This is a genomic window from Gluconacetobacter johannae (assembly GCF_014174305.1).
Classification (GTDB): domain Bacteria; phylum Pseudomonadota; class Alphaproteobacteria; order Acetobacterales; family Acetobacteraceae; genus Gluconacetobacter; species Gluconacetobacter johannae.
In genome coordinates, this window is the sequence record NZ_JABEQH010000001.1 from 1 (window position 1) to 115343 (window position 115343).

At 68.6% G+C, this 115343-nt stretch carries 96 protein-coding genes and 2 tRNA genes; 64 read left to right on the top strand and 34 right to left on the bottom strand.

The genetic code is table 11. The annotated features are described in order from the left end of the window. The 4 genes from HLH21_RS00005 to HLH21_RS00020 all read left to right on the top strand — a co-directional run. The coding region (locus tag HLH21_RS00005) for a glycine cleavage T C-terminal barrel domain-containing protein (protein ID WP_281374986.1) at window positions 1–226 on the top strand (226 nt) is incomplete at its 5' end. Between the two features lie 23 nt (window positions 227–249). Continuing rightward, a complete protein-coding gene (gcvH, locus tag HLH21_RS00010; RefSeq protein ID WP_182940181.1) occupies window positions 250–615 on the top strand; it encodes a glycine cleavage system protein GcvH in 366 nt (121 codons plus the stop codon). A 42-nt stretch (window positions 616–657) separates the two neighbouring features. Beyond that, complete coding sequence (gene gcvP, locus HLH21_RS00015) at window positions 658–3555, top strand: aminomethyl-transferring glycine dehydrogenase (protein WP_182940182.1); 2898 nt, start codon at window positions 658–660, stop codon at window positions 3553–3555. Between the two features lie 210 nt (window positions 3556–3765). Further along, a complete protein-coding gene (locus tag HLH21_RS00020; protein ID WP_182940183.1) occupies window positions 3766–5043 on the top strand; it encodes an NAD(P)/FAD-dependent oxidoreductase in 1278 nt (425 codons plus the stop codon). A 186-nt stretch (window positions 5044–5229) separates the two neighbouring features. Here the strand turns inward: HLH21_RS00020 and HLH21_RS00025 are convergent, their stop codons facing one another. Together HLH21_RS00025 and HLH21_RS00030 are read right to left on the bottom strand one after the other, a co-directional pair. Continuing rightward, complete coding sequence (locus tag HLH21_RS00025) at window positions 5230–6177, bottom strand: lysophospholipid acyltransferase family protein (RefSeq protein WP_182940184.1); 948 nt, start codon at window positions 6175–6177, stop codon at window positions 5230–5232. Beyond that, entirely contained in the window at window positions 6170–7615 is a 1446-nt protein-coding gene (locus tag HLH21_RS00030; protein WP_281374987.1) for a cytochrome P450, read from the bottom strand. The genes HLH21_RS00025 and HLH21_RS00030 overlap by 8 nt, the downstream gene beginning before the upstream one ends. A gap of 295 nt (window positions 7616–7910) precedes the next feature. Between HLH21_RS00030 and HLH21_RS00035 the strand changes: the two genes are divergently transcribed. From HLH21_RS00035 to HLH21_RS00050, 4 genes are all read left to right on the top strand, one after another. Continuing rightward, a complete protein-coding gene (locus tag HLH21_RS00035) occupies window positions 7911–8105 on the top strand; it encodes a hypothetical protein (RefSeq protein WP_182940186.1) in 195 nt (64 codons plus the stop codon). Window positions 8106–8199: 94 nt separating this feature from the next. Then, complete coding sequence (locus tag HLH21_RS00040; RefSeq protein ID WP_182940187.1) at window positions 8200–9222, top strand: ABC transporter substrate-binding protein; 1023 nt, start codon at window positions 8200–8202, stop codon at window positions 9220–9222. After that, complete coding sequence (locus HLH21_RS00045) at window positions 9219–10241, top strand: FecCD family ABC transporter permease (RefSeq protein WP_373319621.1); 1023 nt, start codon at window positions 9219–9221, stop codon at window positions 10239–10241. Before HLH21_RS00040 ends, HLH21_RS00045 begins: the two co-directional genes overlap by 4 nt. Then, window positions 10238–10960, top strand: a complete 723-nt coding sequence (locus HLH21_RS00050; protein WP_182940188.1) for an ABC transporter ATP-binding protein — start codon at window positions 10238–10240, stop codon at window positions 10958–10960. The genes HLH21_RS00045 and HLH21_RS00050 overlap by 4 nt, the downstream gene beginning before the upstream one ends. An 11-nt stretch (window positions 10961–10971) precedes the next feature. Here HLH21_RS00050 and HLH21_RS00055 read toward each other — a convergent pair whose 3' ends face one another. The 3 genes from HLH21_RS00055 to HLH21_RS00065 form a co-directional block, all read right to left on the bottom strand. Further along, window positions 10972–11334 (bottom strand): hypothetical protein, encoded by a 363-nt coding sequence (locus tag HLH21_RS00055; protein ID WP_182940189.1) that lies wholly within the window; start codon window positions 11332–11334, stop codon window positions 10972–10974. A gap of 101 nt (window positions 11335–11435) precedes the next feature. Further along, complete coding sequence (locus HLH21_RS00060) at window positions 11436–13298, bottom strand: hypothetical protein (RefSeq protein ID WP_182940190.1); 1863 nt, start codon at window positions 13296–13298, stop codon at window positions 11436–11438. Window positions 13299–13471: 173 nt separating this feature from the next. After that, window positions 13472–14116, bottom strand: coding sequence for a class I SAM-dependent methyltransferase (locus tag HLH21_RS00065; RefSeq protein WP_182940191.1), 645 nt, complete (start codon window positions 14114–14116; stop codon window positions 13472–13474). Window positions 14117–14252: 136 nt separating this feature from the next. On the opposite strand from HLH21_RS00065, the gene HLH21_RS00070 reads away from it, so the two are divergent. The 4 genes from HLH21_RS00070 to ftsY are packed head-to-tail and all read left to right on the top strand — an operon-like array spanning window position 14253 to window position 17755. Then, window positions 14253–14654 (top strand): VOC family protein, encoded by a 402-nt coding sequence (locus tag HLH21_RS00070; protein WP_182940192.1) that lies wholly within the window; start codon window positions 14253–14255, stop codon window positions 14652–14654. Window positions 14655–14710: 56 nt separating this feature from the next. Beyond that, entirely contained in the window at window positions 14711–15535 is an 825-nt protein-coding gene (dapF, locus tag HLH21_RS00075; protein ID WP_182940193.1) for a diaminopimelate epimerase, read from the top strand. Beyond that, window positions 15532–16776 carry a tRNA (N(6)-L-threonylcarbamoyladenosine(37)-C(2))-methylthiotransferase MtaB gene (mtaB, locus tag HLH21_RS00080; protein WP_182940194.1) on the top strand — a complete coding sequence of 415 codons (1245 nt, stop codon included), beginning with the start codon at window positions 15532–15534 and terminating at the stop codon, window positions 16774–16776. Before dapF ends, mtaB begins: the two co-directional genes overlap by 4 nt. A 1-nt stretch (window position 16777) precedes the next feature. After that, window positions 16778–17755: a signal recognition particle-docking protein FtsY gene (gene ftsY / locus HLH21_RS00085; protein ID WP_182940195.1), complete on the top strand. Its 978-nt coding sequence runs from the start codon at window positions 16778–16780 to the stop codon at window positions 17753–17755. Window positions 17756–17877: 122 nt separating this feature from the next. Here the strand turns inward: ftsY and HLH21_RS00090 are convergent, their stop codons facing one another. The 3 genes from HLH21_RS00090 to HLH21_RS00100 are packed head-to-tail and all read right to left on the bottom strand — an operon-like array spanning window position 17878 to window position 22275. After that, on the bottom strand, window positions 17878–19101 hold the full coding sequence (locus HLH21_RS00090) for a phosphoglycerate kinase (RefSeq protein WP_182940196.1): 1224 nt from the start codon (window positions 19099–19101) through the stop codon (window positions 17878–17880). Further along, window positions 19101–20120 carry a type I glyceraldehyde-3-phosphate dehydrogenase gene (gap, locus tag HLH21_RS00095; RefSeq protein WP_182940197.1) on the bottom strand — a complete coding sequence of 340 codons (1020 nt, stop codon included), beginning with the start codon at window positions 20118–20120 and terminating at the stop codon, window positions 19101–19103. Before gap ends, HLH21_RS00090 begins: the two co-directional genes overlap by 1 nt. A 22-nt stretch (window positions 20121–20142) precedes the next feature. After that, on the bottom strand, window positions 20143–22275 hold the full coding sequence (locus HLH21_RS00100) for a transketolase-like TK C-terminal-containing protein (RefSeq protein ID WP_182940198.1): 2133 nt from the start codon (window positions 22273–22275) through the stop codon (window positions 20143–20145). A gap of 148 nt (window positions 22276–22423) precedes the next feature. Between HLH21_RS00100 and HLH21_RS00105 the strand changes: the two genes are divergently transcribed. Next, window positions 22424–22888 (top strand): hypothetical protein, encoded by a 465-nt coding sequence (locus HLH21_RS00105; protein WP_182940199.1) that lies wholly within the window; start codon window positions 22424–22426, stop codon window positions 22886–22888. Window positions 22889–22997: 109 nt separating this feature from the next. Beyond that, window positions 22998–24260, top strand: coding sequence for a 5-aminolevulinate synthase (gene hemA, locus HLH21_RS00110; RefSeq protein WP_264811807.1), 1263 nt, complete (start codon window positions 22998–23000; stop codon window positions 24258–24260). Window positions 24261–24313: 53 nt separating this feature from the next. Here hemA and HLH21_RS00115 read toward each other — a convergent pair whose 3' ends face one another. Continuing rightward, a complete protein-coding gene (locus HLH21_RS00115; protein ID WP_373319620.1) occupies window positions 24314–25126 on the bottom strand; it encodes a DsbA family protein in 813 nt (270 codons plus the stop codon). A 212-nt stretch (window positions 25127–25338) separates the two neighbouring features. Between HLH21_RS00115 and HLH21_RS00120 the strand changes: the two genes are divergently transcribed. The 4 genes from HLH21_RS00120 (at window position 25339) to coaA (ending at window position 29660) form a co-directional block, all read left to right on the top strand. Further along, window positions 25339–26778: a gamma-glutamyltransferase gene (locus HLH21_RS00120; RefSeq protein WP_246379004.1), complete on the top strand. Its 1440-nt coding sequence runs from the start codon at window positions 25339–25341 to the stop codon at window positions 26776–26778. Window positions 26779–26896: 118 nt separating this feature from the next. After that, window positions 26897–27952, top strand: coding sequence for a recombinase RecA (gene recA, locus HLH21_RS00125; RefSeq protein ID WP_182940201.1), 1056 nt, complete (start codon window positions 26897–26899; stop codon window positions 27950–27952). 12 nt (window positions 27953–27964) lie between these two features. Beyond that, complete coding sequence (locus tag HLH21_RS00130) at window positions 27965–28393, top strand: hypothetical protein (protein WP_246378977.1); 429 nt, start codon at window positions 27965–27967, stop codon at window positions 28391–28393. Between the two features lie 295 nt (window positions 28394–28688). Beyond that, complete coding sequence (coaA, locus tag HLH21_RS00135; RefSeq protein WP_182940202.1) at window positions 28689–29660, top strand: type I pantothenate kinase; 972 nt, start codon at window positions 28689–28691, stop codon at window positions 29658–29660. Window positions 29661–29698: 38 nt separating this feature from the next. Here coaA and HLH21_RS00140 read toward each other — a convergent pair whose 3' ends face one another. Continuing rightward, on the bottom strand, window positions 29699–30844 hold the full coding sequence (locus HLH21_RS00140; protein ID WP_182940203.1) for a lactonase family protein: 1146 nt from the start codon (window positions 30842–30844) through the stop codon (window positions 29699–29701). A 188-nt stretch (window positions 30845–31032) separates the two neighbouring features. Beyond that, window positions 31033–34332, bottom strand: coding sequence for a glycosyltransferase (locus HLH21_RS00145; RefSeq protein ID WP_182940204.1), 3300 nt, complete (start codon window positions 34330–34332; stop codon window positions 31033–31035). A gap of 163 nt (window positions 34333–34495) precedes the next feature. Here HLH21_RS00145 and HLH21_RS00150 point away from each other — a divergent pair, with 163 nt between their 5' ends. Beyond that, window positions 34496–35605 carry an anhydro-N-acetylmuramic acid kinase gene (locus tag HLH21_RS00150; RefSeq protein WP_182940205.1) on the top strand — a complete coding sequence of 370 codons (1110 nt, stop codon included), beginning with the start codon at window positions 34496–34498 and terminating at the stop codon, window positions 35603–35605. A 17-nt stretch (window positions 35606–35622) separates the two neighbouring features. Here HLH21_RS00150 and HLH21_RS00155 read toward each other — a convergent pair whose 3' ends face one another. Next, window positions 35623–36051, bottom strand: a complete 429-nt coding sequence (locus HLH21_RS00155) for a hypothetical protein (protein ID WP_182940206.1) — start codon at window positions 36049–36051, stop codon at window positions 35623–35625. A gap of 134 nt (window positions 36052–36185) precedes the next feature. On the opposite strand from HLH21_RS00155, the gene HLH21_RS00160 reads away from it, so the two are divergent. Next, complete coding sequence (locus HLH21_RS00160; RefSeq protein ID WP_182940207.1) at window positions 36186–37379, top strand: MFS transporter; 1194 nt, start codon at window positions 36186–36188, stop codon at window positions 37377–37379. 24 nt (window positions 37380–37403) lie between these two features. On the opposite strand, the gene HLH21_RS00165 is transcribed toward HLH21_RS00160, so the two are convergent. Continuing rightward, window positions 37404–38441 carry a glycosyltransferase family 4 protein gene (locus tag HLH21_RS00165; RefSeq protein ID WP_182940208.1) on the bottom strand — a complete coding sequence of 346 codons (1038 nt, stop codon included), beginning with the start codon at window positions 38439–38441 and terminating at the stop codon, window positions 37404–37406. A gap of 272 nt (window positions 38442–38713) precedes the next feature. Between HLH21_RS00165 and HLH21_RS00170 the strand changes: the two genes are divergently transcribed. Then, window positions 38714–40513, top strand: a complete 1800-nt coding sequence (locus tag HLH21_RS00170) for an ABC transporter ATP-binding protein (protein ID WP_182940209.1) — start codon at window positions 38714–38716, stop codon at window positions 40511–40513. A gap of 100 nt (window positions 40514–40613) precedes the next feature. Beyond that, window positions 40614–41327 (top strand): GntR family transcriptional regulator, encoded by a 714-nt coding sequence (locus HLH21_RS00175; RefSeq protein ID WP_182940210.1) that lies wholly within the window; start codon window positions 40614–40616, stop codon window positions 41325–41327. Here the strand turns inward: HLH21_RS00175 and minE are convergent. The 3 genes from minE to minC form a co-directional block, all read right to left on the bottom strand. After that, on the bottom strand, window positions 41324–41611 hold the full coding sequence (gene minE, locus HLH21_RS00180; RefSeq protein WP_182940211.1) for a cell division topological specificity factor MinE: 288 nt from the start codon (window positions 41609–41611) through the stop codon (window positions 41324–41326). The two genes, HLH21_RS00175 and minE, sit on opposite strands and share 4 nt — an antisense overlap. After that, window positions 41608–42423: a septum site-determining protein MinD gene (minD, locus tag HLH21_RS00185; protein ID WP_182940212.1), complete on the bottom strand. Its 816-nt coding sequence runs from the start codon at window positions 42421–42423 to the stop codon at window positions 41608–41610. Before minD ends, minE begins: the two co-directional genes overlap by 4 nt. A gap of 107 nt (window positions 42424–42530) precedes the next feature. Continuing rightward, window positions 42531–43250, bottom strand: coding sequence for a septum site-determining protein MinC (minC, locus tag HLH21_RS00190; RefSeq protein ID WP_182940213.1), 720 nt, complete (start codon window positions 43248–43250; stop codon window positions 42531–42533). 164 nt (window positions 43251–43414) lie between these two features. Between minC and fzlA the strand changes: the two genes are divergently transcribed. From fzlA to HLH21_RS00235, 9 genes are all read left to right on the top strand, one after another. Beyond that, window positions 43415–44083 (top strand): FtsZ-binding protein FzlA, encoded by a 669-nt coding sequence (fzlA, locus tag HLH21_RS00195; protein WP_182940214.1) that lies wholly within the window; start codon window positions 43415–43417, stop codon window positions 44081–44083. A 7-nt stretch (window positions 44084–44090) separates the two neighbouring features. After that, on the top strand, window positions 44091–45287 hold the full coding sequence (locus HLH21_RS00200) for a BaiN/RdsA family NAD(P)/FAD-dependent oxidoreductase (protein ID WP_182940215.1): 1197 nt from the start codon (window positions 44091–44093) through the stop codon (window positions 45285–45287). A 62-nt stretch (window positions 45288–45349) separates the two neighbouring features. Beyond that, a complete protein-coding gene (locus HLH21_RS00205) occupies window positions 45350–46102 on the top strand; it encodes an SDR family oxidoreductase (protein ID WP_182940216.1) in 753 nt (250 codons plus the stop codon). A 58-nt stretch (window positions 46103–46160) separates the two neighbouring features. Beyond that, window positions 46161–46403: a hypothetical protein gene (locus HLH21_RS00210; RefSeq protein ID WP_182940217.1), complete on the top strand. Its 243-nt coding sequence runs from the start codon at window positions 46161–46163 to the stop codon at window positions 46401–46403. A gap of 75 nt (window positions 46404–46478) precedes the next feature. After that, window positions 46479–47855 (top strand): replication-associated recombination protein A, encoded by a 1377-nt coding sequence (locus HLH21_RS00215; protein ID WP_182940218.1) that lies wholly within the window; start codon window positions 46479–46481, stop codon window positions 47853–47855. Then, window positions 47852–48829 carry an RluA family pseudouridine synthase gene (locus HLH21_RS00220; RefSeq protein WP_182940219.1) on the top strand — a complete coding sequence of 326 codons (978 nt, stop codon included), beginning with the start codon at window positions 47852–47854 and terminating at the stop codon, window positions 48827–48829. The genes HLH21_RS00215 and HLH21_RS00220 overlap by 4 nt, the downstream gene beginning before the upstream one ends. Window positions 48830–48905: 76 nt before the next feature. Then, a complete protein-coding gene (locus tag HLH21_RS00225) occupies window positions 48906–51356 on the top strand; it encodes an AsmA family protein (RefSeq protein ID WP_182940220.1) in 2451 nt (816 codons plus the stop codon). Continuing rightward, the gene (locus HLH21_RS00230; protein ID WP_182940221.1) at window positions 51353–52111 is read left to right on the top strand and encodes an ATP12 family chaperone protein; all 759 of its coding nucleotides are present in this window, start codon (window positions 51353–51355) and stop codon (window positions 52109–52111) included. Before HLH21_RS00225 ends, HLH21_RS00230 begins: the two co-directional genes overlap by 4 nt. Window positions 52112–52250: 139 nt before the next feature. Beyond that, a complete protein-coding gene (locus HLH21_RS00235; RefSeq protein WP_182940222.1) occupies window positions 52251–52436 on the top strand; it encodes a hypothetical protein in 186 nt (61 codons plus the stop codon). 192 nt (window positions 52437–52628) lie between these two features. On the opposite strand, the gene ispF is transcribed toward HLH21_RS00235, so the two are convergent. Continuing rightward, window positions 52629–53783 (bottom strand): 2-C-methyl-D-erythritol 2,4-cyclodiphosphate synthase, encoded by a 1155-nt coding sequence (gene ispF, locus HLH21_RS00240; protein WP_182940223.1) that lies wholly within the window; start codon window positions 53781–53783, stop codon window positions 52629–52631. 222 nt (window positions 53784–54005) lie between these two features. Between ispF and dusB the strand changes: the two genes are divergently transcribed. The 11 genes from dusB to ligD (HLH21_RS00295) all read left to right on the top strand — a co-directional run bounded on the left by dusB (window position 54006) and on the right by ligD (HLH21_RS00295) (window position 67815). Continuing rightward, on the top strand, window positions 54006–55064 hold the full coding sequence (gene dusB, locus HLH21_RS00245) for a tRNA dihydrouridine synthase DusB (protein ID WP_182940224.1): 1059 nt from the start codon (window positions 54006–54008) through the stop codon (window positions 55062–55064). A 5-nt stretch (window positions 55065–55069) separates the two neighbouring features. Further along, entirely contained in the window at window positions 55070–56200 is a 1131-nt protein-coding gene (locus tag HLH21_RS00250; RefSeq protein WP_182940456.1) for a two-component system sensor histidine kinase NtrB, read from the top strand. A gap of 100 nt (window positions 56201–56300) precedes the next feature. After that, window positions 56301–57749 carry a nitrogen regulation protein NR(I) gene (gene ntrC, locus HLH21_RS00255; protein WP_182940225.1) on the top strand — a complete coding sequence of 483 codons (1449 nt, stop codon included), beginning with the start codon at window positions 56301–56303 and terminating at the stop codon, window positions 57747–57749. Between the two features lie 62 nt (window positions 57750–57811). Further along, window positions 57812–60028, top strand: coding sequence for a sensor histidine kinase NtrY-like (locus HLH21_RS00260; protein WP_182940457.1), 2217 nt, complete (start codon window positions 57812–57814; stop codon window positions 60026–60028). Continuing rightward, window positions 60018–61409 carry a nitrogen assimilation response regulator NtrX gene (gene ntrX / locus HLH21_RS00265; RefSeq protein WP_182940226.1) on the top strand — a complete coding sequence of 464 codons (1392 nt, stop codon included), beginning with the start codon at window positions 60018–60020 and terminating at the stop codon, window positions 61407–61409. The genes HLH21_RS00260 and ntrX overlap by 11 nt, the downstream gene beginning before the upstream one ends. Window positions 61410–61525: 116 nt before the next feature. Then, the gene (gene hfq, locus HLH21_RS00270) at window positions 61526–61822 is read left to right on the top strand and encodes an RNA chaperone Hfq (RefSeq protein ID WP_182940227.1); all 297 of its coding nucleotides are present in this window, start codon (window positions 61526–61528) and stop codon (window positions 61820–61822) included. A gap of 7 nt (window positions 61823–61829) precedes the next feature. After that, window positions 61830–63116 (top strand): GTPase HflX, encoded by a 1287-nt coding sequence (gene hflX / locus HLH21_RS00275; RefSeq protein WP_182940228.1) that lies wholly within the window; start codon window positions 61830–61832, stop codon window positions 63114–63116. 35 nt (window positions 63117–63151) lie between these two features. Beyond that, window positions 63152–63997, top strand: coding sequence for an inositol monophosphatase family protein (locus HLH21_RS00280; protein ID WP_182940229.1), 846 nt, complete (start codon window positions 63152–63154; stop codon window positions 63995–63997). Window positions 63998–64193: 196 nt separating this feature from the next. Next, window positions 64194–64511, top strand: a complete 318-nt coding sequence (locus HLH21_RS00285) for a hypothetical protein (RefSeq protein WP_182940230.1) — start codon at window positions 64194–64196, stop codon at window positions 64509–64511. Further along, window positions 64508–65338, top strand: coding sequence for a non-homologous end joining protein Ku (ku, locus tag HLH21_RS00290; protein ID WP_182940231.1), 831 nt, complete (start codon window positions 64508–64510; stop codon window positions 65336–65338). Before HLH21_RS00285 ends, ku (HLH21_RS00290) begins: the two co-directional genes overlap by 4 nt. 5 nt (window positions 65339–65343) lie before the next feature. Further along, complete coding sequence (gene ligD, locus HLH21_RS00295; RefSeq protein WP_182940458.1) at window positions 65344–67815, top strand: DNA ligase D; 2472 nt, start codon at window positions 65344–65346, stop codon at window positions 67813–67815. 9 nt (window positions 67816–67824) lie between these two features. Here the strand turns inward: ligD (HLH21_RS00295) and ku (HLH21_RS00300) are convergent, their stop codons facing one another. Continuing rightward, window positions 67825–68625, bottom strand: a complete 801-nt coding sequence (ku, locus tag HLH21_RS00300; protein WP_182940232.1) for a non-homologous end joining protein Ku — start codon at window positions 68623–68625, stop codon at window positions 67825–67827. A gap of 96 nt (window positions 68626–68721) precedes the next feature. After that, on the bottom strand, window positions 68722–69507 hold the full coding sequence (gene mazG, locus HLH21_RS00305) for a nucleoside triphosphate pyrophosphohydrolase (protein WP_182940233.1): 786 nt from the start codon (window positions 69505–69507) through the stop codon (window positions 68722–68724). Between the two features lie 154 nt (window positions 69508–69661). On the opposite strand from mazG, the gene argC reads away from it, so the two are divergent. The 5 genes from argC to HLH21_RS00330 all read left to right on the top strand — a co-directional run bounded on the left by argC (window position 69662) and on the right by HLH21_RS00330 (window position 74557). Further along, complete coding sequence (gene argC, locus HLH21_RS00310; protein ID WP_182940234.1) at window positions 69662–70603, top strand: N-acetyl-gamma-glutamyl-phosphate reductase; 942 nt, start codon at window positions 69662–69664, stop codon at window positions 70601–70603. Window positions 70604–70649: 46 nt separating this feature from the next. After that, a tRNA-Leu gene (locus HLH21_RS00315) sits at window positions 70650–70733 on the top strand. An 18-nt stretch (window positions 70734–70751) separates the two neighbouring features. After that, window positions 70752–71933, top strand: coding sequence for a phosphoserine transaminase (locus HLH21_RS00320; RefSeq protein ID WP_182940235.1), 1182 nt, complete (start codon window positions 70752–70754; stop codon window positions 71931–71933). Window positions 71934–72007: 74 nt separating this feature from the next. Continuing rightward, window positions 72008–73153, top strand: coding sequence for an ATP phosphoribosyltransferase regulatory subunit (locus HLH21_RS00325; RefSeq protein WP_182940236.1), 1146 nt, complete (start codon window positions 72008–72010; stop codon window positions 73151–73153). Between the two features lie 114 nt (window positions 73154–73267). Next, entirely contained in the window at window positions 73268–74557 is a 1290-nt protein-coding gene (locus HLH21_RS00330) for an adenylosuccinate synthase (protein ID WP_182940237.1), read from the top strand. 41 nt (window positions 74558–74598) lie between these two features. Here the strand turns inward: HLH21_RS00330 and rpoH are convergent, their stop codons facing one another. Then, window positions 74599–75486 (bottom strand): RNA polymerase sigma factor RpoH, encoded by an 888-nt coding sequence (gene rpoH, locus HLH21_RS00335; protein ID WP_182940238.1) that lies wholly within the window; start codon window positions 75484–75486, stop codon window positions 74599–74601. A 250-nt stretch (window positions 75487–75736) separates the two neighbouring features. Continuing rightward, window positions 75737–76708: an RluA family pseudouridine synthase gene (locus HLH21_RS00340; protein WP_182940239.1), complete on the bottom strand. Its 972-nt coding sequence runs from the start codon at window positions 76706–76708 to the stop codon at window positions 75737–75739. Window positions 76709–76756: 48 nt separating this feature from the next. Here HLH21_RS00340 and HLH21_RS00345 point away from each other — a divergent pair, with 48 nt between their 5' ends. Both HLH21_RS00345 and HLH21_RS00350 read left to right on the top strand, forming a co-directional pair. Beyond that, window positions 76757–77107, top strand: a complete 351-nt coding sequence (locus HLH21_RS00345) for a hypothetical protein (protein ID WP_182940240.1) — start codon at window positions 76757–76759, stop codon at window positions 77105–77107. 108 nt (window positions 77108–77215) lie between these two features. Beyond that, window positions 77216–77291, top strand: a tRNA-Glu gene (locus HLH21_RS00350). A gap of 128 nt (window positions 77292–77419) precedes the next feature. On the opposite strand, the gene HLH21_RS00355 is transcribed toward HLH21_RS00350, so the two are convergent. From HLH21_RS00355 to HLH21_RS00395, 9 genes are all read right to left on the bottom strand, one after another. Further along, window positions 77420–78397, bottom strand: coding sequence for an ABC transporter substrate-binding protein (locus HLH21_RS00355; RefSeq protein WP_182940241.1), 978 nt, complete (start codon window positions 78395–78397; stop codon window positions 77420–77422). Beyond that, window positions 78394–79020 carry an ANTAR domain-containing response regulator gene (locus HLH21_RS00360; protein ID WP_182940242.1) on the bottom strand — a complete coding sequence of 209 codons (627 nt, stop codon included), beginning with the start codon at window positions 79018–79020 and terminating at the stop codon, window positions 78394–78396. The genes HLH21_RS00355 and HLH21_RS00360 overlap by 4 nt, the downstream gene beginning before the upstream one ends. Continuing rightward, complete coding sequence (locus tag HLH21_RS00365) at window positions 79020–82967, bottom strand: bifunctional nitrate reductase/sulfite reductase flavoprotein subunit alpha (RefSeq protein WP_182940243.1); 3948 nt, start codon at window positions 82965–82967, stop codon at window positions 79020–79022. Before HLH21_RS00365 ends, HLH21_RS00360 begins: the two co-directional genes overlap by 1 nt. Before the next feature lie 9 nt (window positions 82968–82976). Further along, complete coding sequence (gene nirB, locus HLH21_RS00370) at window positions 82977–85868, bottom strand: nitrite reductase large subunit NirB (RefSeq protein WP_182940244.1); 2892 nt, start codon at window positions 85866–85868, stop codon at window positions 82977–82979. Between the two features lie 26 nt (window positions 85869–85894). Further along, complete coding sequence (locus HLH21_RS00375) at window positions 85895–87532, bottom strand: alginate export family protein (RefSeq protein WP_182940245.1); 1638 nt, start codon at window positions 87530–87532, stop codon at window positions 85895–85897. Window positions 87533–87592: 60 nt separating this feature from the next. Continuing rightward, on the bottom strand, window positions 87593–88813 hold the full coding sequence (locus HLH21_RS00380; RefSeq protein ID WP_182940246.1) for a nitrate/nitrite transporter: 1221 nt from the start codon (window positions 88811–88813) through the stop codon (window positions 87593–87595). Window positions 88814–89026: 213 nt separating this feature from the next. Beyond that, a complete protein-coding gene (locus HLH21_RS00385; protein ID WP_182940247.1) occupies window positions 89027–90559 on the bottom strand; it encodes an efflux transporter outer membrane subunit in 1533 nt (510 codons plus the stop codon). A 10-nt stretch (window positions 90560–90569) separates the two neighbouring features. Next, on the bottom strand, window positions 90570–91646 hold the full coding sequence (locus HLH21_RS00390; protein WP_182940248.1) for an HlyD family secretion protein: 1077 nt from the start codon (window positions 91644–91646) through the stop codon (window positions 90570–90572). A 21-nt stretch (window positions 91647–91667) separates the two neighbouring features. After that, complete coding sequence (locus HLH21_RS00395; RefSeq protein ID WP_182940249.1) at window positions 91668–93335, bottom strand: MFS transporter; 1668 nt, start codon at window positions 93333–93335, stop codon at window positions 91668–91670. Window positions 93336–93485: 150 nt separating this feature from the next. Between HLH21_RS00395 and HLH21_RS00400 the strand changes: the two genes are divergently transcribed. Continuing rightward, window positions 93486–94442, top strand: a complete 957-nt coding sequence (locus HLH21_RS00400; RefSeq protein WP_182940250.1) for a LysR family transcriptional regulator — start codon at window positions 93486–93488, stop codon at window positions 94440–94442. 9 nt (window positions 94443–94451) lie between these two features. Here the strand turns inward: HLH21_RS00400 and speB are convergent, their stop codons facing one another. Together speB and HLH21_RS00410 are read right to left on the bottom strand one after the other, a co-directional pair. Beyond that, window positions 94452–95408, bottom strand: a complete 957-nt coding sequence (gene speB / locus HLH21_RS00405) for an agmatinase (protein ID WP_182940251.1) — start codon at window positions 95406–95408, stop codon at window positions 94452–94454. 107 nt (window positions 95409–95515) lie between these two features. Then, a complete protein-coding gene (locus HLH21_RS00410) occupies window positions 95516–96409 on the bottom strand; it encodes a LysR family transcriptional regulator (protein WP_182940252.1) in 894 nt (297 codons plus the stop codon). A 90-nt stretch (window positions 96410–96499) separates the two neighbouring features. Here HLH21_RS00410 and HLH21_RS00415 point away from each other — a divergent pair, with 90 nt between their 5' ends. The 4 genes from HLH21_RS00415 (at window position 96500) to HLH21_RS00430 (ending at window position 101597) form a co-directional block, all read left to right on the top strand. After that, complete coding sequence (locus tag HLH21_RS00415; RefSeq protein ID WP_182940253.1) at window positions 96500–97726, top strand: aminopeptidase P family protein; 1227 nt, start codon at window positions 96500–96502, stop codon at window positions 97724–97726. Then, entirely contained in the window at window positions 97723–99030 is a 1308-nt protein-coding gene (locus tag HLH21_RS00420) for an MFS transporter (RefSeq protein ID WP_182940254.1), read from the top strand. Before HLH21_RS00415 ends, HLH21_RS00420 begins: the two co-directional genes overlap by 4 nt. 233 nt (window positions 99031–99263) lie before the next feature. Next, on the top strand, window positions 99264–100376 hold the full coding sequence (locus tag HLH21_RS00425) for a TauD/TfdA family dioxygenase (protein ID WP_182940255.1): 1113 nt from the start codon (window positions 99264–99266) through the stop codon (window positions 100374–100376). Window positions 100377–100469: 93 nt separating this feature from the next. Then, on the top strand, window positions 100470–101597 hold the full coding sequence (locus HLH21_RS00430) for a site-2 protease family protein (protein WP_182940256.1): 1128 nt from the start codon (window positions 100470–100472) through the stop codon (window positions 101595–101597). Here the strand turns inward: HLH21_RS00430 and ligD (HLH21_RS00435) are convergent. Beyond that, entirely contained in the window at window positions 101567–102415 is an 849-nt protein-coding gene (gene ligD / locus HLH21_RS00435; protein WP_182940257.1) for a non-homologous end-joining DNA ligase, read from the bottom strand. The genes HLH21_RS00430 and ligD (HLH21_RS00435) overlap by 31 nt on opposite strands. Window positions 102416–102465: 50 nt before the next feature. Continuing rightward, window positions 102466–103869, bottom strand: coding sequence for a GGDEF domain-containing protein (locus HLH21_RS00440; RefSeq protein ID WP_182940258.1), 1404 nt, complete (start codon window positions 103867–103869; stop codon window positions 102466–102468). A 350-nt stretch (window positions 103870–104219) separates the two neighbouring features. Here HLH21_RS00440 and HLH21_RS00445 point away from each other — a divergent pair, with 350 nt between their 5' ends. The 10 genes from HLH21_RS00445 to HLH21_RS00490 all read left to right on the top strand — a co-directional run bounded on the left by HLH21_RS00445 (window position 104220) and on the right by HLH21_RS00490 (window position 115318). Beyond that, the gene (locus HLH21_RS00445) at window positions 104220–105581 is read left to right on the top strand and encodes an NCS2 family permease (RefSeq protein ID WP_182940259.1); all 1362 of its coding nucleotides are present in this window, start codon (window positions 104220–104222) and stop codon (window positions 105579–105581) included. Continuing rightward, window positions 105578–106225 (top strand): hypothetical protein, encoded by a 648-nt coding sequence (locus tag HLH21_RS00450; protein ID WP_182940260.1) that lies wholly within the window; start codon window positions 105578–105580, stop codon window positions 106223–106225. Before HLH21_RS00445 ends, HLH21_RS00450 begins: the two co-directional genes overlap by 4 nt. Before the next feature lie 31 nt (window positions 106226–106256). Continuing rightward, window positions 106257–106715 carry a cupin domain-containing protein gene (locus HLH21_RS00455; protein WP_182940261.1) on the top strand — a complete coding sequence of 153 codons (459 nt, stop codon included), beginning with the start codon at window positions 106257–106259 and terminating at the stop codon, window positions 106713–106715. A 5-nt stretch (window positions 106716–106720) separates the two neighbouring features. Beyond that, window positions 106721–107353 carry an NUDIX hydrolase gene (locus tag HLH21_RS00460; protein WP_182940459.1) on the top strand — a complete coding sequence of 211 codons (633 nt, stop codon included), beginning with the start codon at window positions 106721–106723 and terminating at the stop codon, window positions 107351–107353. A gap of 98 nt (window positions 107354–107451) precedes the next feature. Then, the gene (htpG, locus tag HLH21_RS00465) at window positions 107452–109344 is read left to right on the top strand and encodes a molecular chaperone HtpG (RefSeq protein WP_182940262.1); all 1893 of its coding nucleotides are present in this window, start codon (window positions 107452–107454) and stop codon (window positions 109342–109344) included. 129 nt (window positions 109345–109473) lie between these two features. Beyond that, entirely contained in the window at window positions 109474–110574 is a 1101-nt protein-coding gene (mtnA, locus tag HLH21_RS00470) for an S-methyl-5-thioribose-1-phosphate isomerase (protein WP_182940263.1), read from the top strand. 121 nt (window positions 110575–110695) lie between these two features. After that, on the top strand, window positions 110696–112495 hold the full coding sequence (gene aspS, locus HLH21_RS00475; RefSeq protein WP_182940264.1) for an aspartate--tRNA ligase: 1800 nt from the start codon (window positions 110696–110698) through the stop codon (window positions 112493–112495). A 113-nt stretch (window positions 112496–112608) separates the two neighbouring features. Continuing rightward, entirely contained in the window at window positions 112609–113412 is an 804-nt protein-coding gene (locus HLH21_RS00480; RefSeq protein ID WP_182940265.1) for a cell envelope integrity EipB family protein, read from the top strand. 8 nt (window positions 113413–113420) lie between these two features. Beyond that, entirely contained in the window at window positions 113421–114806 is a 1386-nt protein-coding gene (locus HLH21_RS00485) for an amino acid permease (protein WP_246378979.1), read from the top strand. Window positions 114807–114952: 146 nt separating this feature from the next. Further along, complete coding sequence (locus tag HLH21_RS00490) at window positions 114953–115318, top strand: YXWGXW repeat-containing protein (RefSeq protein ID WP_182940266.1); 366 nt, start codon at window positions 114953–114955, stop codon at window positions 115316–115318. Window positions 115319–115343: the final 25 nt, after the last annotated feature.

Here is a 115343-nt window from a genome sequence, read left to right on the forward strand (position 1 = left end):
GGTGCGCGGCGGGGCGCGCCTGTTCGCCGACGCGGACGGCCTGCGGCCGGCAGGGGCCGTGACGTCCGGCGCGTTCGGGCCGACGGTCGGGGCGCCGGTCGCCATGGGCTATGTCGATGCGGCCCATGCGGCCGCCGGAACCCCGCTGTTCGCGGAACTCAGGGGAAAGTTCATACCGGTCACGGTGGCGGCGCTGCCGTTCGTGGCGCCGGGATTCAAGCGTTGATCGGACAGGGTGGAGTTGGGACAATGACCGTATATTACACGAAAGATCATGAATGGCTGCGCGTCGAGGGTGACGTCGCGGTCGTCGGCATCACCAATCACGCCGCCGAGGAGCTGGGCGAGCTGGTGTTCGTCGAAGCCAAGGATGAGGGCACCGAAGTGGCGCAGGGCGACAGCGTGGCGGTCGTCGAATCGGTCAAGGCGGCGTCCGACATCTATGCCCCGGTGGCGGGCACGGTGGTCGGCTTCAACACCGCGCTGGCCGACGATCCGTCGCTGGTGAACCGCGAGGCCGAGGCCGAAGGCTGGATCCTGAAGATGCGGATCGCCGACGCCGGGCAGCTTGCGTCCCTGCTGGACGCCGCCGCCTACGCCGCCCTGGTCGGCTGACCCGATCGTTCCTGTGTCGCCCCATTACCTGTCGCGGAGAAGATGAGCGTGACGTCCACTTTGCTCTGGCGGGATAGCCTTCCCGCCGCCGATGCGTTCTGCACGCGTCATGTCGGACCGGATGACCGGGACGTCGCCGCGATGCTCGGCGTGATCGGCGCCGGATCGCTGGACGACCTCATGGAGCAGACGGTGCCGTCCGCCATCCGCCTGCGCGGGGACATGGGGCTGGGCGCCGGCGTGTCCGAACCCGAGGTGCTGCGTCGCCTGCGCGCCATCGCCGGGCGCAACCGGGTCATGATTTCGCTGATCGGGCAGGGCTATTACGGCACCGTGCTGCCGGGCGTCATCCAGCGCAACGTGCTGGAAAACCCCGCCTGGTACACCGCCTACACCCCGTATCAGCCGGAAATCAGCCAAGGCCGGCTGGAGGCGCTGCTGAATTTCCAGACCCTGGTCACCGACCTGACGGGGCTGGACGTGGCGAATGCCTCGCTGCTGGACGAGGCGACGGCGGCGGCCGAGGCGATGGCCCTGGCCCGCCGCGTCGCGCGGTCGAAGGCCGACGGGTTCTTCGTCGATGCCGACTGCCACCCGCAGACGCTGGCCGTGCTGCGTACGCGGGCCGAGCCGATGGGCTGGCGGATCATCGTCGGCGACCCCGACACCGACCTCGATGCCGACGCCGTCTTCGGCGCGCTGTTCCAGTATCCGGGGACGTCGGGGCGCATCCGCGATCCGCGCGGCTGGGTCGAGCGGCTGCACGCGGCCCAGGCCGTGGTGGCCATGGCGGCCGATCCGCTGGCCCTGACGGTGCTGGAACCGCCGGGCACGCTGGGGGCCGACATCGCCATCGGTTCGATGCAGCGCTACGGCATGCCGATGGGCGCGGGCGGTCCGCATGCCGCCTACATGGCCGTGCGCGACGCCTTCAAGCGCAACATGCCCGGCCGTCTGGTCGGGGTGTCGATCGACAGCCGGAGCGAACCCGCCTATCGCCTGGCGCTGCAGACGCGCGAACAGCATATCCGTCGCGAAAAGGCGACGTCGAACATCTGCACGGCGCAGGTGCTGCCCGCCGTCATCTCGTCCATGTACGCGGTCTATCACGGGCCGGACGGCCTGACCGCCATCGCGCGGCGCATCCATCGCCTGACCGCGATCCTGGCGGCGGGGCTGCGCGCCCTGGCGGTGCGGGTGGAGACGGATGCGGTGTTCGATACGCTGACGGTCGCGACCGGAGGCGAGTCCACGCTGGTCCGCGACCGGGCCGAGGCCGCGGGGATGAATGTGCGCGTCGTGGATGCCGGGCGCATCGGCATCAGCCTGGACGAAACCACCACGCCCGACATCGTGCGGGCCATCTGGCGCTGCTTCTGCCCCGACGCCCAGCGTGTGGAGGAGATGGAGCGCACCCTGGCCGCGCCGGCCGACCTGCTGCCGCCCGCGCTGCGGCGGACCGGCACGTTCCTGACCCATCCGGTCTTTCACGCTCATCGGTCGGAAACCGACCTGCTGCGCTACCTGCGGCGCCTGTCCGACCGCGACCTGGCGCTGGACCGGTCGATGATCCCGCTGGGGTCGTGCACGATGAAGCTGAACGCCACCGTCGAGATGATGCCGGTGACGTGGCCGGAATTCTGCGACATCCACCCCTTCGCGCCGGCGGCCCAGCAGGCCGGCTATACCGAACTGTTCGCCGACCTGGAACGCATGCTGCGCGCCATCAGCGGCTATGACGCGGTGTCGCTGCAACCCAATTCCGGCGCGCAGGGCGAATATGCCGGCCTGCTGGCGATTCGCGGCTATCACCGCGCGCGGGGCGAGGCGGGGCGCGACGTCTGCCTGATCCCGGCCTCGGCGCACGGGACCAACCCGGCCTCGGCGCAGATGGCGGGCATGCGCGTCGTCGTCGTGGCGTGCGACGGGCAGGGCAATGTCGATATCGCGGACCTGAGGGCGAAGATCGCCCGGCACGCCGACCGCCTGGCCGCGATCATGATTACCTACCCCTCGACCCATGGCGTGTTCGAGGAATCGGTGGTCGAGATCTGCGACCTTGTGCATGCGGCCGGCGGCCAGGTCTATCTGGACGGCGCGAACATGAACGCGCAGGTCGGGCTGGCGCGGCCCGGCGCGTTCGGCGCCGATGTCAGCCATTTCAACCTGCACAAGACGTTCTGCATCCCCCATGGCGGCGGGGGGCCGGGCATGGGGCCGATCGGCGTGGGCGCGCATCTGGCGCCGTTCCTGCCCGGCCGGCCCGAGGACGGCGGTGTCAACGCGGTCTCGGCGGCGCCGTTCGGCTCGGCGGCGGTCCTGCCGATTTCGTGGACCTACATGGTGCTGATGGGCGATGCGGGGCTGCGCCGCGCGACCGAAGTCGCGATCCTGAATTCCAACTACGTCGCCGCCCGCCTGGCGGACCATTACCCGGTGCTCTATCGCGGGGCGAACGGGCGCGTGGCGCACGAATGCATCATCGACCTGCGCCCCATCAAGGAGGCGACGGGGATCACGGTCGATGACATCGCCAAGCGCCTGATCGACCATGGGTTCCATGCGCCGACCGTCAGCTTCCCGGTGGCCGGCACCTTCATGATCGAACCCACCGAGTCGGAGGGAAGGCGGGAACTGGACCGGTTCTGTGACGCGATGATCGCGATCCGGGACGAGATCCGCGAGGTCGAAGGCGGGGTGCTGACCGCTGAACAAAGCCCGTTGCGCCACGCGCCGCACACCGTCCGCGACCTGACCGATCCGGCATGGGAACGCGCCTACGACCGGCAGCGCGGCTGCCTGCCGGGCGACGTGGCGGCGGTGTCGAAATACTGGTCGCCGGTCAATCGGCTGGACAATGCCTATGGCGACCGCAACCTGGTCTGCTCCTGCCCCGACATGGCCAGCTACGCCGAGGGGGCGGCCGTCCAGCCCTCCTGACGCGCCGGGTCACGGTCCTGTGCCCGGCGGGTTGGTGGCCGTGACATCCCCGAGGGGGTAGGGTGATGCCGGCCGGCGGCCCGCCCGATGACGGGCCACAGATGGTCCGGCACCCGCGCGGGAGGGAAGGCGGCATGATATCGCCTTTTATTGTTCACGAAATTGTGTTCTCTGCCCCGTCGGGTAAGCACCAGAACGGAGAGCGACGACGTGTCTGACAGATTCCGGTTTGTGGTCGTCGGCGGCGGTATCGCCGGCATGGAAATGGCGACATATCTGGGCAATACGCTCGGCCGGTCCGGCCAGGCGGACGTCACCCTGATCGACAGCAGCTTCTTTCACGTCTGGAAGCCGATGCTGCATGAGTTCGCGGCCGGAACCATTCCGAACGATCGCAACCGGATCAGCTTCCTGGCCCAGGCCAGCCGCAAGTCGTTCAAATTCTGGCCCGGCGCCCTGGCCGGCGTGGATCGCACGGCCCGGACGGTCGCACTCGCGCCCCTGCAGGACGAGGATGGCGACATCCTGTTGGAACAGCGCAATCTGCCCTATGACGCGCTGATCGTGTCGATCGGCAGCCGGGCCAATGATTTCGGCATCCCCGGCATCGCCGAACATTGTCGTTTCATCGACAACCTGACCGAGGCCGATGGCTTCAACGCCGACTTCCGGTCGCTGGTGCTGCAGGCGATCGGCCAGTCCTCGTCCCTGCAGATCGCCATCGTCGGCGGCGGCGCGACCGGTGTCGAGCTGGCGGCGGAGCTTCATCGGGCGCTGGACCTGTCGTCCAGTTACGGGCTGGGCATGGATCGGGCCGATCTGCATGTGACGCTGCTGGAGGCCGGGCCGCGCATCCTGCCGGCCTTCCCCGAAGCGGTATCGGTCGAATCGCGCCGGCAACTGGAGGCCCTGGGCATTACCGTCCACACCAGCGCGCAGGTGACGGGCGCGGACGCCGACGGGTTCGTGCTGGGCGACGGGTCGCGGGTCGAGGCGAAGCTGAAGGTCTGGGCGGCCGGGGTAAAGGCGTCCACCGCCACGGCGCTGTTCACCGATCTGGAACACTCGCGCGCCGGGCAGCTGAAAGTGCGCCCGACCTTGCAGACCACGCTGGACGACAGGATCTTCGCGCTAGGCGATTGTTCGTTCATCCGCGACAAGCCGGTGCCGGCGACGGCGCAGGCGGCCCGCCAGCAGGCGCGGCATCTGTCGCGGCAGATGAAGGGCTGGATCGCCGGGAAACCCATCGCGCCGTTCCGCTATCGCGACCGGGGGGCCGTGGTCTCGCTGGGCGATTACAACGGGTGGGGCACGCTGGGGAAATACCATTTCGGCGGCGGCCCGTTGCGCGGCCTGTCGGCCCGCCTGGGGCACGATATGCTGTATCGCCAGCACCAGATGGAAATCTACGGTCCGGTGCGGGCGCTGGCGGCGTGGGGTGCGGACCAGCTGGATGAATTCGTCCGGCCCAGCGTACGCCTGGACTGAGTCCGAGCCATTGGCAGGACAGGATCGGGCGTTGCCCGAACCCACCCGGGCCTGAGGCCCTGGACCCCGTTCATGGATGAATCGGTCGATTCCAGGACTTGATGAACGAATGGGATGCAAGGGCCGAGGCCCTTGCCGGGTTCGGGCAACGCCCTTGCCTTCGCCTCCAATCGGCCCCGGCACGCCTCATGCGTCGTCCAGCACCAGATCGTGCAGCATGAACCATTGCTCGATATGGCGGCGGATGATGGGGGTGATGATCGCGTCGAGGCGCGCCACGTCCTGTGCCAGTCCCGACCGGTCTTTCTCCGACCCGACCCGGACGGGCGGCAGGATATGCACGCGGAAGCGGCCATGTTCCTCGCGCAGGCAATAGGCCGGGAGGATGACGGCGTCGGCCATCCGCGCCAGGCGCACGACGCGCGCCAGATTGCCGTCGAGGCGCAACGGCCGCCCGAAGAAAGGGGCATGGACGCGGCGGTTCTGGAACTCGTCGACATAGAGCACGACGCTGCGCCCTTCATCGGCCAGCGCCTTGTACAACAGGCGCGCCGTGGCCCGGCCGGGCGCCAGCAGATGGTCGGCGAAGCGCCGGCGCACAGAGTTGGCGATACGCTGCTCGAAGCGGTTGCGCGGCGGCTGATAGACGTCAAAGCCGTTTTCGCCGAGCGCCAGCATGGTCGGGCCGACCATCTCCCAATTGCCCAGATGCAGGGCGGCCACGATTCGGGGGCGGCCCGTCGCCCGCGCCGCTTCCAGATTCTCCAGCCCCTCGACGGCGACGCGGTCGGAGTCCCAGATGCGCGGCAGGGCCGAAAATTCGGCCATGGTGCTGCCGACATGGCCCCACATCTGGCGGACGGTGCGATCGACCGCGGCATCGTCCAGCTCCGGCCGCAACCGCCGGACGTTGCCCAGCGCCCGCGCGTGCCACGTGCGATGCCGCGAGCCGCGCCATATGCCCAGGCGCCAGCCGATCCGCGCGCACCACCCGACCGGCAGCGCCCTCAGCCCGTAATGGATCGCGGTGTCGGACAGGCCCGCGACGGTGTCGCGCACCCAGTACCGCCGCCAGGCCGCACGCGCCGCCGCGCCGCTCCACAGGGCCGAGAGCGGCGGCGCCTGCTCACCCATGATGGACCGGACAGCCCTGCGCCGGCGCGGCCGGCGGGGCCACCTGCGCGCCGGGGCGCGGGGTGCGTGCCCATACGGTCATCGGCAGGCTGTCGCCGGGGCGCAGGGTCAGGCGGCACACCGGCTCGACCACCGCGCCGGGTGCGAGACGCAGCCTTGCCGTGCGCGCCAGGGTGGCAAGGCAGATGATCGCCTCGGTCAGGCCGAAGGAAAGCCCGGCACAGATCCGCGGGCCGATGCTGAACGGCACATAGGTATATTTGTCGGGCGCGTCCGGGCTTCCGGGCAGGAACCGCTCGGGCATGAAATGGTCGGGCTTGCGCCAGTAGAGACGGTGCCGGTGCAGCAGCCACGGCACCACGATGACCAGGGCGCCGGCCTTCACCTTGCGGCTGCGGATGGTGTCGTCGTGCGTCGCCTCGCGCGCCAGAAGGGGGACCGGCGGGTAGAGCCGCAGGGTCTCCTCGATGACCGCGCGCGTATAGACGAGGCGCGGCACGTCGGCGAGGGTGGGCGCCCGCGCGCCGAGGACGGTATCGAGTTCCTCATGAAGGCGGGCTTCGACGTCCGGCGCCTGCGACAGCAGGTACCAGGCCCAGGCCAGGCAGTTGGCCGTGGTTTCGTGTCCGGCCATGAAGATGACGGCCGCCTCGTTACGCAAGGCCGTGGCGTCGAGGGTGCCGTCCTTCATCAGCATCCGGATCACCGAGCCATCGTCCTCGGTGCGCCTGAGGTCGGCGATGATCCCGTCGAGGATGGCGTGGATGCGGGCTGCCGACTGGCCGATCTTCGCGCCATGCCGGCGCGGGATCCACGAGGGCAGGCCGAGCAGGGACGTGAGGTCGCGCTGGTCGACATATTTCTGGTATTCGCTGAAGGCGTCCACCACCTCCTGCGTGCGGTCGGAGCCCAGCGTCTGGCCGAAGACCGTGCGGCCGATGATCTCCGCCGTGAGCTGCGCCATGGCCTTCAGTACGTCGATGGTCGAACCGTCGGGAAGCGTGGCCCATTTATCGCCGAGTTCGCAGGCCGTCTGGACCATCACGGGGGCGAATTGGCCGAGGCGCGTGGTGTGCAGCACCGGCACGACCATCTGGCGCCGCTGCTTCCAGGTTTCGCCGTCGCTGATGAACAGCCCGTCGCCGAGCAGCGGCGACAGGGCGTTACGCATCTGCGGGCTCTTGCGTTCGTAGTTTTCGGCGTGGGTGACAAAGGCGTGGCGGACCGTATCGGGACTGTTGCAGATGACAACCTGTCGGGCCAACAGTTGCATCGACATCGTCTGGTATTCGAATGCCTTGTCCTCCCAGATGCTCAGGAAGTTTTGCATGCCCAGACGCAGTAACTTGAAAACCGGCAGCGCTGTCTTTGGGCGGGGAGGAAAGGGGGGGATGAATTCCATCGTGGTCCCAGCTGTCAGACTATTCGAAAATTCCATCGGAGAACGGTAGAACTTCTATATTACGGTATGGCTATTGGATTTTTGACCGCAAAGCAATAAAATCCCGTAATAGGCAATCCCCATTGTCCAGTTTGGTGAGTATCAGAGTATCGGTTTGGGGCAGGTTGGCGGATGCGTCGGTCCGCTTTCCAGGCCGTTTTGTGTCACTAGATTGCGACTGGCGCCGAATGGGCTTGGGTCAGGCCCGGCAAGCGCCCATGTTGCCTCGACAACCGGATGAGCCCGCCGCGATCCGTGGCAGACAAGAGGGATATTCCGGGGGAGGCGTGCAATGTTTCACCTCAGGATGGCGGGCGCCACGCGGCGCCGCATCGTTGTTCCATGGTCCGCCATGGCGTTGCGCCACGACGACCCGGGGTGGGTCGATGCCCGCGACCGGATCACGGTTGGCCTGATCTGCTGCGGATTGCTGTCCGCATTCCTGATCGACATGGCGATCCTGTATTTCTCGATGTTCCGGACATAGCTCCGACGCGCTGGCCTGTCTTTCGGTCTCGGCTCTGGTCGCGTATATATCCAAAAGGATATAGATCGTTCCGGTCGGGTAGAGGGAGAACAGGATGAGGGCGCGATACCGGATGCTGGTGCCGGCCATGGTCGCGATGCTGGCCGGCGCCCTGCCGGGTTGCGGGCAGGCGCGCACGGTGGTGGACATGGCGGGCCATTCCGTATCGGTTCCGGACCGGCCGGGACGGATCGCGGACCTGTGGTTCGCGCATAATACGCTGACGATCATGCTGGGCGCGACAGGCCGGATCGCGGTCACGGACAACCTGCCCTCGTCGCGGCCCTGGATGTATCGCGTGGCGCCGGCCCTGTCGCGGGCGGTGACGGTGACGGGGCCGGTGCCGAATACCGAAACCCTGCTGGGCGCGGGTGTCGACGTGGCGTTCATCAGCGCCGGGTCGCCGGCCGAACTGCCGTTGCGGCGCAGCGGCTTTCCGGTCGTCGATGCGGGGTTCACCGACGCGTCGTCGATGATCCGTGCCCTGCACCTGACCGCGGATGTCCTGGGCGATGCCCGGGCGCACGACATGGCCCGGCAATATGAAACCGCCCTGATGGAAACGATTCGCCGGGTCCGCGCCGCGACCGCCGACGTCGCGATCGCCCGGCGGCCCCGGGTGCTGCACATCAAGTCGCTGGCGCCCCTGACGGTGGACGGCGCCGAGACCATCATTGACGACTGGATCACGACCGCGGGGGGGCGCAATGCGGCGGACGGGATCGTGGGCGTGACGCGCCCGGTCTCGATGGAACAGGTCGCGGCCTGGGATCCGGATGTGCTGGTCCTGGGTCCCGATTCCGGGACGTTTGACCGCGCGGCGTGGTCGGCATTGCGCGCCGTGCGTATGGGCCGGGTCTACCGCAGTCCAGCGGGCGTCTTCCCATGGGACCGCTACGGTAACGAATTTCTGCTCCAGATCCTTTGGGCGGCGCAAAACCTCTATCCCGACCGGTTTCGGGATATCGACATGGTATTGGAAACGACCAAGTTTTATCACAGTTTTTTCGGATACGACCTGACGCCGGCCGAAGCCCGGCGCATTCTGGCCGCGCTGCCGCCCGAGGGAGGGCGGTGAGCCTGCGTCTCTGGTACGGCCGGCTGGTCCTGGTGCTGCCGGCGATCCTGCTGGCGGGATTGGCGATCATGTCGTTGGGGATCGGTCGTTATCCGGTCGGCTTTGGCGATATCGTGTCGGTCCTGCTGCATAACGGGGCGGGCATGACGGTGGAGCGCCGGGCGCTGCTGCAGACCATCCTGGTCCAGACGCGGCTGCCGCGCATTGTCGGCGCCATCATCGTGGGCGCGGCGCTGTCGGTGTCGGGCGCCGGGTACCAGGCGGTGTTCCGCAATCCGCTGGTGTCGCCGGGGTTGCTGGGCGTGCTGGCGGGGGCCGGGTTCGGGGCGGCGCTGGGCATTGTCGGCGATGCCGGCGCGACGGGGGTGCACGTGCTGTCGTTCCTGGGGGGCGGGCTGGCGGTGGCCGCTGGCGTGGGCGTGGCGCGCCTGTTCGACAAGGCGTCGATCCTGATGCTGGTGTTTGGCGGGCTGGTCAGTTCGGCCCTGTTCACCGCGCTGCTGTCGCTGCTGAAATATGTCGCCGATCCGGAACGGCAATTGCCCGACATCGTCTTCTGGCTGCTGGGCAGCCTGACGCAGGTGGACATGCCCGACCTGATGGCGATCTCGGCCCCGGTGCTGGGTGGAATCGTCCTGCTGTCGCTGTGCGGACGCATGCTTGACGCGCTGGCGATGGGCGATGACGAGGCCCGGACCATGGGCGTGCCCGTCGGCGTGCTGCGCTATGGCGTCATCATCGTGGCGACGGTCCTGTCGGCGCTGACGGTGTCGGTTGCGGGCATGATCGGCTGGATCGGGCTGATGGTGCCGCATGTCGCGCGCCTGCTGGCGGGGCCGCGCAACGCCCGCGTCCTGCCGTTGAGCGCGTGTCTCGGCGGGGCGTTCCTGCTGCTGTGCGACGATCTGGCGCGCAGCGTTTCGGCCGAGGAAATCCCGGTGGGGCTGATCGCCGACGTGCTGGGGGTGGCGGTGTTCGTCTCGGTCCTGCGCCTGGTGCGGCGGGGGTGGGCGGCATGACGGTGCTGGCGATGGACCGAATCGGGTTTTCCCGGGACGGACGGCCGATCCTGCAGGATGTGTCCTTCGCCGTCGGGGCCGGCGAAATGGTCGCCCTGCTGGGGGCGAACGGCGCGGGCAAGACGACGATCCTGCGATTGCTGCTGCGTCTGCTGCATCCGGGCAGGGGCAAGGTCCTGCTGGACGGCCGCTCCCTGGCCGGGATGGGGCGGCGGGAGCTGGCGTCGCGCGTCGCCTACGTCCCGCAGGGCCATGCCGTCACCTTTCCATACAAGGTCCGCGATGTCGTCGCGCTGGGGCGGCTGGCCGAGACCATGTTCTCGCCGATCGTTTCGGCGGGGGATCGCGCGGCGGCCGACGCGGCGATGGGCCACCTCGCGATCGGCCATCTGGCCGACCGGTCCTATGCGGCATTGTCGGGGGGCGAGCGGCAAGGTGTTCTGATCGCCCGCGCCCTGGCCCAGGGCGCGCGCATCCTGGTGCTGGACGAACCCGAGACCGGGCTGGATTACGGGCAGCAGCGGCGCCTGTTCGACCTGATGCGCCATCTGGCGGGCGAGGGATACACCGTCATCGCCACCACCCATGACCCGTTGCGGGCGGCGCGCACCTTCACGCGCGCGATCCTGCTGCGGCGGGGACGGATCATGGAGGACGGCCCGGCCGGGCAGGTGCTGTCCGAGCAGACGATCGCGACCCTGTACGACGCCGACGCCTGACCTCGATCCGGCTATTCGTCGGTGGGCATGGCCAGTTGCTGCACGCGGATGGCCTTGCCGGTGCGGTCGTAATAGACGATGGCGTTCCCCAGCCGTTCGGCATAGCCGTCGGGCGTGCCCTGCGGCGTCCAGAACAGCAGCCGGTTGGCGTCCGCCTGCTCGACCACCTTGTCGCCGACGGGGCGGTAGCGGAACTGGCTGAAATCCTTGTGGGCGCTCGGGATGGGCGGGTGGGCCGCCAACTGATGCATCGACTGGGTCTTCGACCCCTCCTCGTCATCGTCGGCCAGCGCCGGCGTCGCCCACGCGGCCAGACAGGCGCACAGCATCAGCCAGCGGAGCATCTTGTCCTGCATGACCGTATTCTCCTCCATGCCATGTTCCGGTCCGTGGGGAACATCCTCCGTTTTGGCGCGCGACGCAACCGACCAGCCCTCACCGCGCGTCTGGGCAGGCATGACGCGCGGTGGCGGCCTTACTGGAAGGGCAGGTAGCGGAAATCGAAGAAGAGCTGGCTGACGCTGGTGGCGGGGTCGCCGCCGATGCCCTTCCAGATCTGGCGGCGCGAATAGGCAAGCTGCGCGCCGGCCTCGACGGTGCCGTAGCGGCCCTTGAGGAAGCGCCACCATGCGCCGACGGTCATTTCCTCCACCGCGCGGGTATTGGCCGTGCAGTCGAGCATCGACAGTTCCATCTCGCAGCCCGCATTGGAATAAAGCGGGTTGCCGTAGCCGTAATTCCCGCCGTCGGCCGAGAAATATCGCCGGCCAGAACGCTGCGTCCCGAAATAGCCGTAGACGTCGATCAGCGGATTGGGATGGGCGATGATTCCGGCCGTGGCCTGGGCCCCCGGCAGGGGCGCCGGCCGCCCGCTTGATGACAGGGTCGCGTCCGGCAGCAGGACCGAGCCGTAGCGGTTGATGCCCACCCCGGCCAGCCCGGCCAGGCGGATTTCGACCTTGTGCGGAATGACCGGCAAAATGGCCGATCCGCCGCCGCCGCCCGCGACGGCGGTGTAATTGCGGCCGACGCCGTTCATGACCACCCGGTCGTGGGGGAAGCGCAGCAGGCCCTCGGCCTCGTAATGGCCCCAGGCGGGATCCCACGCGATCTTGCCGATGATGTCGGGCGCGATCTCGTCGGAATAATTGGTGGTGAATTCCGTCAGCCCGGTGCCGTTCGACCCGATCGTGGCGACGCCGCCGTTGGGCAGGTTGACCGCACCGTTATTGTTGGTGAATCCCGTCGTGTCGTACAGCGTCGCCGGGTTTTCGATCGACAGGGCCAGCCACAGCCGGTGCGCCATCAGATCCTTCACCAGGCGGATCTGCCATTGGCGGGTCCAGGTCTGCCCGACCAGCATCGCGGCGTCGATCGTCTCGGGCAGGCTTTCCTGGCGCGCGACGATGCCGGCGCGCCCCGGTGTCAGCAGGCTCCACGCCTGTCCGATCAGGAAATGGAAGTTGCTGCGGCTGTTGTCGTAGGCCATGTACGCCTGTCGCAGGCGCGGCACGTAGGCATTGCTTTCATACGGGTTCGTCGTTTCGGCGCCCGCGCCGAAATCCGTCTCCACGAAGCCGGAAATGGTGGTGAAGGCGTCGATATTGCCCCGCGCCATCAGCGAGAACCGGCTGAAGCGCGCGCCGGCCTCGAAGCTGTCCTGATGGAAACGGGATTCGTTCGGATAGGGCATGGCGGCCCAGTAATTGAACGTTCCCGACGCGATATGCCGGTTTTCGAAGACACCGGCCGTATCGAAGAATCCGCCCAGGATGATCGTGACCGGACCGAGATGGAATACGCCATGATCGCCCAGGGCGCCGGCGGCCTGGGCGCCCACAGTCTCGCGGGCGTGGGGGCCGACGCCGTTTTCGGCCAGGCGGTTGACCATGGCCTCGTCCCGGTGGGCGACCACGGCCGCGAAGGTCGGGCGGTCGTCGATGACCGGCGGCGGGACATCCATCGGGGCGTGGTGGGCATATCCGCCGCCCTGGCCGGCGGACCCTTCGGCCAGCCGCGATCCGGACGCGTCCCATCCATGGTGCAGGCCGGCGCGGGGCTCCTGCCTGGCGGCCTCGCGGGTCGGCGTGGCGCTGCCGGAATGGGCCGATTGCAGGTGGGCACGATGGCGCGCCAGTTCCTGCCGCATGGCCAGAAGGTCTTTCTGCAATTCCATCTGCTGGCGCTGGATGCGGGCGATCTGGTCTTCCATGGCGTCGATGGCTTCGCCCTCGTCCTGCTGCGCGTGGGCACGGGACACCGGGACCAGGACCGAGCAGCACAGCAGCAGAAGCGGCAAGCGGCGTTGAATGGAGAGGTAAGCGGCAAAACTCCGCATAGAGAGGGGATCCGGTCGATATTGATGTGGGTCGTCCGGCCTGGACGACCAATATGTCAAAACATTTCTGGATCCCGACGTAAATGATATTTTCTTTTAAATAGCACCAAATTCAGTCATTAAGTAAATAAGTAAATATTACCTACTTGATTATTAAATAAATAGACGAATGCTCAGGCGGCGCCGGGCTTGCGCGCCGTGACGGCATAGACCGCGTCGCGCCAGGCCGGGTCGTCGGCGGGGGGCTGGACCTCTCCGGTGTCGATGAAGACGAAGCCCGTGCGGCCCAGCAGGATGGTCAGCAGGCGCGACCGGTCCGCCCCATCCAGCGCCTGCCACAGCGCCACCGCCTTGCCCGGCAGGAAGCGGTCGGAAAAAGCCATGACGACGATGCCCCCGGGCCGCAGGACGCGCGCCGCCTCAGTCAGGGTCGCCAGCGGATGCCGCAGATAGGGCGCCACGTCGCACAGGCATATGGCGTCCAGGCTGTCGTCGGGCAGGGGCAGGGTGGTGTTCTCGTTCAGGTCCTGCACGATCCGCTGCGTCAGGCGTGGATTGGCCTCCAGCGCCGCCGCGTCCAGGCCGATTCCGATGACGGCCTCGCACGGGGTGTCCTGGGGCAGGTGGCTGTCGTCGCCGGCCATCAGGTCCAGCACCAAGGCCCCTTCGGGCAGGACGGTCCGGTAGAGGGCGGTGACGGCGGCCCGCGCCCCGGCGTCCATCAGCGCCCCGGCGGGGCGGCCGGCATAGAAGCGGGCGTCGGGTTGGGTATCGGCCGTGGTGAACGCGGCGGGATGGAAGCCATGCTGGTCGGTCATGATCGGCACATGCGACAGACCGGGCGGAAAATCCAGCCCGCCGGCCGGCCGGAAACGATACCCCCCCTTTCCGCTTTGCCGCCGCCGGCTATCATCCGCGCCCCTGACGGCGATGCAAAACAGAAGGACCGCGACGATGGCGAAACTGATTCATTCCATGATCCGGGTGCGGGACGAGGCCGCGTCCCTGGCGTTCTACGCGCAGGCGTTCGGCCTGGCGGTGGCCGACCGCGTGGCGTTCGACGGCTTCACCCTGATCTACCTGTCGAATGCCGAACAGACGTTCGAGCTGGAACTGACGGTCAATCACGACCGCGACCGTCCGTACGACCTGGGCGACGGCTATGGCCATCTGGCGGTGTCGGTGGCCGATCTGGACGCCGAGCATGCCCGCCTGACGCAGGCGGGGCTGTCGCCGTTGCCGGTCAAGCAACTGTCGCTGGGCGAACGGGTGGTCGGGCGGTTTTTCTTCATCGTCGATCCCGACGGCTACCGGATCGAGGTGCTGCAGCGCGGCGCGCCGGGCCGTTTCGTCTGATCGGCGGTTGCGCGAGAATTCTCGCGCATTCCGCGACCGTGCCGTATAAGGCGCGCATGATGATCCCCTTTTACAAGATGCACGGGTTGGGCAACGATTTCGTCGTCATGGACGAACGGACGGAGCGCTTCGGCCTGACGCCCGCGCGGATTGCGGCGCTGTCCGACCGTCATCGTGGAATCGGCTGCGACCAGTTCGTGGTCCTGCGTCCGGCCTGCCAGGCGGGGGCGGACGTGTTCGTCCGCTTCTTCAACGCCGACGGCAGCGAGTCCGGGGCCTGCGGCAACGCCTCGCGCTGCGTCGCGGACCTGCTGCGGCAGCAGGGGGGCGGGGCGTCGCCCGTGTTGCAGACGCAGGCGGGCCTGCTTTCGGCCCGGATCGACGCCCCCGGCGAGGTCACGGTGGATATGGGGCCGCCGGCCCTGGGCTGGCGCGACGTACCCCTGGCGCGCGAGATCGACACGCTGCATCTGCCTATCGACGGCGACCCGGCCGCCGCGTCGATGGGCAATCCGCACGTGACCTTCTTCATGGCCGACCAGCCGGACCTGGACCCGCGTGCGGCCGGGCCGGCGCTGGAGCGTCATCCGCTGTTTCCCGAACGGGCGAATGTCGGCTTCGCGCGCATCCTGTCGCGCGCGTCGTTGCGCCTGCGGGTGTGGGAACGCGGCAGCGGCCTGACCCTGGCCTGCGGGTCGGGGGCCTGCGCCACGGTGGTCAACGCCGTCCGTCGCGGACTGGTGGACCGCACCTGCCGGGTGGACATGGATGGCGGGTCGCTGACCATCACGTGGCGCGCGGCCGACGACCATGTGCTGATGACCGGCCCGGCCGCCACCAGCTTCGTCGGCACCGTGGACCTGGACGGCTACCCGTCATGACCAAGCCCGAGATCCTGACCTTCGGCTGCCGCCTGAACACCTACGAAAGCGAGGTGATGCGCGACCATGCGGCGGGGCTGGAGGACGTGGTCATCGTCAATACCTGCGCCGTGACGGCCGAGGCCGAGCGCCAGGCGCGGCAGGCGATCCGCCGCGCCCATCGCGACCGGCCCGACGCCCGGATCGTCGTGACCGGCTGCGCCGCCCAGATCGACCCGGCACGCTGGTCGGCGCTGCCCGGCGTCACCCGCGTGCTGGGCAACCGCGAGAAGCTGGAGGCGGCAAGCTGGACGACGGCGGCGATGGCGGGTGGCGACGCGGTGTCCGACATCATGGCGGCGACTGAAACCGTCCCGCATCTGGTGACCGAATTCGCCGGACGGACACGCGCCTTCGTCGAGGTGCAGCAGGGGTGCGACCATCGCTGCACCTTCTGCATCATCCCCTTCGGCCGGGGGCCGTCGCGATCGGTTCCGGTCGGCGCGGTGGTGGAACAGGTCCGCGCCCTGGTCGGCGCGGGTTATCGCGAAATCGTGCTGACGGGCGTGGACATCACCTCGTGGGGCGGCGACCTGCCGGGGCAGCCCGCGCTGGGCCAGCTCTGCCGCCGGGTGCTGGCCCTGGTCCCGGAGCTGGAACGCCTGCGCCTGTCCTCGGTCGATCCGGTGGAAATCGACGACGACCTGTGGCGGCTGCTGGAGAACGAGCGGCGGTTCATGCCCTATCTGCACCTGTCGCTCCAGGCCGGGTCGGACATGGTGCTGAAGCGCATGAAGCGCCGGCATCTGGTGGACGACGTGGCGCGTGTCCTCGACCGGGCCCGCGCCTGCCGCCCCGATATCGGCATCGGCGCCGACGTGATCGCGGGCTTCCCGACCGAGACCGACGCGCTGTTCGACGAGACCCTGGATTTCGTCCGGTCCCAGCGCCTGCCGTACCTGCATGTCTTCCCCTACAGCGAACGGCCCGGAACCCCGGCGGCCCGGATGCCGGCGGTGGCGGTGGCGCTGCGGAAAGAGCGCGCCGCCCGCCTGCGCGCGGCCGGGCAGGCCGCGGCGGCGGAGTACCATGCCGGGCTGCTGGGCCGGCCCCTGCGCGTGCTGCTGGAAACGGCGATCAGCGGTCATTCCGAGGAATTCGCGCCGGTGCGGCTGGCCGGCGCGCCGGCCGAGGCCGGGCAGATCGTGACCGTGCGGGCGACGGCGGTTGACGAAAACGGACTGGTGGCGGAAACCCCCTGACATGGCACTTGGTTTTTTATCCCGCCTGAAGGCAGGCCTGTCCCGCTCGACGCAGAAGCTCGGCGGGGGCATCGCGGCGGTGTTCACGCGCCGCAAGCTGGACGACGCGGCGCTGGAGGAGCTTGAGGATCTGCTGATCGCGGCGGATCTCGGCCCCGCGGTCGCCGGGCGCGTCATCGACTCGTTCCGCACTTCCCGCTTCGGCAAGGAGGTCACGGATGACGAGGTCCGCGACGCCCTGTCCGCCGAAATCGCGCGGGTGCTGGAACCGGTGGCGGTGCCCTTCGTCCCCGACCCCGCGCACAAGCCTCACGTGGTGCTGGTCGTCGGCGTCAACGGCACGGGCAAGACGACGACCATCGGCAAGATGGCCCGCTATTACGGCGAGCAGGGGCTGCGGGTCATGATGGTGGCGGGCGACACGTTCCGCGCCGCCGCGGTCGAGCAGCTTCAGGTCTGGGGCCAGCGCGTCGGCGTCCCGGTCATCGCCGGACCGCCGAACGCGGACGCCGCCGGCCTGGCGTTCGAGGCGCTGAAGCGCGCGCAGGCCGAAGGCGCGGACCTGCTGCTGATCGACACCGCCGGTCGCCTGCACAACAAGGGCGCGCTGATGGAGGAACTGGCCAAGATCATCCGCGTCATGCGTAAGTTCGACGAAACCGCGCCCCATTCGGTGCTGCTGGTCCTGGACGCCACGACCGGGCAGAACGCGATGGAACAGGTGCGGGTGTTCAAGGAACTGGTGAACGTCACCGGCCTGGTGGTGACGAAGCTGGACGGCTCCGCCCGGGGCGGCATCGTCGTCGCGCTGGCCGATGCGTACGGCCTGCCGGTGCATGCCGTGGGCGTGGGCGAACAGGCCGAAGACCTGCGCCCGTTCTCGGCCGAGGCGTTCGCGCGGGGCCTGGTGGGGGATTCGGTGCGCCTGACCGCGCGCGACGAAGCCGCCGAAGATGAAGGCGAGCAGGGCGAAGTTTGATATCGAGGTCGGGCTCTGCCCGAACCCGCCAGGGCCTGAGGCCCTGGACCCCGATCATGGATAAAACGACCGGGTTTCCGGGTTTCGGGGCGGCGTCCTGAGGACTGCCGCCCCGATATCCGTCAGAGCGGCAGGATACGTTCCGACAGTTCGCTCAGCGCCTGGATGCCGGGCAGCGTCTTGCCTTCCAGCCATTCCAGGAACGCGCCGCCGGCGGTCGAGGTATAGGACATCTGGTCCGCCACCCCGGCATGGCGCAGCGCGGATACGGTGTCGCCGCCGCCCGCGACGCTGGTCAGTTGCCCCGCCTGGGTTCGCCGCGCCACTTCGGCCGCCAGTTCGTTCGTGGCGGTGTCGAAGGGATGCAGCTCGAACGCGCCCAGCGGCCCGTTCCACACCAGCGTCTTCAGGCCGATGACCTTCTGGGTCAGCAGCCTGACCGTCTCCGGCCCCGCGTCCAGCACCATCGAATCGGCGGGGATGGCATCGACCGGCACGGTCCTGGTCGGCGGGTCGGCCCGGAATTCGGTCGCCGTCACGGCGTCGACCGGCAGCACGATCTCGCATCCCCGTTCCGCCGCGCGGGCCATGATGGCGCGCGCGGTGTCGTGCATGTCGGCTTCCTGCAGCGACTTGCCGACATTGATCCCTTTCGCCGCGAGGAAGGTGTTGGCCATCGCCCCGCCGACGATCAGGACATCGACCTTGTCCAGCAGGTTGCCGATCAGGTCCAGCTTGGTCGAGATCTTGGCGCCGCCGACGATCGCGCCGACCGGGTGGACCGGGTTTTCCAGCGCGATGGCCAGGGCGTTCAGTTCGGCCTCCATCAGCCGCCCGGCGAAGGACGGCAGGAAGCGGGCCACGCCCTCGGTCGAGGCATGGGCGCGGTGGGCGGCGGAAAACGCGTCATTGACGTAGTCGTCCGCCAGCGCGGCCAGCGCCTTCGACAGCTCGGGGTCGTTCTTTTCCTCGCCGGCGTGGAAGCGCGTGTTCTCCAGCACCAGGACGTCGCCGTCCTTCAGCGCGGCGACGGCGGCCTCGGCCACCGGGCCGATGCAGTCGTCGGCAAACGCCACCGGCCGGCCCAGGGTCTTGCCCAGGGCGGCCGCGATGGGGGCCAGGGACATTTCCGGCACGCGCTTGCCCTTGGGGCGGTCGAAATGGCTGACGACGATGACCCGTCCCCCCTTGTCCGCCAGTTCGCGGATGGTGGGGGCCAGACGCTCGATCCGGGTCAGGTCGGTGATGTGCCCGTCACGTACGGGCACATTCAGGTCGGCGCGCAGCAGGATCTTGCGTCCCGCCGCGTCCAGCGTATCGAGCGTCTTGAACGAGACGCTGCCCATCACAGCGACCCGAACAGGGCGGCGGTGTCCGACATCCGGTTGGAGAAGCCCCACTCGTTGTCGTACCAACTGCAGATCCGCACCAGCTTGCCGCCGTCCACCAGCGCCGTTTCCGTCGCGTCGAAGGTCGAGGACGCGATGGTGTGGTTGAAGTCGGTGCTGACCAGCGGCTCGGTGTTGTAGGCCAGGATGCCCTTCAGCGGCCCCTCGGACGCGGCCTTCAGCATCGCCGCGTTGACTTCCTCGACCGAGGCGGGCGGGCGCGTCGGCACGAAATCGAGCGAGACGAGCGAGACGTTGGGCGTGGGCACGCGAATTGCGGTGCCGTCCAGCTTGCCCTTCAGGTGCGGCAGCACCAGCCCGACCGCCCGGGCCGCGCCGGTCGAGGTCGGGATGATGTTCATCGCCGCGGCGCGGGCGCGGCGCGGGTCCTTGTGCAGCGTGTCCACCGTGCGCTGGTCGCCGGTGTAGGAATGGATGGTGACCATGTAGCCGCGCTCGATCCCGAACGTCTCATCCAGCACCTTGGCGACGGGCGCCAGGCAGTTGGTGGTGCACGACGCGTTGGAAATCACGGTCATGTCGCTGGTCAGCGTGTCGTGGTTCACGCCGTAGACGATGGTGGCGTCCACATGCGTGCCCGGGGCCGAGATGATGACCTTGCGCGCGCCGGCCTCGATCAGGTGGGCGGCCTTCTCCTTGGTGGTGAAGCGGCCGGTGCATTCCATGGCGACGTCCACGCCCTCGAACGGCACCTTCGTCGGATCGGCCTCGGCCGACACGGCGAGCGTGTAGGTGCGGCCGTTGGCGGCGATGACGATCGAATTGCCCTCGACGCGGACATCGGCGGGAAAACGGCCGTGGATGCTGTCGTAGCTCAGCAGGTGGGCGTTGTCGGCGACGCTGCCCAGATCGTTGATGGCGACGGGCTCCACGTCGGTCCGCCCGCTTTCGATGATTCCGCGCAGGACCAGGCGGCCGATACGGCCGAAACCGTTGATCGCGACTTTGACAGCCATTCTATTTCTCTCCCGTGTGAATTCAGCTACGGACCGTCGTCCGATGTAGGACGCCATCCCCGGCCGGGGATCGCACGCGGCCGCTTCCCGCTTTTTGCCCGGACGGCGAGGGAAAGTCACGTCCCGTCTCATGGATCAGGCGGCGGGCGGTGTCACGGATCCGCTCGGCGGTGATGCCCAGGCGGCGGTAGAGTTCGCTGGAGGGCGCGGTTTCGCCGAACCCTTCCATGCCGATGAACACGCCGTCCTGGCCCAGCCAGCGTTCCCATCCGAATCCCGACGCGGCCTCGATTCCGATGCGCGGGGCGGCGCCCAGCACCTGTTCGCGGTAAGCGACGTCCTGGAGGGCGAACAGTTCCCAGCAGGGCAGCGAGACCAGGGCCGCGTGGACTCCCTCGCGCACCAGGTGGTGCAGGGCCTGCCGGGCGATCGCGACCTCGCTGCCGGTGGCGATCAGCGTCACCTGGCGCGGTCCGCGCGCCTCCTCCAGCACGTATCCGCCACGGGCCCCGGTGCCGCCGGCGCCGCGCGGGCGGCGGGGGCGCGTCTCGGCCGCGCCCGGCGTCAGTGCATCCTCCGCCAGGACGGGGCAGAGCGTCATCAGGCTGGGCCCCTCGGTCCGGCGCAGCGCCAGTTCCCAGCATTCCATCGTCTCCCGCCGGTCGGCGGGGCGGAACACCGCGACATTGGGCATGGCCCGCAGGCTGGCCAGTTGCTCCACGGGCAGCCATCCCGCGCCGTCGGGGCCCAGCGCCAGCCCGTCGTCGGTCAGCAGGTAGATGACCTGCCGCCGCATCATCGCGGCGAAGCGTAGCGCCGGGCGCATACGGTCGATGGCGACGAACGTCGTCGCCCCGCACGGGATCAGCCCGCCATGCAGCGCGATGCCGTTCAGCAGCGCCGCCAGGCCGTGCACGCGCGTGCCGCAATCGGGCGTCGTCTCGCCCCGGCGGGCCTGCCCCGTCAGTTCGATGCCCCGGCGGGAGGTCAGGCAGAACAGTTCGGGGATCAGGTCCCGCAGGATGTCCAGCCCCTGCCGCGCGTGCGCCACCGTCGTGTCCGCCGCCGCGCCGCCCACGGGGCCGGCGGGCAGCGTCGGCGCGCGCGGGCGGCTGGCGCGCAGGGGGGCCGGCTGCAGCGTCGTGGCGTGCAGGGGCGCGCCGGGCATCTGCCACGACCGGACCCAGTCCTCGCGCCAGAAGGCGGGCAGGCGGCCCTGGGTCGTGCGTTCGAATTCCGGCCGGTGCCGATGCTTGGCCAGGCGGCGCAGCCAGGACCGGCGTGCCGACGCCCCGCGGCGCGCCGCGGGCGCCCACAGCAGGGTCGACAGATCGCCTTCCGGGGCGGTCGCGGCCCTGGCGGGTTGTGCCGCCCCCGGCGCCACGGTGCAGGCGATGACGCAGGGCTTGCGCGCGCGCAGCGCGGCCGACAGGGCGGCGTGGACGGCGTCGGGGTCCTCGGCCGCGATCGTGCGTACCGACCAGCCGGACGCGGCGTAGCGGGCGAGGGTGTCCTCGGCCTCCTTCCTGTCCTCGGGGGGGATCTCGAACAGGACCGTGACCCGGTCCAGCGCCAACTGGCCGGCCAGCATCGCCGATTCCAGGGCGACGCCGGTGGACAGTTCCGTTCCGCAGGACAGGACCCAGATCCGATGATTGACGATCGACCGCCCGAACCGCGCGGCCATGTGCCGTTCGGCCAGCGCCATCCCGATCGCGGCGCCCAGCCCCTGGCCGCTGGAGCCGAACGCCATCTCGACGGCCGGGTGGGCGCCGTATTCCACCAGGGCCTCGCCGGGCGCGGCCGTCTGCCCGGCCAGGCGCATCATCGCCTGCAAAAGCGGCCGGTGACGCGTGGACGAAACGATGAAGCGGTCGCGGTCCGGCCAGTCGGCGCAGGCGGGGTCGAAGCGCAGGAACTGGTTCCACAGCACGCAGGTCGGCGTGGCCATCGCGCCGGCCTGCGCGGCGGCGGCGGGGTTGGGGCTGGCCGTGCGGATGAAGGCCCGCACCGCGTCACGCAGGGCGTGGATGGTCAGGGCATGGATGGTCTGGGCCGGAACGGCCTGTCGCGCGGCTGGCTCCGGCGGCGCGGCGTCCGTGGCCGGCGGCGCGTCCGGGGCCGGCACAAGCGTCTGGGTTCGCGCGGTGTCCATCCGTCGGCCTGCCTTTCGTCGGTATCGTACTCCGGCCACCGACGGACGAAAGAGGTATCGGATGGCTATAGGGGTGTGGACGGTGGGCCGCAAGTCGCGCTCTAAACGCTCTTGCTCCGCGCTGCGGATGCTGTAACCGTGCATCGCCATGTTCATCCGTTGTCGTCCCGACCCGATTGTGCGCGCCGCGTTGGCGGCGGGCGCCCTGTGCCTGGCGGGATGCGACCTGGTGGACCAGCGGACCTTCGATCCGCGGGCCAGCCGCCCGCCGGCGCCGTTCGTGCCGCCCGCCCCGCCGGGACGCCCGCCCGTTCCGCCCCTGGTGGAAATCGGCGCGGGGACTCCGCCCGGGCAGTGGCAGCCGGCCCTGCAAGGGGCCGTGGCGCGGGCGCGGGCGTTGAAACCCAACGTTCTGTTCCAGGTCAGGGTGCTGGTCCCGGCCGGCCCGACGCCGCAGCAGGAAGGCGCCGCCCTGGCCCGCGCGGTGGCCACCGATGGCCGGGCGGTCGCCGCCGCGATCGTGGCGGATGGTGCGACGTCGTCGCAGGTGGAAATAACCGCTATGTCGGATTCGTCGGTGACCGCCGGCGTAATCCGGGTGTATGTGCGATGAACCGAACCGACATCCGCATGACGGAAGCGGACGAACTGTAACGGCGACAGCCGCGTGGGACCCGGACCCGGGGCCCGGATACCGGACGGCGTCGCAGGAGAATTCGAGAGTGGCCAGTATCGACGTAGGCGGACACCCTTTCTACAGGTTCTGCCGAACAGCGCTGGAAGATATTCGCCGACAGGGCCGTTATCGTCAGTTCACCCCCCTGGCGCGCCAGGCGGATAATTATCCGGTGTATGACCGCGCCGTTCCGGCGGTTCAGCCGCCCGACGGGCGTGAGGCCGTGGTCTGGTCCGCCAACGACTATCTCGGCATGGGGGTCGAGCCCGCGGTTGTCGAGGCCGCGATCGGCGCGATCCGCGCGCACGGCGCCGGCGCCGGGGGCACGCGCAACATCGCCGGCACCAGCCCGCTGCATGCCGAGCTGGAGGCCGAGCTGGCCAGCCTGCATGGCAAGGAGGCCGGGCTGCTGTTCGTGTCGGGCTATGTCTCGAACCAGGCGAGCCTGCAGACCATCCTGACCAGCATGCCGGGCTGGATCTGCTTTTCCGACCGGCAGAACCATGCGTCGATGATCGCGGGCATCAAGGGTGCGCGCGGGGCGTCGTGCGTGATCTTCGAACATAACGACCTGGCCGACCTGGAGGCGAAGCTGGCGGCCGCGCCGAAGGATGCGCCGAAGCTGATCGCGTTCGAGAGCGTCTATTCCATGGACGGCGACATTTCCGACATCGCCGCGACCTGCGCGCTGGCGCGGAAATACGGCGCCATGACCTATCTGGACGAGGTCCATGCCGTCGGGCTGTACGGCGCGCAGGGCGGCGGCATCGCCGAACGCGACGGCATCGGCGACCAGGTCGATATCATCGAGGGAACGCTGGCCAAGGGGTTCGGCGTCCATGGCGGCTACGTCACCGGGTCGGCCGAACTGATCGATTATCTGCGGTGCGCCGCGTCGGGATTCATCTTCACCACCTCACTGCCGCCCTCTGTCGTGGCGGCGGCCCTGGCCAGTGTCCGGCTGGTCCGCAAGGACGGCTGGCGGCGCGAGAAGATGTTCGAGCGGGTCGAGGCGTTTCGCACCCGGCTGCGCGCGGCGGGCGTGCCCTTCATGCAGACGCCCAGCCATATCGTGCCGATCCCGGTGGGCGACGCCGACCGCTGCACCGAGATCAGCCGCCGCCTGCTGTCGGAATACGGGCTGTATGCGACGCCGATCAACTACCCGACCGTGCCGCGCGGCACCGAACGGCTGCGCCTGACCCCTGGCCCCTTCCACACCGACGAGATGATGGACGAGATGGTGGCTGCCCTTGCGACGCTGCTGGGTGTTTCGGCGGACCGTACGGTCCAGGACGCCGCGGCCTGATACGCGCGGGGCGCGGGCCGATCGGCCCGCGCCCCCGACGCGTCAGGGGCCGTTCAGCCCTTGCGGACCTTGGCGATCGCGGTTTTCAGGTCGTCCAGTTCGACGGCGCCGGGGATGACGTAGCGGGCGTCGAACACGAAGGTTGGCGTCCCCTCCATGTTGATGGCCTGGGCCAGCGCCGTGTTGTCGCGCAATGTCGCGGCGACGGCGGGGCCGGCCATGTCGGCCGCCAGGCGGTCGGGGTCCAGCCCGGCCTGGGTCGCCAGCACGCGGATCCGCGCGGCGTCGGGCTTGGTGCTGTCCGTCATGACGGCGCGCTGCATGCGGAAATAGGCGTCCTGACCGCCTTGCAGGGACGCGGCGACGATGGCCTGCGCGGCCAGCAGGCTGGCGGGTCCCAGGACCGGAACGATCTTTTCCACGACGCGCACGTCCCGGTCGTCGTGGACCAGGCGGTCCAGGTCGGGCAGCACCTTGCGGCAGTAGGGGCAGCGCGGATCGTAGAATTCGACCACCGTCGTGCCGCCGTGCGGGTTGCCCAGGATGGCGTCCGTGGCCACGGGTCTGGTCAATGCCGCCCGGTTCGCCGCCAGGGCGTCGCGGGTCGATGCCTGCTGCTGGGCCTCGGCCCCGGCGCGCAGGGCGGCGATGGCGTCGGTCAGGATGGACGGGTCGGTCTTCAGGGCGCTCCTGACGATATTCACGATCTCCTGCCGCTGGGCGTCGGTGAAGCCGCTGGCGTCGGCGGCCCTGGCGCCTCCGCCGAAACCCAGCAGCGACGCCGCCAGCAACGCGGCGGACAGGCCCCGCGCGCGCCAGGGGGGCGTGGAGGCGTGGGGGCGGACGGTGGGGCGAGGATGCGGCAAGGATGTACTCCGGTCATCGGGTCGGATGCCCGCCGTCTGTAAAGCAGAACCATGCGAGGCGGAAGGGTGGCATGTCGCGTGTTGCCGACGTTCCAGAAGACCGCTAATTCCGGAGGAGCCCGGTGGTTCGCGTCGGGGCCGGTGCGGTGGTTATGGAGAATTTGTGCGTGCGTGAGCGTCCCCTGAATCCCCCCGTCCGTCGATACGGGGCCATGCTGGCGTCGACCGTCCTGGCGGCCGCGCTGGCCGGCTGCGGAACATCGCCGGTCAAGACGGTCAGCAGGACGCTGTTCGGTGGCGGAGAATCCTCGCCCTATCTCAGCGGCTATATCGGCAATGTGGTGGCGGACGAACCCCAGGCGGCGATGGCCGCGCGGGATGTCCTGGCCCGTGGCGGCAATGCCGCCGACGCCGCCGCCGCGATGGGCATGACCCTGGCCGTCACCCTGCCGTCGCGGGCGTCGATGGGGGCCGGCGGCGCGTGTCTGGCCTACCGTCCGGGCGATGGGCAGGGCGGGCGCGCCTTCCTGTTTACCCCCGTGGCGGGGGCGGCCGCGACGAACGCCGGGACGGCGCCGGCGGGCGAACGGGTGGACCGGCCCGCCGCCGTGCCGATGCTGGCGCGGGGCCTGTATCTGATGCATCTGCGCTATGGCAGCGTGGAATTCGGCGAAACCCTGTCCCCCGCGCTTGGCCTTGCGCGGAACGGCATGACGGTCGGCCGGGGGTTGGCGAACGATCTGGCGGCCGTCGAGGCCCCGCTCATGGCCGACCCCGGCGCGCGGGCGCTGTTCAGCCGCAACGACGGGAAGATCCTGACCGAGGGCGATACGCTGGTCCAGTCCCGCCTGGCCGGGGTGCTGGAACAGATCCGCAGCGTGGGCGTGGGCGATTTGTATAACGGCGCGCTGGCGGCCTCGTTCGTCGCGGGCAGCCAGGCGGCCGGGGGCGGGCTGGCGTCCGCCGACCTGCGGAGCGCGGTCCCGGCCGAAACGCCGCCGCTGACCGTCATGTCGGGCGGAACGACGGTGGCCTTCCTGCCGCCGCCGGCCGATGGCGGGCTGGGCAGCGCCGTGGCCTTCCACGCCCTGTCCGCCGGCGGGCAGCCGGGGCAGGTCGCGCAGGCGGCGGTCGCGGCCTGGCGCGCACGCACGCCGGGGGCCCACGACGCCGACGACCTGGTGGCCCAGGCGCAGGCGCTGGTGGAGTCCGGAACCGTCGTCGGGGGCGGCGCCCTGCCGCATCTGCCGGCTTCGACCTCCTTTGCGGTGGTGGACCGCCACGGCGGGGCGGTGGCCTGCGCCCTGACGATGGACAATCTGTTCGGCACCGGTCGCGTGGCCGGCAGCACCGGCATCGTCATGGCGGCATCGCCGCAGCGCCTGCCGCGCCCGCTGCTGACTGCGGCGATCGCCAGCCGGGACAGGGGGTTCAGGGCCGCGGTGACAGGCTCCGGCCAGAACGACGCCGCCGATGCGGTGGCGGCGGAAATGCAGCAGGTGCTGGCCGGGCAGGACCCCGGGGCGCGGCCGGTCACGGCCAATGGCCGCATCAACGCGATTTCCTGCCCCCACGGCCTGCCGGGCGGCGAGGGAAGCTGCGTCGGCGGAACGGACGCGCGCGGGGCCGGTCTGGCCGTGGGGTCGGAGTGACGGGGGCCGCGTGCCGCTTGTGGGCGATCATGTTTTGTTCTAGATTTTCGCAGTCGGCCTTTCGCACGCGCGATGCGAAGGATGCGGGCATTCACGGCATTGGAATGGGGTAAGGGCGATGGCGCAGGCACCGGGCATGGACAAGAGCAAGGCGCTTGAAGGCGCCCTGAGCCAGATCGAGCGGGCGTTCGGCAAGGGCTCGGTCATGCGTCTGGGGGAACGCCCCAACGAACAGGCCGACGTTATTTCCTCGGGATCGCTGGGGCTGGATATCGCGTTGGGAATCGGCGGCCTGCCGCGTGGCCGCATCGTCGAGATCTACGGCCCCGAAAGTTCGGGCAAGACGACGCTGGCCCTGCACGCCATCGCCGAGGCGCAGAAGAAGGGCGGCACCTGCGCCTTCATCGACGCCGAGCATGCGCTGGACCCCGGCTATGCGCGCAAGCTGGGGGTCGATGTCGACAATCTGCTGATTAGCCAGCCCGATGCCGGCGAACAGGCGCTGGAGATCGCGGACACGCTGGTGCGTTCGGGGGCGATCGACGTGCTGGTGGTGGACAGCGTGGCGGCCCTGGTGCCGCGGGCGGAACTGGAAGGCGACATGGGCGACAGCCACGTCGGCCTGCATGCGCGCCTGATGAGCCAGGCGCTACGCAAGCTGACGGGCACGGTGTCGCGGTCCAACACCATGATGATCTTCCTGAACCAGATCCGCCTGAAGATCGGCGTGATGTTCGGCAGTCCGGAGACGACGACGGGCGGCAACGCCCTGAAATTCTATGCCTCGGTCCGGATGGACATCCGGCGGATCGGGTCGATCAAGGACAAGGACGAGGTCGTCGGCAACCAGACCCGGGTGAAGGTGGTCAAGAACAAGATGGCCCCACCGTTCCGGCAGGTCGAATTCGACATCATGTATGGCGAAGGGATCAGCAAGATGGGCGAACTGGTCGATCTGGGCGTCAAGGCGGGCATCGTCGAGAAATCGGGCGCATGGTTTTCCTATGACAGCCAGCGGATCGGGCAGGGGCGGGAAAACGCCAAGACCTTCCTTCGCACCCATCCGGAAATGGCCGCCGATATCGAACGTCGTGTCCGCGAACAGGCCGGTGTGGTCGCCGAGGCGATGCTGGTGGCGCCCGGCGAGCAGGATCTGGCTGACGCCGCCGAGTGATCGGGTGCGCGCATGGCCGGTAGAGGGCGGCCTGCACGCGCGGGCGGGCTGACGGGCGTGCGCTTTGGCTGCGTCCGCGGGTTCCGCCCCATCCTTGCGGTACTGCTGTGCCTGGGGGCATGCGCGCACCGGCCGGATGGCGATTCGATCGACATCCCGCCGCCGAGGCTGGGCGCTGCCGGCGATGATTCGGACGGCGCACCCTCGACGGGTGGGGCGGGCGGCGAGAAGGCGTCTTCGCCCGGCGCCATGGCGGCGCGGCAGCCGGATTATCGGCCGCTGCCGGATGCGCCGGGGATGCAACTGATTTCATCCGGATTCGATCCGAACGCCAGCGACGACGATGGCGGCCAGAAAGAGGACGGCAAGCATTACGTCGTCCCCGATACCCAGGTCAGCTACGGGCCTCGTTCGGGCCGGCAATCGGGATATGGCCATTAGAGGTTTTTGGAAGCCGGCGCTGTTGGCGCCTGATGGAACGGTGACGGGGGGCTGACGGGTCGTCGCGTCGGTCACGTCTCTGTCAGCTTTACGGAATTTTATGGCGGTTGGCCGCGATTTGCGGGGCAGGCCGATGATGTCGGCGGCCGGGGCGGCGGGCAGGCACTGGATTGCCGCACGCGATGGTGTTACGCCGCCCCGGAACGCGACATGATGCTGGGGCGCGCCTTCCGGAGGAGCGGGAAACATGACAGGCCAGACGATACGGGGCGGCTTTCCGTCCCGGCGATAGAGAATGGCGTCAGATCCTCTGCCCGGAGGCCAGTCCGTGTTCCGTGAAAGCGAGACGGCGGTGCCGTACCTGACCTTTTCGCGGTCGGAATGGGCGGCCCTGCGTGCGAACGTGCCGCTGTCCCTGTCCGAGGACGAGATCGCGGCCCTTCGCGGCCGGAACGAACCGGTATCGCTGGCCGACATCACCGAGATCTACCTGCCGCTGTCGCGCCTGCTGAACCTGCATGTGACGGCGCTACGCAGCCTGAACAGCATGGTGGAAAGCGCGTTCCTGGGCTGTCCCCGGATCACGGTGCCCTTCATCATCGGCATCGCCGGCAGCGTCGGTGTAGGCAAAAGCACCTTTGCCCGCCTGTTGCAGGCGGTCCTGTCCCGCTGGCCCGATCATCCCCGGGTCGATCTGGTGACCACCGACGGATTCCTGCTGCCCACGCGGGAACTGGAGGAACGCGACCTGATGCAGCGCAAGGGCTTTCCCGAAAGCTACGACCTGCGCCGGATGATCGCTTTTCTGGCGGCGGTGAAGGCGGGGGAGCGCCACCTGCGGGTGCCCTATTACTCGCACGACGCCTACGATATCGTGCCCGATCGCTTTCAGATCGTCGACCGGCCCGATATCCTGATTTTCGAAGGGCTGAACGTGCTGCAGACCGGCAGCGACCGCTCCGCCGTGGCGTCGGATTTCTTCGATTTCTCGATTTATCTGGATGCCGCGACGGCGGATATCGAGTCGTGGTACGTGGACCGCTTCCTGCTGCTGCAACGCACCGCGTTCCGCAAGCCGACATCCTATTTCCATAATTACTGCGACCTGCCGCGGGACGAGGCGGAAGCGCTCGCCCGCAGAATCTGGAACCGGATCAATCTTCCGAACCTGCAGGCCAACATCCTGCCGACGCGCGAACGCGCCCGGCTGATCGTCCGCAAGGAACGGTCGCACGCGGTCGGCGAGGTCCGGCTACGCCACCTCTGAGCGTGCCGTCCCCGCGCCGGGGGCCGCCCGGTCCGGGGTCAGCGTTGCCGTTCGATATCCGCGCCGCCACCCGGCAGCGGGGCGTCGCCCTTGATGGCCAGCGTGGCGCCATCCCACGACAGCGTACGCAGCATGCGGTCCATGACCCCCTGGACCAGGATGGATTTGCCGTCCGGCGCGAAGACCAGGCCCTGCGGCCAGAGCGTGCCCGGCGCCTGCGCCAGCGGGGTCAGGTGGCCGTCCGCCAGCGCCAGCACCGTGACGACCCCCCGGTCATGATAAAGCGGCGAGGTCGGGACGACGGCGGACCCGTTCTGGGACACCACGGCAACGAAGCGGCCGTCAGGCGAGATATCCAGCCCCTCGGGCGCGTTCGGCACGACGACGCGCTGGATTTCGCGGATCGGCGAGGCCGTCAGGTCCAGGACCGACAGGGCGCCGGGCAGGCCCTCGCCATGGCCCAGGATGCCCATGACGGCATAATGCCCGTCACGGGTCAGGCGGATGTTCCACGGGCCGGGCTTGATATCCAGCGGCTGCGGGTCAACCGTGATGCTGTCGCCGTCGATGTGCAGGACGAAGACCTTGTCCCCCTTCCACAGGCTGACCAGTGCGCGCTTGCCGTCCGGGGTGATCGCCAAACCGCCGGGGAAGCCGGCCGTCACCGGCAACGAAATGATTTTCCGGTCGCTGAGCCTGCGTCCGTCGAACCGGAACCAGGTCAGCACGCCGCCGGCCCCGTTGGCGACCAGCACATGCTTCTGGTCCGGCGTGAGGCGCAGCGTGGTGGCGCCGGGGGCGGACTGGACCTGCTGGATCACGCGGGGCTTCGGCCCGGACAGGTCGACGACGCTGATCCGGTCGTCGGGCACGATCCTGCCCTGCGCCGGATCGGCCTTCGTCGCGGAGGACACCAGCACGATCCTGCCGTCCGGCGTCAGTTCCAGGCCCGTCGGCGGCCCAACGACGCTGACGGGGACAGCCACGCTGGACCGGACCGCCCACACCCCGTTCGACCCCTGCTCCAGGACCGACAGCGTATCGGGCTTCAGCGGGCTGGGCAGGACCTGCACCCCGTTACGCAGGATGGAATGGGCGTCGTTGGCGGAAACGACCGTTTCGGCCCGTGCGGCGGTGGCCAGCGCCATCGAGACGCACAACGTGGACAGGACCCTCAGACGCATCGTTCACCTTGCAGACGTATTTATGACATTCCGCTGAACTGATATCCGACGGGCATCGGGAATGACATTGGGTAAACTTAATTTTATCCGAACAGGATTTTCCGAATTTGTATCCGAATGGGGACAACGGGAAGAAGGATGTTCGGTATCCGTAACTTATTATATTGCACAACGCCCGAGCCGCATCATCATCGCACATGCGCCAGGACGCCGTTCAGGATGGCGGCAAGTTCGTTCCGGTAGGAGTCAGGCCCGTTTTCCTGCGCCAGCCGGCGCAACGCGCCGTTCCGGACAACCGTCCACAGGGCGGGATCGTCGTGAAGGGCCATGATCGCCTCGGCGAAGCGTCGCGGATCGTCGGTTCCGCCGGACAGGATGTCCCGCCCGTCGGTCCACCCGGTCTGGGTGCACAGCAACTCGGTGGCGACGACGGGCAGGCCGTAGGATGCGGCCTCGTGGATCTTGTAGGGCATGCCGCCGGCGAAGCGGGTCGGGGCGACGAAGACCCGATGCTGGTCATACAGCGGGGCCGGATCGTCCACCGGCCCCAGAAGCCTGACGCGGCCGTTGCCGGCAAACGCGGTGAAATGGACCGTGGGGCCGACATGGCCCGCCACCGACAGGTGGAACGTCGGGGGCAGCAGCGGCAGGACGTGCGTCACGAACCAGTCCAGGCTGTCGTAATTCGGCGACCCCATGTCATGGATGGCGCCGAGGAACAGCATGTCCTGCCGTTCGACCCAGCGCCGCATGGTCGGTCGGGGCGCGATCATGTGGCCCAGGATCGAGATATTTTCAAATCCGGCCTGCCGCGCCAGCTCGGCGTCGTGCGCGTTGACCGTGACGATCTGCTGGCAGAAATAGGCGCAGGCCAGTTCGGCCCGCAGCGCCTCGGGCAAGGGGGGCGGGGGCGGCAGGCCCAGCACGCGCGCGCGTGCGGCGGTGCGCGGGGCGGCGATGCATTCGGTATCCAGGATGAACCCGTTGACCGGCAGATCGACCGATGTCGCGGCCAGTGCGGGAAGAAGACGATCCAGATTGTGGGTCCGGCCGACCCAGGTCAGGTCGTAATAGCGCGACCGCCCGCGCACGAAATCGGCCAGCACGTCGATGTCGCGGTCATGCAGGATCTCCACGCTGTCGGGAAAATCCCGATAGATCGCGGGCAGGCTTTCGTGGGACGGTGTTATCGGAAAAATTGTGACGTGATAGCCAAGTTCCACCATCATCCGCACGATGTCGTTCGAGCGGACATAGCCCGACCCCAGATGGCGCAGCGGGATCCGGTCCTCGATATACAGGATGCGCCGGCGATCCTGGCGGGCGGTGCGGGCGAACACGGCGTTTTCGTCGTTGCGGGGGTAGCAATAGCGCAGGACATCACGATGTTTCGTGGCAAAGACGTGAAGGTTCCGGCGCATCAACCCATGGGAAAACGCGCCGTCCGATGAGCCGTATTCCAGATGCCGGACGACGATCGCCGGATCGTAGACGGTGCGGTATCCGGCTTTGCGTAGGCGGACGCACAGATCGACTTCCTCGTAATAGGCCGGCGAGAACGCGGGATCGAACCCGTCCATGGCGCGCAGGATGTCGCTGCGGACCATCAGGAATGCGCCGGAACAATAATCGACGTCGCGGACGAAATTCGCCTCGGGAACGGTCGGGTCCCGGTCGCGCAGATATCCGCCCGTGCTGCCGTCGCGCCAGATGATCGAACCGGCTTCCTGCAACACGCCGTTGGTCCGGACCAGCTTCGCCCCGACTGCGCCGATATCGGGCGCCGAGGTCAGCCGGCGCATGGCGCGCCCGATGGCCTGGTGCCCCAGCGTCAGGTCATTGTTCAGGAACAGCGTGGCCGGCGCCGCGACATGGCGCAGTGCCGCGTTGCAGGCATCGACATATCCCAGGTTGCGGGAAAACCGGATAAGCCGTGCGCCGGTCACGAACCGTTCGATATGGATCGTCTCGTCGTGCGAGCCGGAATCCACGACGATCAGGTCGATGTCGCCCGGCCATCCGGCACGCACCGAGGCCAGTGCCTGCAGGGTCAGGGCGAAATGATTGCGGACCACGACGATCACACTGACATCCGGTGCGCCGCGTGGGGTGAAGTCGATGGGTTCGCGCGCATGCAGCAGCATCGCGTCCCGCGCCGTCTGGCGAAAGGCGGCCTTGGTCTGGTCCTCGTCCAGTCGCATCGGCGGCGTGGCGGAACGGTCATGTGGGCATGCCGCCAGCCAGTGTCGGAAGATATCCGGATATCGGCCGGACTCGAGGTCGTCCCGAACGCATCCCGAAGCAAGATACGCACGCAGATCGACGTCTTCGTTCGGACGTCGATATTCAGCCACGCCATATTTCAGGAAATGCTCGTACCCCGAGCGGAACATCCCGCGTTCCAGCGCGTCGTCCACGTCGGCATGTGCGATCCGGTAGTACTGTTCCGAAAACCATGGGCCGGGGCGGAAGGATGTCGGCGTCGGGTTGGCCAGGAAATGATGCAGCGCGCAGGAATACTCTCCCGCTGCGATCCGCGCGCCGACTTCGGGATAGGTTTTCAGATACCAGATCGCATCGAAGCAGGTCGAGACCGTGATGGTCGGGGGGACACGGGGCAGGCGGCCCATGACATGATGGAACGGCCCATCCGCCCCGGCACGGACACCGTCGAAACCGCCCTCGGCAACGAATGGCGGATCGAACAGCCAATGGCCGCTCTGTCCCGCGCGATCTCCTTCCGCCAGATAGTGATCGTAGCCGTTGCGAAAGCCGCGCGCGGCAAGGGTCGCGTGGGACAGGGACGGGTCATGCTCCAGGTAACAGGACTCGTCGAACAGCCAGTGCGGTGATCTTTCGTGAAAACCCGTGGTCAGGTAATGGACAAATCCGTTGGGAACGATGTCGTTCGCAATGGCCTCGGCGATGTCGGGATAGCGGGCCCGATACCAGGCCTCATCAAAGAACCGGTTCGGCGAATGGCCCAGGCCGATGCCGAAATCCCGAAAATAGGAAAGTACGTCGGCACAGCCGAGGAAGATCATCTGCTCGGCGACGAACGGATAGGCGGCCAGGTACCAGACGGGATCGAACCCGTACCAGACGGGCCGGCGGGGCGGGCCGGCGGCGGTTTCTTCCTGTTCGGCCTGTGTCAGGGCGTAGCGGATCTCGGCCTCGGCGCATCCCGCGCCGGCCGCCCGGTCGGCCAGGGCCAGGATCGGCGCGGTGACCGTCGGCGCTACCCGCATGTCGTCGATCGGCAGGGTCTGCGCCGCCCGGTAGCCGGATCCGGTTTGCACATCCAGCCGGAAGTGATCGACCAGATAGGTCATCCGCACCTCCAGCGGCTGGGCGCAGGCGCGGGCGAGGCATCGTGTGGCCGCTTCCGCCACGACCGTTCCGCTGCCGTTCGCCAGCAGCAGGCGCATCGCGTTCAGCAGCAGCCCCGCCAGGTCGTGGACCGTATCGGGCGGCGAATCGACAGTCATGGCGTCACGAGCAGTCTTTTGCATGCGGGGGAAATGGCGGATGGCTCCTGACCGGGCGGGCGAGGCGGAGGTCCAGCCTATGGGCGGCGTGCTTAATGTTTGGTTATTTGCGCGTCTGGGATAGCGTATCGGGGCAATGCAGCGCCGGTGGCGAGGGGGCAGGATGGTCAGGGCAATCGGTTTGATGAGCGGCACGGCGCTGGACGGGGTGGACGCCGCCTGCATCGAGACCGATGGCGAGACGATCCACGCGACCGGACCGGCGATCACCATTCCCTATCCGCCGTCCCTGCGCCGCCGCCTGCGGGAGATATTGGACCATGCCGCCAGCCTGTCGCCCGACGACCCGGACCTGCGCGCGGTCGAACGGGACATGACCCACCAGCATGTCGAGGCCGTGCGTGCCTTGCGATGCGACGCGGACCTGGTGGGCTTCCACGGCCAGACGATCCTGCATCGGCCGGAGGAGGGGCGGACATGGCAGATCGGCGATGCGGCGCTGCTGTCGGGGGAAACCGGCCTGCCGGTCGTGCATGATTTCCGCAGCGCCGACATGGCGGCCGGCGGCGAGGGCGCGCCGCTGGTGCCGCTGTTCCACGCCGCGCTGACGCGGCGGATCCCCCGGCCGGTCGCCATCCTCAATATCGGCGGGGTCGCGAATGTCTCGCTGGTCGGGGAAGACGGCGCGCTGGTCGCCTGCGATACCGGGCCGGGCAACGCGTTGCTGGACGATTGGGCGCTGCGCCATACCGGCGTTCCGTACGACCGCGACGGGATGCTGGCCCGAGCCGGTCAGGTCGATCACGCCGTTCTGGCAATCCTGATGTCGGACCCGTTCTTCGTGCGCGCGGCGCCGAAATCGCTCGATCGCCTGGCGTTCCACCAGGGGCTGGCGGCGTTGTCGCGCCTGTCCGCCGTCGATGGGGCGGCGACGCTTGCGGCCTTCACGGTCCGGGCGGTGGCCAGCCTGCCGCTGCCGTTCCAGCCCCGCCGGTGGCTGGTCTGTGGCGGCGGGCGTCACAATCCGGTGCTGATGGAGGGGTTGCGGGTCCATCTGGCCGCGCCCGTCGCACCGGTCGAGGCCGTGGGATGGAATGGCGATGCGCTGGAGGCCCAGTGTTTCGGCTTCCTGGCGGTTCGCAGCGTGCGCGGCCTGCCCTTGTCCGGGCCGGGGACGACCGGCGCCGCGATGCCTGTGACCGGCGGGCGGCTGGAAGCAGGCGGCGTGTCCGAGGATGTGATGCGGGTGCTGAACCGGTGGCGCGCCGCCTGATTGTTACGGCGGGACCCTCATGCATATCGGTCGTATGTCCTGCCGCGTCGGTGAGGGTCCTGTCCCGGATGATGGGCGCCGGCGGCTCGCGGTCGCCGAAAAAAATCGATGACCATCTGCATGGAGGTCAGGACCTGGCGCACCGTTTCGACCAGGGCGCCGCCTTCGCCACTTCCGCCGGGCTGACCGATCCGCCGGGCGGGGGGCGTCATGGGGGCCTGTTCCCCTTTCGCGTGGATCGCGAACTCGGCATCGATGCTTTTGATGGTGATGCCGGCCACCGCGATCGCATGCATCCTGTAGCGCAGGACGCAGACCTGTTCGCTCGCCATCGCCATCCGCGCCAGGTCGCCGGGCGTCTGCACGTCGCCTTCATAAGCGCGGGCGCGCATTGCCATGACATCCGTTGGAAAAGAAGAGTCCGTCATGTCCATGGCTTCGGTCATGGGGGAACTCCGCCGGGATCCTGTTTCGGTGTCCCGTCAACGGCGACGCCCATCCGGGGTTGCAGCGGTACCGGATATATGCATGGGCTCGGGGCCTTTTGCCTGTGCGGCGGGCAATAGGATACGGTTGCGGGATGAACATGTCCCCGCCTGTCCCGACGCCCTCCGGCCTGGTGATTCGTCTGATCGCCTGCGCCGCCGGCATGGTGGTTGCGAACATCTATTACGCCCAGCCCCTGATCGCGCTGATCGGGCCGGATATCGGGCTGGCGCCCGCGTGGCAGGGCAGCGTCGTCATGCTGACCCAGCTTGGCTACGGATGCGGGATGATCGGCCTGGTGTCGCTGGCCGACATCGTTGAAAATCGCCGGCTGGTGCTGGTCGCGCTGGCCTGCCTGTGCGTGGCCCTGCTGGGCTCGGCGCTGGCGTCGTCGGCCGTCGTGTTCCTGGCCATGGCGTTCGTCGTCGGGGTGTTCGCCACCGCGACGCAGGTCCTGGTGCCCCTGGCGTCCCATCTGTCGGCGGAACGCGATCGCGGTCGTGTGGTCGGCACCGTCATGGGCGGGTTGATCGGCGGCATCATGCTGGCCCGTCCGTTTGCCAGCATCCTGGCCGCCCATGCCGGCTGGCATGCGGTGTTCGTGGTGTCGTGCGGGATGATGCTGCTTCTGATGGTGGCGTTGGGCCGGAAACTGCCGCGACGCCAGCCGGTCCATGACGGCCTGACCTACGGGCATATCCTGGGGTCCCTGGGTGGCCTGCTGGCGCATACGCCGCTGCTGCGGCGGCGGGCGGTCTATCAGGGGGCGGCGTTCGCGGCCTTCAACATGTTCTGGACGGCGGTGCCGCTGCTGCTGGCCGGCCCGTCATTCCGCCTGGGCCAGACCGGGATCGCGCTGTTCGCCCTGGCCGGTGCGGGCGGGGCGCTGGCGGCGCCGGTCGCGGGGCGGCTGGCCGACCGGGGCCTGACCGACCGGGCCACGACCGGCGCTATGCTGATGATCGCGGGGGCTTTCGCGGCGACCGGGCTGGCCCTGGCCTGGCGGTCGCTGCCGTTGCTGGCGCTCGCGGCGATCGTGCTGGATGCGGGCGTGCAGACCAACCAGGTCGTCAGCATGCGGGCGATCTACATGCTGCGGCCCGAGGTGCGCGGCCGGCTGAACGCCCTGTTCATGACCATGGTCTTCCTGTCGGGCGCGGCGGGCTCGGTTTCGGCCGCCGCCCTGTTCCACGGCGCGGGATGGTCCGCGGTCGCCCTGGCGGGCGGCGGGCTGGCGGTGGCGGCGCTGGCGCGCCAGGTCAGCGCCGGGGAAACCTTCCGCCGCTGATCTTCCGGCCCCGGCGCCGGCGTTTCAGCCCGTGGCGCCCTTCTGCGCGATCAGCGCGCGATAGACGTCGAGGTAATCCTCGGCCATGCGGCGGGCGGTGAAGCGTTCCTCGAACCGCTGGCGGATGCGCGCCGAATTCAGCTCGGGCAGGCGGGCGCAGGCGGTAACAGCTTCGTGTTCGTTATCCACGATCAGGCCGGTCAGCCCATCCTCCAGCACCTCGGGCACCGATCCGCGCCGGAAGGCCACGACAGGCGTGCCGCAGGCCATGGCCTCGATCATCACCAGGCCGAACGGCTCCGGCCAGTCGATGGGCATCAGCAGCGCACGGGCGCCCGACAGGAAGGCGGGCTTCTGCTGGTCGTTGATCTCGCCGATCAGTTCCACTCCATCCCCCAGCATCGGCAGGATCTCGTGGTCGAAATACTCGGCGTCCACCTTGTCGATCTTGGCGGCGATCTTCAGCCTGACCCCCAGCGCGCGGGCGATGCGGATTGCCTTGTCCACGCCTTTTTCCGGGCAGATCCTGCCCAGGAAGGCGAAATAGTCGCGCGGTCCGGGTTGCGGCGTCAGCAGCTTCTCGGGCAGGCCGTGCAGGACGGTGCGGACATAATGCGCCTGCGGCAAGGGCAGGCGCTGGTTGTCCGAGATCGAGACGATGGGCACATGCGGGAAGGCATTGAAGACCGGCTGCAGCTCCATCAGGTCCAGCCGGCCGTGCATGGTGGTCAGCATCGGCGTGGGCTGGCGGCTGAAATGGGTGAAGGGCCAGTAGTCCATATGGAAATGAAGGATATCGAACTGGTCCGTCACCCGCGCCACCTGCTCCATCATCAGCATGTGGGGCGCTATCGGATCGCGGATCGCGGGGTCCAGGCGCAACGCCTGCGGCCAGCAGGCGTTGAGGCGGGCGGAGGTCACGCTGTCGCCACTGGCGAACAGCGTCACGTCATGGCCCATGGCCGTCAGTTCCTCGGTCAGGAAGGACACGACGCGCTCGGTCCCGCCGTACAGCTTGGGGGGGACGGCTTCATGAAGGGGCGCGATCTGGGCGATACGCATGGGGCAGTTCACTTCTTTCTTGCGCGTGAAAGGGGTAGGGGATGCGACCGTGCGACCGGGAAACGGCAATTCGATGGCCGCGAGGCAGGGACAGCGATGCGGGGTAATGTTAAACGGGGTTGGAACGACCCCGTTCCGTCATCAACGAGGCGTCGGCCGGGGTGAAGTCTATCTTTCTTCCCCTTGATCCGGATAGATAACAGGGTCAAGGCGCGGAATTTCCCATCATCCACGATGGCGGGACCGGCCGGCAGCAGAGAGGGCAGCCGATTTTGGCGAGCAATATCGAGAGCACCATCCCCGACGACCAACTGGTCCGCTACCTGGGCCGGCCGCTTTCCTTTGTCTTCCGGTATGTGCGGCGTCATGCTGGCCAGCATGTCCTGATCTTCCTCTCGGTCGCGGTGGCGGTTGCGTGCACGGTCGGTGCAACCTACGCCACCCGCTTTCTCGTCGATACCATGACCGCGCATGCGGCGGGAGACATGGCGGCGGTCTGGCGGGCGGTGGCGGTTCTGGTCGTCGTGATCGCGTTCGACAACATGTCGTGGCGGGTCGCCGGCTGGTTCGCCACCTATGCGTTCGTCGCGATCACCGGCGATGTCCGTCGCGACCTGTTCCGCTACCTGACGGCGCATTCGGCGTCCTATTTCGCGGACCGCATGCCGGGAGCGATGGCGTCGCGCATCTCGACGTCGGCCATCTCGATCTTCACCCTGGAAAACCTGGCGGCGTGGAACGTGCTGCCGCCCTGCCTGAACGTGGCGCTGTCGATCGGGCTGATGGTGACGATCAGCCCGCTGATGGCGGGGGTGATCGTCACCCTGTCGGGCGGGCTGTGCCTGCTGATGTTCCGCATGGCGGCCGGCGGCCGGTCGCTGCACCAGCACTATGCGTCCGAGGCGTCCCGCGTGGATGGCGAGATGCTGGACATCATCAACAACGTGGCGCTGGTCCGCTCGTTCGGCATGACGCATTACGAACGTGTCCGCCTGGCGGACACCATGCGCCACGAGATGGGCGCGCGGGGCACGTCGCTGCGCTACATGGAAAAGCTGCGCCTGGTCCATGCGGTGCTGACGGCGGTGCTGACGGCCGGCCTGCTGGTCTGGGTGGTCATGCTGTGGCACCTGGGGCGGGCCAGCATCGGCGATGTCGTCATGGTCACCAACCTGGGCTTCATGATCCTGCACGGCACCCGTGACCTGGCGGTGGCGCTGGTCGAGACCATCCAGCATATCGCCCGCCTCGACGAGGCCCTGTCGGCCATCCTGGTGCCGCACGAAATGGTCGATTCGCCGGAGGCGCGGACCTTCTCCGGCCCGTCGCGGGGCGAGGTGGCGTTTCGCGACGTGACGTTCGCCTATCCCGGCGCGCGCCCCGTCCTGGCGCATTTCGACCTGGTGATCGAAGCCGGGTCCCGCGTCGGGCTGGTCGGGCGGTCGGGTTCGGGCAAGAGCACGATCCTGGCCCTGATCCAGCGCCTGCGCTACGTGCAGGGCGGCGCGATCGAGATCGACGGGATCGACATCCGCGACCTGGACGAGGACAGCCTGCGGTCGTGCATGTCCGTCGTGCCGCAGGACGTGTCGATGCTGCGGCGCTCGATCCTGGAGAATATCCGCTATGGCAAGCCCGATGCGACCGACGAGGAGGTCTTCGCCGCCGCCGCGGCCGCCGGCTGCCGCGATTTCATCCAGTTGATGCCCGAGGGATTCGAGACCGAGGTCGGCGACCGGGGCGTGAAGCTGTCGGGCGGCCAGCGCCAGCGGATCGCCATCGCGCGGGCCTTCCTGCGTAACGCGCCGATCCTGATCCTGGACGAGGCGACCAGCGCGCTGGACAGCGAGAGCGAGCAGCATGTGCAGGAGGCGCTGGACCGGCTGAAGGTCGGGCGGACGGTGATCGCGGTCGCCCATCGCCTGTCCACCCTGCGCGATTTCGACCGGATCGTGGTCATGGACCAGGGGCGGATCGTGCAGGACGGGCCGGTCGGCGTGCTGGAACGCAGCGAGGGACCATACCGCGATTTCCTGGAACGTCAGTCCATGTTCGTCGAAAGCGCGTTATAGGGCCGGGCGCGTCACGCGCCGTAAGGCATCCTGTCCCGCCGTCCTGGGCCGGACATCCTTTGATTTGGGCAATTCACAGAGTCACGGGCATAGCACACGCATGGTAGCAGCAGGCAGGAACCGGCGCGGCCCCCGGACGGCGGGCGCGGCGGGCGAACAGGACGACGCAGGGGGGCGGCGCGCCCTGAGTGTCGACGCCTACAACCACATCCGCACCGCGCTGATCCGCAGCCGCTATCGCATGGGGCAGAGGCTGGTGCTGCGGCCGCTGGCCGCCGAGCTGGGGCTGAGTCCGACCCCGGTGCGCGAGGCGCTGCTGCGCCTGGTCTCGGAACAGGCGCTGGAACTGAACGATCGCAACACCGCCGTGGTGCCCGACATCACGCAGGCGAGCTTCCTGGAAATCCACAACCTGCGCGTCGATCTGGAAAGCCGGCTGGTGCAGGCGGCGGCGCTGCGCGCGGCCCCGGCCGAAATCGAGGCCTTGAGCGCGCTGAACGATTCGTTCCTGGCGGCCTGCGAACGCCATGACGAAGGCAGCATGGCGGCCTGCAATGCCGATTTTCACGCCCTGCTGGCCACCATCGCCGACCTGCCGCTGACGGCCAACATCCTGCGTAGCCTGTGGGCGCGCGTGGGGCCGATCTATGCGCTGGCGCGGACCGGGCCACCGCCGCGCGCGTCGGGCGTGGCCCATCCGCATGACGAATTGCTGGCGGCCCTGCGCGCCCGCAACCCGGAGGAGGCGCGGCAGGCCCTGGTGCGCGATTTCGAATATGCGCGCAAATGGATCGAGCCGCTTCTGCCCGCCTAGGACAGGCCCCCGGCCTCCGCGACCGGCTTGCCCTTCAGTTCGGGAACCTCGATGTCGATTTCCAGCATCGAGACCCCGGCGCCACGGTCCATCTTGACCTGGACCTTGTCCTGGTCGACGGAAATGTGGCGCTTGATGACCTCCAGGATTTCCTCATGCAGCTTGGCCAGAAGGTCGGACTGGCCCTCGCCGGTCGCGCGCTCGTGCGCCAGCAGGATCTGGAGCCGGTCGCGGGCGACGGGGGCCGACGTCTTGCGTCCGAACAGGGATGTCAGGAAGCTCATGCGACACTCCGCTTGAACAGCCAGTCGAACAGGCCCTTGCGTTCGGTGGGCACGCTGATGTCCAGCTTCTCGCCTTCCAGGCGGCGCACGGCCTCGAAATAGGCGCGGGCAGGGGCGCTGTTGGGGTTGGACAGCGTGACCGGCGTGCCCAGGTTGGACGCCCGCAGCACTTCCTCGCTCTCGGGGACGATGCCCAGCAGCGGGATGGACAGGATTTCCAGCACGTCCTCGGTCCGCAGCATCTCGCCCCGCGCGGCGCGGGCCGGGTCGTAGCGGGTCAGCAGAAGGTGCTTGTCGATCTTCTCGCCCTTCTTGGCGCGCTCGGTGGTGCTGTCGAGCATGCCGATGATGCGGTCGCTGTCGCGCACCGACGAGACCTCGGGGTTGGTCACGACCACCGCCTGGTCGGCGTGATACATCGCAAGCTGCGCCCCGCGTTCGATGCCGGCCGGGCTGTCGCAGATGACCCAGTCGAACTTCTCGCGCAGCTCGTCCATGACGCGGGCCACGCCCTCGGGGGTCAGCGCGTCCTTGTCGCGGGTCTGCGAGGCCGGAAGGATGGACAGGGTTTCGACCCGCTTGTCGCGGATCAGCGCCTGGGCCAGCTTGGCGTCACCCTGCACGACGTTGATGAGGTCGAAGACGACCCGTCGTTCGGCCCCCATGACCAGATCGAGGTTGCGGAGGCCGACGTCGAAATCGACGACGACGACGTTTTTCCCCGTCTGGGCCAGTGCCGCGCCGAGGGCGGCGGTCGATGTCGTCTTGCCGACTCCGCCCTTTCCGGATGTGACAACCAGCACCTTCGCCATACCATCTGTTCCTCTGTTTGGATTCGCCGCGTGCGGCGTCCCGTGTGCGCGATTCTAGTGGCGGAGTTGTGGCGTCCGCAACGGGAAAGCGCCACTGTTTCCCTCCGCTAATCCATGGCCCGGACGACGATGGTGTCGTCCTCCAGCAACGCCTGCACCGCCCGGCTGGTCAGGGCCGGGTCGACTTCCTCGGCGATCATGTAGTAGCCGTCGATCGCGACGAGTTCGGCCTTCATGACGGTGGCGAAGATCCGCGCGCCGGCCTGCCCGCCCATGCCGGCGATGGCCCGGCCGCGCAGCGTCCCGTAGACATGGACCGACCCGCCGGCCGAGATCTCGGCGCCCGAGGCGACCGACCCGATGACGATCACATCTCCATCAGGGTACAGGATCGACTGGCCGGACCGCACGGGGCCTTCGACGATCAGCGCCCCGGCCGGGGCGGCGGGCTGGGGGGGCTGGGTGTCTTCGGCCGCGTCGTCCTCGGGGATCGCGACGGCGCCCGATGCCCGTCCGCCCTCGAAGCTGTCGGGCCAGTCCCATCCGGCGAGGGCGGGCCAGGACCGGTCGCCGCCCTCGATCCCGATGACGCGCACGCCGCGTTCCAGCAGGGCGGGGTAGAAGTCGGCCAGCCCCTCGGCATCGGCGGACAGCAGGCCGAGATCGAGGATGATCGGCTTGCCGGCGAAGAAGGACGGCGACCGCGCGATCTGCGCGTCCAGGCCGCGCAGCCAGTCGTCCAGCGCGGCTTCGGGCGACAGGACCAGTGCCAGGAAGGAACGGCCGCGGGCTCGGATACGGGGCAGCGGGCGGGAGTCGTCTGACAAGCGGGACGGACTTTCGGTCTGCGGGGGAAGGCTCCGTTCCAGCTACCGTGAGATGCCCGCCCTGTCGAGCCAAAGAGGCCGCGAAGGGCGCCCGGCGGACGAATTCTTCCGCCCGGCGAAGGGAGCCCTTGGCGAAGCGGGGGACGATGCAATAAAGCGATACGATGCGTATTCTCTATCATCTTCCGCTGTCGCCCGCATGCCGCAAGGTCCGCCTTGTGCTGGGCGAAAAGCGCCTGCCGTTCGAATTGATGATGGAACGGGTGTGGGAGCGTCGCCCCGATTATCTGGCCGCCAATCCGGCGGGGACCGTGCCGCTGCTGGTCGAGGAAAACGGGCTGTCGATCCCCAATTCGTCAGTCATCTGCGAGTATCTGGAGGAAGCCTATCCCGACACCCCGCTGCTGGGCCGCACCCTGGCCGAACGGGTCGAGGTCCGCCGGCTGGTCGCCTGGTTCGACGAGAAATTCGCCACCGAGGTCACGCAGAACCTGCTGCATGAAAAGGTGATGAAGCGGATTTCCGGCCGGGGCAACCCCGACGGCAACGCCCTGCGCGCGGGATACGCCAATATCCGCTATCACCTGTCCTATATCGACTGGCTGGCGGAGACGCGCAAATGGCTGGCCGGCGGGTCGCTGTCGCTGGCCGATTTCGCGGCGGCGGCGCATTTCTCGTCGCTGGATTTCATCAATGACGTCGATTGGTCCAAGGCCCCGGCGGCCAAGGACTGGTACGCGCGCATCAAGTCCCGGCCCTGCTTCCGGTCGTTGCTGAACGACCGGGTGACGGGGATCGTGCCGCCGGATCATTACGCCGACCTCGATTTCTGAGCGGCCGATGACCCGACCGATGGAGAGCGACGTCATCGTCCTGGGCGCCGGGGCGGCGGGGCTGATGGCGGCGCTGACGGCCGGCCAGCGCGGGCGGCGCGTCACTGTGCTGGACCACGCGGCCGAGGCCGGGCGCAAGATCCTGATTTCCGGCGGCGGACGCTGCAACTTCACCAACCGCGATACCGATGCCGGATGTTTCCTGTCCGGCAACCCGCATTTCGCGAAATCCGCGCTGGCCCGTTTCCGGCCCGCCGACATCCTGGCCCTGGTCGAACGCCATGGCATCGCCTGGCATGAAAAGACGCTGGGCCAGCTGTTCTGCGACGGGTCGGCGCGGGCCGTCGTGGATCTGCTGCGCGCGGAATGCGACGCCGGTGCGGTGGACCTGCGCCTGTCGCACCGCATCACCGGGGTGACGAAGGCCGATCGCTTCACCGTCGCGACCGATCGCGGGACGTTCAGCGCCCCGGCGCTGGTGCTGGCGACGGGCGGGCTGTCGATCCCGAAAATGGGGGCGACCGGCCTGTCCCACGATATCGCGCGGCAGTTCGGCCTGCGCGTGACGCCGACGGCCCCGGCGCTGGTGCCGCTGACCTTCGATGCCGCGACCGGCGCGTGGATGCGCGATCTGGCCGGGGTGTCGGTGGAGGTCGAGGCCCGATGCGGCCGGGCCCGCTTCCGCGAGGCCCTGCTGTTCACCCATCGCGGCCTGTCCGGCCCGGCCATCCTGCAGGCGTCGTCGTACTGGCAGGCGGGCGGGGAATTGTCCCTGGACCTGCTGCCCGGACGCGACGCGGCGGCGCTGCTGCGCGCGGCCAAGCGGCAGCGGCCGAGGGTGGCGGGGCAGACCATGCTGGGTGGCCTGCTGCCGCAACGCCTTGCACAGATGCTGGCGGCGCACCACCTGCCTGACGGCCCGGTCGGCGAGATGCCGGATGTGGTGCTGAACCGTCTGGGCCAGCTTCTGTCGCGCTGGGTCCTGACTCCCACGGGGACCGAGGGGTACGCCAAGGCCGAGGTCACGCGCGGCGGGATCGACACCCGGGACCTGTCCTCGGCGACGATGGAGGCGCGGGGGGTACCGGGCCTCTATGCGGTGGGCGAGGCCGTGGATGTGACGGGATGGCTGGGCGGCTACAATTTCCAGTGGGCCTGGGCCAGCGGTCATGCGGCCGGACGGGCGCTGGCGGAGCCGGGCTGACGGACCGGGGCTGACGACCGGGTCGCAACAGGGCCGGGCAACGGATACGGAAAGGACACGCCATGTCGATCAACGAAACGGATCGCGTCGCCCTGGTCACGGGGGCCGTGCGGGGAATCGGGTTGGAAACCGCGCGGCAACTGGGTCGATTGGGCATCCATGTGCTGGTCGCCGGCCGCAAGGCGGGCCAGGCGCAGGAGGTTGCGGCGCAACTGCGCGCCGAGGGCCTGCCGGCCGAGGGCGTCCAACTGGATATCGTGGAGGACGCCCAGCAGATCGCCCTCCGGGACTATATCGCGGCGACCTTCGGCAGGCTGGACATCCTGGTGAACAACGCCGGCATCCTGCTGGACAGGGGCGCGGACGGCGCGGTGCCGCCGCCCTCGGCGACCCCGATGGCGGTGCTGCGCGGAACGTTCGATGTCAATGTGTTCGCCACCGTGCAGCTCACGCAGACCCTGCTGCCGCTGATTCTGAAGGCGCCGGCCGGGCGGATCGTGAACCTGTCCAGCATCCTGGGGTCGCTGGCCCTGCACAGCGACCCGGAGTCGCCGATCTACGGCAAGCTGACCCTGGCCTATGACATGTCCAAGACCGCGCTGAACGCCTTTACGGTGCATCTGGCGCATGAGTTGCGGGACACGGCGGTGAAGGTCAATTCCGCACATCCGGGCTGGGTCCGGACCGGCATGGGGGGCGAGCAGGCGCCGCTGGACGTCGCCGAGGGCGCATGGACCAGCGTCCGCCTGGCGACCCTGCCCGGCGATGGGCCGACGGGCGGCTTCTTCCATCTGGACCAGACGCTGCCCTGGTAGGCAACCGGGCGGACCGTCCGGCCGTTCCTTTTTCACCGGTATCGGGAAGGAGGTCATCATGGGCCAACATCGGGCATGGCGCCGCGCGGCGGCGCTGCTGCTGATCGGCGGGCTGGCCGTCCTGCCCGCGGGGTGCCAGGGCGTGGCCGAGGCGTACCAGCCGCCGCCCGGCCCGGTGGCGGGGTACGGCTATAGCTGCCACGCCGGGGTATATACCTGCCGCCTGCCGTACCAGGCGCCCCTGGGCGCGCCGTGCAGTTGCCCCGGCCTGGGCGCGCCCTCGTACGGAAACGTGCATTAGCGCATCCGGATTTTCCGTCGGGGCGGCCGGCATGGTATCTGACGGGCGTCACAGGAGACGGGTGGGCGCAAGAGCATGGCAGGCAGGCACGAGAACGCGGGCGGCGGAGATCTGTTCGGCGATCCCGCGCCGGTGACGCGCACGACCGGCCCTGCGCCGCATCGCCGCGCCGGGGCCGCCCCGGCACGCACCCAGCCCCTGGCCGACCGGCTGCGTCCGGCGTCGCTGGACGACGTGGTCGGGCAGGACCATCTGCTGGGTCCCGACGGGGCATTGCGCCGGATGCTGGAACGCGGGTCGCTGGCCAGCCTGATCCTGTGGGGCGGCCCCGGCGTGGGCAAGACGACCATCGCGCGCCTGCTGGCCGATGCGGCGGGGCTGCGCTTCATGCAGTTGTCGGCCGTCTTCTCGGGCGTCGCGGACCTGAAACGCGCGTTCGACGACGCCCGCCGCCTGGCCGAGAGCGGCAAGGGGACGCTGCTGTTCGTCGACGAGATCCATCGCTTCAACCGCGCGCAGCAGGACGGCTTCCTGCCGGTGGTCGAGGACGGGACCGTGGTGCTGGTCGGCGCGACCACCGAAAATCCGTCTTTCGCGCTGAACGGCGCGCTGCTGTCGCGCTGCCAGGTGCTGGTGCTGCGGCGGCTGGACGACCCGGCGCTGGAACGCCTGCTGGCCCGGGCCGAGGCCGAGACCGGGCGAACCCTGCCGCTGACCCCCGACGGCAGGGCGACCCTGCGCGCCATGGCCGACGGGGACGGGCGCTACCTGCTGAACATGGTCGAACAGGTGCTGGCGGTACGCGCCGACCAGCCGCTGGACGCGCAGGGCCTGTCCGGCCTGCTGGCCCGCCGCGCCGTCCTGTACGACAAGGACCGCGAGGAACATTACAACCTGATTTCCGCGCTGCATAAATCGCTGCGCGGATCGGACCCGGACGCCGCGCTGTACTGGTTCGCGCGGATGCTGGAAGGGGGCGAGGACCCGCGCTACATCGCCCGCCGCCTGACCCGCTTCGCCGCCGAGGACGTGGGCATGGCCGACCCGCAGGCGCTGCCGCTGGCCGTCGCGGCGTGGGAGACGTACGAACGGCTGGGCTCGCCCGAGGGCGAGCTGGCGCTGGCGCAACTGGTGGTCCATCTGGGGACGGCGCCGAAATCGAACGCCGTCTACACCGCCTACAAGGCGGCGCGGCGGCTGGCGAAATCGACCGGCAGCCTGATGCCCCCGGCCCATATCCTCAACGCGCCGACAGGCCTGATGAAGGACCTGGGCTACGGCCGGGGATATGAGTACGACCACGATTCGGACGAGGGATTTTCGGGCCAGAACTACTTTCCGGACGGCATGCGGCGCGAGGCGCTCTATCGTCCGACCGACCGGGGATATGAACGCGACATCGCGCGACGGCTGGACAGTTGGGCCAGACTGCGGGAAAGCCGTCGGTCATGAGTGTTGTGACCCTGACCGTCAGCGAGGACGAGGCCGATATCCGCCTCGACCGCTGGTTCCGCCGCCATTATCCCCACCTGACGCAGGGCGCCCTGCAGAAGCTGTGCCGTACCGGCCAGGTACGGGTGGACGGCAAGCGCGCCGAGACCTCGACCCGCCTGGCCCCCGGGCAGGCGGTGCGCGTGCCCCCCATTCCCGACGCCAGCCGCCCGGCACCCCCGCCGCGCAAGGCGCTGGACGAACGCCTGCTGCGCGAGATCCGCGGCATGGTCATCTATACCGACGACCAGGTGATCGTCCTGAACAAGCCCGCCGGCCTGCCGGTGCAGGGCGGGCCGGGCATCACCCACCATGTCGACGCCATGCTGGACGGGCTGAAGACGCACGACGACGATCCGCGCCCCCGGCTGGTGCATCGGATCGACCGCGACACGTCGGGGTTGCTGCTGCTGGCGCGGACGCCCGGCGTGGCGGCGAAGCTGGCCGCCGCGTTCCGGGGCCGCGATGTGAAGAAGACCTACTGGGCGGTCGTCGTCGGACGGCCGTCCCCGGCATCGGGGGTGATCGACCAGCCGTTGGCCCGGCTGGGGGTGGGGCCCGGCGCGCTGACCGTCGTGGCGTCGCGCAAGGACGAGGACGCGGCCCACGCCCTGTCGGAATACGAGGTGCTGGACGCCGCCGGGCGCAAGCTGTCCTGGCTGGGCCTGTCGCCGCTGACCGGCCGCACGCATCAGTTGCGCGTGCATTGCGAGGCCCTGGGGACGCCGATCCTGGGCGATCCGAAATATGGCGGCGATGCCGCCCATCCCGAGGGATTCGTCGACCGGCTGCATCTGCACGCCCGCACGCTCGACCTGCCGCATCCGGCGGGGGGGCGTCTGGTCGTGTCGGCCGAACTGCCGGCCCATATGCGCGAGACGTTCCGGCAACTGGGATTCAGCGCGGGCGCCACCGCGTCGCCCCGGCGGACCTGACAGCAACCGAGGCCCTGGACCAGAGGCCGGCGGCCGTTGGCAGGCCGCCGAAAATTGGCATCATGGAGAGTACGGCATGACACGCACCGGGCGGGGACGGAAATGGCTGCTGCTGTCGGGGGCGGCGCTGGTGGTCGTGGCCGGCGGCGCGGCGCTGGCGGCGCGGGTGCTGGTCGATCCCGAGGCGTTGCGGCAGCAGGCGATCGTGGCGGTGCGGCACCAGACCGGGCGCACCCTGCGGCTGGGCGCGATCGACGTGCGGATCATGCCCTATCCTTCGGTCTCGATCCGCGATTTCGGCCTGTCCGACATGGCGGGCGGCGCGCGGGCCGAAATGCTGACCGCCGCCGGGCTGGACGCGCGCGTGGCGCTGCTGCCGCTGCTGCATCATGAAATCCGGCTGGAGGATGTGCGCCTGACCCGTCCGGACCTGCTGGTCGAGCGCACGGCGGACGGGCGCGCCAACTGGCAGATGACGCCCGAACCGGACGACAGGCCGTCGGGGCCGGCCGGGTCGTCGTCCTCCACCCGCTGGCGGGTGCGGATCGGCAGCGTGCGCGTCCAGGACGCGGTGCTGGCCTGGGACGACCGGCAGGGCCATGCCACGGGCAAGGCCGCGCTGGACCATGTCGTGCTTGACGGGCTGACGGGCGGCGCCCCGTCCTTCGACGTGCTGGGCCATCGCGCGGGCGACGGCGGCGCCTCCTTCACCCTGGCGGGGCATGTCGGCGCACTGGCGTCGATACAGGCGGGAGGGCAGGCCGGGGGCGCCTGGCCCGTCCATCTGGCGGCGGCGGCCCTGGCCGACGGCAGGACGACGGGGTCGCTCACCGTGGAGGGCACCCTGGCCGACCCGGCGCGGCTGCGCGGATACGATGTCGCGGTCCAGGCGGCTGTGGGGCGACTGGCCGATCTGGACCGGCTGTTTCCCCATGCCGCCCTGCCGGATATCCGCGATATCGCTCTTGCCGCGCAGGTTGCCGACATGGCGTCGGGCGATGGCCCGTCGGTTCCCGGCCTGCGTATGCTGCGCCTGCGGACGGGGCCGGCCGATGCCCGGCAGCTCGCAGCCGGGTTGCGGCTTGCCCATCTGGCGGTCGATGCCCCGACCCCGGCCGACCATATCGCGGTGCAGGCCGATGGCGCCCTGGGCGAGCGTGCGTTCAAGCTGCACGGCACGCTGGGCACCTTGTCCGAAACGCTGGGTGCGTGGCGCAGCCGCATGGCCACGGGCATGCCGGTCGATATCGTGCTGGATGCGGATGGCGGCACCGCGCAACTGGGCGGCAGCCTCGGCGGTGGGCAGTCCGCCCTGGATATCCACGCCACGGCGGACCATCTGGCGCTGCCGGGCGATCAGGTGCTGGATCGCCTGACGGCCGACGCCCATGTGGCGATGCAGGGCGGCGAGACCGTCCAGATGTCCGGCCTGCGGCTGGATGCCGCCCAACTGGCGCTGTCGGGCGAGGCGCAATGGACGAAGCATGGCGGCACGGGGGGCGTGCCCCTGCTGAGCGGACGCCTGCATGCCGACCGGCTGGATTTCGACGCCCTGCGGGGGGCGCCGCACCCGACGCCGGCGCCCGCCGTGCCCGCCGGGCCGGCCGCACCCGCCCCGCCATCCGACACCATGCCGGCGGCGACGGCGCCGGACGATGCAATCCTGCCGTTCGAGCGCCTGCGCCGACTGGATGCCGATCTGGACCTTTCGGCCGCGCAGGTGCGGCTGGGCGGAGAGAATTATCGCGATGCGCTGGCCCATGTGGTCCTGCAAGGCGGGCGGCTGGTCATCGACCCGTTGCGGGCCGAAGGGACGGATCGTCACCTGAACGGCCGGCTGAGCATCGACGCATCGGGCGATGTGCCCCGCCTGTCCGCCACGCTGGGCTCGCTGGTGCTGCCGGCCGAATGGGCGGCCCCGCGCGTGGGCATTCCCCAGATCCTGCGCGGGCCGGTGCAACTGGTGGGCACGCTGGAGGCGCAGGGACGCACGCGGGGCGGGTTGCGGGCATCCCTGGCCGGGCACCTGGGCCTGTCGCTGGTCAATGGCGCCATCGACGGCGCGGCGCTCGGGCGGCTGGTGGGGCCGGCGGCGGCCGGGGACGGGGCATCGGCCGGGCTGCGCTGCCTGGGGGTCCATATGGCGCTGGGCGGCGGCCGCGCGGCGCTGGATACCATCGGGTTGCAGACCTATCGCCTGTCGGTGACGGGGCATGGCACGGTCGGGCTGGCCGGGCAGGAGCTGGATCTGCACCTGCTGCCGCAATTGCTGATCGGTTCGACGGGGGCGGCGATGCCGGTCGCGGTGGGCGGGACGTTGCAGGCCCCGCACCCGCGACTGGACCCGGCCGGGCCGGGCGGGCGGTTCAGCCTGACCCTCGGTCCGTCCGCCGGCATTGCCGACCCCTGCCCGGCGGCCTTGCAGGCGGCGCGGGAAGGGCAGCCGGGTCCCGCACCCGGTGCGGCACCGAAGGTGCGCGCGCCCAAGGCCCTCGATTTCCTGCGTGGCCTGGGGATTCTGCGATGAGCACAGCGACGGACAACGGCGCGGCGGGCCGTCGCCGGTTCTGGACCGATGCCCAGGCCGTGGTGCTGGAGGATGGATTCGGCGTCCGGCTGGACGGCCGGCCGGTCCGCCTGCCCGGCGGGACGGAACTGCGTGTGGGCAGCCACGCGCTGGCCCGTGCGCTGGCCGACGAATGGCGGCTGGCCGGCGGCGGGAAGGGGGGGCTGTTCACTCCCGCCGACCTGCCCCTGACGCGAATCGCCGGCACGATGCTGGAGCGGATTGCGCCCGACCGGTCGGAAACCGTGAAGACCCTCGCGGGTTATGCAGAAGGCGAGCTGCTCTGCTATCGCGCGCGGTCGCCGTCCCTGCTGGTCGAACGCCAGCGGGCGGAATGGGATCCGTGGCTGGAGTGGCTGCGCGCGCGGCACGGGATTGTCCTGCGCGTGACCGAGGGCGTGATGCCGGTCAGCCAGCCGGCCGAGGCCTTGGCCGCCCTGGGGGCGGTGCTGCAATCGGTTCCGGACGGCGCCCTGGCGGCATTGGGGGTTGCGGTGCCGGCGCTGGGCAGCCTGGTGCTGGGCCTGGCGCTGGCCGAGGGGGCATTGAGCGGCGAACAGGCCGCCGCCTGCGCCACGCTGGACGAGCGGACGCAGATGGAGTTGTGGGGCCACGACGCCCAGCAGGCCGCGCGCCTGGCGGCGCTGGGCCGCGACGTGGAGGAGGCGGCCCAGTTTCTACGGTTGTTGCAGGAGGGCGGAATGACGGGTGCGTGAGGCCCGCGCAGTCATTGATCCGCCACAAATGGCCGGCAGGTTCAGTTTTGCGTTCCGATACGGAGCCGAACACTTCGTTACAGAAGGTCGGTGTAGAGGAATGTCAGGGAGACATCACCGGCTAAGGCAGGAGCACATCATGGCCTCGATCGACTGGCGTCCGATATCCGAAACGTCCGGCTTCGTCGAAACCGGTGTGGCTGCACGCTCGTCGGGGCACCGGCTGCGGCGGCGGGTGGCCCATGTGGTCGCGACCTGCGCGATGGGGGCCTGGGTGCTGCTGGCGGTGGTGCCGGTCGTGGTCGTCATCATGGCGATCGGCTGAGAGGCTGGTTTAAAAGCCGGTATGCCGGCGATCCGACGCGCGTTTCCTGCGCGCTGGTGCTCACGGCCATCAAGGTCGCTCCGCTCCAGTGCTCGGAAACACACGCCGGGCGTGCCGCTTCGCGGCACTCTCGCTCGGCAGACCAACTTCTAAACCAGCCTCCGATCGCCCCGTTCAAGGCGGGGGCCAGGCTCAGGGAACCAGGACGGTAGCGCTGGCCGTGCAGGCGATGCCTTCCTCGCGCCCGGTGAAGCCCAGGCGCTCGGACGTCGTCGCCTTGACCGAGATCCGGTCGATCCCGACCTGCAGCAGGTCGGCCAGGCGCTGGCGCATCGCTTCGGAATGCGGGCCGATCTTGGGCCGTTCGCAGATCAGCGTGACGTCGGCATTGACCAGCATGCCCCCGCGCGCGCGGATGCGTTCGCCGGCATGGACCAGGAAGCGCGCGCTGTCGGCGTCCTTCCATTCATTCTGGCTGGGCGGGAAATGGCGGCCGATGTCGCCTTCGGCCAGCGCGCCGTAGATTGCGTCGCACAGGGCATGGATGCCCACGTCCGCGTCGGAATGACCGGCCAGGCCGCGATCGTGCGGCACGGTGATCCCGCACAGGATCAGCGGACGGTTCTCGGCAAAGGCGTGGACATCGTAGCCGATCCCGGTGCGCGGCAGCAGTGTCGGGCCGATCAGGCGTTCCAGGCGCACGAGATCCTCCTCGTAAGTCAGCTTGATATTGTCTTCCGCCCCGGCGACCAGCGCCACGTCGTGCCCGGCGGCCTCCAGCAGGGCGGCATCGTCGGTCGCATCCGTCGTGGCGGCGCCCCGGTGCAGGTCGCGCAGCAGGGCGAAACGGAATCCCTGGGGCGTCTGGGCACGGTACAGGTCGTCGCGCGGCACGGTGCCGGCGATGACGCCGTGGTGCCCGCGCTTGATGGTGTCGGCGACCGGCACGGCGGGAATGGCGCCGGGGTGCCGCGCCAGGGCCGCGATCACGCCCTGGGTCACTTCGGCCGGGACATAGGGGCGGGCGCCGTCATGGATCAGGACGATATCCGGGCGTTCGGCGGCCGGCAGGCGGTCCAGCGCCTCCAGCCCCGCGCGCACGCTGTCCTGCCGGCTCGCGCCGCCGGGGACGGCGGGCAGGACGTCCAGCCCGGCCAGGGCTTCGGCCAGTGACGCGGCGTCGCCCACCGGTTGAAGCAGGTCGACATGCGGGACAAGGGCGTCCGCCGCGTGGCGGATGATGGGCCGGCCGCCGAGCGTCAGATACTGCTTGGCGACTGGGGATGCCGTCGTGGCGCTGTAACGGCGGCCCGCGCCCGCGGCAAGAAGGATGGCTGCAACACGCATGGCCGGAGGAATGCGGCGCGCGCACCCCGGCGTCAAGCGCCAGAACGCCGCCGGTTTCCCGAATTCTTCATTTTCGAACGGGCCGCGGGGCAGCCATCGCGATTGCGTGACGGCGAAAGACTGTATATTCTGCTTAAATTCTATGCATCTATGCTGGATTTTCGCTCATCCCGGTTCGCCGGGCTCGAAAACCGACGATCCGAAACGGAAGTAATGCCGAGCATGTCGCCAGAGTTGTTGCGTCCTGTCGATCTGGGTGGAGGGGTGGTGCTGCGTACCCCGGTCATCCTCGCCCCGATGTCCGGGGTGACGGACCTGCCGTTCCGCCGCCTGGCGCGCCGGCTGGGCGCGGGCCTGGTGGTGTCGGAAATGATCGCGTCCTGGGCGATGGTCCGCGAAAACCAGGCGACCCTGCGTATGGCCGAGGTTGCCGATGACGGCCCGAACGCGGTGCAGCTGGCGGGGTGCGAGCCCGAGGCGATGGCCCAGGCGGCGCGGATCGCCGTCGATCGGGGCGCCGACATGATCGACATCAATTTCGGCTGCCCGGTGAAGAAGGTGGCCGTGGGCCAGCAGGCCGGGTCCGCCCTGATGCGTGACGAGGTGCTGGCGGGCCGCCTGCTGGAGGCCGTGGTGCGCGCGGTGGACGTGCCCGTCACGCTGAAGATGCGGATGGGGTGGGACCATGCCAGCCTGAACGCCCCCGTCCTGGCCCGCATCGCGCAGGAGACGGGCATCCGCATGATTACCGTCCATGGCCGCACGCGCCAGCAATTCTACAACGGCACGGCGGACTGGGCGTTCGTCCGGCGGGTGAAGGAGGCCGTGTCGCTGCCGGTCATCGTCAACGGCGATATCCTGACGGTGGACGACGCGCGGCGGGCCCTGGCGCTGTCGGGCGCCGACGGGGTGATGATCGGTCGCGGCTGCTACGGCCGGCCATGGTTCCTGGCGCAGGTCGGGCGGGCGCTGACCACCGGGGAGATGGTGCCCGACCCCGACCTGGTGACGGAAAAGGCGATCGTCCTGGAGCATTACAACCTGATGCTGACGCATTTCGGCGTCCATCCGGGGCTGCGCCTGGCCCGCAAGCATATATCCTGGTATTCCGCCGGCCTGCCTGACTCGGCCGGTTTCCGCGCCGCCATCAACCGGGTGGATACGGTCGATGCGGCAATCGGCATGATCGACGCGTTCTATGATCGGCAGATCGCCGCCGGTTCGGTGCGCGAGCGGCGCGGCGCGGCGGCGGGCGGCCAGGAGGCCGCCGTGGCGGCGTGAGCACCATGGTCCTGCATCGCGATGACGACACGCCCGCCCCGGCGTCGCCGGCGGGCACGCCGGACGGGGTGGCGTTGCTGGACGCCCTGCCGATGCCGGTCGTCCTGGTCGGGCCGGGTCATCGCATCCGCTATGTCAACAGCGCGGCCGAACCGTTTTTCGGCGTGTCCAGCCCGCATCTGGTGCAGATGCGCCTGACGGACCTGCTGGCCGGCGATCATCCGGTCTTCCTTCTGGTCGAACAGGTCCTGCGCGACGGCGTGACCATCGCCGAGCATGAGCTGATGCTGGAAGGCCCCCGGCTGCGCCGCACGGGCATCACCGTGCAGGGGACGCTGGTGACGGAGGAGCCGGAATCCGTCCTGCTGACCTTCCACGATTCGTCGGCCGCCCGGACGCTGGACCGGCAACTGACGTTCCGCTCGGCCGCGCGCAGCGTGTCCGGCATGGCGGCGATCCTGGCGCATGAGGTGAAGAACCCGCTGTCCGGCATCCGGGGGGCCGCGCAGTTGCTGGAAAGCTCGGTCGGGGAGAACGATCGGGAACTGGCGGTCCTGATCCGCGACGAGGCCGACCGGATCCGCGATCTGGTCGAACGGATGGAAATATTCAGCGACAAGCCGATCGAACGTCGGCCGGTGAACATCCATCGCGTGCTCGAGCGGGTCCGCCTGCTGGCGCAGCAGGGCTTCGCCGCCAATATCCGCATCGTCGAGGAGTACGATCCCTCGCTGCCGCCGGTCTGGGGCAATCGGGACCAACTGGTCCAGGTGCTGCTGAACCTGCTCAAGAACGCGGCCGAGGCCATCGAATCGGAAGGCGAGGGGGGGACGATCACCCTGGGCACCAGCTATCGCCATGGGGTCCGCCTGGCGGTGCCGGGCATGGAACAGCGGGTGGAACTGCCGCTGGTGGTGTCGGTGCGCGATAGCGGACCGGGTATTCCCGACAGCATCCGCCCCCATCTGTTCGAGCCGTTCCTGACGACCAAGGCCAGCGGCAGCGGCCTGGGGCTGGCCCTGGCGGGCAAGATCATCGGCGACCATGGCGGCGTGATCGAAATCGACAGCCAGCCGGGCCGGACCGAGGTGCTGCTGCACCTGCCGGTGGTGGCCGAGGGAAAAGATACGACCTGAAACCGATCCGGGCCTTCCTATCCCCCGTTCCCGGGCGGGGACCCATCCGCCGGCGCATGCCCCCGTCCCGGCCGTTTCGACGCAAGAGATTGAACCCCGTATGCCCCTGCCGACCGTTCTCGTCGCCGATGACGACCGTTCCATCCGCACCGTCCTGAGCCAGGCGCTGGGACGCGCGGGGTATCAGGTGCGTACCACCGCCAATGCGGCGACCCTGTGGCAGTGGGTGGAGGAAGGCGAGGGCGACCTGGTCATCACCGACGTCGTCATGCCCGACGAGAACGGGCTGGACCTGATCCCGCGGATCAAGCGGGCGCGGCCGGACCTGCGCGTCGTGGTCATGAGCGCGCAATCCACGCTGATGACCGCGGTCAAGGCGACGCAGCGGGGGGCGTTCGAGTACCTGCCCAAGCCCTTCGACCTGAAGGAACTGCTGTCGGTGGTCGAGCGCGCCCTGGCGTCGCCGGCCAGCGCGCTGCCCGAGGCCGCGCAGCCGGACGGGGACGAGCGGATGCCGCTGATCGGGCGGTCCATGGCGATGCAGGATATCTACCGGATCATCGCCCGGCTGACGACGTCCGACCTGACGGTCATGATTAATGGCGAAAGCGGCACCGGCAAGGAACTGGTGGCCCGTGCGCTGCACGATTACGGGCGGCGGCGCGGCGGCCCGTTCGTGGCCGTCAACATGGCCGCGATCCCGCGCGAACTGATCGAGAGCGAACTGTTCGGCCACGAACGCGGGGCCTTCACCGGCGCCACCAGCCGCACCCCCGGCCGGTTCGAGCAGGCGGCCGGCGGCAGCCTGTTCCTGGACGAGATCGGGGACATGCCGCCCGAGGCCCAGACGCGCCTGCTGCGTGTCTTGCAGGAAGGCGAATTCACGACCGTCGGCGGCCGCCAGCCGATCCGCGCGAATGTCCGCATCATCGCCGCCACGCATCGCGACCTGCGCCAGGCGATCCGCGCCGGCACGTTCCGCGAGGATCTGTTCTATCGCCTGAACGTGGTGCCGATCCGCCTGCCGCCCCTGCGCGAACGCACCGAGGACATTCCCCTGCTGGCGCGGCATTTCCTCGACCGCTGCCGCGAGGACGGGCTGCCGGCCAAGCTGCTGTCGGATGGCGCGGCGGAACGCCTGCAGGCCAGCCGCTGGCCGGGCAACGTGCGCGAGCTGGAAAATCTGATGCGCCGGCTGGCGGCGCTGTATCCGCAGGAAACGATCACGGCGGAACTGGTCGATACCGAACTGGCCGAGACCCTGCACGAATCGCCCGGCGAACAGCCCGAATCGCTGGCGCAGGAACCGCTGGCCGACGCGGTGGCCCGCCATATCCGGCATTTCCTGGCCTCGGGCCAGGATGGCATGCCCCTGCACGACATCTATGACCGCGTGATCGCCGAGGTCGAGCGGCCGCTGATCCAGATGACGCTGGCGGCGACCAGGGGCAACCAGATCAAGGCCGCGGCGATGCTGGGCCTGAATCGCAACACGCTACGCAAGAAGATCCGGGATCTGGACATTCCGGTGGTGCGTGGGGTCAGCTAGCGTCCATGAGGGCGAGGAAACTTCTGCCGCGCTGGCGCACCCCTGGCCGGCCGGCCGGGCCGATGCAGAGGCTGGTGGACATGCTGGCGCGCCGCGACGTGGCGATCATGCTGGTGGCGCTGGCGCTGTGCCTGGGGGTCGCGACCTTCGTCGTCCTGTCCGGCGGCATGTCGCTGACGCATTACCCGCGCGTGCAGGCGCTGATTTTCCTGCTGAATTTCCTGGTCCTGCTGCTGCTGGCGCTGGCGCTGGCCGAACGTGTCGGCCGGGTGCTGGCCGAACGGCGCAGGGGCCTGGCCGGGGCACGGCTGCATGTCCGCCTGGTGACGCTGTTCGGCATCGTGGCGGTTGCGCCGACCATCGTGGTGGGCACGTTCGCCGCCGTCTTCTTCCATTACGGCATCCAGATCTGGTTCAGCGACCGGGTGAACACCGCGCTGAACGAGGCGTTGCAGGCCTCGCACGGCTATCTGCAGGAGCATAACGCCAATATCCGGACCGAGGCATTCTCGCTCGCCAACTATCTGGCCGGGGCGCAGAACAGCCTGTCGGCCTCCGGGTCCGACCTGATGCATGACCCCGAGGCGCTGGACCAGATCCTCGATTCCCAGGCGACCCTGCGCGGCCTGGACGAGGCGGTGATCTACGATCCGCTGACGCATACCGTCGTGGCGTCGGGCGGGTTGATGAGCCGCACGGGCAACATGCAGGCGCTGCCGCCGCCGTCGGCGACGATGATGGCGCGCACCAACGAGATCGCGATTCTCGATTCGCCGGACGAAAAGACGGTGCGCGCGGTGATCTCGCTGGGCGACACGCCGGCGCTGATGCTGGTGATTACCCGGCCCGTCGATCCGGTCATCCTGGACCATATGCACAAGACGGACCTGGTGGTGGCCGATTACCAGCGGCTGAACCGCAACCGGTCGAAGATCCAGTTCACCTTCGTGCTGATCTTCGCCCTGGTCGCCGTGCTGGTGCTGTCGGCGGCGGTGCTGGTGGGGCTGGTGCTGGCCAACCAGATCGCCCGGCCGCTGGGCCTGCTGATCCTGGCGTCGGAACGCATCAGCGACGGCGACCTGAAGGTGCGCGTGCCCGAGGGCGAGCGCGATGACGAGGTGTCGAGCCTGTCACGGGCCTTCAACCGCATGACCGACCAGCTTGCCAGCCAGCGGTCCGAACTGATGGTGGCCTACAGCCAGATCAACGAGCGCCGCCGCTTCACCGAGGCCGTGCTGTCGGGGGTTTCGGCCGGCGTCATCGGCCTGGACGCCCAGCAGGTGATCGAACTGCCGAATCGCGCGGCGGGCGTCCTGCTGCAGCAGGACCTGGCGGCGGCCGTCGGGCGGCATCTGGTCGATGTCGTGCCGGAATTCGGCCCGATGCTGGACGAGACCGCCCGCGCCCCCGACCGCGTCTGGACCGGCGAGGTCCAGGTGGGCACGGGCGCGCGGACCTGCACCCTGCTGGTCCGGATCGGGGCCGAGGCGCGGGGCGCCTCGCCCGACGGCTATGTCGTGACGTTCGACGACATCACTGCCTTGCAGGCGGCGCAGCGCAAGGCGGCCTGGGCCGATGTCGCCCGTCGCATCGCGCACGAGATCAAGAACCCCCTGACCCCTATCCAGCTTGCCGCCGAGCGCCTGAAGCGGCGCTTCCTGCGCGAAATCACGTCCGACCCGGAAACCTTCGCCCAGTGCGCGGACACCATCGTGCGCCATGTCGGCGATATCGGGCGGATGGTGGACGAATTTTCCGCCTTCGCGCGGATGCCGCAGCCGATCATCCGCCCCGAGGATCTGTCGCGAATCGTGCGCGAGGCCCTGATCCTGCAACGCGCCGCCCACCCCGAGATCCGCTACGAGACCGAACTGCCGAATCACGGGCCGGTGGTTTCGTGCGACCGGCGCCTGGTCGGCCAGGCCCTGACCAATTTGTTGCAGAATGCGGCCGATGCCATTGCAATGGTTCCAAAAGACAGGGATGCTGCGAACGTTCCCGTCGGCCCGACGGGAACTGTCCGGATTGTCTTGCACGTCGATGGAACGGCTGCCCGCCTCGCGATATCCGACGACGGCGTCGGGTTGCCCGAGGAAGATCGGCAGCGACTGACCGAGCCGTATGTGACCCATAAACCGAAAGGAACCGGCCTGGGTCTCGCGATCGTCAAGAAAATTCTGGAAGATCATGGGGGTAGCATCCGTCTGGACGACCGGCCGGACGGTAGGGGAGCGGTTTCGATCTTGATACTGCCTATAAAGGACGACCATGGGGCATGAAATCCTGATCGTCGATGATGAGCCGGATATCCGGCTGCTTATCGAAGGTATTCTTCGGGACGAAGGCTACGAGACCCGTCTGGCGGGGGATTCGGATGCGGCGATCAGCGCGTTCCGGGCCCGCAGGCCCTCCCTGGTCATACTTGATGTCTGGCTGCAGGGGTCGCGGCTGGACGGGCTGGGCATTCTCCAGGCCATCCAGGGGGAAGAGCCGGCGGTCCCCACGATCATGATTTCGGGCCACGGCACGATCGAGACCGCGGTCGCGGCGTTGCAGCACGGCGCCTATGATTTCATCGAAAAGCCGTTCCAGTCCGACCGGCTGCTGCTGGTGGTGCGGCGCGCGCTGGAGGCGTCGCGCCTGGCGCGGGAAAACGCCGAGCTGCGCCTGCGCGCCGGGCCCGAGGCAATGCTGTTCGGCGACAGTTCGGTGATCGCGGGGGTACGCAGCCAGATCGAGCGTGTGGCGCCCAGCGGGTCGCGCGTGCTGATCTCGGGCGCGGCCGGGGCGGGCAAGGAGGTCGCGAGCCGCATGATCCATGCCCGCTCGCGCCGGGCCGAAGGGCCGTTCATCGCGCTGAACTGCGCCACCCTGGCCCCGGGCCGGTTCGAGGAGGAATTGTTCGGGATCGAGGGCGCGGCCGACGGCGCGGGCCGGCGGACCGGCGTGCTGGAGCGCGCGCACGGCGGCACCCTGCTGCTGGACGAGGTCTCGGACATGCCGATCGAGACCCAGGGCAAGATCGTGCGCGCATTGCAGGACCAGAGCTTCGAGCGGGTGGGCGGGTCGTCGCGGGTGAAGGTCGATGTCCGCGTGCTGGCCGCGACGAATCGGGATTTGCAGGAGGCCATCGCCGCCGGCCGCTTCCGCGAGGATCTGTATTATCGCCTGGCGGTGGTGCCGCTGCGCGTTCCCAGCCTGCGGGAACGGCGCGAGGACATCCCGGGCCTGGCGCGCCTGTTCCTGCATCGCGCGGCGGAAAACGCCGGCCTGCCGTTGCGCGAACTGTCGGGCGACGCCATCGCTGCGTTGCAGAGCTACGACTGGCCGGGCAACGCGCGTGAACTGCGTAACCTGATGGAACGGCTGCTGATTATGATGCCGGGCAACGGGTCCGATCCGATCCGGGCCGAGATGCTGCCGCCGTCGGTCGGCCAGGGTGCGCCGGCCTTGCTGAAATTTGATCCGGCCGCCGACGTCATGGGCCTGCCGCTGCGCGAGGCGCGGGATCTGTTCGAAACCCAGTACCTTCAGGCCCAATTGCTGCGTTTCGGGGGAAATATCAGCCGGACGGCGGGGTTTGTCGGGATGGAGCGCAGCGCCCTGCACCGCAAGCTCAAACAGCTTGGCGTGACGTCCGAGGAGCGGGGCGGTGGATGAGGTTTTGCCCCGGGCCTAAGGGCCTGCTAGATAGTGCCCATCAAATACGCACGGCCTGGAACGGGGTGAGCCTTGCGGCGCCCGAACCCGCCCACAGAAAAAAGTAAGGCCCCACCGTGGCAAAAGAACCAACGCAGAATGTTCAGGACGTCTTCCTCAACCACGTCCGACGGTCGAAGACCCCGGTCACCGTGTTTCTGGTGAACGGTGTGAAGCTTCAGGGTATCATCACCTGGTTCGATAATTTCTCGGTGCTGCTGCGCCGCGACGGCCATACGCAGCTTGTCTACAAGCACGCGATCAGCACCGTGATGCCCGCGACCCCGGTGGTCCTGTTCGAACCGTCGCGCGGCGAGGAAGCGGCGGTGGATGCGGCGGAAAAAGACATGGCGGGTGACACCGATATCCTCTGAGACGCGCATGGAGCAGTCCGCGACGCGGGCGGCGGTCATCCTGCCGTGGGAGCGGCCTGACCGCCAGGACGAAGTCCGTGCCGCCGAAGCCCGGCTGGAAGAGGCGGTGGGCCTTGCCGCGTCGATCGGCCTGGTCATCGTCCGCAAGGCGATCCTGCTGTTGCGCGCACGTCGCCCGGCCACGCTGCTGGGCAGCGGCCAGGTCGACTCGCTGCGTGCGGCGGTCCAGGAGGACCGTGTCGCCGTCGTCATCATCGATTCGCGCCTGACGCCGGTGCAGCAGCGCAACCTGGAACGGGCGCTGGGCTGCAAGGTCATCGACCGGACGGCCCTGATCCTGGATATTTTCGGCGAGCGCGCGGCGACGAAGGAAGGCACGCTTCAGGTCGAACTGGCGCATCTGGAATATCAGCGCAGCCGCCTGGTCCGGACCTGGACGCATCTGGAACGCCAGCGCGGCGGATTCGGCTTCCTCGGCGGCCCCGGCGAAACGCAGATCGAGGCCGATCGCCGCATGATCGGCGACCGCATCGTGCGCCTGAAGCGCGAACTGGAGCAGGTGCGGCGCACCCGGGGGCTGCATCGCGCGGCCCGGCGGCGGGTGCCGTTTCCGGTGGTGGCCCTGGTGGGCTATACCAATGCCGGAAAATCCACCCTGTTCAACGCCCTGACCGGGGCCGCCGTCTTTGCCCAGGACCAGTTGTTCGCCACGCTCGACCCGACGATGCGCGGCATCCGCCTGCCGTCGGGGCGGCGGATCATCCTGTCCGACACCGTGGGATTCATCAGCGACCTGCCGACCGAGCTGGTCGCCGCCTTCCGCGCGACGCTCGAGGAAGTGGCCGAGGCCGACATCATCCTGCATGTCCGCGACATCTCGCATCCCGACAGCACGGCGCAGCGCACCGATGTCGAGGACGTCCTGGAAGGCATGGCCCGCAGCGGCACGCTGGAGGAGGACTGGCGGTCGCGGGTGATCGAGGTCCAGAACAAGGCCGACCTGATCGGCGGTCGCGAGGCCGTGCATGCGCGCAAGGGCAGCGTGGTCATTTCCGCCATCACCGGCGAGGGCCTGCCCGAGCTGCTGTCGGCGATCGACGCCCGCCTCACCGAAGCCATGGAAACGGTGCATTATACGCTGCCGGTGGGCGAGGGGGCGTTGCTGGCGTGGCTCTATGCCCATGGCGAGATCACCGAGCGCCGGGACGGCGAGACCGAGATCGAGGTGACCGCCCGGCTGCTGCCGGCCGACCGGGCGCGCTTCGATCTTCAGACTGCGGAGCGCGGCAGGTAGGGCAGCCCGCGCGTGACAGCCGGCGGAGAATGACGATGACGGTCCCTGTTTCGGTCAATGGCATGCGCGCCGTGCTGGAGGTCATGCGTGGCGCGGCGTCCCGGCAGATCATGCCGCGCTTCCGGCGGCTCGATTCGACAAGCATCCGCTGCAAGAGCAGCCCGCTGGACGTCGTGACCGAGGCCGACGAGGCTGCCGAGCGCGAGATCGCCGCTGCCCTGCGTCACCTGTCGCCCGGCGCCGTGGTGATCGGCGAGGAGGCCGCATGCGCCCGGCCCGACCTGCTGGATGCGCTGGGCGACGCCGAACTGGCCTATGTGATCGATCCGATCGACGGCACTGCCAATTATGCCGCCGGCGTGCCCCTGTTCGGGGTGATGGTGTCGGCGGTGATCCGGGGCGAGGTCGCGGGCGCCGCGATCCTCGATCCGGTCTGCGATGTGGCGGCCCTGGCCGTGCGGGGCGAGGGGGCCTGGATGGTGGGCCCCGACGGGAGCGAACGCGCCCTGTCCGTGGCGTCCCCCGTGGCGGCCGAGGCGATGTGCGGCAATGCGTCGTGGCGGTATCTGAACCCCGCGATTCGCGACACCGTGGCGCACAATCTGCCCCGGGTGATGGGGTCGTGGGATTTTCGCTGCGCCGCGCATGAATATCTGATGGTCGCGGACGCCAAGTGCCATTTCCTGCTGTTCAACCGAACCCTGCCCTGGGACCATCTGGCCGGGTGGCTGATCCATCGCGAGGCCGGGGGCTATTGCGCGCATTTCGACGGCTCGCCCTATCGTGTGACCGACCGGGAAGGCGGGCTGCTCTATGCCCCGGATCGCGCCAGTTGGCAGGATCTGTACGACCTGCTGATGGAGCGGCCCTCCGGCCGATGATTTTCCCCCTGGGCGGGGCAACCAATCCCCCTGGCGGGCGTCAGGATTTCCAAGGTCGGGCCTTGCCCGAACCCACCGGGGCCTGAGGCCCCGGACCCCGATCATGGATAACGAATTGGTTTCCAGGGGCCGGTGGCCCTTGGCGGGTTTCAGGGCAGCGCCCTGAGGGGGCCGAGCCATGCGTCTGATGATGACGATGCCGGGTTCTGTTTTCTGCCTGGCGCTTGCGCTGCTGTCGTCCCCGGCCGGCGCCCAGGGGTCGGGCACGGAACCCTCGGGCAGTGGGACCGCGCCGCCCGATGCCCCCCATGCGACCGGCACCGACACGCTGGAACGCACATTGCCGCCCTCGCGACGCCAGGCCCAACCCGCGCCGATGCCGCACCGGCCAGAGCAGCCGCCACACCGGAAGCCGGTGGAACCGACGGTTTGCCCCGACGCGCGGAAGGACCGGTCGGGGCACTGCTCCGGCAACCTTCCGCCATCGCCGGCCCCGTCGCGGGACGGGCCATGACGCCGCGCGCCAACTGGAAGGGCCTGCTGCGGGTCGGCGAACTGGTCTGCCCGGTGGCGCTCTATACCGCCGTCTCGGAATCCGAGCGTATTGCCCTGCATATCCTCAACCGCGCCACCGGCCATCGCGTGCGGCGGCGCTTCGTGGACGAGGAGACCGGCCAGCCGGTCGCGCCGGACGATCAGGTGAAAGGGTACGAAACCGGCCCCGGCGAGCATGTGATGCTCGAACCCGACGAGATCGCCGCCGCCGTGCCCGACAGCGACAGGACGCTCGCGGTGTCGGCGTTCGTCGCGTGCCGCGAGATCGACGACATCTATCTCGACCGGTCCTATTATCTCGCCGCCGGGACGTCGGACGAGGAAGGCGCCTATCCGCTGATCCGCGATGCGTTGCGGGACATGAAAATGGCGGCGCTGGCGCAAAGCGTGCTGTTTCGCCGCGTCCGGACGCTGCTGATCCGCCCCTGCAAGGCGGGGCTGATCGCCTCGACCCTGCATTTCGACTACGAAATCCGTTCGGTGGACGAGGCGTTCCAGGACATCCCGGCGGAGGGGTTGAAGGGCGAGATGATCGACCTCGCCCGGCATATCATCCACACCCGGATGGGTCATTTCGATCCGGCGGCGTTCGAGGACCGCTATGAAGGCGCGCTGGCCGCGCTGGTCCGGGCCAAGAGCGAAGGGCGCAAGATCGAGGCCCCGGCCCGGCCGGCGCGCGGCGCGGTTGTCGATCTGATGGCGGCCCTGCGGGCCAGCGCGGGCCAGAAGCGGCCGGCGACCCGCCCACCCGGCGGCCGGGCGGGCCCGCGCCGGAAGGCCGGTTGAGCCCGATGGCGACGCTCCAGACCTATCGCAAGAAGCGCGATTTCCGCATCACGGCCGAGCCCAGGGGGGCGGCCGCGGCGGCGGCGGGCCATCTCTTTGTCGTGCAGAAGCACGCGGCGCGACGCCTGCATTACGATTTCCGCCTGGAAGTGGATGGCGTGCTCAAAAGCTGGGCCGTGACGAAAGGCCCAAGCCTGGTCCCCGGCGAGAAACGCCTTGCCGTGCATGTCGAGGACCATCCCCTGGAGTACGGCGATTTCGAAGGGACGATTCCAAAGGGACAGTACGGCGGCGGCACGGTCGAATTGTGGGATCGCGGCATCTGGACCCCGCTGCATGACGTGGCCGCCGGCCTGGCGAAAGGGCATCTCGATTTCGAATTGCAGGGCGAAAAACTGCACGGGCGATGGCATCTGGTCCGAATGGCGGCCAGGGGGCGCGAGAAGCGGGACAACTGGCTGCTCATCAAGGGAGATGACGCGGCCGCCCGCACCGAGGCCGACCCTGACATTCTCGACGAACGGCCGGACTCGGTGAAGACCGGTCGGTCCCTCGACGATATCGCGGCGGGGCGTCCCCCGGTCCCCCGGCGAAGCACGCCTGCCGGACCCGACCGGATCAAGGGCGCCGTCCCCGCGCCGATGCCGGCCTTCGTCGAACCGGAACTGGCGACCCTGGCGCCCCGGCCGCCGGGTGGCCGGCGCTGGATCCATGAAATCAAGTTCGACGGCTATCGTCTGCTGGCGCGGGTCGCGGAGGGGCAGGTCCGGTTGCTGACCCGCGGCGGCCTGGACTGGACGGCGCGATTCGGCCCCCAGGTCATCGACAGGCTGTCGGCCCTGCCGCTGGATGACGCGCTGATCGACGGCGAGATGGTGGTGGAGAGTGCGAACGGCGTCTCCGATTTTTCCGCCCTGCAGGCGGATCTTTCCTCCGGGCGGACGGACCGGTTCGTCTTCTATGTGTTCGATCTGCTGCATTGGAACGGGCAGGATCTGCGGGGCGCGCCGCTGACGGCGCGCAAGGAGATCCTGCGGACTCTCGTCCCGGCGCAGGACGGCCCGCTACGCTTCAGCGACCAGTTCGACCAGGCGGGCGACCTGGTGTTCCATCATGCCTGCCGGCTGAGCCTGGAAGGGGTCGTCTCGAAGCTGCGGGATGCGCCGTATCGGTCGGGCCGGGGCAGGGAATGGGTCAAGTCGAAATGCTCCGCCCGGCAGGAATTCGTGATCGGCGGCTATGTGCCTTCCACGGTTTCGAAGACGGCGATCGGCTCGCTCGTGCTTGGGGTCTATGATGGGGATGGCCTGTGCCATGTCGGGCGCGTCGGCACCGGTTTCAGCGCCGCGCTGGCGCGGGAGCTGTTCCGCCGGCTGGACCCGATGGGGGTGGGCGCCAGCCCGTTCGCCGGCGCGTTGACGGCCGACGAGGCGCGGGGCGTACGGTATGTGCGCCCCGAACTGGTGGCCGAAATCGAATTCCGGGCATGGACGGCGGACGGACATCTGCGCCATGCGTCCTTCCGTGGCCTGCGCGACGACAAGCCGGCCACCCAGATCGTCCGGGAGGTCGAAACACCCCAGGCCGCCCCCACGCCGCCGCAGCGCCGTATCGTGACCCTGACCCATCCCGACCGGCTGTACTGGCCGGACGCAGGGGTCACCAAGGAAGGGCTGGCCGATTATTACGCCGATGTCTGGCGCTACATCGCGCCCTTCATCGTCGATCGTCCCCTGGCGCTGCTGCGCTGTCCCGACGGCATGACGGGCCAGCACTTCTTTCAGAAGAATTTCTGGAAAGGAGCCGGCCCCGGCGTGGTGGCGCTGGACGACCCCGCCGCGGAGGGCGGAAAGCTGATCGGCATTCGTGATTTCGAGGGATTGATGGGCCTGGTGCAGGCCGCGACGCTGGAGATTCATCCCTGGGGAGCGTCGTGCCGGGACTGGGAGCGGCCGGACATGATCGTGATGGATCTGGACCCCGGCGAGGGCGTGCCCTGGACCGCCGTGATCGACGCGGCGCACGAGGTGCGGCAGCGGCTGGAGGCCGCCGGCCTGTCGGCCTTCGTCAAGCTTTCGGGCGGCAAGGGCCTGCATGTCGCAAGTCCCCTGGTGCCCGGCGCGGACTGGCGCGCGGTCAAGGCCTTCACCCAGGGGCTGGCGCGGGCCATGGCGTCCGACAGTCCCGACTGCTACGTGGCGACCATCACCAAGGCCCGGCGGCAGGGGCGGATTCTGGTCGATTACCTGCGTAACCAGCGGGGCGCGACGGCCGTCGCACCCTATTCGACCCGCGCGCGGCCGGGCGCGCCGGTGTCCATGCCGCTGGCGTGGGATGAACTGGGCCCGGAGGTCGGGCCGGCGCATTTCACCCTCGCCACGGCCCCCGCGCGGCTGGCCGCCCTCGATGCCGATCCGTGGGAGGGATTCCGCAAGGCCGCCCGGCCGCTGGAGGTCGCGCCGCATGACGTCGCATAGAGGCGCGTTCTACCGCCGCCGCCCCGATTCGGCTTCCAGGCTGGCTTTCAGCGCGTCCATGATGTTGACCACCCGGCCCGGGGCCGGGCCTGCCGCCCGTGGTTTGCGCGGCCGCTGGCGGGTTTTCTTCCGGGCTTCGATGATATCCAGCAGGTGGTCCTGCACCGGGTCGGTGACCATCTTCGGGGTCCAGGGGGCCTTCTGCCGGTCGATCAGTTCCTTCAGCAGCTTCATTTCCGGATCGTGCCGCCCCTCGGCGTCGCCCTCGGTGAAATAATCGGCGGCGTCGCGGACCTCGCCGCCGAAATGCAGCGTCCACAGCACGATTCCCTTGCCCCGGGCTTCCAGCAGCACCGCCCGTTCCCGGCGATACATGACCAGGCGCGAAATCCCGACCGTGCCGGTGGCCACAAGGGCGGCCTGGATGACCCTGTATGCTTCTTCCCCGATCTCGTCGTCGGGCATCAGGAAATGGGGGGTATCGTACCAGACCCAGCCGATGCTGTCGGCCGGCACGAAGGTTTCGATGTCGATGGTGTGCGTGCTGTCCAGCGCGACGGCGTCCAGCTCGTCGTCCTCCAGCATCACATAGCCGTCCTCGCCCCGGGGATAGCCCATGACCTGCGCGTCATCCGCGACGGGGGCGCCGGTCTGGGCATCGACATACTGGCTTCGCAGCCGATGTCCGGTCTTCCGGTTGATGGTGTGAAAGCGAACCTTCCCGCTTTCCGTCGTCGCGGGCGTCATGGCCACCGGGCAGGTGACCAGCGACAGCTTCAGATAGCCTTTCCAGAAGGGGCGTTGTGCCATCGCCTGGGGCCCTCGCCTTGGGGAAGGGGCGGACTTGCGTCGTCAGGAAACGTGCGCGTGACCCCACGGTTGCCGGACCAGGCTGGGGGCATCGTGTCAGGGGATCTGGCGCTCGCGGCGCTTGACCGCCTGCCAGCCGGCCTCCATCTCGGCCAGCGTCGCGTCCGGCAGGGTGCGGCCCTGGGTGGCCAGGTCCTGCTCGACGGCGGTGAAGCGGCGGGTGAATTTGGCGTTGGCCTGGCGCAGGCAGTCTTCGGGGTCGAGGTCCAGCTTGCGCGCCAGCGTCGCCAGGGTGAACAGCACGTCGCCCAGCTCATCGGCGATGCGCGCCCGGTCGCCGGAGCCGAGTTCGGCTTTCAGCTCCGCGATTTCCTCATCCACCTTGTCGGCGACCTCCGTCGCCGTGGCCCAGTCGAACCCGACCCGTGCGGCCCGGGCCGACAGCTTGCGGGCACGCAGCAGCGCCGGCAGGCCTAGGGGAATGCCGGCCAGCGTGCCGTTTTCCTGCCGGGTCAGCCGCTCCTCCGCCTTGCCGTCCTCCCACTGGCCGGGACGCAGGGGGGCGGCGCCGAACACATGCGGGTGGCGGCGGATCATCTTGTCGCCGATCATCGTGGCCACGGTCGCGAAATCGAACCAGCCCGCTTCCTCGGCCATGCGCGCGTGATAAGCGACCTGCAGCAGCAGATCGCCCAGCTCGTCGGGCAGGGCGGCCCAGTCCTGGCGCGCGATGGTGTCGGCGACCTCGTAGGCTTCCTCGATCGCGTAGGGGGCGATCGAGGCGAAATCCTGCTCCTGGTCCCAGGGGCAGCCGTCCTTCGGGTCGCGCAGGCGGGCCATGATTTCGATCAGACGCTGAATCGCCTGGGCGGCATCGGACATCGCGGGGGGCTCCGGTCTGGAAGAAGGGAGCCGGCAGGGTAGGGCGAACCGGCCGTCCTGTCATGGCGTTCATCCATGCCTTGGTTCCGCGCAGCCCACGGGATTATAGTCCGCCGCGATCCCGCACGGCGGGTCATGCGAGGCGGACGGACCCATGGACGGACAGGCGACGGTTTTCATTGACGGCGAGGCCGGGACGACGGGCCTGGGGATTCGCGAGCGCCTGCGCGGCCTGCCGGTGACGGTCCGATCCATCGCCGCCGAACATCGCAAGGACCCGTCGGCCCGCCGCGACATGATGGAATCGGTCGATATCGTGGTGCTGTGCCTGCCGGACGCCGCCTCGCGCGACGCGGCCGGCATGGTTGAGTCCATCGCGCGGGCCGGCGGGCGGGCGCCCCGGATCCTGGACGCCAGCACGGCCTTTCGCGTGGACCCGGACTGGGTCTACGGCTTTCCCGAAATGGGGCAGGGACAGGCGGACGCCATCCGGACGTCGCGCCGGGTGTCCAACCCCGGGTGCTATCCGACCGGGGCCATCGGGTTGCTGCGGCCGCTGGTCCTGGCGGGGATGATGTCCCCCGACCATCCGGTCACCATCAACGCCGTCAGCGGTTATAGCGGCGGCGGCCGCACGATGATCGAGGCGCACGAACGCGACGGCGGCCCGGCCTTCGACCTGTACGGGCTGACCCTGGAACACAAGCATGTCCCGGAGATCACGCGCTATTCCGGCCTGTCGCGGGTCCCGGTGTTCGTGCCGTCGGTGGGGCATTTCCCGCAGGGGATGATCGTGTCGATCCCGCTGCATCTGGACATGCTGGCCGGCCCGGTGACCGGGGCCGACCTGCGGGCGGTTCTGGCGGCGTTCTATGCCGAATCCGATCTGGTCAGCGTCGAGGACGCCGGGCCGGGCCTGATCGCCGATACATTGGCGGGGACCGACCGGATGGAACTGCGCGTGCATGCCAATGACGCCCGGCGCCAGGCCGTGCTGACCGCGCGCCTGGACAATCTGGGCAAGGGCGCGTCGGGGGCGGCGATCCAGAATATCGCCCTGATGCTGGGTCTGGCGCCGTCGGCCCGGCCGGCCTAGCGGTCGATTGCCAGTTCGCCCCGTTTGCTGATAAGCAGGGCGCCAGGCGAGAGTGACGGAACGGTAGACGTAGTCGGCTCAAAATCGACCGCCGCAAGGCATAGGGGTTCGAGTCCCCTCTCTCGTACCATCAATTCCGGACAGGATGATGCTTTCTCTTTCCCCCGATGCGATCACCAAGCCCGGCGTACGGCCGGGCAATCCCTGCTTTTCCTCCGGCCCCTGCGCCAAGCGTCCGGGCTGGTCGCTGGATGCGCTGTCGGGGGCGCTGCTGGGCCGGTCCCATCGCGCGCCCGACGGGCGGGCGCGGCTGAACGAGGTCATCACCCGGTCCCGCGCCATCCTGGGCATGCCCGAAGGCTGGCGGCTGGGCATCGTTCCCGGCTCGGACACCGGGGCGGTCGAAATGGTGCTGTGGTCGCTGATCGGCGAACGGCCGGTCGACGTGCTGGCGTTCGAGAGCTTTTCCGCGACCTGGGCCGACGACATCATGGCGCAGTTGCGCCCCCCCGCCGCGCGGGTGCTGGCGGCCGAGTACGGCAGCCTGCCCGACCTGGGGCAGGTGGACTGGTCGCATGACGTGGTGCTGGCCTGGAACGGCACGACCTCGGGCGTATGCATTCCCGATGGATCGGCCATTCCGGCGGACCGCGAGGGCCTGGTGATCTGCGACGCGACCTCGGCCGCCTTCGCGATGGACCTGCCGTGGGAGAAGCTGGATATCGTCACCTGGTCCTGGCAGAAGGTCCTGGGGGGCGAGGCCGCGCACGGCATGCTGGCCCTGTCGCCCCGCGCCGTGCGCCGGCTGGAGGAAACGCCGCCGCCGCGCGCCCTGCCCAAGGTCTTCCGCCTGACCTCGAAGGGCAAGCTGATCGAAGGCATCTTTCGGGGCGACACCATCAACACGCCCTCGATGCTGTGCGTCGAGGACGCGCTGGACGGGCTGCGCTGGGCCGAGGGCATCGGCGGCCTGCCGGCGCTGATCGGCCGCAGCAAGGCCAATCTGGCGGTTGTGGCGGACTGGGTCGCGCAGTCGGACTGGGCGGCGTTCCTGGCGCAGAACGCGGCCGAACGGTCCAGCACGTCGATCTGCCTGACCATCGTCGCCCCCTGGTTCCGCGCGCTGGACGCCGGCGCGCAGGCGAAGGCGGCCAAGCGGATCGTCGCCCTGCTGGAGGCCGAGGGCGTGGCGCTGGATATCGGCAGCTATCGCGACGCGCCCGCCGGCTTGCGCCTGTGGGGCGGCGCCACGGTCGAGACGGCCGATCTGCGGGCGCTGCTGCCGTGGCTGGACTGGGCCGAGGCGCAGGTCCGCGCCGAATACGCATAGGGGCCGGCCGCTCGGGCCGGGACGATCCACCTGCGGAGATGACGGATCGCCGCGACGATGGTATAGGCGCGCGCATGACGGACGATCCGCCTCCCAACCCCGCCCTGCTGCCGGCAGGTTTTGTCGACCTGCTGCCTCCGGACGCCGAGGCCGAGGCCGCCGGCATGGAGGCCCTGATGCGGGTTTTTGCCGCCCACGGCTACAGCCGGGTCAAGCCGCCCCTGCTGGAATTCGAGGACACGCTGCTGTCCGGCTCCGGCGCGGCGGTGGCCGAGCAGGCGTTCCGCCTGATGGACCCCGACACGCGGCGGATGATGGCGCTGCGCCCCGACATCACCCCGCAGATCGCACGGATCGCGGCCACGCGCCTGGCCGAGGCGCCGCGCCCGCTGCGCCTGTCCTATGCTGGGCTGTGCGTGCTGGCCAGCGGCGGGGCGCGGGAGAGCGATCGGCAGATCTCGCAGGCCGGCATCGAGCTGATCGGCCCGGATTCGCCTGAAGCCGATGCCGAAATCGTCGCGCTGGGGGCCGAAGGGCTGGCGGCGCTGGGCGTGCCGGGCGTGTCGTTCGACCTGACGATGCCGCCCCTGGCGCCGGCGCTGATGGCGGAAATCGACTATGCGCCCGACGAACGGCTGGCGCTGATGCGCGCGCTGGACCGCAAGGACGCGGCGGCGGTGGCGCGTCTGGCCGGCGGCCTGGCCCCGGTGCTGACCGAACTGCTGCATGCCGCGGGGCCGGCCGACCGTGCCCTGGCGGTGCTGGCGGGGCTGGACCTGCCGCCGTCGGTCCGGCTGCTCAGCGACCGGCTGGCGGCGACCGTGGCGGCGATTGCGGCGCGGGTGCCCGATATCCGCCTGACGGTCGATCCGATCGAATTCCGGGGCTGGCAGTACCATACGGGCGTGTGCGTCACCGTCTATGCCCGGGGACAGCATCAGGAACTGGGCCGGGGCGGACGCTACCGGTCGAACGATGACGAACCCGCCTGCGGCCTGACCCTGCGGCCCGAGGCGCTGCTGCGCGCGGCGCCGGTCCGGGCAGGGCGGACCCGCGTGTTCCTGCCGGTGAATGCCGCCCCCGAACTGGGCCGCCGCCTGCGCGAGGACGGGTACGCCACCGTGGACGCGCTGGGCGCCGTGGCCGACCCGGCGGCCGAGGCGCGGCGCCTGGGATGCGCGATGCTGGCCCGTGGGGACGGAATCGTGGCGCTCGACTGACGCGCCTGATAAGTCAGGCGGCACAAGGGGGGCTGGTCCCGCCCGGTTCTTTATCCAGTTTACCCGGCGGCCACGATGCACGGCCCGGACGGGCAGCATTTCAAGGAGCACATCATGTCCAACGTCACCGTGATCGGCGCCCAGTGGGGTGACGAGGGGAAGGGCAAGATCGTCGACTGGCTGGCCAGTCGCGCCGACATCGTCGTGCGGTTCCAGGGCGGGCACAATGCCGGCCATACCCTGGTCGTGGGCGACCAGACCTACAAGCTGTCGCTGCTGCCGTCGGGCCTGGTGCGGGGCAAGATGGGCGTGATCGGCAACGGCGTCGTGGTGGACCCCGAGGCCCTGCTGGCCGAAATCGACCGCGTCACCGCGCAAGGGCTGGAGGTCACGCCCCGCACGCTGCGTATCGCCGAGAACGTGCCGCTGATCCTGCCGGTGCATGGCGCCATCGACCGCGCGCGCGAGGCTGCGCGCGGCGACCGCAAGATCGGCACGACCGGACGCGGCATCGGCCCGGCTTACGAGGACAAGGTGGCCCGCCGCGCCATTCGCCTGTGCGACCTGGCCGAGCCCGAGACGCTGGACTGGAAGCTGGACGAACTGCTGCTGCACCACAACACGCTGCTGGCGGGCCTGGGGTCGGAAACCTTCACCAAGGACGCCCTGCTGGCGCATCTGAACGCGCTGGCGCCGCGCGTGCTGCCCTTCATGGACACGGTGTGGGAATTGCTGGACGACAGCAGCCGGGCCGGCCGCAAGATCCTGTTCGAGGGCGCGCAGGCGGTGATGCTGGATGTCGATCACGGCACCTATCCGTTCGTCACCAGTTCCAACACCATCGCCGCCAATGCCGCGACGGGCAGCGGGGTCGGGCCGGGGACGGTCGGCTTCGTGCTGGGGATCGCCAAGGCCTATTCCACCCGGGTGGGCGAGGGGCCGTTCCCCAGCGAACTGCATGACGAGATGGGCCGTACCCTGGGCGAGCGCGGCCATGAATTCGGCACCGTCACGGGCCGTCCGCGCCGCTGCGGCTGGTTCGACGCCATGCTGGTGCGCCGCGCGGTGCGCGTGGGCGGCGTCAACGGCCTGGCGCTGACCAAGCTGGACGTGCTGGACGGGATTCCGGAACTGCGGATCTGCACGGGATACGAACTGGACGGCGAGGAAATCCGCCATTTCCCCTCGGCGCCGGCGGCACAGGCGCGGGTGAAGCCGGTCTATGAGACGCTGGAAGGCTGGAGCGGCACGACCTATGGCGCCCGGTCGTGGGCCGACCTGCCGGCCCAGGCGATCAAATACGTCCGCCGGATCGAAGAACTGGTCGAAGCCCCGGTGACCCTGCTGTCCACCAGCCCGGAACGTGACGACACCATCCTGATGCGCGACCCGTTCGAGAACTGAAATCACGCGGCCGGGCAGGGGCAAAAGCCCCCGCCCGGAGATTATCCGGCTTGGTGGGCCTGGCGATGGGCCTCGACTTCCGCCTTCATCGCGGCCTGGACCTTCTCGAACGCCCGGACCTCGATCTGGCGCACCCGCTCGCGCGAGATGTTGTAGGTGTGGGACAAATCTTCCAGCGTCGCCGGTTCGTCCTTCAGCCGGCGTTCGGTCAGGATATGGCGCTCGCGGTCGTTGAGCGTCTTCAGCGCGTTGTCCAGCAGTGCCTTGCGGCCGCTGAATTCCTCGCTGTCGGCCAGGGTCTGTTCCTGGTTGTCGTGCTCGTCCACCAGCCAGTCCTGCCACTCGCCTTCGCTGTCGGCGCGCAAGGGGGCGTTCAGGCTGTGATCCGGCGCCGAGAGGCGACGGTTCATGTTGATGACGTCCTGCTCGGGCACGCCCAGGGACTGGGCGATCTTGTTCACCTGTTCGGGCTGCAGGTCGCCGTCGTCGATGGCCTGCATCTGCCCTTTCAGGCGACGCAAATTGAAGAACAGCTTCTTCTGGGCGGCGGTCGTGCCCATCTTCACCAGCGACCAGCTATGCAGGATATATTCCTGGATAGCCGCGCGGATCCACCACATCGCATAGGTCGCCAGCCGGAAGCCACGATCGGGGTCGAAGCGGCGGACCGCCTGCATCATCCCGATATTGCCTTCGCTTATCAGTTCGCCCAGCGGCAGGCCGTACCCGCGATAGCCCATGGCAATCTTGGCGACCAGGCGCAGATGGGAGGTGACGAGCGTGTGCGCGGCCTTGGTGTCGCCCTTGTCCTTCCAGCTGCGGGACAGGCGCTGCTCCTCCTCGGGGGAGAGCATGGGGAATTTGCGGATGTCCTGAAGGTACCTTGACAGGTTGGTTTCAGGACCAACATTGAGAATGGAAGAGGCCATGGGATCGGACTCCTTTTCCGGGGGTGCCATTTCGGCCCGAGGGATGTCCTACGGCACATCCATCAGAGGGTTTCATGGTCCCACCCGATTGGCGCGTGGATGGACTTCACGTCCCCGTGAGGCACCCCCATCATGGGCCGTATCCTCACGAGACGTCCATTCCGGCGGTCGCGTCACCCGCCGGACAACTGCCAAATCTAATGACGGGTCGGTTTACCGTCAAGCGAACTCCCCCCAAACTGCCTTAAAACTAAGCAATCTTTGCCATGAGCGTCTGGAAATCCTCCGGTGGCGGGGTCTCGAACAGCATCGACTCACCGGTGCCGGGATGGACGAAACCCAGTCGCGCGGCATGCAGGGCCTGGCGCGGAAAATCCAGCGCGGCACGGCGCGCGTCGTCGGGCAGGCCGCGCGCGGCAGCCGGAATCCGCCGCAGATAGACCGGGTCGCCGATCAGCGGATGTCCGTCCGTCGAGAAATGCACGCGGATCTGGTGCGTGCGCCCGGTGGCCAGGCGGCATTCGACATAGCTGACCGCGCCATGGAACGTACGCAGCGTCCGGTAATGCGTCAGCGCATGCTTGCCCCCGCCGTGATGCACGACCGCCATGCGCTTGCGGTCGCGCCGGTCGCGGCCGATCGCGCCCGCGAACTCCCCCGTGGCCGGCGCAAGGATACCCCATGACAGGGCCAGGTAGGTGCGGTCGATATCGCGCGCGGCAAAGGCCGCCGACAGGGCGGTGTGGGCGCGTTCGGTCTTGGCCGCCACCATGACGCCCGACGTGTCCTTGTCCAGCCGGTGGACGATTCCGGGCCGGCGTTCGCCGCCGATGCCCGTCAGGCTGTCGCCGCAGTGCGCCAGCAGGGCGTTGACCAGGGTCCCGTCCTCGTTGCCGGGGGCGGGATGGACCACCAGCCCCGCCGGCTTGTCCAGCACGATCAGGTCCGAATCCTCGTACAGGATGGCGAACGGAATCGCCTGCGCCGCCGGGGTGGCGGGGATTGCGGGCGGTTGCCTTATCTCATAACACATGCCCGCCCGCACCGGCTCGGACGGTTCGCGCAGGGGGACGCCCGCGCGCGACACGTGGCCGCTTTCCATCAGCGCCTTGACGCGCGAGCGCGACAGCGTGCCGATGGCGTCGGCCAGGAAACGGTCGGTGCGCTGGCCGGCATGCTCGGTGCCGGCAGTCAGGAAAACGGGCTGCGTATCGTCGGTCATGCGCGGCTCTTAACGGAAAAAGACGTCGGTCGGAAACGGAAAGCAGTCATGAACGGACAGGGATCGAAGGCGCTTCTGGCGGCCGTCATCTTCATGGGGGTGTTGCTGGCGGCCGGTTCGCTGGTTCTGGTGGGCGTGCTGGTGCACCGGATCTCGCACCCCAGGCCAGGCGTCGCGCCGGCGGGCGCGAACCCGGCGGCGGCCGTGCTGGCCGCCCCGCCATCGGGCGACTACGGAAGCCTCGTCCTGGACGAACCGGCGGGCACCCGTATTGCCGGCATGACGCGGCAGGCCGACACGCTGCTGGCGATTTCCCTGTCGGGTGGCGGGGCCGACCGCATCGTCCTGTGGGACCTGCCGCATGGCCGCATTGTCGGGCGGGTGCGCCTGACCCCTTGAAAATGCGCCCTGAAACCGATCGGCAAAAAATATCGGTCCGGGGTTATTTTCCTATGTCGGGATGGGTTGCGTCCCGCCGCATGATGACCTAGAAGCTGCCTCGTCCACGTCCCGTTCGTCTAGAGGCCTAGGACACCGCCCTTTCACGGCGGTAACACGGGTTCGAATCCCGTACGGGACGCCACGCACCACAGGTGCCTGGCTAGATTGGCCAAGTCATTGTGGTCCTCGCGATGTAGCACATGTGTATGCGACATGCGGGACCTACTGACCCCTCTCCTTCTGTGGCGCGCAGACGCCCTCATCGAGAGATCACCTTGCCATTTCCTGTGTCAGCCACCCAAGCCGTTCAAGGCTGACGACGTCCTCGGGCGATATCCAGCCGAGGCCCTGCATGTCGGAGACCATCCAGCCCAGCGCTTCATGATCCCAACTGCGGCTTTTGAACACCATCGCATCGGGAAGCGACGCGTCGGGCATAATGGCCCGCGTTGCCGCGAAGGGCAGAGCCAGACCGCCTTTTGCAAGGGGGGCCGCCAATTGCCGGGCGATATCGTCGGCATTGGCGGGATCGACGCACAGGGCGATGGCGTCGTGCAGCGCTGCCAGAAGAGTCCGGGACAGGTCCGCGGCTTCGATATGGGCCTGATCGTTGAGGACCAGGACTTTCTCGACATGACCGGGACAAATGGCGGCCGATCCGGCCACGACGAAGCCGAGGCCTTGCCGGGCCGCGTCCTCGCCCCACGGAGGTCCGGCGCAGAATCCGTCAATGCTGCCGGCGGACAGGGCGTCGATGATGCGGTCGGGCGGCATGATCTTCAACTGGACGTCGTCCTGCACAGAGATGCCGATGGACGAAAGAAATCGCGTGAGGATGAGCAGATGGGTGGAGTAGGCGTGGACCACCGCCAGCCGTGGCGTGCGGCCGATGTCGGCCTTCCAGTTCCGGAATGACCGGTGGCCGGCCCGGCCGGCGGTCCAGTCATGGCCGGGTCGTGCGGGACCACGCAACACGATCATATTGCCGCCAAAGCTCACGGCCTGCACCGGCCGCAAGCCGGTTTTTCTCCCGCGGCGTCCCAGTGCCGTCATCATGGCGAGGGGCGGAAAGATCAAGGCCGAATCAAGACCGTTCCAGACGAGGCCGTCCGCGATATTGGCCCAGGACGGGGACACGGCGATGTCCACGGACAGGCCGTGCCGCTCGAACAGGCCCGCGTTCCGCGCGACGACGATCGGGGCGCTGTCTGCCAGTCTGAGGACGCCGATGCGAAGGGGATGGCTCATCGGGTGTCGTCTTTCCTGTGTCTGCTCAGATATTCGGCGGCGATATCGGGGATTCTGCGTGCGGTCTCCATGGCCCGTTTCCGGAACCAGCGGTACGCTTCGCCTTCACCGCAGCCCTCGTTCTGCATGAACAGCCGTTTCGCCTGGTCGATGGTCTGGCGATCCGAGATCGTCTTGCGGGCGGCCTGAAGTTCGTTCTGGGTCTGCTGGAAACGCGCATACAGCGCGATGGCGGCGCGCAGAAGCGGTTTCACGTCACGAGGGGGTGTATCCACGACGTTGTAGGAACAGATGCCGGCCTCGAAGGCGGCTTCCATAAGCTGTTGGTCGTCCTCGTCGACGAACAGGGCGACCGGGTGTTCGAGGCCCGCGCCGGACAGGGCGCGGACGCTGTCCAGCGCGTCGCGGTCGGCGCGGGACATATCCACCAGCACGATGTCCGGCGTATGGTGGCGGACGGCGTCCATCAGGGGCATGCCCGGATCGGCGGCAATCACGACGAGGGAACTGTCCGCCCGCAGCGTGTCCGACAGCGCGCCCGCCCGGCTGGGGTTTTCATCGGCAAGGAGGACCCTGATCGCGGGGACCGGACCGGGGGTATTGGCACGGCTGGGTCCCGCCATCAGTAGATATCGCGCAGATAGCGCCCCGCGCGGGTCAGCGCCGTCACATAGTCGTCCGCCGCGGCGGCGGGCATGTCGCCGTGACGGGTCACGATGCGGCGCAGGGCGGCGTCCACGTCACGGGCCATGCGCGCGGCGTCACCACAGACATAAAGCGTGGCGCCGTCGCGCAGCCAGTTCCACAGTTCCGCGCCGGCTTCTTCCATCCTGTCCTGCACGTAAATGCGGTTCGGCTGATCGCGGGAAAACGCCGTGTCCAGGCGCGTGAGGCAGCCGGACGTGCGAAAGGCTTCCAGTTCCTCACGATAATAGAACCCCTCTTGCGCGTGGCGCTCGCCGAAAAAGAGCCAGCTGCGGCCCGTGGCGCCGCTGGCCGCGCGTTCCTGCAGAAAGGCCCGGAAAGGTGCGATCCCGGTACCGGGGCCGATCATGATGATGGGGGTGGTGCTGTCTTCCGGCAAATGGAAGTGCGAGGTGGGCTGAAGAAAGAGCGGGACGGGACTGCCGTCTTCCAGCCCGGCCAGCCAGCTCGAGCACACGCCGGGCCAGGGCGCGCGATTGACGCCCACGGTCAGTTCCACGATTCCGGCATGGTGGCGGGGCGACGAGGCGATGGAATAGAGCCGGGGCTGCAACCGGCGGAACAGGCCGGGAACCTCCTCCGCCGCGACGCCGAGGCGGACACCCGCCAGGAGGTCGGGCAGAAAGCCGCCTTCGTGCCTGTCCAGACGACTCAGCAGGGCGGGCAGCGGGCGCGAGAGATCGAGATGACGCCGCAGGGCGTCGCCCAGCGAGACCGCACCATGCCCGCGCAGGGACAGTGTGACATCCGGACCGAGTTGCAGGGCTTCGAGCACCCGTGCGACCGTCGCATCGTCATTGCAGGGCCAGATACCCAGCGCATCTCCCGCGCGCCAGGTGAGGCCCGTGCCCGACAGGTCGAACCCGATCCGCCGGGTGTCCTTGTCCGCGCCGGCCGCGCAAAGAGGCCTGTTGAGGCACAGGCGGGCGATGGCCGGGGCATCCCGTGTGATGCCTGCCGGTTTCGCGGCGGCCGGTCGGGCCGGGGACGCTTCCCTGCTGCCCAGTACGCCCAGAAGGCGGTGACGCCAGGCGTCCACCGTGTCCTCATGGTCGGGCTCGCACTCCGTTCGTTCCAGCAAAGGGGTGGCGCCGAGTTCCGTCAGGCGGGCGTCCAGCGCGCGGCCGAAGCCGCAGAAGCTGGCATAGGAGGAATCACCCAGCGCGAGCACGGCGTAAGCACAATCCGCAAGAGGGGTGGCGCGGCTGCGAAGGGCGTCCCAGAACGGCGTTGCACAGTCGGGCGGATCGCCGTCCCCAAAGGTGGACACCACGAAAACAGCCGTGCCCGTCCAGCCTTCGCCGCCGTTGCAACTGTCCAGGCACGCGCATTCGACCGTATGGCCCGCTTCCCGCAGCCAGACGGCGATGTCTCCGGCCAGTTCCTCCGCGCGGCCGGTCTGCGAGGCCCACCAGAGTTTCATCACCGGCCCGGCCGGAGGGCTTTCCGTGGCGGTGCTTTCCATGGCGGGTTCGGAAGGACGCTCACGGGAATAGAGGCCGGCGAGCAGGCCGTTGAGCCGGGCGCGCTGAGGGCCGGACAGAGGCGCGGCAGGCGGGACCACCGGGACGTCGCCAGCGGGCGGGGACAGGCGCAGCCCTTCGAGAAAGCCTTCAAGCCAGGATCGGGCATCGGCCGAGAGGACCATGGGCTGCGGCTCCGCGAGACCGAGGCGCGTGGCAAGATGCTTCGACTTCATGTCAGGCATTTCCCCTTCTGTCTCCGGCTTTCCGTCGGGTGTCGCCGTTTCGCCGACGCGTTCCAGGGAGACGGCGCAGAGCTTGAATCCCGGCTGGAGCGAGACCGGGTCGATGTCATCGGATGTCAGCGCGTTGACGGCAAGGCGTTCGCCGAAGCGGTCGTTCCAGTGAAAAGGCGCGAAACAGGTGCCCGGCAAAACCCTGTCGGACAGGGTGGCCGGAAGCACGGCCTCGCCGCGACGGGAGACGAGGCGGACCTTGTCGCCCTCTCCGATCCGCAGGCGCGCGGCGTCATCGGGCGCGATTTCGACGAACGGAGCGGGATTGAGGCGGTTGAGGCCGGCGACGCGGCCGGTCTTGGTCAGGGTGTGCCACTGGTGCTGCAGGCGGCCGCTGTTGAGGACGAACGGATGGGTTTCATCCGGCCATTCATGCGGACGCATCCAGGGTCTGGCGAAGAAGTTCGCCCTGCCGGTCCTGGTCGGGAAGACCGGCAGGCGTCCCGGCTGCGGAAGATAGCGGACAGGATGGCGGGCGGCGGTATCGCCGGGCGCGCAGGGCCATTGCACCGGTCCCTCACGCAGGCGGGCGTGGCTGATGCCGGAAATATCGTAACCCGTCACGGGGTTGGTGAAGCGACGGGCTTCCTCGAAGACATCCGCCGCGGAAGAAAAGGAAAAGGCGTCCTCGAACCCCATGGCCCGGCCGACGCGGGCGATGATGTCCCAGTCGGCGAGGGCTTCGCCGGGCGGCGAAAGGACCTGGCGGGCCAGGGTCAGGGTCCGGTCGGAATTGACCTGTACCCCGTCCGCCTCCGCCCAGAGCGCGCCGGGCAGGAGGATATCGGCCTTTGCGCCGGTTTCGGTGTCGGCATAGGCATCCTGGACGATGACCAGTTCGGCGGCATCCAGTCCGGCCACGACGTTTGTCCGGTTGGCGACGGTCGCGACGGGGTTGGTGCAGATGATCCAGCAGGCGCGGATTTCACCCCGGCGCATGGCGTCGAACATCGCGATGGCGCCCGCGCCGCCGGCTTCGCGCAGGGTTCCCGGCGCCAGGCCCCATTGCGTCTCGGTAAAGGCACGGTCGGCGGCGACCATGGCCGAACGCTGCCCGGGCAGGCCCGGACCCATATAGCCCATCTCCCGCCCGCCCATGGCGTTGGGCTGGCCGGTCAGCGAGAACGGGCCGCTTCCGGGCCGGCAGATCGCACCGGTGGCCAGGTGGAGGTTGCACAGCGCATTCGTGTTCCAGGTTCCGGCGACGCTCTGGTTCAGCCCCATGGTCCACAGGCTCATCCATTCGCCGGCTTCGGAGATCCATCGCGCGGCGGTGAGGATGTCGTCCGCGTTCAGGCCGGTGATGTCGGCGACGCGCCGGGGGGTATAATCGGCCAGGAAGGGCTGCATCTCCTCCCAGCCGGACGTTGCCTGTTCGATGAAGGACCGGTCGATGGCGCCGTTGCGGACTAGCAGGTGCAGAAGGCCGTTCAGCAGGGCCAGATCGGTGCCGGGCCGGATCTGGAGGAAAAGATCGGCCTTGTCGGCGGTGGCGGTGCGGCGGGGATCGACCACGATGAGCCTGGCGCCCGCCCTTTTCCGGTCCAGCAGCCGAAGGAAAAGGATGGGGTGGCAATCGGCCATATTGGCGCCGATGACGAAGAACAGGTTCGTGCAGTCGAAATCCTCATAGCTGCCGGGCGGGGCGTCCGCGCCCAGCGACAGCTTGTAGCCGGTGCCGGCGGCGGCCATGCAGAGGCGCGAGTTGGATTCGATATGCTGCGTGCGGATGTACCCCTTGGCCAGCTTGTTGGCGAGATACTGCGCTTCCAGCGACATCTGGCCCGAGACATAGAACGCGATCGAATCCGGACCATGTGCGTTTAGAAGCGCGCGCAGGCGCTTGGCGATGTCCCCGATGGCGCGTTCGACGGGGGCCGGCGCGGGAGCGGCGCCGCGCTGCGCCCGGACGAACGCCCCGCTCAGGCGGTCCGGCGAGGCGATCGGCCTGTCGCAGGAACTGCCTTTGGTGCAGAGACGGCCGCCATTCGCCGGATGCGCGGTATCGCCCCGGACACGGGCAATGCGTCCGTTCGCCACCTCCATCACGATGCCGCATCCGACACCGCAATAGGGACAGACCGTACGGATGTCCTCCCGCGCCATGGACGGGCTTTACGCCGAAACCAGCTCGGGCACCGGCTCGCGCGCCCGGATTTCGACCTTGCCGTCCTTCAGCCGGGCATCCCATGTCCGCAGGCGCCTGGCCGGATTTTCCAGGCAGACCCCATCCGTCAGGCGGAAATGCTGCTTGTAGAGCGGCGAGGCGACCACGACCTCTCCCCTCAGATCCCCCATGATGCCGCGCCCGATGACGTTGGCGTTGGAGAACGGGTCATGGTTGTCGACGGCATAGACATGTTCCGGCGTTCCGGCGGAGGCCGGCAGGTAGAACAGCGCGATCTGGGCGCCGTCGTGCCAGGCGACCACGCCCGATTTTTCAACCAGGTCGGACAGGTCGCACAGCACGGTCCAGTCCTGCGGGCCGACGGGAGGCGGCGCCTCGGGCAGGTTGTCGGCGGGTTTGACCTGATCGCGCTCGGGGACAGTGCGGACGTTCGGATCCGGACGTCCGTCATTGACGAAGGTCCGGAAGCGTTTGAGCTTGTCCTTGTCGGTCAGCGCGTCACGCCACTCGCAGTGGTAGAGATCGACGACATCCTGCATCTGCCGTTCGAGTTCCGCGCAGATGCCAAGGCTGTCGTCGATGATGACGTCCTTCAGATAATCGAGGCCGCCTTCGAGGTTTTCCCGCCAGACCGATGTGCGCTGAAGCCGGTCCGCCGTGCGGATGTAGAACATCAGGAAGCGATCTATATATTTCAGGAGCGTTTCGGAGTCGATGTCGGTGGCGAACAGTTCCGCGTGCCGGGGGCGCATGCCGCCATTGCCGCAGACATAGAGGTTCCAACCATTTTCCGTGGCGATGACGCCGACATCCTTGCTCTGCGCTTCCGCGCATTCGCGTGTGCAGCCCGAGACGGCGAATTTGAGCTTGTGCGGAGAACGCAGTCCCTTGTAGCGGTTTTCCAGATCCAGCGCCTTGCCGACGCTGTCCTGCACGCCGTAGCGGCACCATGTGCTGCCGACGCAGGATTTTACGGTTCTTGTCGATTTTCCATAGGCATGTCCGGTCTCGAAGCCCGCGTCGAGCAGTTCGGTCCAGATGTCGGGAAGCTGATGAAGCTGCGCCCCGAACAGATCGATGCGCTGGCCGCCGGTGATCTTGGTGTAGAGATCGTATTTCTTCGCGACCTGGCCGAGAACGATCAGCTTGTCCGGTGTGATCTCGCCGCCCGCGATGCGGGGGACGACCGAGTAGGTGCCGTTCTTCTGCATATTGGCCATGAACGTATCGTTCGTGTCCTGGAGCGGAATATAGGCTGGATCGGTGATCGGCTTGTTCCATGCCGATGCGAGGATCGAACCCACGGCGGGCTTGCAGATGTCGCAGCCGAGGCCGCCATTGCCGTGGCGTTCCATCAGCTCTTCAAAGGTCTTGAGCCCGTGCACGCGGACCAGCGAATAAAGTTCCTGGCGCGTGTAGGAAAAATGTTCGCAGAGACTGCGATCGACCGTAATGCCGCGCGCCTCCAGTTCGCCTTCAAAGACGCCTTTCAGCAGGCCCGAGCAGCCGCCGCAGCCGGTGCCGGCCTTGGTAAGCTGCTTCAATGACCCGAGATCACCGCAGCCGTCGTCGATCGCGCGGCAGATCGCGCCCTTGGTCACGTTGTGGCACGAACACACGGTCGCGGTATCGGGAAGGGAGTCCGCCCCCAGCAGTTCGGCGCCCTCGCCACGGGGCAGGATGAGCACCGCGGGGTCGGCCGGCGGCCGGATGGCGTTCTGCACATATTGCACGATGGTGTCGTAATAGGAATTATCGCCGACGAGCACGGCGCCGATCACCGAGGCGCCGTCGGCGGACAGGATGAGCCGCCGGTAGGACCCTTCCGCTTCGCCGATGAAGCGGTAGCTGCTGGAGCCGGCGGTTGCACCGTGGGCATCGCCAATGGAACCGACATCGACCCCCAGCAGCTTGAGCCGGGTGGACATGTCGGCCCCGGTGAATGCGGCGTCCTCGCCGGCCAGGACGGCCGCGGCTGTCCGGGCCATGGTGTATCCGGGGGCGACCAGGCCGAACACGCGGTCGTTCCAGGCCGCACATTCTCCGATCGCGAAGATATGCGGGTCGGATGTGCGGCACTGGTCGTCGATGGCGATGCCGCCGCGTGCGCCAACGGCGAGGCCGCAGTCGCGCGCCAGACGGTCGTGAGGCCGGATGCCGGCCGAAAACACCACCAGATCGGTCTCAAGCGTCGTGCCGTCCGCGAAGACGAGACGATGGCGGTGCGTCTCGCCGGCGACGATTTCCTGCGTCGCATGGGCGGTACGCACGTCGATGCCGAGTTCCTCGATACGGCGGCGCAGGGCGCGGCCGCCTTCGTCATCGAGCTGGACCGGCATGAGGCGCGGCGCGAATTCGATGACGCTGACCTTCAGCCCCAGAACCCGAAGGGCGTTGGCGGCCTCGAGCCCGAGCAGGCCGCCCCCGATGACGACCCCGTGCGACGCGCCGTCGGCGGCGGCACGGATCAGGTCAAGATCGTCAAGCGTCCGGTAGACAAGACCGGCCGTGCCCGTATTGCCCGGCACGGGCGGGACGAAGGGTGTGGAGCCGGTCGCAATAATCAGGGCGTCGTATGGGAATGTTCCGTCGTCACTCTCTACAGTCCGTGCGTCCCTGTTGATTTTCGTGACGCGCGCGCCCAGATGCAGGGTCATCCCGTGTGCGGAATGGAAATCCTCGTCATGCAGGCGCAGGGCCAGCGCATCCTGGGCGGTCATGTACTCCGTGAGGTGCACGCGGTCGTACGCATGATGCAGCTCATCGCCGAAGACGTGGATCCGATGGGTCTCATGCAGCCCCTGCGTCACCAGTTGCTCGGCGCAGTAATGGCCGACCATGCCGTTGCCGACGACGATGATATTTTTCGTGCTGGTCATGATGTGCATGTCCCTTCCGGCCCGGTTCAGAATTTGAATTCCATGGTCTGCATATAGAAGACGCCGCCGCGCGCCCCTGCGCGGCGCATGCCCTGCGACGCGGCGAACCCTGCGATGTCGTGGGTCCATGTCCAGTGCGGCGCGAAGGTCCACGCTAGCTGCGTTTGCGGAATGGCGCCGATGTATCCGCCCGAAAGGCCGTTCCGCCACGTATATGTCTTGCCTGTTCCGTATACGGCATCCTGCGTGCTCTGCCGCCAGAAAAATGGAACATGCAGTTTCAGGTGCAGGTTCGCGGACGGGGATGCCTCGATGACCGGCCCCACGCCAACCAGGTTCTGGGACGTCAGCGACAGCGTGACATCGTTATAATACGGCAGGGGAAAACAGGGCGTCGCAAATGTCCCGACCGCGCCGTCCCTGCTTTGGTAGGAACCGCCCGAGAACATGTCGGCCTGCAGGCCGATGGACGGCTTTCCCGCCAGACGAGACGCGTTCCAGGCGACGACGCCGTTGACGGCATAGGCCCTGACCGCGCGCGTGGGGCCGGCGTTTTTCGCGGGGCGGAATTCGCCGCCCTGAAAGACGCCGGTCAGGCTGACGTTGAACGGGCCGGCGGTGCCCCAGATGCGGGACCCGACATTGTCGCGCCGTGTCGATCCGGCCTCGACGCCTCCCGTGCCTGTCGTGGGGAGTGCGGCGGGAGCGCCATTGAAAAGATAGCCTATGAAGAACAGGTCGGCGAAAACCTGGCTTTTCCGTCCCATGAACGTGAAGGATGGAAGCGCCGTCGAGCTGTAGGCGCCATACATGCGGGCGTTGTAGGTCGTGCCGTCGGCGAAGACCTCTTTCGGCAGCTTGTTGGTCTGCATGAAATCGAACAGGTCGAGACGGAACGACCTCCAGACCGCATAACCGCGAAAGCCATCCCAGGTCTGCTGGGCGTTCGTCAGATCGCGGGCCGACTGCATGGAAACCGGCGCATCCAGGAAGACCTGGCGGCCACCGATCGCGCCCATCGTGGCGCCGAGCAGGCGGCCCTTGATTTCGAGAATGCCCTGCTGCAGGTCCAGGCGCTCGCGCTGCGCGCCGGTCTGGTAGCCGTAGTAGTTCGCACCGCCGGCATTGCCATACAGAAACTCGGCATAAGCCCTGACATGCGCGCCGATATGCAGGTCGGCGCCATACTGGTTACGCATCAGCAGGCGGCTGGCGTCGGTCTTGCCGGCTGTCCCCATCATCGGCTGGTTTTCAAAGATGTAGCGCAGGCGCTCCTCGCCGTTGATGGAGAGCCAGACATCGCCCTTGTCGGACAGGCGGATATATTTGAGGCGGTTGAACCAGTCCTGCCGGCGGCGCGCAGCCGGCAGGGCGGCGATGTCGCTCCAGTCCTCGGTCCAGCGGGCCTGGGCGAAGCCGTTGGCCATGCCAAATCCGGACGCCGCGCCCTTGCCGGCGTTGAACACGCCCCAATCGGCGGCGTGAGGATTTTTCGCCGGGCTTGCGGACGAAGCCGGCTGTCGCGGGGCCTGATGTGCCGGCGCCGCGGCGCAGGCGATCGGGGCCAGAAGCGCGCCGGCCAGGACACTGCCGGAGAAGGCGGCATGGCGTGCACTGCGTGATGAGGCGAGTTTCGCCAGAGATGGAGAACGGACGCATGTCATGCGGGATAACCTTCGGAAAACGGCAGCAGGGATCGGGTCGGAATGCATCGGGTGATGCGCTCAGACGGCGGCTGGCGTTTGTCCGGCGGTTTGCGGTGTGGTTTCGGCAGGCGCCCAGCGCCGGCGGCAGACCAGCACCCACCCCAGGGCGACGAAGGCCATCAGCGCGAAGGCGAGGAAGCCCGGCCCGTACGAGCGTGTGGCCTGCCGGGCCGCGCCCAGCGAGGCGGCCAGGTAGAAGCCGCCCACCCCGCCGCTCATGCCCACCAGCCCGGTCAGGATGCCGACCTGTCGGGGGAAGCGTGTCGGGACAAGCTGGAAGACCGCGCCGTTACCCAGTCCAAGCACCACCATGCCCAGGAAGAATGCCGGAAAGGCGAGCCAGAGTGAGGGGAGCCCGACGCCGATCAGCGCGAAGACCAGGCCGGCCAGCGCATAGAGCACCGTAAGCGCGCGCGCTCCACCGATCCGGTCGGCCAACGCGCCGCCCAGCGGACGGACGAACGAGCCCACGAAGACCACAAGGGCCGTGCAGGCGCCGGCAACGGTGGGGGCAAGATGGTACTGGTCATTGAAATAGATGGTCAGAAACGACGCCAGGCCGACAAACCCGCCGAATGTGACGCCATAGAAGAACATCAGGGCCCAGCAGTCCGGCGAGCGGAGTACCGGGAGCCAGGACGCGAACCCGGCGCCTGCCGGGCGGCTGGCGGGCTCGCGCGCCAGGAACAGGAAGGCGATGAGCACGCCGGCAAGCGGAAGGGTCGCGAGGCCGAGGACATTGAGCCAGCCGAACAGGACGGCAAGGCCCGGCGCGAAAAGGGACGCCAGGGCCGTTCCGGAGTTGCCGGCGCCCGCGATCCCGAGGGCCGTGCCCTGATAGCGCGGCGGATACCACGCGGAAGCCAGGGGCAGGGCGATGGCGAAGGATGCGCCCGCCACGCCAAGCACCAGCGCCACCCCGAACATGGCCGCATAGGAATGCGGCGCGAGGAGCCATGTCAGGGCGAGACCCGCCATGACGAGGATCTGCGCCCCGATCGCCACGCGCCGAGGCCCGAACCGATCGACAAAAGCGCCGGCGACCACGCGGAAGGCCGCACCCGCCAGCACGGGTGTCGCGACGAGAAGGCCTTTCTGGCCGGCATCGAGATGCAGGTCGCGGGCAATGGAAATGCCGAGCGGGCCGAGCAGCACCCAGACCATGAAAGACACGTCGAAATAGAGGAAGGCGGCCAGCAGCGTCGGCGCATGGCCGGCTTTCAGAAAACCCTTGTCCACAGTACGATCCCTAATGACGCACGACACGAATGGTGCGTCATTGCCCCTTGGGGCCGATGGATCGCCATTGATCCACCCAGTGTCATCCTGCCTTTTTCAAGGCTCTTTTCGTTCCGTCGGCGCTGGCGGAAACGTCTTCGCTGTCTTTCCCTTTACAGTCCGGAATAGTCCGATGTCAAAATGGAATGTGCGGCCGGGGGGATGAACTCCACGTTAGCCGTGCCGGGTGGCGGGGGGAGGGAGTTCCGCCTGCCAGCCGCCGCCCAGCGCGCGATAGAGGCGCGCCACGGCGGTGGAGATGTCGGCCGTGGCCTGCACAAGCTGGCTCTGCGTCGCCAGCAGCATGTTCTGCATCGTCAGCACGTTCAGGAAATCGGCCGATCCTTGCGCGTATTGCTGCTGGGCGATGTCCACGGCGATGCGGTTTTCATCCACCGCCTCGCGCAGGCGGTCGCGCTGGCGCTGTGCCGCGGTGAAATCGGCCATGGCGTCGTCGATCTCGTGCCAGGCGTTCAGGACGGTGCGCTGATACCGGATGGCGGCCTCCTTCTGCTGCGCCTTTCGCAGGTGCAACTGGCCGATCAGCCGCCCGCCCTCGAAGATCGGCAGGGTCACGGTCGGGCCGAACCCGTACTGGCGCGACGCCCAACTGCCCAGCCCGCTGAATTGCAGCGCCTGGATATCCAGGCTGCCGCTCAGGGTGACGCGCGGATAGAAATCGGCCACGGCGACGCCGACGCTGGCGGTGGCCAGATGCAGCCGGTCCTCGGCCGCGCGAATGTCGGGCCGCCGCTGCGCCAGGTCCGAGGGCATGCCCACCGGGATCGCCATCGGCACCGGCGGAATGTCGCGCGGCGGACCCAGGCGCGCGGACAATGCCCCCGGCGGCCGCGCGGTCAGGAAGCTCAGCGCGTTGACCAGGTGGATTTCCTGGTCATGCAGGATGGGCAGGCGGGCTTCGAAACTGTGGTACTGGGCGCGGGAATCCGCCACGTCCAGGCGGGTGGACGTGCCTTCGCGAAAGCGCAGTTCCGACAGATGCATGCTGCGGCCCGCGATATCCAGGTTCTGCCGTACGATGGCGGCCTGGGCCTGGATGCTACGCAGTTCGATGTAATCGCGCGCGGTTTCGGCCATCAGCGCGACCAGGACGTCGCGGCGCATGTCCGCGACAGTGTTCATGGCGGCGTCGGCGGCCTCGACCTGGCGGCGGACATGGCCCCACAGATCGACCTCCCACGACGCATTCAGCCCGTATTGCGGCAGGTTGAATCCTGACGCGCCCACCTGCCCCGGCAGGTAGGTCGGGCCGAAGCCCTGCTTGCCGCTGGCGATCTGGCCCGCCCCTTCCTGTTCCATCGTGCCCAGCAGGCCCAGCACGCCGTTGGGGCTGGCGCGTTCGCGGGCGTACGATGCGTTGGCTGCGACCTGCGGAAACTGCGCGGCGCCGGCGATGCGCCGTTCGGCCCGGCTTTCGGCGAAACGGGCGGAGGCGATGCGAAGGTCGAGGTTGGCCGCGACGACCTCCTGTTCCAGCGCGGTCAGGATCGGGTCGCCATACAGCGTCCACCACCGGGGATCGGCCTCGGTATCGACGGTCCGGCTGGACGGCGCGGCGTCATGGCGGCTCCATGTCGCGGGCGCGCCGGCATCGGGCTTGCGGAAGTCCGGGCCGACCGTGCAGGCGCCCAGCAGCAGGGCCGCCCCGGTTGCGACCGGCAGCCGGGGGAAAGACCATCTGTTCATGTCCCGATCCTCAGCGCCACGCATAGCGGTCGTCGGTGGCGTGCGGCCCGTCGGCCTTCGATCCGGTGTCGATCTCGACCTCGACCGACATGCCGACACGGACCTTCGCCGCCAGCGGCTGGCCGGGGTCGAAGACGATCTTGACCGGAATGCGCTGCACCACCTTGGTGAAATTGCCGGTGGCGTTGTCGGGCTGGATCGGGGCGAAGGCGACGCCGCTGGCCGGCGCCAGGCTGTCGACATGGGCGCGCAGCGCCTGCCCGGGGAAGGTATCGACCCATACCCGCGCGCTCTGGCCGGGCTGCACGTGCGTCAACTGGGTTTCCTGGAAATTGGCCAGCACATACGACAATTGCGTCGGCACCACCGCCAGCAGGGCCGTGCCCGGATGCACATAGGCGCCCACGCGCACGCCGCGCTCGCCCACCACGCCTTCGACCGGGGCCGGGATGGTGCAGTAGGACAGGTTCAGTTCGGCCTCGCGCTGCATGCCCTCGGCACGGGTCAGCGCGCCTTGCGCGCGCGTGAGCTGGGCTTTCAGCACCGCGACCTGCTGGACGGCGGCGTCGACGGCGGCCTGGTCGCGCGTGCGGGCGGCGACGGCCTCGCGCGCGTGGGCGTCGGCACCCTGCCGCTGTTCGATCGTCGCGGCGCCGCCGGCCGACAGGTTGCTGTAGCGCCGCTCGTTCTGCCGGGCGAAGGTCAGGGCGGCGTCGTCGGCCAGCACGGTCGCGCGGGCGCTGTCGATCGTGGCGTCCTGGCGGCCCAGTTCGGCCGTCAGGTTGGCGATGTCGCCACGGGCGATCGCGACATTGCCGCGCGCGATGTCCAGCGCCGCGCGGTAATCGTCGTCCTCGATATGGGCCAGTTCCTCGCCACGGCGGACATGTTCGTTGTCCTCGGCCGTCACCCGGTCGATACGGCCGGCGACCTTGGGCGCCACGGCGGTGAAGTCGGCGGTGACATAGGCGTCGTTGGTCGTTTCATGCACGCCGTCGCCCGAGACCAGACGGTCCCCGGTCCAGGCGAGTCCGGCGAGCACGGCGGCGGTTCCGCCGGCGATGAGCAGAGGTTTCCGGTAAGGCATCGGTGCAGAATTCCCCAGGCGCTATCGCGCCGGTGCAGTGGTGGAGGGGGCGGAGGGGACGCGCGGCGGGTAGACCCGTCCGGGCAGGATGGCCGTCAGCACGACGTAGAAGACGCAGATCCACATCAGGACGAAATAGATGTCCGCCAGGGCGAGGACGAGCGACTGCTCATGCAGGTACGTATGGAAGATCTGCTGCGCGTTGCGGGCCAGATGCCCCGCATCGGGCGAGGTCGCGGCGATCTGCGACCCGATCGGGTCGCCCTGTCCCGCCAGCGCCGTATGCTGGTTGCCGTTATGGTCCAGCAGCATGACGGAATGATACTGTTCCCGCCGCCGCAACAGGATTTCGAACAGGGCGGCGGCCATGGCGTTGGCCATGCCCTTGAGCATGTTGACCATGCCCGAGATGAACGGACCGTCCGCCGGGCCCAGCCCCATGGTCGCCAGAACCAGCGTCGGGATCACCACCATGGGCTGCCCGAAGATCTGCAGGATCTGCAGCGCGTAGAAATTGTCCCGCACCCAGTCGGGCGTCAGCCATGTGCCCAGCCAGCAGGCCACGCCCAGGCACGACATGCCGAATGCCAGGATATAGCGGCAATCCACCGCGCGCATGTTGCACAGCGCCGCGGTGACCGGCAGCAGGACCAGTTGCGGCAGCGCCACCAGCAGGGCGATCGGCGCGGTCTGGACGGGGCGATAGCCGCGGACCTCCGCCAGGTAGGTCGACGGGATCGCCATCAGGATGCCGCACAGCACCAGCGACGCGACCAGCGTCAGGTTCGACATGGCGATGTTGCGGTTGAGCCAGAACTGGATGCGGAAGAACGGGCTGTGATGGAACCATTCATGCACCAGGAAGCCCACGAACAGCCCCCCGCCCCAGAAGGTCAGGTGCGTAATCAGCGGCGAGCGGAACCAGTCCAGCCGGTCGCCGTGATACAGGACGGTGACCACGCAGCAGATCGCCGGCACGCCCAGCAGGAACCCCTTCCAGTTGAAGTTGCGAAAGCGCGCCAGGCTGTGCGGGTCGCGTGGCAGGCCATAGGCGATCATCGCGATGGCCACGGCGCACAGGGGCAGGGTCTCCCAATACAGCCAGCGCCATCCGACATGCTCGAACCACAGCGCCTCCAGCGGGCCGCCCAGGTTGGGGCCGAAGGTCGCGCTCATGGCGTAGGCGCCGACGCCGAAGACGCGGATCTGCGCCGGCAGGTATTTCAGCATCACGGTCATCAGGATGGGCGGCAGGCAGCCGGCGCTCAGCCCCTGCACCGCGCGCAGCAGGCACAGCGACAGCACGTCCGGCATGAAGGGGGCCGGGATGGCCAGCAGGCCCAGCGCCGTCGTCATGAAGATGGCGAAGCGGTAGATCGAGAACGTGACGTAGAACCACGGGGTGAACGCCATCGCCGCGATGTTGAATGCCTCGTAGGACGAAATGAACCAGGTGCCCTCGTCGCGGCCGATATGCATGGCCCCGCGTATGTCCGGCAGCCCGATCTCGGTGATATGTTCGTTGAATCCCGCGATATGCACCGCCAGCAGAACGCCCAGCAGGCCGATGGCGGTCCGCACCCCGAACGGCGGGATGTAGGACGGCGTCGGCGGGGCCGCCGGGGCGGATGGGGTCGGCAAGGTGGTCTGTGCGGCCGGCGCGTCGGGTATCGGGGGATGGGTGTCCATGGGTCGAGGCTCTGCGATTGGGGGCGGATTTTCCTCGCGGCAGGCCATGGGCCGGAACCCACAATATATCGAATGGATGATTTCGGTTTCCGGATAGGTCGGGCATGATGGTTTCATTCCCCGAGAGTCCCGGACGAAAGGACAGGCGCGTTGGCCCGGCAGTATGACCTAGACCTCCTGCGCTATCTTCACGTGCTGGTCGAGGAACAGAGCGTGTCCGCTGCCGCCCGGCGGATGAATGTCAGCGAACCGACCATGAGCCGTCAGCTGGGCAAGCTGCGCGAGACGTTCGGCGACCCGATCCTGGTGCAGTCCGGCCGCCGGATGGTGGCGACGTCCTATGCCGCGCGCATCCGCGAACGGGTCCAGCGGCTGGTGCACGACGCCGACCGCCTGCACGAAGACCGCGAAACGATCGACTTCGCGAACCTGGCGCCGCGTTTCACCATCCGCGCGAATGATCTGTTCGTCGGAGCGTTCGCTGCTGAACTGACCAACCTGCTGCGGGCGGATTGCCCGAACTGCGATCTCCGTTTCGCGCCGGAAAACGACGAACATGTCGGCGACGCCCTGCGCGGCGAGACGATCGACCTGTATATCGGCGCGACGGACGAGATGCGGCCGGAAATCCGGCGCCAGACCCTGTTCGCGATGTCGATCCGCGGACTGGTCCGGCGCGGCCATCCCATCCTGTCCGAAGGGGTCACGCCCGAAAGCCTGGTGCGCTACGACCATATCGGCATCTCGCGCCGGGGGGTGAGGAACGGCCCGATCGACACGATCCTGGAGGAGCAGTACGGCCTGCGGCGTCGCGTGGTGCTGGTGGTGCCGACCTATTACGCGATGATCGAGAGCATCCGCGAGACCGACATGATCCTGCCGCTGCCCGATATCGTGATCGACCGCCTGCCGGTGAAGCTCATCCGGCTGGTGCCGTTCGATTTTCCCTTCGCCCTGCGTCCTGTCGAGGCGTTCCAGGCCTGGCACCCCCGCCGGGACGCCGACCCGGTGCATCGCTGGCTGCGCGACGCCGTCTTCCGCGTGACCCGCAGCAAGGCCCGCAGCACGGCCCGGCGGAAGGCGTGGGCGCGCAGCACCGGCGATTAGCGGACATCTTCAGGGGCTGATGCGCGCGTGGAAGATCCGGCCGAGGGCATTGAGCAGGATCTGCGCCGCCAGGATCGCAGTGACGCCGCTATGGTCGTAATCGGGCGCGACCTCGACCAGGTCGATGCCGACGATGTCGCCCTGCCGCGCCAGCCCCGCGATCAGGTCCAGCACGTCGTAATAGGCGAAGCCGCCATGGCTGGGCGTGCCGGTGCCCGGTGCGATCGACGGATCGAACCCGTCGATGTCCAGCGTCAGGTAATAGCGCACGCCGCGCGGAATGCGGGCCAGCACGGCCTCGGTCCCCAGGGCGCGGACCTGGCGGACCGACAGGATGTCCGACCCCATCGCCCGGGCCGCGTCGTATCCTTCCCGCGCGGTGGAAGACACGTTGCGGATGCCAAGCTGCGTCAGGCCGGTGACCCATGGCTTCTCGGCGGCGCGGCGCATCGGGTTGCCGTGGCCGTACCGCACGCCGTGCCGTTCGTCGACAAAATCCAGATGCGCGTCGATCTGCACCAGGTGCACCGGTTCCTGTTCGGAAAAGGCGTTGATGCAAGGGATGTTGATCGAATGATCGCCGCCCAGCACCACCGGCAGCGCCCCGGATTTCAGGATGGCCCGCACGCCATGCTCGATCGCTGCGTGGCTGGCCATGGTGTCGGTATGGACGATGTCGGCGTCGCCCAGATCGACGATCCGCACCCCGTCCAGATAGGTCACGTCGTCCTCATGATCGTAGGCGCCGGCATGGCCGAAGGCGAACAGGGTCGAGGCCTCGCGGATCGCCCGGGGGCCGAAGCGGGCGCCGGCGCGCCACTGGGTGCCGAAGTCGAACGGCGCGCCCAGGATGGCGACATCCGCGTCGATCGCCGACCAGTCCGGCAGATAGGGGCTTTTGGCAAAGGTGGAGATCCCGACGAAAGGAAGGTTCAGCCGCCCACCTTCGTATCCATGCGTGCTCATCGTGCGATCTTTCCTGGGTGACCCGCCGGGTCGATTTGGTATGGGAACAGTGGCAGGCCGGACCATCCCCGGCAAGAGGCGGGTCCCCGCGCGCTACGCACCGGCCGTCAGGGCCGCAGTGCGTCCGCCAGGCGCGCGGCAAGGGCGCGGATGCGCGTGCCCTGCGCGCGGGGGCCCAGATAGAGGCCTGCCGTCATGTCCGGCAGTTCCGGCAGGTCCCGGATTTCCGACAGCCCGGCGGGCGCCAGGCGGCGGGACAGCGCGCTGACCCCCATTCCGGCCCGGACGGCGGCGGCCAGGCCGCTGAGGCTGCCGGTCGTATAGACCACGTCGCACATCCGGCCGGCCTGCTGCAGAAGCGCCAGCATGGTGCGGCGATACAGGCAGCCTTCGGGGTAGGCGACCAGCATGACGACGCCGCCCGTCGTCACGGGGGCAGGTCCGGCGCCGACCCACATCACGGCTTCGCGCCAGCTCGCCATGGCACCGTCCGGCAGGTGCGACGGCGTCATCGCCAGGGCGATGTCCAGGCTGCCCGCCCGCACGTCGCGCAGCAGATTGACCGACAGGTCGGACACGACCTCGACATGGCCGGGCAGGTCGTGCCCGTCCTGAAGCCCGGTCAGCACATGTGGCAGGAAATGATCGGCGAAGTCGGTGGGAAACCCGATGCGGATTCGCGCGCCCGCGCCGTGTGCGACCAGGCGGTGCAGCATGTCGTCATGCAGCGCCAGGATGCGCCGCGCATAGCCAAGGCAGATTTCCCCGGCTTCGGTCAGGCGGGGGGTGGCTCCGTCGCGTTCCAGCAGCGCCACGCCCAGCAGGTCCTGCAGGCGGCGGATCTGCAGGCTGACTGCGGGCTGCGTGCGGCCCAGCCGTTCGCCCGCGCGGGTGTAGCCGCCCAGATCCACGACGGTCACCAGCGCGCGCAGCAGATCTGTGGGAATGGTCCGCATGGGCGGACTGTAGGCCCGCCGCCATCGCGCCTGCAATCGCAGCATAGCGGATCGTTATGGGCCATCAGCAATCCTGATTTCCGCGCATCGTCACGGCTCCGTAAGGTTCGCCGCGTCGCAACGCGGGAGGCAGACATGAGTGACGACATGGTGCAGGTCACACAATGGCATAACGGCGAAGCCGCCTGGTCGCCGTTTTCGGCGCAGGAAATGGCACGTCGGCTGACGATGCTGCGCGGGCACATGGAGGGACGGGCGGATGCCGATGGGATCGATGCCTGCCTGTTCACCTCCTACCATAATATCTGTTATTTCTCGGGCTTCCTGCCGTGCGCGTTCGGCCGGCGCTACGGGCTGGTGGTCACGCCCGACCGCGCGACGACGGTGACGGCGGCGATCGACGGCGGCCAGCCCTGGCGTCGCGGGTCGACCGACAACGTCACCTATACCGACTGGCGGCGGGACAATTTCTTCGTCGCGGTCGGCGGCCTGCTCAAGGGCGCGCGGCGGGTGGGGGTCGAATTCGATCATGTTTCGCTGGAACTGCTGCGCCTGCTCGAGACCGCGTTTCCCGACGTAACCTTCGTCGACGTCGCCGGAGCGACGATGTGGATTCGCACCATCAAGTCCGTCGAGGAACACGCCCTGATCCGTCATGGCGCGCGCATCGCCAATGTGGGCGGCCGCGCGGTGATGGACGCCGTGCGGGCGGGGGCCGCGGAACATGAGGTCGCCATTGCCGGCACCGACGCGATGATCCGCGATATCGCCGCCACCTTTCCTGATGTGGAACTGCGCGACAGCTGGACGTGGTTCCAATCCGGCATCAATACCGACGGCGCCCATAATCCGGTGACCAACCGCGTGGTGCGGGCTGGCGACATTCTTTCGCTGAACTGCTTCCCGATGATCCATGGCTATTACACGGCACTGGAACGCACGCTGTTCTGCGGGCATGCATCGGATGCACATCTGGACTTGTGGGAAAAGAACTGCGCCGTCATGCGGGCCGGCAGCGCGCTGATCGGTCCGGGCCGTACCTGCGCCGAGATCGCCATCGAACTGAACGAAATCTATCGGTCCTGGCAGTTATTGCGCTTCCGTTCGTTTGGCTATGGCCATTCCTTCGGCGTGCTGTCACATTATTACGGTCGCGAAGCGGCTGTGGAACTGCGCGAGGATGTGCACACGGTGCTGGAACCCGGAATGGTCGTGTCCATGGAACCCATGATTATGATCCCCGAAGGTCATCCCGGCGCCGGCGGCTACCGCGAACACGACATCTTCATCATTACCGAAACCGGAGCCGAGAACATCACCAACTTCCCCTACGGCCCCGAACACATGATCGTCGGCCGATGACGGCGACGGCCGCCGATCCGCGCGATGCGGTTTCCGGGCAGGATCCCGCGGCACGGTCCGCGCCGTTCGGGGCGGTGGCCGTCGGCTGTTCCATCGGCACCTTCATCGAATGGTTCGATTACGCCTCGTACGGCTATCTGGCCGAGACGATCGCCCGGGTGTTCTTCCCCTCCGCCGACGGGCACGCCGGGCTGATGGCGGCCTATGCCGTCTTCGCGCTGTCCTTCGTGCTGCGGCCGGTCGGCGGCGTGCTGTGGGGGCATGTGGGCGACCGGCTGGGCCGGCGTGTCGCCCTGAGCCTGTCGATCGGCACCATGTCGGTGGCGACGGTCCTGATCGCGCTGGTGCCCGGTTATGCGCGCATCGGGATGGCGGCGCCCATCGCGTTGCTGCTGTTGCGGATGACGCAGGGGTTTTCGTCCTCGGGCGAGTATGCCGGCGCATCGACCATCCTGATGGAGCACGCGCCGCCGGGGCGGCGGGGCTTTGCCACCGCGCTGGTGCCGGCCAGCGAGGCGCTGGGCCTGCTGGCCGGGGCGCTGATGGTCGCGGCGCTGTCGGGCGGGCTGACGGACGCGCAGATGCAGGACTGGGGCTGGCGCATCCCGTTCCTGTTCGGCGCGCCGCTCGGGCTGATCGGCTGGCTGTTCCGCGCCCGGCTGGACGAAACGCTGCACAGCGTTGCCGAGGCCGAGCGCCAGGACGCGCCGATCCTGGTCCTGCTGCGCGACTACCGGCCGCAACTGCTGCTGGGCCTGGGGATTTCCGCGCTGGATGCGATCGGCTTCTATTTCATCCTGAATTTCATGCCGGTCTTCATCTCGACGGCCGGCGTGTTGTCCAGCCATGTGGCGACGGTGGTCCAGACGGTGCTGCTGGCGGCCTTCATTCCGACGGTCTTCGCCATGGGCGTCCTGTCCGACCGGATCGGACGACGGCCGATGCTGCTGGTGGCGTCGCTTCTGTTCGTGGTGCTGACCATACCGCTGCTCTGGTTGCTGGGGCACAGCAGCTTCCTGGGCGTCGTCGCCATCGAACTGGCGTTCGGCGGCATGCTGGCGATCAATGACGGCACGCTGCCGGGCTTCCTGACCGAACTGTTTCCCGGTCATGCGCGCTATAGCGGCTTCGCCCTGGTCTTCAACATCGCCAATGCGGCGCTAGGGGGCACCGCGCCGTTCGTGATGACGTGGATCATGCATGTCACGGGTTCGCAGGTCGTGCCGGGGGGCTGGCTGGTGAGCGTGGCGGCGGTGGCGCTGGTCTGCACGTTGCTCAGCCGGCGGTTCGCCGCCGTACGCTGACGGGCGCTCCCTGTGCCGGAAAAAGCGGTGGCCCGATCTGGAAAACCTTGCGGGGACGGTGCGTTGCTGCTTATCGTCGAAGGCATGGCATTCCGTGTCGCACGCAAGGTCTGGATGGGGCGCATGCGGCAGGTGGGCGGGCGCAAGCCCATGGCGTGGTGGCCGCCGCCGGGCCGGTAGGGTCGTCATCCTTCCTTCCGTACCGCCACACCATTCCGAACGGACATTCCGTCATGTCATCCTTCGTCTTCACCGTGGGGGCCGACGCGCTTGCGCTGCGCTGGCCCGACGGCAGCGTTTCCACCTGCCCCTATGTCTGGCTGCGCGATAACTGCCCCTCCGTCCTGCATCCCCAGACGCGGGAGAGGATGTTCGACCTGCTGTCCATTCCGCCCGATCCGCGTCCACGCCATGTCGCCCTCGCCGACGGGCTGCTGGTCGTCACCTGGGCGGGGGAGGAGCACGTCAGCCGCTTCCCGCTCGACTGGCTGGCCCGGCATCGGCCGGGCACGCGCCCGGCCGATCCGGCGGACATTCCGCGCGTGCCCTGGAAGGGGGATTTCCGGATTCCGCGTCACGATGCGGCCGCGATCCTGTCCGATGACGGGGCGCTGGCGGCGTGGATGGCCGACCTCGCCCGGTCGGGGCTGGCGATCGTCGGCGGCGTGGCGGACGAAGTCGGGGCCGGCAGCGCCCTGGCCGAGCGCATCGGGTTTCTGCGCCGGACGAATTTCGGCATCACGTTCGAGGTCGTCAGCCGCCCCGACCCGAACAACCTGGCCTACACGGCCGAGCATCTGCCGCTGCATACCGACCTGCCCAACCAGGAAATTCCGCCCGGCTTCCAGTTCCTGCATTGCCTGGCCAATGCGGCGGAGGGCGGCGAGTCGATGTTCGCCGACGGGATCGCCATCGCCGAGGATCTGCGTGCGGCGGATCCGGAGGCCTTCCGGTTGCTGTGCACCGTGCCGATCCCGTTTCGCTTTCACGATGCCGAGGCCGATATCGCCGTCCATCGGCCGGTCCTGACGCCGGACGACGCGGGGGGGATCCGTGAAATCCGCTATAACGCGCATATCGCCGGCACCTTCGACATGCCGGCACAGCTCATGGCGGACTATTACCGGGCCTATCGCGCCTTCATGACGCGCACGCGGCAGGACCGCTTCGTGCTGTCGCTGAGGCTGGCGCCGGGGGACATGGTGGCGTTCGACAATCGGCGGACCCTGCACGGGCGCGGGCGCTTCCATCCTAACACCGGCTTTCGCCACCTGCACGGATGCTATGTCGATCGGGGCGAGTTCGAAAGCCGCCTGAGGCTGCTGGCGCGCCACCGGCCCGCCTGACCAAGGCGAACCCGAAGCATCGCGGCGCGTTGGCGCGATGCCGCCCCATGCCGGGCGGCATGCCAGCGGGGCGATACCCCGGCGGAGGGCAGCATGACGTGGTCAATCCCGTTGGGTCGCGTGTACGGCACGGAGGTGCGCGTGCATGTGACGTTCCTGCTGCTGCTGCTGTGGATCGCCGTCATTGATGCCGGGCAGGGCGGCCTGCCGGCGGCCGGGCGGGGCGTGTTGTTCGTGCTGCTGGTGTTCGTCTGCATCGTCCTGCACGAATTCGGCCATGTGCTGGCCGCGCGGCGCTTTGGCGTGACGACGCCGGACATCACCCTGCTGCCCATCGGCGGTGTCGCGCGCCTGTCGCGCATTCCCGAACAGCCGGGCCAGGAACTGGTCATCGCCCTGGCAGGGCCGGCGGTGACCCTGGTCATCGCGATGGTGCTGTTCGCCGCGACCGGGACGCGCCCGAGCCTGCAGGCCGTCGATACCGCTGGTTCGCTGGGCGGCATGGCGGCCCGGCTGGCGTCGGTCAATCTGTTCCTGCTGCTGTTCAACCTGATCCCGGCCTTTCCCATGGACGGGGGGCGCGCGTTGCGGGCGCTGCTGGGCTATCGCATGGGGTTTGTTCGGGCGACCCAGATCGCGGCGTCGGTGGGGCAGGGGTTTGCCTTCCTGCTGGGGTTCCTGGGGCTGATCGCCAACCCGATCCTGCTGTTCATCGCCCTGTTCGTCTATCTGGGCGCCGCCGCCGAGGCCCATACCGTCCAGCTTCGCCAGGTGGCGCAGGGGATGATCGTGGGGGACTCGATGATGACACGATTCGAGACCCTGCCGCTGGACGCCAGCCTGGACGACGCGGTACGGGCGCTGATCCGCACGGCCCAGCGTGTCTTTCCCGTCGTCGACGGGACGGGACGGCTGCATGGGGTCCTGACCCAGGCAGCGCTGGTCCAGCGGGCGCAGGCGGGTGATGCCAGCGCCGTCGTGGCCGACCTGATGACGCCGGGCATTCCCGCCATCCATCCCTACCAGCCCCTGGGCGACGCCTTGCGCCTGTTGCAGGACGGCAGTCTGCCGGCGGTTGCAGTGACCGACGCGACCGACCAACTGGTGGGCCTGGTCACGTCGGAGACGATCGGCGAGGTCATGCTGACCCACGGCGTCCGCCCGTCCCGGGCCGCCGCCGGCGCAGGGCGTCAGCCCGGCAGGGCGCGCGACGCCGCGTGAAAGCCGGCCCAGGGGTCGGATGCCCGCCGCGTCAGCCGGGCTGGGGTATTCATGATGGTGAAATCGCCGGGGGCGGCGCCGGCCGCCAGGTCCGGCCATGACAGCGGCATGGACACCTTTGCGCCGGGCCGCGCGCGGGGCGAATAGGGGGCGACGGCGGTCGCCGTGCGCTGGTTTCGCAGATAATCGATCAGGATCCTGCCGTGTCGCCTGGCCTTGCTGATGGTCGAGACATACCGCCTGGGATCGTCATGGGCCATCGCGTCGGCCAGCGCATGCGCGAATGCCCGCACGGCAGTCCAGTCCGCCTGGGGGCGAAGCGGCGTCACCACATGCAGCCCCCGGCCGCCCGATGTCTTGACGAATGCCGCCAGGCCGGCGCGCTCCAACCGGTCGCGGATTTCGATCGCCGCGTCGCATATGGCGGTCCAGCCCACGTCGTCGCCGGGGTCGAGGTCCATGACGATCCGGTCCGGATGCTCCAGATCCGCCACGGGGGCGTTCCAGACATGAATTTCCAGGGCCGCCGAATGGATCAGGTCCACCAGCCCGTCGAGGTCGCGGATGGCGATCAGGGGGCGGTCCGGCGTGGCGGGGTCGATGGCCGGATGGATATGCGGGCGCATGCCCTTCCAGGGATGGCGCTGGAAAAACGAGTCGCCCGTCACCCCCTCGGGGCAGCGCAGCACCGTCAGGGGGCGGTCGATGACATGGGGTTCCATCCAGCGCCAGACCGCGCGGCCATACTCCGCAAGGTCGGCTTTCGTCACCCGTTCGTCGGGCCAGTACAGGCGATCGGCGTGCGTGGTGTCGGGCATGTCGGCCTCCGTCCGATGGCGGCTCCATCGTCCCGGCCGGGGCCGGCCGCCTACGGCGTCAGGACGGTTGCGTTGTGGTCTACGCCCGCGACCTCGACACGGTTCCGTCCGTTTCTCTTGGCCTGGTAAAGGGCCACGTCGGCCGCCTTCAGCAGATTTTCATAGTCGGGATGGCCGGAATAGAGGGCGCCGCCGATCGACACCGTCACCTGGGCGATGCTGCCGTCGGGCAGGCTGACGGGGGTTTCCTCGATCAGCCGGCGCAGGCGCTCGGCGGTCTGGATCATCTGCGGCTGGTCGGTGTCGCCCAGGATCATCAGGAATTCCTCGCCGCCATAGCGGAAGAGCATGTCGCTCAACCGGCCGGCTTCCTCCAGCGTGTGGGCCACCGCCCGCAGCACGGAATCGCCGGCGGCATGTCCATGGGTGTCGTTGACGCGCTTGAAATGATCGACGTCGATGAACAGCACGCTCAGCGGACGGCCGGTCTGGCTGGCGACACGCAGTTCGTAGGCCATGATCGACGGCAGGAAGCGGCGATTCATCGCGCGGGTCAGCGGGTCCTCGACGTCGCTGCTGCTGCGGCTGTTGCGGAACATGACCTCGAGACTGTTCATGATCTCGGTCACGCCGACATGCAGGGCCGCCAGGCTGGCCGAGGTGTCCCGCCTTGCCTGTATGTCGTCGGAAATCGCCGGCAGCAATTGTTCGTCCACGCGCGCGATCAGGTTGGTCAGATGGGCCACGATGTCCGTGCCCTCGAACAGCAGGCCGACCTTGTATGTCACCCACAGCCCGAATGCCGAACGCGAGAGCCGCATCGCCGCGAGATCGTCCGGCGTCTTCATCACATAGATCGAGCGCAGGACATTGTAGCTCCAGGCCATCAGGGTGGCCTTCTGGGCCTCGCCCTCGCGCGGCAGGTCCTGATTCATGGCGAACAGCCGGTACGCCGTGTCGGTCGAACTCGCGCGTTCCCGATGGCGCCAGTAGGACAGCGAGATCACGCCCTGCGCCGCCGACAGGGCATTCGCCACATAGATGACGGCATCGGTGAGCTGGTCGTGCGGCAGTTCTTCCTTGCCCAATTGCTGGATCAGCTTGCGCTGGATCAGCGAGATGCCTTCGGAGACCAGATGAAGCGGAATCGCCGCGCGGGCGTGATAGCGGCCGATATGGCGCTGGGCCTCGATCACATGGGTGGGATTTTGCGGGGAGGCGGAAAACAGGTCCGCCAGCCAGCGGGCCAGGGTGCCGCGCAGCCGGTTTGTCGTTTCGGCATCCGCCAGGAAACGTTTCCCCTGGGGATGGGAGGAAAAATGATCGTAGAACGCCGCGACCAGAAAGGGGCTCAACTGCCCGATCATCGCATGGACCTGCTGGCGCGTGATGTCCGACACTTCCGCGACGACATCCTTCAGCTCGGCGTCGCCCTCATGGAGAGAGAGTGTCATGCGTGGCTCCGATCATCCGCATCCCGCGGAAAAAGCGATCCGGGACACCAGGGAAATCCGCGTAAAGACCGAAGGGACACCATGTATTCCTGATCCGTCGGCGCGCCCGAGGCACCATTGTCACGTTGGAGGACCATATCCGAAGCCCCGCCTCAAATAACCCTAGAGAGAATTCCGCCCCGTGTCAGGTCTTGATTTGAATATGTGAGTTGCGACCGGAAGATCCGGCGGAATTCCGGATCGCTGTCGATGCGTCCCTTGCATCATATCGGAACCGGTAGGAAAATCCCCGTCGTTCAAGCGGGGGCGCGTGGAGCGCCGGTCCGGGACAATCCGGGGGAAAGTGATCGTTGACGCAGGAAGTGGGGCGCCCGGCCGGGTGGATCGACCGCTATTTTCACGTGACGCGACGGGGGTCGACCCTGGGGCGGGAACTGGTCGCGGGCCTGACCACGTTCGGGGCCATGGCGTATATCATGATCGTCAATCCGGCGATCATGGCGCTGGCGGGCCTGGGCCGGCACGACATGATTATGACCACGATCGCCGCCGCCGTCTGCGGGTCGCTGCTGATGGCGCTGATGGCCAACCTGCCGATCGCGCTGGCCCCGGCCATGAGCAGCAACCTGGTCTTCGCACAGATCGTGGTGGCGCAGATGGGGATCGCGCCGTCCGTCGCCTTCACCATGGTCCTGATCGGGGGCATGGCGTTCGTGGCCCTGTCGCTGACGCAGTGGCGGCAACGGATCGTGCTGGGCTTTCCGGCCCCGGTGCGTAACGGCATCCATTGCGCGATCGGCGCCTTCATCGCCCATATCGGGATGGTCAGCGGCGGCCTTGCGGTCAAGGGGGGGCAGGGGTTCAGTTTCGGATCGCTGCGTGATCCGGCGGTGCTGCTGTGCCTGGGCGGCGTCGTCCTGGCGGCGGCGGTGCAGATGCTGCGCGTACCCGCCGGCATGCTGGTGTCGATCGTGGTGCTGACCGTCGCGGGATGCTTCGTCCGCATGCCGGGCGGCGCCACGGTCACCCACCTGCCGGCGAACTGGCTGGAATGGCCGCATTATCCGACCGGCATGCTGCTGTCGTTCGACTTTCACGGCTTCCTGTCGCATATCGGCCTCGTCCTGCCCGTGACGATGTATTTCTTCCTCGGCGATTTCTTCGACGCCACGGGAACGATGATGGCGATCACCCGGCGGGCCGGCCTGACGGTCGAGGACGGTCAGCCCGTGCTGGGCCGCGCGGCCTTCGCCGCCGACGGGGCGGCCAGCGTCATCGGGTCGGTCCTGGGGACCTCCACCGTGTCGGCCTATCTGGAATCGCTGGTGGGGGTCGAGGCCGGCGGCCGCACCGGGCTGGTCGGGGTCACGGTGGCGGTGCTGTTCCTGCTGTCGTCCTTCCTGTGGCCCATCATCACCGCCGTGCCGGCGGTCGCCACCGCGCCGGTGCTGATCCTGGTCGGGTTGGGCATGCTGTCGGACATGGGCCGGATGGACCTCTCCGACTCCGGGGGACTGCTGGCGCCGCTGCTGATGATCCTGGTCACGGTCATGACCGGCAATTTCATGGTCAGCCTGGCGTTGGGGCTGCTGCTGTACACGGCGCTGGCGGTCGCGGGGCGCCGCTGGGCGGACCTGACGCCGATCCTGCTGTTTCTCGACGCGGTCTTCGTCGTCTATCTGGTGCTGGCCAGCGGCATGGGGGAGGCATGATCTTGCGGCGCGGACTGGTCCTGTCGAGTCTTCTGCTGGCGGCGGTGGCTGCGCCCGCTACGGCCCGCGCGGCGGACTGGCCCGACACCCCGGCGTCGCGGCAGCAACTCCAGGCCCTGATCGACACACTGGACGACCGGCTGCTGCACCAGCCCAGCGCCACCCTGACGCTGGAGGAATGGTGCCGTGCCCACGCCCTGGCGCCCGTCGCCCGCGTCGTGGCGCACCGCGTCCCTGGGGCGCAGAAGCCGCCGACGCCGGCCCAGCGGCGGGTTCTGGACGTCGATCCGCGCGAACCGGTCCGCTATCGCCGGGTGGATCTGGCCTGCGGCGACCGGGTGCTGTCGGTGGCCGACAACTGGTATGTCCCCGCCCGCCTGACGCCCGAGATGAACGCGGCGCTCGATCACAGCGACATCGCCTTCGGCCACGCCGTGGCGGCGCTGCATTTCACGCGGCGCACGCTGGAGAGCACGCGCCTGTGGTCGCCGGGGGCGCCGCCATCCACCCCGGGGGTGATCCGGCCGCCGGCCGCAATCCTGCGGCATCGCGCGGTGCTGTATCGGCAGGACGGCGTTCCGTTCAGCGAGGTGGTGGAGACCTATACCGGCGCGATGCTGGACTTCCCGCCGCCATCGCGCTGACATTCCCGCCATGCAGAAGGACGACCCCGCCATGACCGGCCCGACCCTGGATCTGCGCGACCCCGTCCTGCCGGCCGGCGCGGTCCGCGACGCGCTGGCGTTGTCCCCGCACCCCGAGGGCGGCTGGTACCGCGAACTGTGGCGCGACAGCCCGCCCGGCGGCGGGCGGGGGGCCGCCACGACCATCCAGTTCCTGCTGGCCGAAGGCGAACGCTCGCACTGGCACCGGGTGGACGCCGCCGAGATCTGGTGCTGGCAGGGCGGCGCGCCGCTGCGCCTGCGAATCGCGGACAAGGCGGGCGTGGAGCGCGTGATCGCGCTGGGGCCGCGTCCCGGGGCGGGAGAGGTGCTCCAGGCCGTCGTTCCGGCCCATGCGTGGCAGGCGGCCGAAAGCCTGGGGGCCTGGAGCCTGGTCGGCTGCATCGTGGCCCCGGCCTTCCTGTTCGAGAGTTTCGAACTGGCGCCCCCCGGCTGGACACCCGGATCGTGACCGAGGTGGCGGGCGAGCCCGACTGGCTGGTCTGGGCGCGCGAGATCCAGGCCATCGCCCAGACCGGCCTGGCCTTCACGCGCGACCCCTACGACCGGGAACGCTACGAGATGCTGCGTGGCCTGGCCGCCCGCATGCTGGCCGCGCGGACCGGCATCCCGGCGGCGCGGATCGAAACCCTGTTCGCCGGCGAGGCCGGATACGCAACGCCCAAGATCGACGTGCGGGCCGCGGTGTTCGACGACCGGGGGCGCATCCTGATGGTGCGGGAGGTGCTGGATGGCGGGCGCTGGACGCTGCCCGGCGGCTGGGCGGACGTGAACATCACCCCGGCGGACAGCGCGGTGAAGGAAGTGCGCGAGGAAAGCGGCTACGAGGTCCGCGTACGCAAGCTGGCCGCGCTGTGGGACCGGACGCGGCAGGGGCATCCGGCGCAGGTCTTTTCCTGCGCCAAGCTGTTCTATCTGTGCGACCTGGTGGGGGGCGCCGCCGCGACCAGCCTGGAGACGTCGGAGGTCGGCTGGTTCGCCGAGGACGAGGTCCCGCCCGACCTGTCGCTGGGCCGCGTGCTGCCGTCGCAGGTCCGCCGCATGTTCGCCCATGCGCGCGCGCCGGCCCTGCCGACCGATTTCGAATGAGGCGCCGGCCCGATCCGCACGGGTCAGGCCATTGAAATCGTGTCTTTCGTGACACATATCCATCCGACGGTTTTTTTGCGGAATGGAGAGACGCCTACATGGTCGATCAGGTTGCGGGGCAGGACGGCGTGGCCCCGGCGGGAGAGGAACATGCGTTCAGCGCGGAGGTCGGGCGTCTGCTCGACCTTGTGGTCCATGCCCTGTATTCCGAGCGCGAGATCTTCCTGCGCGAACTGGTCGCCAACGCGGCCGACGCGACGGACCGCCGCCGGTTCGAGGCCCTGACCGACGCCGCCCGCACGCTGCCCGAGGACGCGAAGGTCCGCATCGATCCGGACAAGGACGCCCGCCGCCTGACCATCAGCGACGATGGCGCGGGCATGAGCAAGGACGAGCTGGCCCGCAACCTGGGCACCATTGCGCGGTCCGGCACCCGGGCGTTCGGCCAGGAACTGGAGAAGCAGAAGCCCGAGGACCTGCCCAAGGATCGGCCGAGCCTGATCGGGCAGTTCGGCGTCGGCTTCTATGCGGCCTTCATGGTGGCCGACCATGTCGATGTGGTGTCGCGCCGCGCCGGCAGCGACGAGGCCTGGCGGTGGTCCTCGGACGGCAAGGGCGGCTTCACCCTCAGCCCCGCGACGCGCGAGCGGCCGGGCACCGACATCATCCTGCATATCAAGGAAGACGCGGACGAATTCCTCGACGCCTGGCGTCTGGAAGCGATCGTGCGTAAATGGGCCGATCACATCGTCTGGCCGATCACCATCCGGCGTGATGGCGAGGAGACGCCGGCCAATGTCGGGACCGCCCTGTGGCGCAAGCCGCGTTCCGAGGTCACCGAAGACCAGTTGAACGACTTCTACCGGCATGTCAGCCATAATTTCGATACGCCGTGGGCGACGCTGCACTGGCACGCCGAAGGCACGATCGAGTTCACCGCCCTGCTGTTCATCCCCGGCAGCCGCCCCTTCGAGTTCGGCGAGCAGGTGCGCGACAGCCGCGTGCGCCTGCATGTCCGGCGCATGTTCATCACCGACGACGCGGCCCTGCTGCCGTCCTGGCTGCGCTTCGTGCAGGGCGTGGTGGACACCGAGGACCTGCCGCTGAACGTCTCGCGCGAGATGCTGCAGGCCACCCCGGTCCTGGCCCGCATCCGCAAGGCCGTGACCAACCGCGTGCTGAACGAATTGCGTACCCGGGCGAAGGACGCCGAGTCCTATGCCGGCTTCTGGGAGAATTTCGGCCCGGTGCTGAAGGAAGGCGTGTGGGACGATGCGGAATATCGCACCGACCTGGCCGGCCTGGCGCGCTTCCGCTCCAGCGCGGTCGAGGGCTGGACGACGCTGGCCGAGTACGTGTCGCGCCTGAAGGACGGGCAGGAGGCGATCTATTACCTGACCGGCGACAATCCCGATACGCTGCCGGCCTCGCCGCAGCTGGAAGGCTTCCGCGCGCGCGGGATCGAGGTGCTGCTGCTGTCCGATCCGGTGGATTCCTTCTGGCCGGAACGCCTGGGCACCTTCGAGGGCAAGCCGCTGCGTAGCGTCAGCCAGGGCCATGCCGACCTGGAAAACTTCGCGACGTCCGAGGAAGATGTTGGGCCGCGCGCCGACCTCGACGTCCTGCTGCCGGCGCTGAAGACGGCGCTGGGGGACGCGGTGTCCGACGTGCGGGGAACCAACCGCCTGGTCGGCAGCGCCGTGGTGCTGTCGGCGTCGGGGCAGGGGCCCGACCTGCAGTTGCAGCGCCTGCTGCGGCGCAGCGGGCAGGCGGTGCCCGACCTTGCCCCGGTGCTAGAGGTCAACGCCACCCATCCGCTGGTCCGCGACCTGGCCGAGCGTGCGGCACGCGGCGAATCGGTGAGCGATATCGCGCTGATCCTGCTGGACATCGCCCGCATCCAGGATGGCGAAAGCCCGAAGGACCCGGCCGGGTTCGCCAGCCGCCTGACGGCCAGCCTGACCCGGGCCGCGGACGTCGCCGCGTCCTGACCCGGCGGCCGCCCCTGCCGCATGGGCGGGGGCGGTGCGGGCCGCCGGGCGTGGTTCGGACTTGAAACGTCGGGATGCCGGTGCTTCCTTGCGCCGCTTCCCCCCACTCCGGCATCGGACTCGCACGTCATGAAGATCGGCAACGTACCCTATCGCAGCGTCTGGGTGGACCAGGATGACGGCTGGTCGATCCATATCTTCGACCAGACCCGCCTGCCGTGGAACCTGGACGTCCTGCGCCTGACGGACATGGAGCAGGTGGCGCACGCCATCCGTACCATGCAGGTCCGTGGCGCGCCGCTGATCGGCGCAGTGGCGGCCTATGGGCTGGCGCTGGCCCTGCGGGTCGATGCCGCCGACGCGGCGATGGAGCGCGATGCGGCGCTGCTGGCCGCGACCCGCCCGACCGCGATCAATCTGCGCTGGGCCATCGAACGGATGCTGGACCGCCTGCGCCCGCTGGCGCCGGCCGACCGCGTGGCCGCCGCGTATGACGAGGCCGGGCGCATCTGCGACGAGGACGCGGCCCAGAACGAATCCATCGGCCGCCACGGCCTGCCCCTGATCGAGGAGATCGCGGCCCGGCGGGGCGACGGCAAGCCGGTCAATATCCTGACCCATTGCAATGCCGGCTGGATCGCCACCGTCGACTGGGGTACGGCGCTGGCGCCGATCTACATGGCCCACGATCGGGGGCTGAACGTCCATGTCTGGGTGGACGAAACCCGTCCGCGCAACCAGGGCGCCGCGCTGACGGCGTGGGAGCTGGGCAGCCACGGCGTGCCCCATACGGTGGTGGCGGACAATGCCGGCGGCCATCTGATGCAGCATCGTGCGGTCGATCTGGTGATCGTCGGCACCGACCGCGTGACGCGGGCCGGTGACGTGGCGAACAAGATCGGCACCTATCTGAAAGCGCTGGCGGCGCGCGACAACGGCGTGCCCTTCTGGGTGGCGCTGCCGTCCACCACCATCGACTGGCGGGTGCGCGACGGGCTGACCGAAATCCCGATCGAGGAACGCAACGGCGACGAGGTCACGGCGATCACCGGCCGCACCGCGGCGGGCCTGATCGAGACGGTGCACCTGACCCCGCCGGGCAGCCGGGCGGCCAATCCGGCCTTCGACGTCACCCCGGCGCGGCTGGTCACCGGGCTGATTACCGAACGCGGCTGCTGCGAGGCGACCGGGGCCGGCCTGGCCGCGCTGTTCCCCGAACAGGCGGGCTGACCCCCGCCCTTGACAGGGGCGGCTTCGGTCGGCTTCCTCCGCCTTCGACCGGGACGGGCGCGCGTCGCCCGGACCTGCCAGCTTTTTGGCCAGCCCGTTTTTGGTGACACAGGACGAGATCATGCATCCCTATCGTACCCATAGCTGCGCCGCCCTTCGGGCCAGCGACGCCGGGCAGACCGCCCGCCTCTCCGGCTGGGTGCACAGCAAGCGCGATCATGGCGGCCTGCTGTTCATCGACCTGCGCGACCATTTCGGAATTACCCAGATCGTGATCCCGGCGGGTTCGCCGGTGCTGGAGACCGTCGAGCGCATCCGCGTCGAGAGCGTGCTGACCATCACCGGCGAGGTCGTGCTGCGCGACGACGCGACGAAGAACCCGAACCTGCCGACCGGCGAGATCGAACTTCGCGCGCGCGAGGTCGATGTCCAGTCGGCGGCCGACGTACTGCCGTTCCAGGTGGCGGGGCACGAGCATTATCCCGAGGACCTGCGCCTGACCTACCGGTATATCGACCTGCGGCGCGACAAGGTCCATCGCAACATGATGCTGCGCGCGCAGGTCATCACCAGCCTGCGCCGCCGCATGACCGACCAGGGATTCGTCGAATTCCAGACCCCGATCCTGACCGCTTCGTCCCCCGAGGGCGCGCGCGACTTCCTGGTGCCGGCGCGGATGCATCCGGGCAAGTTCTACGCGCTGCCGCAGGCGCCGCAGCAGTTCAAGCAGCTTGCCATGGTCGCGGGGTTCGACCGGTATTTCCAGATCGCCCCCTGTTTCCGCGACGAGGCCGCGCGCGCCGACCGGTCGCCGGGCGAATTCTACCAGCTTGATTTCGAGATGGCGTTCGCGACCCAGGAAGACGTGTTCGCGACGCTGGAGCCGGTGATGGAAGGCGTGTTCCGCGAATTCGGTGGCGGCCGCACCGTCAGCGCCGCCCCGTTCGAGCGCATTCCCTACGCCACCGCCATGGCGCGCTACGGCAGCGACAAGCCCGACCTGCGTAACCCCCTGCTGCTGAGCGACGTGACCGAGGCGTTCGCCGATTCCGGCTTCGGCCTGTTCGCGAAGATCGTGGCCGGCGGCGGCGAGGTGCGCGCGATTCCGGCACCCGGCGCGGGCGATCGTCCGCGCGCCTTCTATGACAAGCTGAACGCCTGGGCGCGCGAGGCCGGGGCCGGCGGCCTGGGCTACATCATCTTCGACGAGGAAGGCGGCAAGGGCCCGATCGCCAAGAACCTGGAACCCGCGCGCGTCGCCGCGATCCGCGAGAAGACGGGCCTGAAGGCGGGCGACGCCGTGTTCTTCGCCGCCGGACGCGGCGACGAAGTCGTGAAATTCTCGGGCCTGGTGCGGACCCGCATCGCGACCGAACTGGACCTGATCGAAAAGGATGCGTTCCGCTTCTGCTGGATCACCGATTTCCCGATGTACGAGCGCAATGAGGAAACCGGGTTGATCGACTTCTCGCACAACCCGTTCTCGATGCCGCAGGGCGGTCTGGAGGCGCTGAACAGCCAGGACCCGCTGACGATCACCGCCTATCAGTACGATATCGTCTGCAACGGCGTGGAACTGTCGTCGGGCGCGATCCGCAACCACCGGCCCGAGGTGATGATCCGCGCGTTCGAGATCGCGGGCTATCCCGAATCCGAGGTCGAGGCCCGGTTCGGCGGCATGCTCAACGCCTTCCGCTACGGCGCGCCGCCGCATGGCGGTTCGGCGCCCGGCGTGGACCGCATGGTCATGCTGCTGGCCGACGAGCCCAATATCCGCGAGGTCATCCTGTTCCCGCTCAACCAGCAGGGCGAGGACCTGATGATGGGCGCGCCCGCCCCCGTTCCGCCCGCGCGGCTGAAGGAACTGTCGCTGGCGCTGGACCTGCCGCGCCCCAAACCGGGCGCGACCGCCAAGGCATAAGCGGCTGGTCGGGGCGGTTCGGAGGCATTGTCGTTGCGCGCGCCGCCCCGATGCGTTCTGCTGACGTGATGAAACGGTGGTCCTTTCCCTTCGGGACGCCGGCGCGGGTCCGGATGGGTATCGCGGCCGGGATATGTCTTGCCGCCGGCCTGCTGTCCGGGGGGGCGTCCGCCCATGCCGCGACGCCGGCGCCGGTGGTGCTGGCCGGTCATCGCGCGACCTATGACCTGACCCTTCAATCGGTCGGCGGGGGCGATACGGTCGCGGCCAGCGGCACGATGGTCTTTGCCGTGTCCGATGCCTGCACCGCCTGGTCGACGCAGCAGAAATTGCGCCTGCAGACGGTCTCGCGGTCCGGCGTGACGACCGAACTGGTGTCCGACTACGCCACGCTGGAAGCCAAGGACGGGCGTCATCTGGTCTTTCGCACCGTTCAGACCTCGAACGGCGCGCCGGTCACCCAGTTGAGGGGCGAGGCCACGATGGCGGCCTCGGGCGGCGAGATCCGCTACAGCCAGCCTGCGGGCCGCGTCCTGCCGCTGCCGGCCGGGACGCTGTTCCCGATGGCGCATACCGCCGCGATCGTCCGCGCGGCCCAGGCCGGCGAGACGTCGATCACGCCGCTGCTGTTCGATGGCACCGGGGCCGACGGCCCGCAATATACCTATGTCATGATGCTGGGCTGGTCGCCGCCGCCGTCCGACAGCCCCTTCGCCGCCCTGTCCCGCCTGTCGTCGGGACGGGTGCATGTGGCGTTCTATACGCCGTCGTCGCACGATATGCGCCCCGACTACGCGATCGGCATGCGCTATTTCGCGAATGGTGTCTCGGACCGGCTGGACATGGATTTCGGAGATTTCCGCATGCGAGGAACATTGCGTAGCTTCACCCCCGCCCCGGCGCCCCACCGGTGCTGAGCGGCGGCATGGCGAAGGACGGCGCCACGGATAACGGGGCGGGCATGGGCGCCGGACTGGCCCATTCGCTACGCAGCCGCCATGTCTCGATGATCGCGATCGGGGGCATGATCGGCGCGGGGCTGTTCGTGAACACGTCGGTGATGATCCAGGGCGCGGGGCCGCTGGTGCTGCTGTCCTATGTCCTGGCCGGGCTGATCGTCTTCCTGGTCATGCGTATGCTGGGCGAAATGGCGATCGACAGTCCCGATTCGGGGTCGTTCGTGGGCCATGTCCGGCGCGGGCTGGGCGCACGGGCGGCCTTCGTCACCGGATGGTCGTACTGGCTGTTCTGGGTGGTGGTGGCCTCGGTCGAGGCGAAGGCGGCCGCGCTGATCGTGGCCCCTATGCTGGGTTGCCCGCAACTGCCGGTGGCACTGGTGCTGATCGGGGCGATGACGGGCGTCAACATGTTCTCGGTCCGGGGATATGGCGAGTTCGAATTCTGGTTCTCGCTGATGAAGATCACGGCGATCGGCCTGTTCTCGGTCATCGCCGGGCTGGCGCTGTTCGGCATGCTCGGCCCGTCGTTCGGCGGCACCGTCGCGAATCTGTGGGACCAGGGTGGTTTCATGCCGCACGGCTTCAGCGCGTCGCTGTCGCTGCTGCCGGCCATCCTGTTCACCTTCGCGGGGGCCGAGATCGCGACCGTCGCGGCGGCGGAAACCGACAATCCGGGGCGGAACATCGTGCAGGCGATCCGCACCGTCGTGATCCGCGTCATGCTGTTCTACCTGTGCTCGCTGGGCATCATCCTGTGCCTGGTGCCCTGGAACCAGATCCAGCCCGGCCACTCCCCGTTTCTCGAGGTCCTGCACCGGATCGGCATCCCGGGGGCCGAGGGGGCGATGACGGTGGTGGTGCTGATCGCCATCGCCTCGTGCCTCAATTCCACGCTCTACGTCACCTCGCGCATCCTGTTCGAGATGGCGGCCCATGGCGACGCCCCGCACTGGCTGGTCCGGACCGGGCCCAGCGGCACGCCGCGCCGGGCGATTTCGATGGGGGCGGCGATCGCGGCATTGATGACGGTCGTGGCCGCGACCTTTCCGAGCGAGGTCTTCGGCTTCCTGCTGAATGCGTCGGGCGCGGTGATCCTGTTCGATTATCTGATGGTGGTGTTCGCCCAGATCAGCCTGCGCCGGCGGATGCACCGCGCGGGGCGCAGCCCGGCCTTTCCCATGCTGCTGTTTCCCTACCTGTCGTGGCTGACGGTGGGCGCCATCGTGCTGGTGATGGTCACGATGATGCTGACGCCCGACACCCGCATCCAGATCGAACTGGGGAGTGTGACCCTGATGCTGATCCTGGCGCTGGGACTGGTGACGCAGCGTCGCCGGGACGGCGCGTCCTGACGGTATCCCGGGACGGTGCGTCCTGATGGAACTGCGTTACACACCGCGACATTTCGCCATTCCGCCGCCACGATGATCGGCGCACAGTGTTTCGGATGGCGCGGGGCGGCTTGCCTGTTCCGCCCGCATGCAGGAGGTTTTCCATCATGACGAGGCAGATTGCCCGCCGCGCCCTTCTGGCGCTGGGCATTGTCGCAGGAATCGGCCTGGCGGGGCACGACATGTCATCCGCACAGGCCCAGCCCTATCCGGGCGGGGGTGGGTATTACCGTTATGGACCCACGCGGCCGGGCTGGTCGCCGCCGCCGCCGCCGGCCGTGCGCTACGAGGCCGTGCCGCCGCCACGCGGGCGGGGCTGGGTCTGGCAGCAGGGTGTCTGGGACTGGGGTCCCGGCGGCTATGTGTGGATGCCGGGGCGTTATGTCCGCTATGGCGGCCATGGCGGCTGGGGACCCGGACGGTGGGAGCGGCGCGGGCCGAGCTGGGTCTGGGTCCGTCCGGGCTGGCGCTGATCGCGTCCCAAGCAGGCGGAATCGG

Excerpts from the sequence above, each read along its gene's own strand:
- HLH21_RS00250 (WP_182940456.1), top strand. The coding sequence starts at position 55,070 with ATGGTCCTGCATCGCGATGACGACACGCCCGCCCCGGCGTCGCCGGCG.
- fzlA (WP_182940214.1), top strand. The coding sequence starts at position 43,415 with ATGCGTATTCTCTATCATCTTCCGCTGTCGCCCGCATGCCGCAAGGTC.
- ku (WP_182940231.1), top strand. The coding sequence starts at position 64,508 with ATGACGCCGCGCGCCAACTGGAAGGGCCTGCTGCGGGTCGGCGAACTG.
- ku (WP_182940232.1), bottom strand. The coding sequence starts at position 68,625 with ATGGCACAACGCCCCTTCTGGAAAGGCTATCTGAAGCTGTCGCTGGTC.
- HLH21_RS00215 (WP_182940218.1), top strand. The coding sequence starts at position 46,479 with ATGGCAGGCAGGCACGAGAACGCGGGCGGCGGAGATCTGTTCGGCGAT.
- HLH21_RS00320 (WP_182940235.1), top strand. The coding sequence starts at position 70,752 with ATGCTTTCTCTTTCCCCCGATGCGATCACCAAGCCCGGCGTACGGCCG.
- HLH21_RS00050 (WP_182940188.1), top strand. The coding sequence starts at position 10,238 with ATGACGGTGCTGGCGATGGACCGAATCGGGTTTTCCCGGGACGGACGG.
- HLH21_RS00120 (WP_246379004.1), top strand. The coding sequence starts at position 25,339 with ATGCTGGCGTCGACCGTCCTGGCGGCCGCGCTGGCCGGCTGCGGAACA.
- gcvH (WP_182940181.1), top strand. The coding sequence starts at position 250 with ATGACCGTATATTACACGAAAGATCATGAATGGCTGCGCGTCGAGGGT.
- HLH21_RS00480 (WP_182940265.1), top strand. The coding sequence starts at position 112,609 with ATGGGTATCGCGGCCGGGATATGTCTTGCCGCCGGCCTGCTGTCCGGG.
- HLH21_RS00425 (WP_182940255.1), top strand. The coding sequence starts at position 99,264 with ATGTCATCCTTCGTCTTCACCGTGGGGGCCGACGCGCTTGCGCTGCGC.
- recA (WP_182940201.1), top strand. The coding sequence starts at position 26,897 with ATGGCGCAGGCACCGGGCATGGACAAGAGCAAGGCGCTTGAAGGCGCC.
- HLH21_RS00155 (WP_182940206.1), bottom strand. The coding sequence starts at position 36,051 with ATGACCGAAGCCATGGACATGACGGACTCTTCTTTTCCAACGGATGTC.
- HLH21_RS00140 (WP_182940203.1), bottom strand. The coding sequence starts at position 30,844 with ATGCGTCTGAGGGTCCTGTCCACGTTGTGCGTCTCGATGGCGCTGGCC.
- HLH21_RS00375 (WP_182940245.1), bottom strand. The coding sequence starts at position 87,532 with ATGACATGCGTCCGTTCTCCATCTCTGGCGAAACTCGCCTCATCACGC.
- HLH21_RS00395 (WP_182940249.1), bottom strand. The coding sequence starts at position 93,335 with ATGGACACCCATCCCCCGATACCCGACGCGCCGGCCGCACAGACCACC.
- ligD (WP_182940257.1), bottom strand. The coding sequence starts at position 102,415 with ATGCCCGACACCACGCACGCCGATCGCCTGTACTGGCCCGACGAACGG.
- gcvP (WP_182940182.1), top strand. The coding sequence starts at position 658 with ATGAGCGTGACGTCCACTTTGCTCTGGCGGGATAGCCTTCCCGCCGCC.
- HLH21_RS00365 (WP_182940243.1), bottom strand. The coding sequence starts at position 82,967 with ATGGCGCGGGAGGACATCCGTACGGTCTGTCCCTATTGCGGTGTCGGA.
- HLH21_RS00225 (WP_182940220.1), top strand. The coding sequence starts at position 48,906 with ATGACACGCACCGGGCGGGGACGGAAATGGCTGCTGCTGTCGGGGGCG.
- HLH21_RS00235 (WP_182940222.1), top strand. The coding sequence starts at position 52,251 with ATGGCCTCGATCGACTGGCGTCCGATATCCGAAACGTCCGGCTTCGTC.
- ntrX (WP_182940226.1), top strand. The coding sequence starts at position 60,018 with ATGGGGCATGAAATCCTGATCGTCGATGATGAGCCGGATATCCGGCTG.
- HLH21_RS00330 (WP_182940237.1), top strand. The coding sequence starts at position 73,268 with ATGTCCAACGTCACCGTGATCGGCGCCCAGTGGGGTGACGAGGGGAAG.
- HLH21_RS00430 (WP_182940256.1), top strand. The coding sequence starts at position 100,470 with ATGACGTGGTCAATCCCGTTGGGTCGCGTGTACGGCACGGAGGTGCGC.
- ispF (WP_182940223.1), bottom strand. The coding sequence starts at position 53,783 with ATGCGTGTTGCAGCCATCCTTCTTGCCGCGGGCGCGGGCCGCCGTTAC.
- argC (WP_182940234.1), top strand. The coding sequence starts at position 69,662 with ATGGACGGACAGGCGACGGTTTTCATTGACGGCGAGGCCGGGACGACG.
- htpG (WP_182940262.1), top strand. The coding sequence starts at position 107,452 with ATGGTCGATCAGGTTGCGGGGCAGGACGGCGTGGCCCCGGCGGGAGAG.
- HLH21_RS00415 (WP_182940253.1), top strand. The coding sequence starts at position 96,500 with ATGAGTGACGACATGGTGCAGGTCACACAATGGCATAACGGCGAAGCC.
- ftsY (WP_182940195.1), top strand. The coding sequence starts at position 16,778 with ATGGCACTTGGTTTTTTATCCCGCCTGAAGGCAGGCCTGTCCCGCTCG.
- minD (WP_182940212.1), bottom strand. The coding sequence starts at position 42,423 with ATGGCGAAGGTGCTGGTTGTCACATCCGGAAAGGGCGGAGTCGGCAAG.
- HLH21_RS00450 (WP_182940260.1), top strand. The coding sequence starts at position 105,578 with ATGATCTTGCGGCGCGGACTGGTCCTGTCGAGTCTTCTGCTGGCGGCG.
- HLH21_RS00230 (WP_182940221.1), top strand. The coding sequence starts at position 51,353 with ATGAGCACAGCGACGGACAACGGCGCGGCGGGCCGTCGCCGGTTCTGG.
- HLH21_RS00220 (WP_182940219.1), top strand. The coding sequence starts at position 47,852 with ATGAGTGTTGTGACCCTGACCGTCAGCGAGGACGAGGCCGATATCCGC.
- speB (WP_182940251.1), bottom strand. The coding sequence starts at position 95,408 with ATGAGCACGCATGGATACGAAGGTGGGCGGCTGAACCTTCCTTTCGTC.
- HLH21_RS00090 (WP_182940196.1), bottom strand. The coding sequence starts at position 19,101 with ATGGGCAGCGTCTCGTTCAAGACGCTCGATACGCTGGACGCGGCGGGA.
- minE (WP_182940211.1), bottom strand. The coding sequence starts at position 41,611 with ATGAGCTTCCTGACATCCCTGTTCGGACGCAAGACGTCGGCCCCCGTC.
- nirB (WP_182940244.1), bottom strand. The coding sequence starts at position 85,868 with ATGACCAGCACGAAAAATATCATCGTCGTCGGCAACGGCATGGTCGGC.
- HLH21_RS00420 (WP_182940254.1), top strand. The coding sequence starts at position 97,723 with ATGACGGCGACGGCCGCCGATCCGCGCGATGCGGTTTCCGGGCAGGAT.
- mtnA (WP_182940263.1), top strand. The coding sequence starts at position 109,474 with ATGAAGATCGGCAACGTACCCTATCGCAGCGTCTGGGTGGACCAGGAT.
- HLH21_RS00030 (WP_281374987.1), bottom strand. The coding sequence starts at position 7,615 with ATGGAATTTTCGAATAGTCTGACAGCTGGGACCACGATGGAATTCATC.
- HLH21_RS00175 (WP_182940210.1), top strand. The coding sequence starts at position 40,614 with ATGGTAGCAGCAGGCAGGAACCGGCGCGGCCCCCGGACGGCGGGCGCG.
- ligD (WP_182940458.1), top strand. The coding sequence starts at position 65,344 with ATGGCGACGCTCCAGACCTATCGCAAGAAGCGCGATTTCCGCATCACG.
- HLH21_RS00130 (WP_246378977.1), top strand. The coding sequence starts at position 27,965 with ATGGCCGGTAGAGGGCGGCCTGCACGCGCGGGCGGGCTGACGGGCGTG.
- HLH21_RS00145 (WP_182940204.1), bottom strand. The coding sequence starts at position 34,332 with ATGACTGTCGATTCGCCGCCCGATACGGTCCACGACCTGGCGGGGCTG.
- dusB (WP_182940224.1), top strand. The coding sequence starts at position 54,006 with ATGTCGCCAGAGTTGTTGCGTCCTGTCGATCTGGGTGGAGGGGTGGTG.
- gap (WP_182940197.1), bottom strand. The coding sequence starts at position 20,120 with ATGGCTGTCAAAGTCGCGATCAACGGTTTCGGCCGTATCGGCCGCCTG.
- HLH21_RS00105 (WP_182940199.1), top strand. The coding sequence starts at position 22,424 with ATGTTCATCCGTTGTCGTCCCGACCCGATTGTGCGCGCCGCGTTGGCG.
- HLH21_RS00355 (WP_182940241.1), bottom strand. The coding sequence starts at position 78,397 with ATGAGCCATCCCCTTCGCATCGGCGTCCTCAGACTGGCAGACAGCGCC.
- mazG (WP_182940233.1), bottom strand. The coding sequence starts at position 69,507 with ATGTCCGATGCCGCCCAGGCGATTCAGCGTCTGATCGAAATCATGGCC.
- HLH21_RS00455 (WP_182940261.1), top strand. The coding sequence starts at position 106,257 with ATGACCGGCCCGACCCTGGATCTGCGCGACCCCGTCCTGCCGGCCGGC.
- aspS (WP_182940264.1), top strand. The coding sequence starts at position 110,696 with ATGCATCCCTATCGTACCCATAGCTGCGCCGCCCTTCGGGCCAGCGAC.
- HLH21_RS00070 (WP_182940192.1), top strand. The coding sequence starts at position 14,253 with ATGGCGAAACTGATTCATTCCATGATCCGGGTGCGGGACGAGGCCGCG.
- HLH21_RS00205 (WP_182940216.1), top strand. The coding sequence starts at position 45,350 with ATGTCGATCAACGAAACGGATCGCGTCGCCCTGGTCACGGGGGCCGTG.
- dapF (WP_182940193.1), top strand. The coding sequence starts at position 14,711 with ATGATGATCCCCTTTTACAAGATGCACGGGTTGGGCAACGATTTCGTC.
- HLH21_RS00260 (WP_182940457.1), top strand. The coding sequence starts at position 57,812 with ATGCAGAGGCTGGTGGACATGCTGGCGCGCCGCGACGTGGCGATCATG.
- HLH21_RS00200 (WP_182940215.1), top strand. The coding sequence starts at position 44,091 with ATGACCCGACCGATGGAGAGCGACGTCATCGTCCTGGGCGCCGGGGCG.
- HLH21_RS00485 (WP_246378979.1), top strand. The coding sequence starts at position 113,421 with ATGGCGAAGGACGGCGCCACGGATAACGGGGCGGGCATGGGCGCCGGA.
- HLH21_RS00055 (WP_182940189.1), bottom strand. The coding sequence starts at position 11,334 with ATGGAGGAGAATACGGTCATGCAGGACAAGATGCTCCGCTGGCTGATG.
- HLH21_RS00340 (WP_182940239.1), bottom strand. The coding sequence starts at position 76,708 with ATGACCGACGATACGCAGCCCGTTTTCCTGACTGCCGGCACCGAGCAT.
- coaA (WP_182940202.1), top strand. The coding sequence starts at position 28,689 with ATGGCGTCAGATCCTCTGCCCGGAGGCCAGTCCGTGTTCCGTGAAAGC.
- HLH21_RS00060 (WP_182940190.1), bottom strand. The coding sequence starts at position 13,298 with ATGCGGAGTTTTGCCGCTTACCTCTCCATTCAACGCCGCTTGCCGCTT.
- HLH21_RS00285 (WP_182940230.1), top strand. The coding sequence starts at position 64,194 with ATGCCGGGTTCTGTTTTCTGCCTGGCGCTTGCGCTGCTGTCGTCCCCG.
- HLH21_RS00165 (WP_182940208.1), bottom strand. The coding sequence starts at position 38,441 with ATGCGTATCGCCCAGATCGCGCCCCTTCATGAAGCCGTCCCCCCCAAG.
- HLH21_RS00390 (WP_182940248.1), bottom strand. The coding sequence starts at position 91,646 with ATGCCTTACCGGAAACCTCTGCTCATCGCCGGCGGAACCGCCGCCGTG.
- mtaB (WP_182940194.1), top strand. The coding sequence starts at position 15,532 with ATGACCAAGCCCGAGATCCTGACCTTCGGCTGCCGCCTGAACACCTAC.
- HLH21_RS00065 (WP_182940191.1), bottom strand. The coding sequence starts at position 14,116 with ATGACCGACCAGCATGGCTTCCATCCCGCCGCGTTCACCACGGCCGAT.
- HLH21_RS00345 (WP_182940240.1), top strand. The coding sequence starts at position 76,757 with ATGAACGGACAGGGATCGAAGGCGCTTCTGGCGGCCGTCATCTTCATG.
- rpoH (WP_182940238.1), bottom strand. The coding sequence starts at position 75,486 with ATGGCCTCTTCCATTCTCAATGTTGGTCCTGAAACCAACCTGTCAAGG.
- HLH21_RS00100 (WP_182940198.1), bottom strand. The coding sequence starts at position 22,275 with ATGGACACCGCGCGAACCCAGACGCTTGTGCCGGCCCCGGACGCGCCG.
- HLH21_RS00150 (WP_182940205.1), top strand. The coding sequence starts at position 34,496 with ATGGTCAGGGCAATCGGTTTGATGAGCGGCACGGCGCTGGACGGGGTG.
- HLH21_RS00025 (WP_182940184.1), bottom strand. The coding sequence starts at position 6,177 with ATGGGTGAGCAGGCGCCGCCGCTCTCGGCCCTGTGGAGCGGCGCGGCG.
- HLH21_RS00210 (WP_182940217.1), top strand. The coding sequence starts at position 46,161 with ATGGGCCAACATCGGGCATGGCGCCGCGCGGCGGCGCTGCTGCTGATC.
- HLH21_RS00040 (WP_182940187.1), top strand. The coding sequence starts at position 8,200 with ATGAGGGCGCGATACCGGATGCTGGTGCCGGCCATGGTCGCGATGCTG.
- HLH21_RS00360 (WP_182940242.1), bottom strand. The coding sequence starts at position 79,020 with ATGGCGGGACCCAGCCGTGCCAATACCCCCGGTCCGGTCCCCGCGATC.
- HLH21_RS00410 (WP_182940252.1), bottom strand. The coding sequence starts at position 96,409 with ATGCTGCGATTGCAGGCGCGATGGCGGCGGGCCTACAGTCCGCCCATG.
- HLH21_RS00280 (WP_182940229.1), top strand. The coding sequence starts at position 63,152 with ATGACGGTCCCTGTTTCGGTCAATGGCATGCGCGCCGTGCTGGAGGTC.
- ntrC (WP_182940225.1), top strand. The coding sequence starts at position 56,301 with ATGCCCCTGCCGACCGTTCTCGTCGCCGATGACGACCGTTCCATCCGC.
- HLH21_RS00385 (WP_182940247.1), bottom strand. The coding sequence starts at position 90,559 with ATGAACAGATGGTCTTTCCCCCGGCTGCCGGTCGCAACCGGGGCGGCC.
- HLH21_RS00035 (WP_182940186.1), top strand. The coding sequence starts at position 7,911 with ATGTTTCACCTCAGGATGGCGGGCGCCACGCGGCGCCGCATCGTTGTT.
- HLH21_RS00160 (WP_182940207.1), top strand. The coding sequence starts at position 36,186 with ATGAACATGTCCCCGCCTGTCCCGACGCCCTCCGGCCTGGTGATTCGT.
- hflX (WP_182940228.1), top strand. The coding sequence starts at position 61,830 with ATGGAGCAGTCCGCGACGCGGGCGGCGGTCATCCTGCCGTGGGAGCGG.
- HLH21_RS00440 (WP_182940258.1), bottom strand. The coding sequence starts at position 103,869 with ATGACACTCTCTCTCCATGAGGGCGACGCCGAGCTGAAGGATGTCGTC.
- HLH21_RS00325 (WP_182940236.1), top strand. The coding sequence starts at position 72,008 with ATGACGGACGATCCGCCTCCCAACCCCGCCCTGCTGCCGGCAGGTTTT.
- HLH21_RS00490 (WP_182940266.1), top strand. The coding sequence starts at position 114,953 with ATGACGAGGCAGATTGCCCGCCGCGCCCTTCTGGCGCTGGGCATTGTC.